Annotated in this window: 75 protein-coding genes, 7 pseudogenes and 1 riboswitch; of the genes and pseudogenes, 43 read left to right on the forward strand and 39 right to left on the reverse strand. The window is 69.0% G+C overall.

Annotated elements, in window-relative coordinates; genetic code table 11:
* Nucleotides 1-102: helix-turn-helix domain-containing protein (locus EFK10_RS10030; RefSeq protein ID WP_164835922.1), on the reverse strand; the 102-nt coding region annotated here is incomplete at its 3' end.
* Nucleotides 103-1091: 989 nt separating this feature from the next.
* Here EFK10_RS10030 and EFK10_RS10035 point away from each other — a divergent pair.
* The 4 genes from EFK10_RS10035 to EFK10_RS10050 all read left to right on the forward strand — a co-directional run bounded on the left by EFK10_RS10035 (nt 1092) and on the right by EFK10_RS10050 (nt 7804).
* The gene (locus tag EFK10_RS10035; RefSeq protein ID WP_240677117.1) at nt 1092-3299 is read left to right on the forward strand and encodes a carbohydrate-binding protein; all 2208 of its coding nucleotides are present in this window, start codon (nt 1092-1094) and stop codon (nt 3297-3299) included.
* Between the two features lie 308 nt (nt 3300-3607).
* Nucleotides 3608-3985: an effector-associated constant component EACC1 gene (locus EFK10_RS10040; RefSeq protein ID WP_127355384.1), complete on the forward strand. Its 378-nt coding sequence runs from the start codon at nt 3608-3610 to the stop codon at nt 3983-3985.
* 16 nt (nt 3986-4001) lie between these two features.
* Complete coding sequence (locus tag EFK10_RS10045; RefSeq protein WP_127355385.1) at nt 4002-6449, forward strand: caspase, EACC1-associated type; 2448 nt, start codon at nt 4002-4004, stop codon at nt 6447-6449.
* On the forward strand, nt 6446-7804 hold the full coding sequence (locus EFK10_RS10050) for an extracellular solute-binding protein (RefSeq protein ID WP_127355386.1): 1359 nt from the start codon (nt 6446-6448) through the stop codon (nt 7802-7804). The genes EFK10_RS10045 and EFK10_RS10050 overlap by 4 nt, the downstream gene beginning before the upstream one ends.
* Nucleotides 7805-8001: 197 nt before the next feature.
* On the opposite strand, the gene EFK10_RS51975 is transcribed toward EFK10_RS10050, so the two are convergent.
* A complete protein-coding gene (locus EFK10_RS51975; protein ID WP_265737490.1) occupies nt 8002-8130 on the reverse strand; it encodes a hypothetical protein in 129 nt (42 codons plus the stop codon).
* 219 nt (nt 8131-8349) lie between these two features.
* Nucleotides 8350-9321: an aldo/keto reductase gene (locus EFK10_RS10055; protein ID WP_127355387.1), complete on the reverse strand. Its 972-nt coding sequence runs from the start codon at nt 9319-9321 to the stop codon at nt 8350-8352.
* Nucleotides 9322-9796: 475 nt separating this feature from the next.
* Between EFK10_RS10055 and EFK10_RS47230 the strand changes: the two genes are divergently transcribed.
* The 5 genes and pseudogenes from EFK10_RS47230 (at nt 9797) to EFK10_RS10075 (ending at nt 14355) form a co-directional block, all read left to right on the forward strand.
* Nucleotides 9797-9994 (forward strand): hypothetical protein, encoded by a 198-nt coding sequence (locus tag EFK10_RS47230; RefSeq protein WP_164835915.1) that lies wholly within the window; start codon nt 9797-9799, stop codon nt 9992-9994.
* Complete coding sequence (locus EFK10_RS47235; RefSeq protein WP_164835916.1) at nt 9991-10224, forward strand: Rossmann-fold NAD(P)-binding domain-containing protein; 234 nt, start codon at nt 9991-9993, stop codon at nt 10222-10224. The genes EFK10_RS47230 and EFK10_RS47235 overlap by 4 nt, the downstream gene beginning before the upstream one ends.
* Nucleotides 10225-10290: 66 nt before the next feature.
* Nucleotides 10291-10620, forward strand: a pseudogene (locus tag EFK10_RS10065) (aldo/keto reductase); the annotation flags it as partial.
* Between the two features lie 307 nt (nt 10621-10927).
* Nucleotides 10928-13351, forward strand: coding sequence for an MFS transporter (locus EFK10_RS10070; protein ID WP_127355388.1), 2424 nt, complete (start codon nt 10928-10930; stop codon nt 13349-13351).
* Nucleotides 13352-13524: 173 nt separating this feature from the next.
* Nucleotides 13525-14355, forward strand: a complete 831-nt coding sequence (locus EFK10_RS10075) for a YceI family protein (protein WP_127355389.1) — start codon at nt 13525-13527, stop codon at nt 14353-14355.
* A 348-nt stretch (nt 14356-14703) separates the two neighbouring features.
* Here the strand turns inward: EFK10_RS10075 and EFK10_RS10080 are convergent, their stop codons facing one another.
* Nucleotides 14704-16614, reverse strand: a complete 1911-nt coding sequence (locus EFK10_RS10080; protein ID WP_164835917.1) for an FUSC family protein — start codon at nt 16612-16614, stop codon at nt 14704-14706.
* Nucleotides 16615-17354: 740 nt separating this feature from the next.
* Between EFK10_RS10080 and EFK10_RS10085 the strand changes: the two genes are divergently transcribed.
* On the forward strand, nt 17355-17627 hold the full coding sequence (locus tag EFK10_RS10085) for a hypothetical protein (RefSeq protein ID WP_127355391.1): 273 nt from the start codon (nt 17355-17357) through the stop codon (nt 17625-17627).
* Nucleotides 17628-17796: 169 nt separating this feature from the next.
* Nucleotides 17797-20103 (forward strand): FUSC family protein, encoded by a 2307-nt coding sequence (locus tag EFK10_RS10090; RefSeq protein WP_127355441.1) that lies wholly within the window; start codon nt 17797-17799, stop codon nt 20101-20103.
* A gap of 343 nt (nt 20104-20446) precedes the next feature.
* On the opposite strand, the gene EFK10_RS10095 is transcribed toward EFK10_RS10090, so the two are convergent.
* The gene (locus EFK10_RS10095) at nt 20447-20893 is read right to left on the reverse strand and encodes a hypothetical protein (RefSeq protein WP_127355392.1); all 447 of its coding nucleotides are present in this window, start codon (nt 20891-20893) and stop codon (nt 20447-20449) included.
* A 179-nt stretch (nt 20894-21072) separates the two neighbouring features.
* On the opposite strand from EFK10_RS10095, the gene EFK10_RS10100 reads away from it, so the two are divergent.
* The gene (locus EFK10_RS10100; RefSeq protein WP_127355393.1) at nt 21073-22020 is read left to right on the forward strand and encodes a hypothetical protein; all 948 of its coding nucleotides are present in this window, start codon (nt 21073-21075) and stop codon (nt 22018-22020) included.
* A 3-nt stretch (nt 22021-22023) separates the two neighbouring features.
* On the forward strand, nt 22024-23751 hold the full coding sequence (locus tag EFK10_RS10105; RefSeq protein WP_127355394.1) for a peptidase M16 family protein: 1728 nt from the start codon (nt 22024-22026) through the stop codon (nt 23749-23751).
* A gap of 425 nt (nt 23752-24176) precedes the next feature.
* On the opposite strand, the gene EFK10_RS10110 is transcribed toward EFK10_RS10105, so the two are convergent.
* The 7 genes from EFK10_RS10110 to EFK10_RS10140 form a co-directional block, all read right to left on the reverse strand.
* The gene (locus EFK10_RS10110) at nt 24177-25697 is read right to left on the reverse strand and encodes a sugar ABC transporter ATP-binding protein (RefSeq protein ID WP_127355395.1); all 1521 of its coding nucleotides are present in this window, start codon (nt 25695-25697) and stop codon (nt 24177-24179) included.
* Nucleotides 25694-26698, reverse strand: coding sequence for an ABC transporter permease (locus EFK10_RS10115; RefSeq protein WP_127355396.1), 1005 nt, complete (start codon nt 26696-26698; stop codon nt 25694-25696). Before EFK10_RS10115 ends, EFK10_RS10110 begins: the two co-directional genes overlap by 4 nt.
* A complete protein-coding gene (locus EFK10_RS10120) occupies nt 26695-27702 on the reverse strand; it encodes an ABC transporter permease (RefSeq protein ID WP_240677118.1) in 1008 nt (335 codons plus the stop codon). Before EFK10_RS10120 ends, EFK10_RS10115 begins: the two co-directional genes overlap by 4 nt.
* 84 nt (nt 27703-27786) lie before the next feature.
* Nucleotides 27787-28875 (reverse strand): mandelate racemase/muconate lactonizing enzyme family protein, encoded by a 1089-nt coding sequence (locus EFK10_RS10125; protein ID WP_127355398.1) that lies wholly within the window; start codon nt 28873-28875, stop codon nt 27787-27789.
* Nucleotides 28876-28916: 41 nt separating this feature from the next.
* Complete coding sequence (locus EFK10_RS10130) at nt 28917-29951, reverse strand: sugar ABC transporter substrate-binding protein (RefSeq protein WP_127355399.1); 1035 nt, start codon at nt 29949-29951, stop codon at nt 28917-28919.
* Between the two features lie 74 nt (nt 29952-30025).
* Complete coding sequence (locus EFK10_RS10135) at nt 30026-31123, reverse strand: enolase C-terminal domain-like protein (protein ID WP_127355442.1); 1098 nt, start codon at nt 31121-31123, stop codon at nt 30026-30028.
* Nucleotides 31124-31291: 168 nt separating this feature from the next.
* Nucleotides 31292-34366: a galactose-binding domain-containing protein gene (locus EFK10_RS10140; RefSeq protein WP_127355400.1), complete on the reverse strand. Its 3075-nt coding sequence runs from the start codon at nt 34364-34366 to the stop codon at nt 31292-31294.
* Nucleotides 34367-34970: 604 nt separating this feature from the next.
* On the opposite strand from EFK10_RS10140, the gene EFK10_RS10145 reads away from it, so the two are divergent.
* Together EFK10_RS10145 and EFK10_RS10150 are read left to right on the forward strand one after the other, a co-directional pair.
* Nucleotides 34971-35717 carry a GntR family transcriptional regulator gene (locus tag EFK10_RS10145; protein WP_127355401.1) on the forward strand — a complete coding sequence of 249 codons (747 nt, stop codon included), beginning with the start codon at nt 34971-34973 and terminating at the stop codon, nt 35715-35717.
* 362 nt (nt 35718-36079) lie between these two features.
* Entirely contained in the window at nt 36080-38152 is a 2073-nt protein-coding gene (locus EFK10_RS10150; protein ID WP_127355402.1) for a hypothetical protein, read from the forward strand.
* 36 nt (nt 38153-38188) lie between these two features.
* On the opposite strand, the gene EFK10_RS10155 is transcribed toward EFK10_RS10150, so the two are convergent.
* The 3 genes and pseudogenes from EFK10_RS10155 to EFK10_RS10165 form a co-directional block, all read right to left on the reverse strand.
* Nucleotides 38189-40411 (reverse strand): bifunctional glycosyltransferase/CDP-glycerol:glycerophosphate glycerophosphotransferase, encoded by a 2223-nt coding sequence (locus tag EFK10_RS10155; protein WP_206305388.1) that lies wholly within the window; start codon nt 40409-40411, stop codon nt 38189-38191.
* A gap of 938 nt (nt 40412-41349) precedes the next feature.
* Entirely contained in the window at nt 41350-43581 is a 2232-nt protein-coding gene (gene katG, locus EFK10_RS10160) for a catalase/peroxidase HPI (protein WP_127355403.1), read from the reverse strand.
* A 33-nt stretch (nt 43582-43614) separates the two neighbouring features.
* A pseudogene (locus tag EFK10_RS10165) lies at nt 43615-43957 on the reverse strand (Fur family transcriptional regulator).
* 214 nt (nt 43958-44171) lie between these two features.
* On the opposite strand from EFK10_RS10165, the gene EFK10_RS10170 reads away from it, so the two are divergent.
* Nucleotides 44172-44582: a Fur family transcriptional regulator gene (locus tag EFK10_RS10170; RefSeq protein ID WP_127355404.1), complete on the forward strand. Its 411-nt coding sequence runs from the start codon at nt 44172-44174 to the stop codon at nt 44580-44582.
* Between the two features lie 492 nt (nt 44583-45074).
* Here EFK10_RS10170 and EFK10_RS51980 read toward each other — a convergent pair whose 3' ends face one another.
* The gene (locus tag EFK10_RS51980; protein WP_265737491.1) at nt 45075-47519 is read right to left on the reverse strand and encodes a peptidoglycan recognition protein family protein; all 2445 of its coding nucleotides are present in this window, start codon (nt 47517-47519) and stop codon (nt 45075-45077) included.
* A 652-nt stretch (nt 47520-48171) separates the two neighbouring features.
* Here EFK10_RS51980 and EFK10_RS10180 point away from each other — a divergent pair.
* The 3 genes from EFK10_RS10180 to EFK10_RS10190 all read left to right on the forward strand — a co-directional run bounded on the left by EFK10_RS10180 (nt 48172) and on the right by EFK10_RS10190 (nt 52740).
* Nucleotides 48172-48807, forward strand: a complete 636-nt coding sequence (locus EFK10_RS10180) for an RNA polymerase sigma factor (RefSeq protein ID WP_127355406.1) — start codon at nt 48172-48174, stop codon at nt 48805-48807.
* Complete coding sequence (locus EFK10_RS10185) at nt 48804-49577, forward strand: hypothetical protein (protein ID WP_127355407.1); 774 nt, start codon at nt 48804-48806, stop codon at nt 49575-49577. The genes EFK10_RS10180 and EFK10_RS10185 overlap by 4 nt, the downstream gene beginning before the upstream one ends.
* Nucleotides 49578-50508: 931 nt before the next feature.
* Nucleotides 50509-52740: a bifunctional polysaccharide deacetylase/glycosyltransferase family 2 protein gene (locus EFK10_RS10190; protein ID WP_240677119.1), complete on the forward strand. Its 2232-nt coding sequence runs from the start codon at nt 50509-50511 to the stop codon at nt 52738-52740.
* A 542-nt stretch (nt 52741-53282) separates the two neighbouring features.
* On the opposite strand, the gene EFK10_RS10195 is transcribed toward EFK10_RS10190, so the two are convergent.
* The 6 genes from EFK10_RS10195 to EFK10_RS10220 all read right to left on the reverse strand — a co-directional run bounded on the left by EFK10_RS10195 (nt 53283) and on the right by EFK10_RS10220 (nt 61500).
* Nucleotides 53283-54074 (reverse strand): SDR family NAD(P)-dependent oxidoreductase, encoded by a 792-nt coding sequence (locus EFK10_RS10195; protein ID WP_127355408.1) that lies wholly within the window; start codon nt 54072-54074, stop codon nt 53283-53285.
* A complete protein-coding gene (locus EFK10_RS49850) occupies nt 54071-54373 on the reverse strand; it encodes an aminotransferase class III-fold pyridoxal phosphate-dependent enzyme (protein ID WP_240677120.1) in 303 nt (100 codons plus the stop codon). The genes EFK10_RS10195 and EFK10_RS49850 overlap by 4 nt, the downstream gene beginning before the upstream one ends.
* 428 nt (nt 54374-54801) lie before the next feature.
* The gene (locus EFK10_RS10205) at nt 54802-55575 is read right to left on the reverse strand and encodes a fumarylacetoacetate hydrolase family protein (protein ID WP_127355409.1); all 774 of its coding nucleotides are present in this window, start codon (nt 55573-55575) and stop codon (nt 54802-54804) included.
* 104 nt (nt 55576-55679) lie between these two features.
* A complete protein-coding gene (locus EFK10_RS10210) occupies nt 55680-57017 on the reverse strand; it encodes an MFS transporter (protein ID WP_127355410.1) in 1338 nt (445 codons plus the stop codon).
* Between the two features lie 345 nt (nt 57018-57362).
* Nucleotides 57363-60275, reverse strand: coding sequence for an FAD-binding and (Fe-S)-binding domain-containing protein (locus tag EFK10_RS10215; protein ID WP_240677121.1), 2913 nt, complete (start codon nt 60273-60275; stop codon nt 57363-57365).
* Between the two features lie 58 nt (nt 60276-60333).
* Nucleotides 60334-61500: a pyridoxal-phosphate-dependent aminotransferase family protein gene (locus tag EFK10_RS10220; RefSeq protein WP_127355411.1), complete on the reverse strand. Its 1167-nt coding sequence runs from the start codon at nt 61498-61500 to the stop codon at nt 60334-60336.
* 93 nt (nt 61501-61593) lie between these two features.
* On the opposite strand from EFK10_RS10220, the gene EFK10_RS10225 reads away from it, so the two are divergent.
* From EFK10_RS10225 to EFK10_RS10235, 3 genes are all read left to right on the forward strand, one after another.
* A complete protein-coding gene (locus tag EFK10_RS10225) occupies nt 61594-62364 on the forward strand; it encodes an IclR family transcriptional regulator (protein WP_127355412.1) in 771 nt (256 codons plus the stop codon).
* An 83-nt stretch (nt 62365-62447) separates the two neighbouring features.
* On the forward strand, nt 62448-63728 hold the full coding sequence (locus EFK10_RS10230; protein ID WP_127355413.1) for a CaiB/BaiF CoA transferase family protein: 1281 nt from the start codon (nt 62448-62450) through the stop codon (nt 63726-63728).
* A gap of 44 nt (nt 63729-63772) precedes the next feature.
* Nucleotides 63773-64546 (forward strand): enoyl-CoA hydratase/isomerase family protein, encoded by a 774-nt coding sequence (locus EFK10_RS10235; protein WP_127355414.1) that lies wholly within the window; start codon nt 63773-63775, stop codon nt 64544-64546.
* Between the two features lie 573 nt (nt 64547-65119).
* On the opposite strand, the pseudogene EFK10_RS53165 reads toward EFK10_RS10235, so the two are convergent.
* A pseudogene (locus EFK10_RS53165) lies at nt 65120-65299 on the reverse strand (hypothetical protein); the annotation flags it as partial.
* 515 nt (nt 65300-65814) lie between these two features.
* Here EFK10_RS53165 and EFK10_RS10245 point away from each other — a divergent pair.
* Entirely contained in the window at nt 65815-66624 is an 810-nt protein-coding gene (locus tag EFK10_RS10245; protein ID WP_127355415.1) for a trypsin-like serine peptidase, read from the forward strand.
* A 907-nt stretch (nt 66625-67531) separates the two neighbouring features.
* Here the strand turns inward: EFK10_RS10245 and EFK10_RS10250 are convergent.
* Complete coding sequence (locus EFK10_RS10250) at nt 67532-67723, reverse strand: hypothetical protein (RefSeq protein ID WP_127355416.1); 192 nt, start codon at nt 67721-67723, stop codon at nt 67532-67534.
* A gap of 268 nt (nt 67724-67991) precedes the next feature.
* On the opposite strand from EFK10_RS10250, the gene EFK10_RS10255 reads away from it, so the two are divergent.
* Complete coding sequence (locus EFK10_RS10255) at nt 67992-68315, forward strand: hypothetical protein (protein WP_240677123.1); 324 nt, start codon at nt 67992-67994, stop codon at nt 68313-68315.
* A 98-nt stretch (nt 68316-68413) separates the two neighbouring features.
* On the opposite strand, the gene EFK10_RS10260 is transcribed toward EFK10_RS10255, so the two are convergent.
* Nucleotides 68414-68983 carry an HPP family protein gene (locus tag EFK10_RS10260; protein WP_127355417.1) on the reverse strand — a complete coding sequence of 190 codons (570 nt, stop codon included), beginning with the start codon at nt 68981-68983 and terminating at the stop codon, nt 68414-68416.
* A 430-nt stretch (nt 68984-69413) separates the two neighbouring features.
* Nucleotides 69414-69659: pseudogene (locus EFK10_RS10265) on the reverse strand (IS5/IS1182 family transposase); the annotation flags it as partial.
* Nucleotides 69660-70541: 882 nt separating this feature from the next.
* Here EFK10_RS10265 and EFK10_RS10270 point away from each other — a divergent pair.
* Nucleotides 70542-71936, forward strand: coding sequence for an acetamidase/formamidase family protein (locus tag EFK10_RS10270; protein ID WP_240677124.1), 1395 nt, complete (start codon nt 70542-70544; stop codon nt 71934-71936).
* A gap of 54 nt (nt 71937-71990) precedes the next feature.
* Entirely contained in the window at nt 71991-73631 is a 1641-nt protein-coding gene (locus EFK10_RS10275) for an amidase family protein (protein ID WP_206305389.1), read from the forward strand.
* An 87-nt stretch (nt 73632-73718) separates the two neighbouring features.
* Here EFK10_RS10275 and EFK10_RS10280 read toward each other — a convergent pair whose 3' ends face one another.
* The 3 genes from EFK10_RS10280 to EFK10_RS10290 form a co-directional block, all read right to left on the reverse strand.
* Nucleotides 73719-73934: a hypothetical protein gene (locus EFK10_RS10280; protein WP_206305390.1), complete on the reverse strand. Its 216-nt coding sequence runs from the start codon at nt 73932-73934 to the stop codon at nt 73719-73721.
* Between the two features lie 15 nt (nt 73935-73949).
* Nucleotides 73950-75020 carry an aldo/keto reductase gene (locus EFK10_RS10285; protein WP_322973309.1) on the reverse strand — a complete coding sequence of 357 codons (1071 nt, stop codon included), beginning with the start codon at nt 75018-75020 and terminating at the stop codon, nt 73950-73952.
* 669 nt (nt 75021-75689) lie between these two features.
* Nucleotides 75690-77183: an aromatic amino acid ammonia-lyase gene (locus EFK10_RS10290; protein ID WP_127355419.1), complete on the reverse strand. Its 1494-nt coding sequence runs from the start codon at nt 77181-77183 to the stop codon at nt 75690-75692.
* A gap of 368 nt (nt 77184-77551) precedes the next feature.
* Nucleotides 77552-77675, reverse strand: a riboswitch (guanidine-I (ykkC/yxkD leader).
* Between the two features lie 437 nt (nt 77676-78112).
* Here EFK10_RS10290 and EFK10_RS10295 point away from each other — a divergent pair.
* The 4 genes from EFK10_RS10295 (at nt 78113) to EFK10_RS10310 (ending at nt 81045) form a co-directional block, all read left to right on the forward strand.
* Entirely contained in the window at nt 78113-78919 is an 807-nt protein-coding gene (locus EFK10_RS10295) for an amidohydrolase family protein (RefSeq protein WP_240677126.1), read from the forward strand.
* Between the two features lie 32 nt (nt 78920-78951).
* Nucleotides 78952-79077, forward strand: a complete 126-nt coding sequence (locus EFK10_RS51985; RefSeq protein ID WP_265737492.1) for a hypothetical protein — start codon at nt 78952-78954, stop codon at nt 79075-79077.
* A gap of 484 nt (nt 79078-79561) precedes the next feature.
* The gene (locus EFK10_RS10305) at nt 79562-80356 is read left to right on the forward strand and encodes an SGNH/GDSL hydrolase family protein (RefSeq protein ID WP_127355421.1); all 795 of its coding nucleotides are present in this window, start codon (nt 79562-79564) and stop codon (nt 80354-80356) included.
* A 500-nt stretch (nt 80357-80856) separates the two neighbouring features.
* Entirely contained in the window at nt 80857-81045 is a 189-nt protein-coding gene (locus EFK10_RS10310; RefSeq protein ID WP_127355422.1) for a hypothetical protein, read from the forward strand.
* Between the two features lie 248 nt (nt 81046-81293).
* On the opposite strand, the gene EFK10_RS10315 is transcribed toward EFK10_RS10310, so the two are convergent.
* Both EFK10_RS10315 and EFK10_RS10320 read right to left on the reverse strand, forming a co-directional pair.
* Complete coding sequence (locus tag EFK10_RS10315) at nt 81294-82880, reverse strand: amidase (RefSeq protein ID WP_127355423.1); 1587 nt, start codon at nt 82878-82880, stop codon at nt 81294-81296.
* Nucleotides 82877-83179, reverse strand: coding sequence for a hypothetical protein (locus EFK10_RS10320; RefSeq protein WP_127355424.1), 303 nt, complete (start codon nt 83177-83179; stop codon nt 82877-82879). Before EFK10_RS10320 ends, EFK10_RS10315 begins: the two co-directional genes overlap by 4 nt.
* Before the next feature lie 634 nt (nt 83180-83813).
* Here EFK10_RS10320 and EFK10_RS10325 point away from each other — a divergent pair.
* Together EFK10_RS10325 and EFK10_RS10330 are read left to right on the forward strand one after the other, a co-directional pair.
* Nucleotides 83814-84221 carry a YciI family protein gene (locus EFK10_RS10325; RefSeq protein WP_127355425.1) on the forward strand — a complete coding sequence of 136 codons (408 nt, stop codon included), beginning with the start codon at nt 83814-83816 and terminating at the stop codon, nt 84219-84221.
* A 17-nt stretch (nt 84222-84238) separates the two neighbouring features.
* Nucleotides 84239-85384 carry an RNA polymerase sigma factor gene (locus tag EFK10_RS10330; RefSeq protein WP_127355448.1) on the forward strand — a complete coding sequence of 382 codons (1146 nt, stop codon included), beginning with the start codon at nt 84239-84241 and terminating at the stop codon, nt 85382-85384.
* A gap of 252 nt (nt 85385-85636) precedes the next feature.
* Here the strand turns inward: EFK10_RS10330 and EFK10_RS10335 are convergent, their stop codons facing one another.
* The 3 genes from EFK10_RS10335 to EFK10_RS10345 form a co-directional block, all read right to left on the reverse strand.
* Nucleotides 85637-86506, reverse strand: a complete 870-nt coding sequence (locus EFK10_RS10335) for an NAD-dependent epimerase/dehydratase family protein (RefSeq protein WP_127355426.1) — start codon at nt 86504-86506, stop codon at nt 85637-85639.
* Nucleotides 86507-87124: 618 nt separating this feature from the next.
* Entirely contained in the window at nt 87125-88039 is a 915-nt protein-coding gene (locus tag EFK10_RS10340; RefSeq protein ID WP_127355427.1) for an SDR family NAD(P)-dependent oxidoreductase, read from the reverse strand.
* A 2-nt stretch (nt 88040-88041) separates the two neighbouring features.
* Nucleotides 88042-88992: an NAD(P)-dependent oxidoreductase gene (locus EFK10_RS10345; RefSeq protein WP_240677127.1), complete on the reverse strand. Its 951-nt coding sequence runs from the start codon at nt 88990-88992 to the stop codon at nt 88042-88044.
* Between the two features lie 202 nt (nt 88993-89194).
* On the opposite strand from EFK10_RS10345, the gene EFK10_RS10350 reads away from it, so the two are divergent.
* Nucleotides 89195-90016, forward strand: coding sequence for a helix-turn-helix transcriptional regulator (locus EFK10_RS10350; protein ID WP_240677128.1), 822 nt, complete (start codon nt 89195-89197; stop codon nt 90014-90016).
* Between the two features lie 195 nt (nt 90017-90211).
* A pseudogene (locus tag EFK10_RS10355) lies at nt 90212-90484 on the forward strand (IS630 family transposase); the annotation flags it as partial.
* Nucleotides 90485-90787: 303 nt separating this feature from the next.
* Here the strand turns inward: EFK10_RS10355 and EFK10_RS10360 are convergent.
* Nucleotides 90788-92500, reverse strand: a complete 1713-nt coding sequence (locus tag EFK10_RS10360; protein WP_127355430.1) for an NAD-dependent malic enzyme — start codon at nt 92498-92500, stop codon at nt 90788-90790.
* A 756-nt stretch (nt 92501-93256) separates the two neighbouring features.
* Between EFK10_RS10360 and EFK10_RS10365 the strand changes: the two genes are divergently transcribed.
* The 6 genes from EFK10_RS10365 (at nt 93257) to EFK10_RS10395 (ending at nt 99997) form a co-directional block, all read left to right on the forward strand.
* Nucleotides 93257-94084, forward strand: a complete 828-nt coding sequence (locus tag EFK10_RS10365) for an alpha/beta fold hydrolase (RefSeq protein ID WP_127355431.1) — start codon at nt 93257-93259, stop codon at nt 94082-94084.
* Nucleotides 94085-95077: 993 nt separating this feature from the next.
* The gene (locus EFK10_RS10375; protein ID WP_127355432.1) at nt 95078-96325 is read left to right on the forward strand and encodes a substrate-binding domain-containing protein; all 1248 of its coding nucleotides are present in this window, start codon (nt 95078-95080) and stop codon (nt 96323-96325) included.
* Nucleotides 96326-96328: 3 nt separating this feature from the next.
* Nucleotides 96329-97135 (forward strand): ABC transporter ATP-binding protein, encoded by an 807-nt coding sequence (locus EFK10_RS10380; protein ID WP_127355433.1) that lies wholly within the window; start codon nt 96329-96331, stop codon nt 97133-97135.
* Between the two features lie 8 nt (nt 97136-97143).
* Nucleotides 97144-97992 carry an ABC transporter ATP-binding protein gene (locus EFK10_RS10385; protein ID WP_127355449.1) on the forward strand — a complete coding sequence of 283 codons (849 nt, stop codon included), beginning with the start codon at nt 97144-97146 and terminating at the stop codon, nt 97990-97992.
* The gene (locus EFK10_RS10390) at nt 97992-98879 is read left to right on the forward strand and encodes a branched-chain amino acid ABC transporter permease (RefSeq protein WP_127355434.1); all 888 of its coding nucleotides are present in this window, start codon (nt 97992-97994) and stop codon (nt 98877-98879) included. The genes EFK10_RS10385 and EFK10_RS10390 overlap by 1 nt, the downstream gene beginning before the upstream one ends.
* On the forward strand, nt 98876-99997 hold the full coding sequence (locus EFK10_RS10395) for a branched-chain amino acid ABC transporter permease (protein WP_127355435.1): 1122 nt from the start codon (nt 98876-98878) through the stop codon (nt 99995-99997). The genes EFK10_RS10390 and EFK10_RS10395 overlap by 4 nt, the downstream gene beginning before the upstream one ends.
* 163 nt (nt 99998-100160) lie before the next feature.
* Here EFK10_RS10395 and EFK10_RS10400 read toward each other — a convergent pair whose 3' ends face one another.
* From EFK10_RS10400 to EFK10_RS10415, 4 genes and pseudogenes are all read right to left on the reverse strand, one after another.
* Complete coding sequence (locus EFK10_RS10400) at nt 100161-102074, reverse strand: helix-turn-helix domain-containing protein (protein WP_127355436.1); 1914 nt, start codon at nt 102072-102074, stop codon at nt 100161-100163.
* Between the two features lie 336 nt (nt 102075-102410).
* Nucleotides 102411-103214 (reverse strand): 3-hydroxybutyrate dehydrogenase, encoded by an 804-nt coding sequence (locus tag EFK10_RS10405; protein ID WP_127355437.1) that lies wholly within the window; start codon nt 103212-103214, stop codon nt 102411-102413.
* Between the two features lie 259 nt (nt 103215-103473).
* Nucleotides 103474-103620 (reverse strand): annotated as a pseudogene (locus tag EFK10_RS10410) (transposase); the annotation flags it as partial.
* Between the two features lie 81 nt (nt 103621-103701).
* Nucleotides 103702-104589, reverse strand: a complete 888-nt coding sequence (locus tag EFK10_RS10415; protein WP_127355438.1) for an alpha/beta hydrolase — start codon at nt 104587-104589, stop codon at nt 103702-103704.
* A 261-nt stretch (nt 104590-104850) separates the two neighbouring features.
* On the opposite strand from EFK10_RS10415, the pseudogene EFK10_RS10420 reads away from it, so the two are divergent.
* The 3 genes and pseudogenes from EFK10_RS10420 to EFK10_RS10430 all read left to right on the forward strand — a co-directional run.
* Nucleotides 104851-105000, forward strand: a pseudogene (locus tag EFK10_RS10420) (transposase); the annotation flags it as partial.
* Between the two features lie 217 nt (nt 105001-105217).
* A complete protein-coding gene (locus EFK10_RS10425) occupies nt 105218-106768 on the forward strand; it encodes an efflux RND transporter periplasmic adaptor subunit (RefSeq protein ID WP_164835920.1) in 1551 nt (516 codons plus the stop codon).
* Nucleotides 106765-107340 carry a DUF732 domain-containing protein gene (locus EFK10_RS10430; protein ID WP_164835921.1) on the forward strand — a complete coding sequence of 192 codons (576 nt, stop codon included), beginning with the start codon at nt 106765-106767 and terminating at the stop codon, nt 107338-107340. Before EFK10_RS10425 ends, EFK10_RS10430 begins: the two co-directional genes overlap by 4 nt.
* Nucleotides 107341-107434: the final 94 nt, after the last annotated feature.

Here is a 107434-nt window from a genome sequence, read left to right on the forward strand (position 1 = left end):
GTAGACCTTCCGCACGCAGCCGAACGTGCGCGACAGCTCGGCCGCCTGCGCATCGGTCGGATAGAAGCGGTACTTGAACGCCCGCTTCACGTGAGTGGCCAGCTCACAAACTACCACACCGGCTTGTGACCAACTGCGGGCATCACCCGGAAACACGCCGATCCGCCCTGACGGCGAATCGGCTCCCCCTGCCCCGCTCCGCAGGAGTCCGAATCCTCCCCCGCCCAAAGGCGGGGGTATCCACGGAGGACCCCGATGAGCGAGGCACTTTCTTCAAGCCTTGACAGAAGGTCCACAGACTGTTTCGATCTGCTCGTCTCGATGAGGCAGAAGGGGGCAGAGGCGGTTTGATGGCTCGTCATATTCGTGGAAAGCCAACCAAGTTGCGTTGTCCCACGGGTCGGCGTGCTGACCTTTCCATCTGGAAGGAATCCCTTGATGTCCTACGGAGATGCACCGCAGGTCGGCATCGTGGATCTCCGCTGCCTGTCGCCCAGCGCTGCGTTCGCCGTTCATCTGGTGGTGGCATGAATCTGCAAGGCGCGCGACTGCGTGGTCTTCATGCCAGTCGATCACAGCGCCCACTGAGCCGCACCACCGGAAACACGGCCGCGCGCACTCCCCGCGAGGGCCGGCAGAGGGGGCATGCCTTGGCGAACACAGCCGAGTCGGAGCGACCGTACTGATGCCGCCCGCCGATCTGCGTCCATCTGTGAGGTCGGCGTCAGCGGCAGGGCCGATCCGGCGCAGAAGGCCGCACCTGTCCCCAGGAGACTGCGCCGTGGTCGGTCTTGCCGGCGTCGGCTCCTGCCCATATCTGGCTCCTCGGGTTCCCCCGGGCATCGTGGTGACAGCGGTTCCCGCAGACGACCTCGCAGGCGTTGTCCTGCGCGCAGCGATCCAAGAAGAGCGATTTTCCATCAGCAGCCGAGTTGTCGCGGGGTGTCGGGCGGCCAGGTCTCCCACAGCCGCTGACGGCAACCCCGTGAAAGCCCCACCGGACACTCCTGGGTGAGCCAACCCTGCGACTGGCTCGCGCAGCCCGATGCAAGAAGGTAGGACACTTGAGACGTTCCATCATTGGGACAGCCGTGGCCGCGCTCACGACCTTGGTCGTGCTCGTCGGCACAGAACCGGCTGCGCAAGCCAGCAGACCCGAACGCGACTCCATAGTGGCCGGCACGTACTCGACCGGCGCCGACCACGCATGGCAGCCCTTGCCGAGCGTCCGCACAAGCGATGCGGCGGGCGCTTCCGCCGATGCGACTGTCGTCATTGATCCCAGTGCGACGCGTCAGAAGTACTCGGGAATCGGATTCTCCCTCGATGAGACGAGCGTTTCCAATCTGTGGAAGCTCAGCCCGGCCAAGCGCCAGGAAGCCATCCGGCTGCTCGTCGATCCGAAAACCGGAGCGGGCCTAAACAGGTTCCGCGTCACGATCGGCAGCCCCGACCTCATCGAGCACCTGCCGTTCTGGTCGGAGGACGACCTCCCCGCCGGAGTCACCGATGACTTCAAGCTGAAGTACTTCTCCATCCAGCGCGACATCGATCTGCACATCATCGACACCATCAAGCTGATCCAGCACTACAACCCGAAGGCCACCTTCTTCGCCTCCGCGTGGAGCGCTCCCGCGTGGATGAAGACGAACAACCAGTTCACCGGACAGGTTGCACTCAAGCCCGGCAGTACGACGGACTACTACCAGGTCGGCAAGCTGCGCGATGACTGCATCGACGTCTTCGCCCGCTACTACGTCAAGTTCGTGCAGGCGTACGCCAGGCAGGGCATCCACATCGACGCCATGACATTGCTGAACGAGCCCGGCATGGACGTGGTCTACCCCGCCATGGACATCAGCGTCCCGCAGCAGCAGAAGCTGGCCATCGCGGTCAAGAGCGCATTCCGCACCGCCCGGCTGGACACTCAGCTCTACGTACACGATTTCAACTTCTGGGACTGGCACGACCCGAACAGCACCGCGACGAAGAACTACTACCGCATCTTCAACGATGCCGCAGACGGATCCGTGACCGGTCGGCAGGTCCTGAACGCGACCGACGCCGTCGCCTTCCATCCCTACTGGGGCGACCCGCAGGTCATGCGCGACACCTTCGAGCAGACCGGCAAGCCGGTGCACCTGACCGAGACCAGTGACCTTTCGCCGACCACCATCCTGAATGACTTCCGGCTCGACGCGAGTTCCTACATCCTGTGGGCGCAGACCACCGACCAGGACGGTGGGACGCTGCACTGGACACCCTCCCGGGACAACAACATCGACTGGGAGAAGGTCGCCGAGACCACGAAGTGGCCGGACCGCCTGGTTAAGGTCAACACCACGACCAAGGACTTCACCGTGCGGAACGCGCTCTACCCGATGGGACAGCTCGCGAAGTACCTGACACCCGGCGACGTGCGGGTCGAGTCGAGCGCCGCGAACAACGGTGTCAGCAACGTGGTGTACCGGAGCGGGGCCGACAACTTCGTCGCCGTCCTCGGCAACAGCAACAGCACCGACAGCACGGTCCGAGTCGTGCTCGCCGGCAAGTCGTTCGTGGTGAAGGTGCCGGCGAACTCCTTCGCCACGTACCGGTGGAAGCAGCCCGTATCTGGGGACCGCCACAACACGTCACCCGTGCTGGACCACGTGCCCGACGTGGTGGCAGACCAGTACAGCACGGTGCAGGTGCCATTGAAGGCAACCGATCGCGACGGTGACCGACTTGCTTTCTACGCGTCCGACCTGCCGGAAGGCTTCAGTGTCGACCCCACCACAGGCTTGGTGACGATCAACTCTACTGTGGCCGGCAATCACGATCTGACATTCGTCGTCACCGACGGCAAGGCGAACGCGCAGGTGACCATGCACGTGACCGTGCGGCCGCACAGTGCACCGGTCGGTGTGAAGGTCGAAGCCGAGTCGTACGCCGACCAGCACGGCTGGGCTACGGACGGGACCAACTTCGTCGAGAGCAATGCGGCTGCCAGCGGCGGCAAGGACGTGGGCTGGACGGCCGCCGGCAACTGGCTGAACTACGGCATCGACGTCGCGAAGAGCGGGACGTACGACCTAGAGCTGCGCGTCGCCAACGGCACGGGGGCGGTCGTCCCGAACGCGCTGTCCTTCCGTGACAGCAGCGGTACCACGCTGGCTACGGTGTCCGTACCGGACACAGGCGGCTGGGGTTCCTACCAATCTGTGCATGTGCCGGTGAGCCTCTCCGAAGGAGACCAGGTGGTCACGCTCTACTGTGAGACCGGCGGCTTCAACATCGACTACCTCCGCTTGTCGTAGTAAATCGCCTGAAGCGCCCCGTCGCCTCCGTGATGGATCCGCAAGCAGCGTGACGGCTTGGGCCTCAGTCACGGCGACGTGTACGAGCAGCGCACGGCTTCCGTGGACGGCCCTTCATACTCCGGGGCGTACCTAAGGGTCATCCCACCGCCTCCTCGCCCCGGCCTGCGCTGTTGCGGGGCGGTGCCGGCGTCATCCGGGGGGAAGCTTCGCGGACAACTGCACGGCACTGGGTGAGTGATGGTGCGTCAGCGTAGACTGGGGATGACGGGGCGCCTGTCGACGACGACGGGGGAGGCGGCGCGCACATGACCACGAACGAGCACGCGGTGACGGTGACACTCGATGGGAGCAAGGACCCGGCCGAGGATCTGCGCAGGCTGGAGCTGTGGCTCCGTACGGACGAGTCGCTGGCGCCGTTACTGGCGCACCGCGAGCGTCCGGGCGGCGACGCGATGGGCATCGGCTACGACCTCTTGGTCCAGGTGCTCCAGGAGACCCTTCAGGCGACGGCGCTCAGCCTGCTGCGCTGTGTTTATGACCATCTCCGCAACCGCCCGGCCGACGACCTGAAGGTCATCGTCCGAGCCCGGGACGTGCAGGTGGTCCTGACCGGCCGGGACACCCTCACCCGTGGCGAACTGGAGGCGATTGCGGCCCGCATCCGCCAGGCCATCGGCGAGTAGGCCGGGAGGCGCAGGTATGGCCTACGAGCCTTTCGCGTCCCGTTCGCGGGCGGTGCTGATCGGGGTGGCGAAGTACGAACACACCCAGGACTTCGCCAACATCCCGTCCGCCATCTCCAACACGGCCCAGCTGCGGGCCGTCCTCACCTCCGGCGCCCTCGGCCGGCTCATCCCGCGCACCGTGGAGACGCTGGCCGAGCCGGCGACCCGGGACCGGGCGCTGGAGGCGATCCGTACGGCGGTGGCGCAGGCGCAGGACCTGCTGTTCTGCTATTTCAGCGGTCATGGGTACCTCGACCTCGAAGGCGACCGGCCCGAGCTCTACCTCATGACGCGTGAGTCGACGAAGGCCGGGGCGCGCCTCGACGGCATCCCGTACACCGCGCTGCTCCAACTGCTGGCCTCCTCACGCGCCGAACGGGTCGTCCTCGTCCTGGACTGCTGCTTCGCGGGGAACGCCGGTCTGCTGCCGCTCCCCGACCGGCCGTTCTCGCTCATCACCTCCTCGCGGGTGGGCTCGCGCATCCACAAGGGCGACGGCATCGACCCGACCCCCTTCACGGCCGCCATGGTCCGCGTCCTGCGCGAGGGCACCCACACCCCTGACCCCGTCACCGTCGGCACGCTGGGCATTCGGCTCGGCGAACTGGCCGCCGAGCAGGGCGAGATGCCGGATGCCGACTACGACCCGTGGCAGCCAACGGAGCGTTCCAGCGGCGGCGCCGGTGACACCGTGCTGTCCCAGGCCCGCCGGCCCCGCCCCACTCCGGCGTGGCTGCGCGCGCTGGGCCGCGTACGGCTGCGGCTGCGCCGCATCGTCGGTTACGCGGCCTTCGGCTGGACCTGGACCGCAGGGCCCGGTCAGCCGCTGTGGCACCGGGCCGTCGGTGGCTGCACCGCGCTCGCCCTGCTGGCCGGCGGGGTCACGGGCTACACGGCCGCCAACCGCCCGGCGCCGCTGTGCCCGGCGCCGCTGGAGCTGCGGGTGCTGACCTCGCCGGAGACGAGGGGCGCGGTGGCCTCCGTACTGGACGCCTTCCAGGAGAGCGCCGAGGGCACGACCCCGCTGACCGGCGACGGCAGCCGCCCGGACGGGTGCGGCCAGATCAACACCACGGTCTACTCCGCCCCCACCGACAAGGTGGCCGCCGCCTTCCGCGACTCCGCCGCGTGGGCGGAGCCCGAGCGGGCCTGCGCTTCGTCCGAGCCGACAGCGTGCAACAGCCCGCTCGTGGAGGTCGGCGCCCACCCGGATGTCTGGATCCCCGAGTCCTCGTCCGCGTACACCCGGGTCCGGGAGGCGGCCGAACGCCCGGAGAGCGTCGTGGACTTCGGCACGCCCCGCACCCTGGCCCGCTCGCCCGCCGTCGTCGCGGCGACGGAGGACCTGCCCGGCGTCGAGCGCAACGGCAGCACCCTCGCCCAGCTGGTGAAGGCCGCCGACGACAAGGACATCACCGTACGCAGCGCCGACCCCCGGTCCTCCGACGCGGCCCTGGACCTGCTGCTGCACCTGCCCGCCACGGCCAGGAGCTTCAGCGCCACCGACGACCGTGAGCTGGTCTGCGAGGCCCGTACCGGCCTCAGCGACTCCCCGCCGCAGCGGCTGGCCCTCCTCACCGCCGAGTCCACCGTCGCCGCCCTCACGACGGACCTGGACTCCCGCCCGCCGTGCCTGGGCGACTCGACCGACTCGTACGCCGTCTACTACCCGCGTGACGTGCCCCCTCTGGACCTCACGTACATCCCCGTCACCTGGGAGACCAGTCACGCCGACCGCGCCGACCGCACCGCCGCCGTCCAGCGCCTCGCCGCCTGGCTCACCTCCCCCGCCGGGCAGCGCGAACTCGCCACCCAGGGCTTCCGTACGACCGCTGCTGCCGCCGGTTCCTGGCGGAACTACCGCTTCGCCGTCCGCCCCGTCACCGGCAGCGGTTCCGCCTCCGCCGCCCGCATCTCCGCTCTCCTCGCCTCGTACGCCGCCGCGGGCGAGGGGCGCCGAGACGTCCTCTTCGCCGTCGACGTCTCCAGCTCCGCGTACTCGGGCGGCAACATCCCGGTAATCAACTCCCTCCTGGCCCGTGCCGCGAAGTCCCTGAACCCCAAGGACCGCTACGGCATCCTCGCCGTCCCCGGCGGCACGGTGCTGGCCCTCGGAACGCACAGCGGCGGCCAACTCGACGCCGCGCTGCGGGCGCTCAGAGCCGTCAAGCGCGATGCGCCGATCAGCGCCGCCCTCGCGGACGCGCCCAGCTCTCTGTCCGTCCTCGTTCTCGTCACCGACGACGAGGACAGCGCCCGCGCCACCGCGCCGGATCCGCCGCTGAAGATGCCGGTCGTGGTCGTCTCGCTGGAGGACTTCGGCTGCGCGCTCGCCTTCAACAAGAAGCTCACCGCGCACGACGGCACCTGCATCGACACCTCCGAGGACATCGCCGACCGCCTGGTGGAGGCCCTCGCATGAGGCCCCTCCGGGTCGTCCTCGGAGCCGTCCTCGCAGCCCTGGCGCTGCTCACCGCCTGCGGTAGCGGCGCCGCTCCCGCCCCCGGCCCGGCCCCCGACACCTCCCGCCCGCTCCTGGTCGCCAGCGGCGCCGACCTCACCAGCTCCACGTCCGCCGGAGTCCGCCGCGAACTCATCGACGAGTGGAACCGACGCAACCCGAAGCGCCCCGCCAAGCTCGTCGAACTGCCCCGTGCCACGGACGATCAGCGCAGCGAACTCGTCGGCGCCCTCCAGTCCGGCACGGCCGCGTACGACGTTGTCAACCTCGACATCACCTGGATCCCCGAGTTCGCCGACAGCGGCCTCATCCGGCCGCTCGACCCATCCCTGCTCGGCGGCGACTTCCTCCCGCAGGCCGCCGAAGCGGGCCGCTGGAAGGGCAGGACGTACGCCGTCCCGTTCAACACCGACGTCGGCCTGCTCTACTACCGCACCGACGACCTCATCAAGGCGGGCCGCCGCCCCGCCGACCTCGCGTCGTACCCGAGGCTCGGCGATCTACTCGCCGCCGTACGCCCCACCGGGCACACCACGTACACCACCCAACTGCGCGCCTACGAGGGCCTGACCGTCAACACGCTGGAGGCGTTCTGGACCGCCGGCGTCGACCTCGTCGACGGCGAAGGCCGCTACATCGGCACCGAGGCGGACCTCCGCAGGGGCCTGGACGAGCTGAACCGCCTCACCACCGCCGACTACCTCAACCCCGAGTCCCTGGAGGCCGACGAATCCGTCACCCTCGCCGCGTTCGCCCAGGGCGCGAGCGTACTGATGCGCAACTGGCCGTACGCGTACAACCGGCTCGACGCCGCGCTCGACCCCTCCTCCTCCGCGACCCGCTTCGGCGTCGCCCGGCTGCCCGGCGTCGCCGCCCTGGGCGGACAGAGCCTCGGCGTCACGGCCACCAGCTCCCGCCCGGACGACGCCGCCGACCTGATCCGCTTCCTCACCGGCAAGGACAGCCAACGCGCCCTGCTCCAGGCCGGGTTCGCCCCGGCCCGGCAATCCGCGTACGGAACGCGGGACAACGCCTGCACCCCCGGCAACCCGGACGCCTGGTACTACGACCGCCCCGACGGCAAGGGCTCCGAGCCCTCCGCGTCCCCCTCCGGCAGCGGGCGGCGCCCCGGCTACACCACCCTTCTGTGGTGCGCCCTGCGCGAGGCTCGCGCCCGTCCCGCCACCACCCACTACGTCACCTTTACGCGCCTGATCCAGCGTGAGGTCCACCGCATGCTCGCCGCCCACGCCGGAGTCGACGTCACCGCCCGCCGTCTGCAGGCGCGGCTGGCCAAAGCCCTGGGCGGCCGCTGAATCGTTACGCCTTGTGACCGGGCTTCATCGCGGGCATGACAGCTTCACGAAGTCGCGCAAGCTGTTCATTACCGCAGCAATTGATCAGAGTTCTCAGCCAAAGCTGCACTTCGACGGGGTCGTCGAACCACTCCCGATGTGCTCCTGGGCCATAATGGCGCCGGCTTCGTTGAGGTACGGCGACGGCGACGGCGCCGTCAGGCGGGTGTGGGGACCGGGATCGCGTTGGTGCGCACCAGATGCAGCGTCTCGCGGGCGATGTCCCCCACGTCGACGGTGCCGCCGCTGTCGACCCACTTCTGCACGATCACCTCGATGACGTTCATGGTGGCCGCGGCCGCCAGCGTGGCGACCAGGTCGAGCCTGGTATCGCCGAGCCTGCGCGGCGCATGATCTCCCGGGCCAGCTCCTGCCTGCCAGAGACCTGAAGGAACTACCCGCGAAGTACGGAACCAGCCTTCGCACGCCGAGCCCGGGGATGAGCATGCAGATCTCCCCGGGCCGGGTTGGTTTGTGGTGTGAGGCAGTGCCTCGCAGTCAGCCCCTCACACGACGCCTTCGGGGCTGGCGCCCTCGATCGAGACGCCGTCGGCGACGATCGTCTCGATCTCCGCGAGGTCATCGGTGCTCAGCTCGATGTCGGCGGCGGCAGCACTCGCCTCGATGTTGGCGCTGCTGCGGGCGCCGACGATGGCCACGTGCATGCCGGGCTGAGCGAGGACCCAGGCGATTGCGAGCTGGCTGACGCTGATGTTTCGGGCCTTCGCGAACTTCTCCAGCTTGTGCACCACCGCCAGATTGCGCTTCAGGAGATCGCCGGTGAAGGCGCTGGCCTTGCCGCGCCAGTCGCTGTCCTCGAAGGTGGTGTTCTCGTCGAAACGGCCGGTGAGCAGCCCGCTGGCCAGCGGGCTGTATGCCAGCATTCCGATGTTGTGCTCGATGGCGTACGGAAGGATCTCCGCCTCGATGCCGCGGCGGAAGAGGTGGTACGGCGGCTGCAGAGTGTCCACCGGACGGATGGCGGCGAACTCGGCCATCTGCTTGACGTTGTAGTTAGAAACGCCGACGTACCGGATCTTGCCGGCGTCGACGAGTCCCTGCAGCGCACCCGCCGTCTCCGCGGCAGGGACGTTCGCATCCGGCCAGTGCACCTGATACAGGTCGATGGTTTCGACATCGAGGGCGCGCAGGCTCTCCTCAACGCCCTGGCACAGATACGCGGCGGAGGCGTCCCGCCCCTGGCCGCCGGGCAGAATGCCACCCTTGGTGGCAATGACCACGCTGTCCCGGTCTGCGGTGATTTCCTTGCGGAGTGCCTTGCCCAGCATGCGTTCGGAGGCACCGAAGCCGTAGCCCTGGGCCGTGTCGAAGAAGTTGATGCCCAGGTCACGGGCGTGTCGAATGGCGGCGATGGCCGCATCCTCGTCGAAGGTCCCCCAGTCCCCGCCCAGCTGCCAGGTGCCGAAGGCGATGCGGGAGACCTGCAAGCCCGTAGCGCCGAGGGTGATGGTCTTCATGCGTACTGATCCTTCCTGCCGACGGCGCGTAGACCGCCTCGTGTCCATTCGTCGATAGGGCCAGCACCGTCGCAGTACCCCGCAGCATTCAGCCTGCTGTGCGGCCGGCCAGGCGTCCAATAAAAGAAAACGAACGCACTGAGCGGCTGGACTGCTGAATCGCAGGACTCAACAGCAGGCACCGTTTACGCCGCGGCGCTGGAGCCTGCTCCGGCCTGGCCTTCGGTCTCGGGTCAGTGCCTCTCCCCTGCTGCCTTGAGTTCTCGCCCCGCGGACGGCGTACACGCCGCTGGGGCAGCAGCGGGGATTCTGGATCGCACGCCGGCATGGCGGACCAGGCGCGCACCAACAAGGCGATGAGGCTGGGCAACCTGCCGCCTGCCTCGTAAGAGGTCAACCGCAGCTGGATGCTGGCCTCGAACCTCGCCTGCGACCTCGACGCCTGGGTCAGGCTGCTGGGCCCTCCACAACATCGGTGACCTGGCCGACGCTGAGCCGGACACCACGCGCTTCCGCCTCTCTGGATCTGGACGACGTCGACGGCACCCGCCGCCGCTACCGCAGCCAGCGCGCCTGCGGGGCGGCCAAACTCGCCATTGTCGTGTTCACCCGGGAACTCGCCCAGCGCATGCAGGGCACCGGCGTGACCGCGTCCGTCCTCCACCCCGCTTGATCGCCACCGACATCAGCCGGGACAGCGCCGCAACCCGCCTGTTCATGGGCTCACGGCCGGCCAAGGCCATGCTCTCCACCCCCGACAAGGGCGCCGAGCCGCTGCTCCACCTGGCCACCCATTCCCACGCCCAAGCGATCCGCGGCCACTACTTCCACCGGCTCAAGCCCGAAGAACCGTGGGAACACTCGGTACGCCTGACCGGCCTGCCGGCCACTGACTCCCACTGAACGCCCCGCCCGGCTCCCCCATGGGACAATCTGGGACGATAGGGCGACCCACTAGGAGCGTGCGCCATGACCAATCTTCGTAAACTGGGCAACTCCGACCCTCCAGGTCTCCCCGCTCTGCCTCTGCGGCAACGTCTTCGGCTGGACCGCGGACGAGGCGGAGTCCGTCGCCATGCTCGCCGCCTACGCCAGCGCAGGCGGCAATTTCAGCGACACCGCCGACGCCTACTCGGGCGGTGAGTCGGAGACGATCATCGGCAAGTGGATGGCCGATCACGGCAACCGCTCAGACATCGTGCCGTCGCCACCAAGGTGGGCACTCACCCGCAGTACAAGGGCCTCACCCCGGCTACCATCAAGGCCTATGCCGAGGAAACGCTGCGCCGGCTGGGCTCACAGGAACGCGGTCACCGAGTCGGTGCGTTGCGGTGCCGGCCCCCGTGCCCGGAGGAACCCCGGATGAACTGAGCTGGACGCGCTGGAGGCGATGCTCGACCGGGCGATGGCCCGAGGTGAGGCCGAGCCGGATGCGCCAGCTCACGAATTCTTCCCGCACATACTGACCGGCGTCCTGTCACCCGCTGATCGAGCGGTGCGAGACGGACGCCGCCTACCTCAAGCGCTATCTGGACGCCGTAGTCCTTCCGGTGCTGGTGCGGAACTAACAGCAGAACTGACCAAGAGCCACCCGGAGGACCCCTTTATGTCATCCCCCGCTGTCGACGTGCCCGTCGCCGCCCCCGGCCCGGCACACGCAAGGCCCCCCATAGAGGCGGAGCACCACGTTCCGCACCGCTGGTGGGTACTGGCCGTGATCGGCCTGGCCCAGCTGATGGTGGTGCTGGACGCGACCGTCGTGAACATCGCCCTGCCGGCCGCGCAGAAGGACCTGGGCTTCTCAAACAACGGCAGGCAGTGGATCGTCACCGCGTACGCGCTTGCCTTCGGCAGCCTGCTGCTGCTCGGCGGGCGCCTTTCCGACCTGCTCGGCCGCCGGACGACCTTCCTGATCGGCCTGGTCGGCTTCGGCGCAGCCTCAGCACTGGGTGGCGCGTCCAACGGCTTCACCATGCTGGTGATCGCTCGCGCGGTGCAAGGCCTGTTCGGCGCGCTGCTGGCGCCGTCCGCGATGTCCCTGCTGACCACCACATTCACCGATGTCAAGGAGCGCGCCAGGGCGTTCGGCATCTTCGGTGCGATCGCCGGTTCCGGCGGTGCCATAGGGCTGCTGCTCGGTGGTTTGCTCACCGAACACCTCAACTGGCGCTGGACGCTGTACGTCAACGTCGTGATCGCCGTCTTCGCGGTGGCCGGCGCGTTCGTCTTCGTCCGCCGCCAGGCGCCCGCCGTGCGGCCCAAGCTCGACCTCTTGGGAGTCGTGCTGGTAGCGGCCGGGCTCTTCGGCCTGGTCTACGGTTTCTCCAACGCCGAGACGCACGGCTGGAGCAACTGGATGTGCTGGGCGTTCCTGGCCGCCGGCGGGGTCCTGATAGCGTCCTTCGTGCTCTGGGAGACCCGGGCCCAGCACCCACTGCTGCCACTGCGCGTGCTGGGCGATCGGAACCGGGCGGCGGCCTACCTCAGCGTATTCGTCGCCGGCTCAGGCATGTTCGGCGTGTTCCTCTTCCTCACCTACTACCTGGAGGTGACCCTCGCATATTCGCCGGTGAAGACGGGTCTGGCCTTTCTGCCGATGATCGGCGCGCTGATGGTCACCGCGCAGCTCGCCATCAACCTGCTGATCCCGCGGATCGGCCCCAAGGCAGTCGTGCCGGTCGGTATGGGACTCGCGGCGGGCGGCTTGGCCTGGCTCACCGCGCTCAGCCTGAACAGCGGATATGTCGCGCATATCCTGCCGCCGCTGCTGATGCTCGGCGCCGGCATCGGCCTGGTGATGCCTCCGGCCATGAGCCTGGCCACGCTCGGCGTAGCACCCGCCGACCAAGGCGTGGCCTCGGCCATGGTCAACACCATGCAGCAAGTCGGTGGTTCGATCGGCACCGCGCTGTTCAACACCATTGCGGCCACCGCGGCGACCAGCTACGCCAAGAGCCACCTAGGCATCCCGAACCTTGCCGCGCATGCCAGCCTGCACAGCTACGCGGTCGCCTACTGGACGGCGGGCGGGTTCTTCGCAGCCGGTCTGGTCATCTCGCTGCTGCTGTACCGGCGGGGCCGTCCGATGGCCCAGGTGGCCGCCCACTCGGATGCAGCGTCGGTAGCCGCGGCGACCGAGCTCCCGGAGCCCGTCTTTGTCCCGGAGCCGGTGCTGGTCGGTGCGAGTGCCGTCAACGGGACGCAGGCGCAGCCGCTGGCCGGCTTCACCTCGGTGGGTGGCAGCGGCGACGTCCTGGCGGGTGGCCGGTCCGTCGTGCGCGGTCAGGTGCGGGGTTCGGAGGGGGCCGGGGTGGCGCATGCCACCCTCACCCTGATCTCGCTGACCGGACAGCAGCTGGGCCGGGCCACCGCTCAGGCGGCAGGTGCCTATGAGCTGGCCGCCCCGGGTGCGGGTTCGTATGTACTGATCGCAGCCGCCGACGGTCACCAGCCGCAGGCCTCCACGGTGGTGATCGGCGACGAGCCGGTCTCCCACGACGTGGTGCTGGCCGGGGCCAGCGGGCTGGCCGGCGTGGTCACCGGGGCGGCGGACGCTCTCCCGGTGGAGGGCGCGATGGTCGTGGTCACCGATGTCCGCGGCGAGGTACTGGCCACCGGCAAGTCCGGCGACGGCGGAGGCTTCGCCTTCGCCGAACTTCCGGCGGGTGACTTCACCATCGCGGTGAACGCCTCCGGCTACCGGCCGGCCGCGCAGCTGGTGCAGGTCGGCAGCACCGGGACCACCAGGCTGGAGATCGCCCTGCGGGCCGGCTCTCAGCTGCAGGGCGTCGTACGGGCCGGCACGGACCGGTGGCCGCTGGTGGATGCCAGGGTGACGCTGGTGGACGGTGCCGGGAACGTGGTGGGCACTGCCACCACCAGCCCGGACGGCGCGTACGCCTTCACCGACCTGGACGCCGGGGAGTACTCCCTGATCGCCAGCGGCTACCCACCGGTGGCCACCGCGCTGAGCGTGCAGGGCCGCGGGCTCGACGGCTTCGACCTGCACCTCGCCCACCCCGAGGGATAAAGGCTCTGGGACAGCCCGGCCGGTGCGCCAGTGGAGACACACCGGTCGGCTCCCGAGGAACACGGGCCCGGCCGCCGGCCGGAGCAGGGGACGGCCCAGGCCGCCCGGCCGGGACCCGAACATCACCAGCCCGCCGTGCAGGCGCGGCGCAGCCAACGGAAAGCGTGAGGACCATGACCACCGCAACCACCGGCCTTCGGGCCCGCATCCGGACCAGGGACGGTTGGGCCCTCCCGCACGCCGTACTGACCGTCACCGACATGACCGGGCAGCAGATGCTGCGGGAAGCCGCGGACGGCGAGGGAATGGTAAGGACCGGTGCCCTGGCGCCCGCGGCCTACACCGTGATCATCACCGCGATCGGATACCGCCCGACCGCCTCCACCGCCATCGTGACCCCCTCCGGCACCGCCGACCTCGGAACCCTGGTACTCGCCAGGGCCGGCGGCGTGGAACTGCCCCCGCCCGGCCCCTGGAGCATCGACCCCGCCCACTCACGCGTCAGCGCGGTCGCCCAGCACCTCGGCCTGTCCAGCGTCCACGGCCACTTCCGGGAGTTCAGCGGCCGCATCGACATCGCCGACAACCCCCTCGAATCCTCCGTCTACGCCGTCATCGAAGCCGCCTCCATCGACACCGACAACACCATGCGCGACACCCACCTGCGCTCCCCGGACTTCCTCGACGCCGACACCCACCCCAAACTCACCTACCGCAGCACGGCCCTGGAACCGGCCGGTGAGGACCGCTGGACCGTCCACGGCGAACTGGCGATACACGGCATCACCCGCCCGGTCGACCTGGACCTCTCCTACCTCGGCACCGGCGCCTGGGTCGGGGTCGGCACCCGAGCCGCGTTCCGCGCGAGCGCGGAACTGCACCGCCAGGACTTCGCCATGAACTACAACCAGGTTGTCCAGGCAGGCATCGCCATCGTCGGCACCACCCTCAAAATCGAAATCGCCATCGAAGCCGTCCAGGGCGAACAGCTCCCCATGCCGTGAGCCGCCCGAACCGCGCTCCGGCTCATCACCGGGGCCGGCAGCCACCCGGCGCCGGCCGACGCCCACCCGGCCGAACACTCCCCTCCCGGTGCTGCACCACCCCGACCCCGAGGGACATGACCCGTCACTGCGTCACGAAAATCTTGCAAGTGCCAATTTCTACTGGCCGCTGACACAGGGGGATCGCCCGCGCCTGTTGACCTTGTTCGTCCAGATGAGCGCTGGTGCCGCTGCTCCCTCCCCTCATCTGGCACGTACGTGGCACGTGGACGGAAGATCGCTGTCTCCTGTACTCGGTCCCGCCGAGGACCCAACGGCGTTTCGTTCGCATCCTTGGCGAGCCGGCCGTCATCCGGTGGTTGTGCGGATGCGCTGAAGTTCAGTCACGACATCCGTCAGCGGGACGCATCCGAGCGGGCCCTGCTGTTCGGGACGTTGTCCGTTACGGGGGCGCAACCTACTTCGACCGTGGTGCGGGCGGTCGATGCCATCGACGACCGACCGCATCAAAGTGGTCACATAATAGGCATCCCGGGTGTCGAGCGTCTCGGCGCCCTGTACCGTCCGGACGGCGCACGCCGTAGTGGCATCCACGATCCGCTCTGCCGCGGCCAGCACCGCCATCCAATCGATCACCGTGTCGGACCGGTGGGAAAGCTCCGCTGCCGCGATCTCGGCCGCGCTCTTGGCCTCACCGAGCGCGCTATAGGCGGCCCTGCGCAGCGCCCTGCGCTCGGCGACCCGCTCTCCAGGCGGAACCGTCAGTACGTGGTGGACATACGCTTCGGTGCTGCGTAGGGCGACCACGACCCGGTGGCGGATGCGGGCCGCCTGACCGGCGAGGCGGGGAAGGTGACCGACCAGCAGGACGATGCCGCAAGCCATCGTGGTATCGGTGAGGCGGGTCCAGTCCGCCTGTCTGTCACCCGCGGCCGTCAAGAGGGCAAGCACCATCACGGCTAGTACGGCGGTCGACAGCGCGAAGTGTCGTGTCGACATGGGGATCAGGGCGCCGGCCAATCCGGCCATCACCACAAACCACCACGTTCCCCCACCTGCCGCGGCGGACACCCCGGCGAACACCAGCACCCCTGCCACCGTCCCGACGAAGCGGCTCACGATCCGCGAGAACAAGGGTCCCATGTCGGGCTTGACCAGGAACGCGGCCGTCAGGGGCAGCCAGTACCAATGCGCGGCGTGCAGCGTCAACGCTATGGCCGAGCCGGCAGCGACGCACACCGCGACCTGCCCTCCGTAGCCCCAGCCCGCCGCGCCCAGCGCGTGTCGCCACAGCCCCGGCCTCAGCCGGGCACCGGGAGCCTGGTGAGCGGCCACCCCCGAAGCTTCCTCGCCGCGGCCGAAGGCAACTGCGGCGTCCCGCAACGCACCGTCGAAAGCCGCAAGGGCCGCAGTGCCGCCGCCGGAAAGCGGCAGCGGCCCCGTCTGGGATCCGCTGCGGACCGCCGCGGCCATGCAGCGTACCCCTTCGATGCTGCCGGGCGGCAGCGGGCGAGCCTCCCACAACAGCGCCACCGTTGCCTCACACAGCGCCGCCACCGCCTCGAAACGGTCGCGGGTCCGCTGCGTTTCCCCGGCGCCGGCCACCCGGCGCGAGCCAAACGCCTCGTCCGCCGTGTCCAGCACGGACGTCAACCTTCGCCTGGCCGACAACGCCTCCGGGCCGCCCACCGCGCCGAGAGCATCGGCTAGGGCGTCGCACGCCCCTGCGACGACAGCTCGCTCGCTGCCGGCTGCCCGTGCGCCGAAGGCCCAGGGCGCCAGCAGCCGCAACAGCAACAGCCAGCCACCCCCGAGCAGAAAGCACCCCGCCTCTATCCAGGGCGAACCGGCCAGCGGAACACCGGCGCCCAGGACAGCGGCGACCAAAAGCTGCATCCCCGCTGCCGACCAGACCGGACCCAGAACGCTCACCGCGCCGGATACCAAGCCGACGGCGAAGAGCACGGAAACGATCAGCCATCGAGAGGCGGCCTCCGCCGTCGCGGCACCCATCAGCAGCCCGCAGGCCCCCGTCAGTGCCGGGATTCCGATACGCCGAACGCCAGTGCGACGCGTTCCGGAACCATCGTTCAGTCCGGCGAGCATCGCCCCCAGGCCGGCCATGACTCCCGCCCACGGCACACCAACGACAAGGCTCACGCCCAGCAGCGGGCCGCCGGCAAGGGCTCCGCGCACCACCGCGGCCCACGGCACTGACGATCGCTGCCAGCGCAATGGATGGACCAGCCACAGGGGCACAGACCCCTTCGGCGCGGACCCCGGGCGACCCGCACGGCTGAAGTAGGGCCACCGCAACGCAGCCGGAGCCGTACGTTCAGGACGGTGGGCGCGACTCACACGGTCTCCTTCGGCACGGTGGCGGCTTGACTGCCAACTGAGCGCCGTCGACCTGGAGGCTTCACAGCCAGTGTACGTGTCGCTCGCCGCGGCCATTCGGAGGAGACTGCGGCGGGAGCGAGGTGACCGGACAACGAGCAGCCGCACCTAGCCAGCCGGCGGCCGCCCGGGCGCATGGTCTCAGCACTGACGGGAAGGCTCACGCGAACTGCCTCGGCTGGGCCGCGGCCCGGCTCCCGGCCCGCCCACACATCGACGGTGCCACAAACACCCAGCGCGCAGGGCCCCGGCACGCCACAGCGCCTTCGGCACGCCCCCGCAGCCCGCTCGCCTCAGCTGGTGGGAAGCGGCCGGACAAGAGGCTGCTCGCGCTGAGGCAGCATGCGAGGCGTTTCGAGGCAAGGGGCACGGCCCGGGACAGCGTCGTAATCGGCTCTGCCTCCGGTTCGCAGGCGCTTCCCACGTGCGCCAAGCGAACCGAACGAGTCGGGGCTCGAACCGTCGCCCAGCACCACGCCACGACGTCGGACGCGTCCTCGCCACCGGCGAGGCCTACACCCGCCCCACCCATCACAAGAAAGACACCACACCACGGCGCACACGGGCTGATGGACACACCGATCACCGAGCACACTGATGCCATGCGCGTGGACGAGACCGCCAAGCTGACCGCTGCCAGGGCCGGAGTCGCCTTGGCAGCCGTCATCGCCTCCCCCGTCCTCATCGTGGCCGGGGCCCACCTTCGCAGCCGCTGCCTTGGCTACACCTTCCGCGACGGCGCACCGGCCCCAGTGGAGAAGGAGCACGGGTGGGTCAACATCCAGTACATCGCTGTGACTAGCACGATCGTGGATTGGCTCTGCACACCCTCCCAAGCCCTGACATCTCGCCTTAGACGCTGGCACTGTCGATGAGACACAGAACGGCGGGACCGGAAACTTAGACCACAAGGTGAGTACCTGATCCTGACATGCCAAGTCTGTTTCTGTTCAGTGGCGCCCGGTGCGGTCACCGCGGCGACTCCTTGGTGGGACCATCAGAATTTTGGTGGACGCCCTCGGCTCGATGGCATTGGTGGTGCAGATGATCTGGCGGATCCCCGTTTCGAAGATCAAGGAGACGTGCACTGATCTTTGGGACCGCTTCGTCGCCTCTGACCCAGGACTGCTGCGCCTGAGCGCGGGCCTGCGCACGGTCTCCGCGATCGCGCTGACGCTCGCCGTCCTCGCCGCGTTCGGCGCCGGCGGCAGCCTGCTGGTCGCCGGGGCGGTGTCGGCCCTGTCGGCGACCTTCGCGATCACCGAGCCGCGCCCGCGCGACCAGGCCGTCACCCTCGCCCTCGGCTTGCCGGCCGCGCTGCTCGCGGTCACGCACGCCGCGCTGCTCGCCCCGTACGTCGTCGCGGGCGACTTGACCTTCCTCCTCCTGATCTTCATCGCGGTCTATGCGCGCCGCTTCGGCGACCGGGTCGCCTCCGTCGGGCTGATCGGCTTCCAGATCTACTACGTCTCGGTCTTCGTCCATGCGCGGACCGCCCAGCTGCCGCAGCTGTACGCGACAACGGCCGCTGCCTTCTGCGTCGCCGCCGTGGCCCGCTTCGTCCTCGTCCCATCCACGCCCGAGCGCACCCTGCGGCAGTTGCGCCGCGCCTTCCGGGCCCGACTGGCGCAGGTGATCGCGACCGAGGAGGAGCTGGTCGGCGAGCCGACGGACAACGGCAGCGAGAAGACGGTCGACACGCTCCGCCGCAACACCGCGCGGCTGCACGAGTGCGCGCTGATGATCCAGGGCCGCCTGGAGGACGGCACCCGCGACCCCGTCACCGCCGCTGTCCTCCAACGGCGCATCGCCGACGCCGAGATCGCCGCCGAACGGCTCGGCCTGCTGTTGCTCAAGGCCCGCCACCGCGACATTGCCGACACCACCCTCACCCTCCACCTGCCGGATGTGCCTCCACTCGCCGCGCCCGCCCATCCCGATGCGGAGGACGAGACGACGCGCCTGACCCGCCGCGAGCTGCGGGCGCTCCACCTCCTCGTCACCCGCGCCACGACCGCCGACCGCAGGACCGGCATCGCCCTGCTGCGCAACCGGCTGCTCGGCTACCAGGACGACGAGAACCTGCCGGCCGGCCCGCTCGCCGTCCAGGACGTCTTCCGGGCGATCGGCGAGGCCGCCCGCGCCGTGCTCGGTCTGAGCATCGCGCTCGACCCCCGGCACGAGGCGTCCGAGGACGACAGCCCCGAGACCATCCGCTCGCGTGAAGAGCTGGACGCCGAGGACATCTCCATGGCCAGCCGAAAGGAGGAGGACGCCCAAGCGGATCGAGAGCCGTCCGGCCTCAACCGGCCGACGACGCGGACTGCCTTCCAAGTGACCACCGGCTCAGCACTGGCCATCACGGGCGGCGAGCTCTTGTCCCCCCAACGCTGGTACTGGGCAGTGCTCACCTGCTGGGTGGTCTTCCTCAACAGCCGTACCACCGGCGAAATCCTCGTCAAGGGCTACCAGCGGCTGCTCGGCACCGTCGGCGGCGCGCTCGCCGGCGGCGCGCTCGCGGTCCTCGTCGGCCACCACACCCGGACCGCGTTCACGCTCGTCCTGATATGCGTCTTCGGTGCCTACTTCACCGCGCCACTCTCCTACGTGCTGACGTCGTTCTTCCTCGCAGCGACACTCGCCCTGCTCTACACCCTGCTGGGCACCCTCAACCCGGCCGTGCTGGAGGTGCGCATCGAGGAGACGGCACTAGGCGCGGCGTCCGGCATTATCGCGGCGCTGTGCGTGCTTCCGGTACGCACGCACCACCAAATTGACCAGCAACTGCGTACCGTGCTGCTGCGGCTGGGCGAGGTCAGCAAGGCCTCGGTCGAACAGCTCAGCGGCGGCCCGGAGTCCGATCTCCTCGACATCGCACGGAAGCTGGACACCGCCCTGGACGATCTGGAGCACTCCACGCAGCCGCTGACCCACCCGATCACGCCACTGCGCGTACAGCGGCGCACCATCCGCTATGCCGTGGCGCTGCTGGAGACCTGCGCCTACCACGCCCGCAGCCTGGCCGCGACAGCCGAGCTGGTGCCCAGCAGTACGCGGATCGCGGCCGATCCGCAGCTCGCCCAGGTGGGGGAACGGATCGACCGCAATCTGCGGGCCCTCATCGCGCACCTCGACGGCGAGCGCGGCGGTGAGGCACCCGCCGTCGAAGCGGGCGCGAGCGTGGCCTCAATGCTGGAGAACACCACGCAAAACACCGTCACCGACCGCGTGCTGCGGCACCTGCAACGGCTCGACTTGAGCGTGGCCGGCCTGGCCCGCCCGATCGGCGTGGCCCTCGCCGATGAAGGCGACCAAGCGCACACGCGGCAACGCAGCAGAGGCGCCGCCTGAGCCCGGACGTCTCCAGGACGCCGTTCGTTCCAGCTTGAGGCAACGCTGGCTCTGCGAACGGACCAAGGACCTCCGAGCCGTTGCCGTCCTCCCGAGCCGTTGCCGTACAGCGGTGAAGTACAGCAACTACTTCGACCGCAGGTGACCGTCGCCGGCCCCAGGCGACCGGCTGACTGGCTGACTGGCTGACTGGCTCAAGCAGACTCATCGACCGCGCCGCCCGTAGTTCGCATCGAGGGGATCGAGGAGGCAGGAGGCTACCCCGTGGGACGTTCGGCGCGCGCTGGCTCCCGTGCTCGTCCGTTGCAACGGGCTCTGCCTGCGCACCCCGTGGCCCGTTTGTTCAGCGCGTGACCGGCAGGGCCTCGGTGAGCGTGCGTCCCTCGGCGCGGGTGGCGGGCGGGAACGAGAGCTTGAGGCCGGTCTCCTGTTCGACAACGGAGAGGTGGGTGACCAGGGCGAGGCCAAGGAGGCCTTTCTTGGGTTCTGCGGCGGAGACGTAGGGGCGCGGCAGGTTCATCAGCAGTTTGCCGGGCTTGCCGCTGGCGGTGGCGGCGTCGAAGAAGAGCAGGCGCTGGTCGGTCAGGAGGATGTACATCTGGCGGGGCCGTACCGTTCCTATCACCGTTCCGGCGCTGAGCACTCCGACCACGGCGGTGGTGAGGATCTGCTTGCGCACCGAGACCGAGCCGACGTTGGCGAGGGTGGGGAGTTCGACCACCTCGCCCTCGATGAGCAGTGGGCCGGCGGTCTCCAGCAACTGTCGGCGGCGGCGTCCGTTGAGGGCCACGGTGGTGCTCCTGGGGCTGAGGGGGTGGATGGCCCTGCGGAGTCTAGGGACGAGCCTCGGCGCCATTCGTGCATATTCTGTGAATGTGCAATGAACACATGCCATGTACGGCAATGGCATGGCAAAGGACTATTAAACAGTCGGTGACGTGATCCAAAGGAACCGCTTAGGATCCGCACATGTCAGCCGCCACGCCCCTGCCACCACCCGACTTCGAGGTCGCCTCGGCCTACCCCGAGGCCCGCTGGCTGAGGCAAGCCGCCGCGGCGCACGACTGGAGGGCGATCCGGGAGTACGCCCACAGGCTCCCGCAGGATACGGACCGGACGTTCGTGGCGACATCGGTGGGTGACGTCCCGGGAGTAGAACACCCGCTGCGGGAGCTGGTCGCCGCCGCCCCCGACGACGTCCTGGCCGCGACCCTGCTCGCGGCACGCGAGGTGAACCTCGGCTGGGAGGCCAGGACCGCATCGCGGGCCGAACGTGTCAGCCGCGAGCGGTTCACGGTCTTCCAGGAGCATCTGCGGCGGGCCGAGCAACTGCTCATCCGGGTCACCGCCCTCGACCCCGCACAGGACGCCGCGTGGTCGGAGCGCCTCAACACCGCCAGGGGACTTCAGCTCGGCCAGAACGAGGCGCGACGCCGGTACGACCGGCTGGCCGCGTACCGCCCTCACCACTTCACCGGGCAGGCGCGGCTGCTGCAGCAGCTGTGCCCCAAGTGGGGCGGGAACTGGGAGGCCGCCCACGGCTTCGCCCTGGAATGCATGCGGGCGGCCCCCGCCGGGGCGCTGAACGGCGGCCTGGTGGCGGAGGCTCACTTGGAGCACTGGGCCGACCTCGCCAAGGACCGGCGGCCCGAGTACCTGCGGCAGTCGTACGTCCACCGGGAACTCGTCGAGGCAGCCGAACGCTCCGTCCTGCACCCGGAGTTCCGGCGCCCCTTCGGCTGGGTCACCGTCCAGGGGACGTTCGCCGCGCTCTTCGGCCTGATCGGGGACCAGGAACGGGCAGCCGCGCACTTCCGCGCGCTGGGCAACCTGGCCTCCAGCTATCCCTGGAGCTACCTCGGCGATCCGGCCGACGCCTTCGTCACGTACCGCGCCGCCGCGCTCGCAAGGGGCTGAACCATGAGCCAGGTCATTCACCACACCCAGGTCGACGGCATACCCGCCCTCTTCGCGCACACCACCGGGCCGATGCTCGCCGGGCTGGTGTTCCGGGTCGGCATGGCCGACGAGACGCTGGGCCAGGCCGGGATCACGCACCTGGTCGAGCACTTGGCGCTGCACCGCCAGGGACTGGCCGACTACCACTTCAACGGCACGACCAAGGCCGCGTTCACGCACTTCCACGTCAAGGGCACCGACCAGGAGATCGTCGCGTACCTCAACGGCGTGTGCGCCTCGCTGACCGATCTGCCGATGGACCGCCTGGAGACGGAGAAGGAGATCCTCCGCACGGAGGAAGCCGGGCGCAGCACCGGTCAGTTGCCGCTCTGGCGTTACGGGGCGCAGGGTTACGGCCTGGTCAGTTACCCCGAGTGGGGCCTGACGCAGTTGCGCCCCCAGGATGTACTGCACTGGGCCGAAAGGTCGTTCACCAGGGAGAACGCGGTGCTGTGGATCGCCGGCGAGGGGATTCCGGCCGGTCTGTCGCTGAAGCTCGCGTCCAGTGCCCGGCATCCGATGCCGCCTGTCACGTCGGCGCTGCCCGCCGCTCCCGCGTACTTCTCCGGCGGGAAGGGCGGCGTGCTGCTGGACTCCGTCGTCCGGGAGGGCGTCGCCGCCCAGCTGTACGCGGCAGTGCTGGAGCGCGAGCTGTTCCGCAGCCTGCGGCAGGAGAGCGGCTTTTCGTACACGGCCGCCACCGACTGCGAGGCACGCGGGGACGGCTTCGCGGTCATCACCGCCTTCGCCGACGCCCTGCCCGACAAGCAGGACGCCGTGCTCGGCGGCTTCGTCGACGTCCTGGCGAAGCTTCAGGTGGGCCGGTTCGAGCAGGCGGACCTCGACGCAGTGCGCGCCCGTGCCGACGAGGCACTGATCGCCCCGCATGCCGCGGCGCAGCTGCTGTCCTCGGCCGCTGAGAAGGTGCTCGCCGGCCGCCCGGTGTACGGACCCCAGGAGTTGCGGGCAGAACTGTGGGCGGTGACACCGACCGATCTGCACGCAGTCGCCCTGGAGGCCTCGGGAACGGCACTGATGCAGGTACCCGCAGGTCACCGGGCCGACTGGGCCGGATACGCGCCGGCCCCGACCCGTTCCTCATACACCGTCACCGGACGGCGGTTCGCCTCGGCGGGCAACGACGGTACGTCGCTGCTGATCGGCGCCGAGGGCGTCAGCCTGACCGGGGACGGCGAGTCGGTCACCGTCCTGTACCGCGCATGCGCCGCCAAGCTCACCTGGCCCGACGGCGGCCGTCGGCTCGTCGGCAACGACGGCCTCACCGTGGACGTGGAGCCGGGCTTCTATGGCATCGACCCGCAGACGATGGCCACCATCGACGCCGCCGTGCACCCCTCCGCCACGGTGTGGCTGCCGCCCCGCCAGCACCAGCCCCGGCCCGCCTCGGAACGGAAGGCCACCGCCGCGCCGACGACCACGGCCACAACCGGCGGGCAGGGGGAGAATCCGCCGACCCGGCGCACCGGCGGACAGACGGCCGTACTGATCGTCTTCGGCCTGGCCGCCGGACTGTGGTCCTGCATGGCCCTCCTGCTCACCCTCTTCGGCGCCACCGATCCGCAGACCACCACCGGCGAGTGGATCGCGATGAGCCTCTTCTTCTGGGTCGTCGCCGCCCTGCTGGCATGGCCCGCGATTCGGATCCTGCGGCGGACCCGACGGACGTGAGCGGCCCCGGCCTCGGTGACCCCACTCAAACACGCTCACAAGAGCCCCCCCCCGCTTGCGCACCACTTGGCCGCATCGTTGTACAGGGCCTGGTCTGGGCACTCAGGTCGGGCCACCGGCCAGGACACCGCGACCGCCACCCTCGGCCAGGCCTTCCAGGACAGCTGCCAGCGGTGAAAGAAGGCTGGAGAGAATCAGGGCATGGTTGCTGCTGAAGAGATCTCCCGCGATGCCCTGTTCCGCCGCGGCTTCGCCCTGGAGTAAACCACGCTCGCCTGGACGGGCCGCCGTCGATGTCCGGCGTGATCCCGGAGAGGTCCCCGCCAGGACCGGCCGTCCCATGCGGTCGGTCGTTTCGCGGCCATCGACCCGCAAAAGCGGGCGAAGCGCACGGGACATTCCTTTCGTGGAGTCCGCAAGCCGCCTCACGCGGCCGTGCCGGCGTGGATCATGCTCATGACGGCCTGGCTGGTTGCCTGGTAGTCGTGGTCGTTGTCCAGCTCACCGACGATCCGGTACTCGCTCATCACCGTGATGCGGTCGGCGAGTGTGATCATCTCCGGCAAGTCGGAAGAGATCAGCAGAATGGCGATCCTGGTATCGGCCAGGCCGAGGATGAGCTCGTGAAAAGCCGCCTTGGTGCGGACGTCGATGCCGACGGTGGGTTCGTCGATCACCAGAATGTCACAGTCGGCAGCCAGCCATTTGGCCAAGCTCACCTTCTGCTGATTGCCGCCGGACAATTGGCCCGCGAGCTGACCAGGGGCGGCGATGCGCATGCCCAGCCGTTCTCGGTAGATCTCGACCAGTGATCGCTCGTCGCGGTCACGGACCACACCGGCACGCGCGATGCGCTGCCACACGGTGACCGCCACATTGCGGCTGATCGGCTGGTCGAGGAAGACACCCTCCTCCTTGCGGTTCTCCGTCACGTAGCCCATGCGGTAACGACGCAGGGCGTCCCCGACGTTACGGATCCGGGCTGGCTTGCCATGGACACGTATAACACCGGAAGTGATCGTCTCCAGCCCGAGCACGGCACGCACCAGTTCACTCCGGCCCGCGCCGACCAGTCCGTACAGCCCGAGGATCGCGCCCGGCTGGACCCGCAGCGACACGTCCCGGTGGCCCATCGCGGTGGAGACCTCCTGCAGCTCCAGCGCCGGGGTTGCGTCAGTGTCTACGCGCCGGGATTGGAGCGCGAGATCCGCATGCGCCCGACCGACCATCAGGTTGACAATCTCTTGGCGGGAGTAGTCGGCCAGCGGATGAGCCTCGGCGACGCTGCGTCCGTCGCGCAGGATGGTCACCGTGTCGGCGACCGCGAAGACTTCCTCGAGCTTGTGGCTGACGAGCACAACGGAGTGACCTTGGTCGCGCAGTCGGCGCACGACGGTGAACAGCCGGTCGGCTTCGTCACCGGTCAGTGACGCGGTGGGTTCGTCGAGCAGGAGGACGGTGCTGTCCACGGCGAGGGCCTTGGCGATCTCCACGAGTTGCATCTGTGCGACCGACAGCGACCCGACCGCCTGGTCGACATCGAGCCGCACGTCGAGCTGGTCGAGGCATCGACGCGCCAGCGCCCGCATCGCGGCACGGTCGACGAATCCGCGACGCGTTGGCACGGCCTGCAGGGCGATGTTCTCGGCGACCGAGAACTCGGGGATCAGGTTGCGCTCCTGGTGCACGACGCCGATCCCCGCACGCTGCGCGTCCTGCGGCCTGGCGAAGCGGGTCTCTGTCAGGCCGCCCGCGCCGTCGTCGACGAGCAGGCGACCGCCGTCGGGCTGGTACACGCCCGTGACGATCTTGATCAGCGTGCTCTTGCCGGCCCCGTTCTCCCCCAGCATCGCGTGGACGCTGCCCGGTTCCAGGACCAGTGACGCTCCGTCGAGGGCGCGGACGCCGGGGAAGGTCTTGACCAGTTTTTCGGCGACAAATTTCATCGTCGGCTTCCCCTTTGCCGCACACGGATCTGAGTCAGGAGGACGGCGCCGAGAACGACGGCGCCCACGATCAGGTTGACCCAGCTGGGGTCGATGGAGTACTGGGCCTGCGCGACGTCGACCAACCGGACGATCAAGGCGGCCAGGCAGGTGCCGACCACGCTGACGACACCACCGGCCAGTGCGACGCCCCCGATGATGGGCGCGGCGAAGCTCGGCAGAAGCAGGTCGTCGCCGATAGAGGCGTTCACGGAACCGGACAGGGCCACCTCGACCACACCGGCGACGCCCGCGAGCAGCCCGGAGAGCATGTGCGCGAGGACTATCGAGCGGTCGTTGGAGATGCCGGACAGCCGTGCCGAGAGCGGGTTGCCTCCGGTGGCGAGCAGTTGGCGCCCGAGCGCGGCCCGGCGGAAGAACACCGCCACCAGCGCGGCGACGACCACAGCGGCCAGGAACGCGTTCGGCACCCCCAGGGTCGACCCCTGCCCGAGACTCACCAGGCCGTGCGAGTAGCCCTGGTACGTGGCGGTCCCGTGCACGCCGTAGCGCAACCCGTCGATGATCGTCATGCTCGCCAGGGTCACGATGAAGCCGTTGATGCGGGTCACCACCGCAACGACCCCGTTGACCAAGCCCACCGCCGCGCCGGTCAGCATACCGGCGATGATCGCCAGCCAAGCCGGCAGTCCGGCCTGGACCATAAGCCACGCCGCGACCATCGAACAGAAGCCGGTGAGCACCCCGACGCTGAGGTTCATCTGCCCGACACCGAGTACCACCATCTGAGCCAGCCCGACCAGGATCGGCACGGCCAGGTACTGGAAGACCGCTGTGAGCGTGGCGCCGTGAAGCAGATTGCCGTGAGTGGTAGCGGCCAGCACGACGAAACCTGCGACGGCAACAAGGACGAGCGTGAACTCGGAGGTCCGCACGACTTCTTGGAAGCGCCGTCGCCGAGCGGTGCCCGCCGTTGCTGTACTGCTGGTTGTCGCGGTCATGAGCGGCTCCCTCGGCGCTCGGCGACGACCTGGCGGACTCGGTCCAGCGACAGGGCGACGACCAGGACAACGCCGATGTAGATGTTGAGTTGCTGGACCGAGAACTGCAGCAGGTTCAGCCCGGTCCGGATGACCTCCGTGAGCGCGGCACCGAGCACCGTCCCCAGCACGCTGACGGCTCCGCCGCTCAACAGCGTTCCGCCGAGCACCGGTCCGAGGAAGGACGGCAGCATGAAGGAGCTGCCGATATCGGCGGAGAACGCGCCACTGTTGATGGCGAGCAGGAACCCGGCAAGCGCGGACAGCAGGCCTGACAGCGCGTGCGCCTGGATGATGCGCCGCGACGTCGGGATGCCCGAAAGCTCCGCCGCCCTCAGGTTCGAGCCGGTCATCAGAATTTCCCGGCCCACGCGGGACACCCGGAAGAGCAGCCCGACGACTATAGCCGCGAGGACGGCGATCGGGACGATCAGTGGTACGGGCGGTCCGCAGAGATTTCCCATGCAGTAGTCGCTGAAGGTGTCTGTCCGCAGCGAGTCCATGCCGGCCGGGTGGACGTTGAATGCGACGCCGTCACCGACGCCGCTGTAGAGCAGGGAGACGAGACCGACGAGCGCGAAGTCCAGGGCCAGGGTGACGACGAACGAGTTGACGCGGGTCGTGGTGATGATCCAGCCCGCGGCCGCACCGACGGTCGCACCCACGGCGAGGCCGATCAGCAATCCGGGCCATAGCGGTACGGAAAGGTGCTGGTAGCACCAGCCCATCACGAAGGCGGAGATCGCCGCCATGCGCGGGACGGCGAGATTCATGTGGCCGAGTGAGAGCACCGCGAGCTGGGCGAGGCCGACGACGAGGAACACGCTGAGGTCGGCCTGCATCGGCACGATTGTGAGGTCGACGTTGAGGAAGGAAGACCGCAGTGAGGAGAACACCACGACGAGCACGGCGATCACTATGAGCAGACCGAAGCGCGGGTTGGCCCAGAATGGCAGGGTGCGCACCGCGCGAGGCTGTGCCACCTGCTGGTCACTCGTCGGGCCGGTCGCGATCGTGGGATCGGGCTGCGGCAGGGGCGCGGACATGGCTCACGCCACCCGATGGTCGTCGATGGCGTCGAGGTCCCAGTCGATGCCCAGCCCCGGTGTGTCCGGGGCGAGCGCCGCGCCGTCCTCGATGGCGAGCCGCGAAGACGTGATCGCCGTGAGTTGCGGGATGTATTCGACGTAGCGGCTGTTCGGCACCGCAGCGCACAGGCTGACGTGCAGTTCCATCAGGAAGTGCGGGCAGACCGAGATGTTGTGCGCCTCGGCGAGATGCGCCACCTTCAGCCACGGAGTGATGCCGCCGATCCGCGCGACATCAGCCTGCACGATCCCCACGGCGCCCTGCTGGATGTACTCGGCGAACTGGCCGATCGAGTACAAGGATTCCCCGACGGCCACCGGAATAGTGGTCGACCTGGCAAGACGTGCGTGGCCGGCGATGTCGTCGGCGGGCAGCGGCTCCTCCACCCAGTAGATGTCGACAGGTTCGAGCAGGCGGGCACGCCGGACGGCGTCCGCCGCGGTCAGCGACTGATTGGCGTCAACCATCAGGTCGATCCCGGGCCCGAGCGCGCCGCGCACGGCGGCGAGACGTTCGACGTCCTCTGCCGGGTCCGGCTTGCCAATCTTGATCTTGACGCCGCCGCGTCCGGAGTCGAGTGCCGCCTTGGCACCGCTGATGAGCTCGTCGATCGACAGGTGCAGCCAGCCGACCTCGGTGTCGTACAGCGGGACGCGGTCCGACGCTCCGCCGGCGGCGATCCAAAGCGGCTGATCCGTCCGGCGGCAGCGCCAGTCCCACAGCGCGGTGTCCACGGCGGCCAGGGCCAGGGAGGTGATGGCGCCGACCGCCGTGGCTCGTGTCGAGGCGAACAGGTCACGCCAGATCGCCTCGGTATGGCGTGCGTCGCGATGTATGAGCTTGGGAAGCAGGTAGTCACTCAGCATCGCGAGGATCGCGGTGCCTCCCGTGCCGATGGTGTAGCTGTAGCCACGCCCCAATAGGCCGTCACTGGTCGTGATCTCGACGAAGATGGTTTCCTGTTTGAGAAAGGACTGCACTGCATCGGTGCGCACCGCCTCGACGGGCAGATCGACGAGATACGCCCGGGCATCGGTGATAATGGACAAAGTTTCTCCTGGAACTGCCTCGGTCGAAAGCGCTTTCGCCCTCACTTACAGGAAAGGTATTTGCTGTCGAAGTCGGCTTTCAGTTGCGTGGTCTTGGCCTCCCGCTGGGTGTCGTAGGTGGCGACGTTGGTCTTGGTGACGACGAACGAGCCCGAGTCGATGTCCACGCCTGGCGTCGTCATGGTGCAGCCACCGGCGAGCTTCATCAGGCCGTAGGCGCCGACGTAGGCCTGACCGACCGGGTTCTGCACAACGGTCGCGGCCACCGAGCCGTCTTTGATTCCGGCGATGATGGTCGGGTCGTCGTCGATTGCGATGACCTTGATCGGCAGATGAGACTGCTTGACCGCGGACGCTGAAGCGACGGCGGGGTTGTAGGCGGTGTTCACGATCGCCTTGATCTGTGTGCCCTTCGCGGCGAGCAGATCGGTCACGGCCTTCTGGGCGGTCTGCAGGTCCGTGTCGATGTCGGTCACGGTCTGGAGCAGCTTGACCTTGCCGTTGGTCTCCGCCACGGCTTTCTGGACACCGGCGATGCGGCGCTGGGTGTTGGAGTCGGTCTTGTTCCCTGTGAGGTGGACCAGGTTTCCGGATCCGCCCATCTGCTGAATGGCCGTCTTGGCCGCCTGGTACGCCGCGGTCTCAACGTCGGTGGCCAGGCAGAAAGAGGCCGCATCGGTGGTGCCGGCCGGGCAGGAGCCGAGGGAGGCGACGAGCAGGTGCTTGGCCGCCAGGTCGCTGAAGGTGGAGTTGATGTTGTCCGGGGACACCCCGAAGACACCGAAGGCGTTGTAGCCCTGGGCGGCCAGCGACTGCAGAAGGTTGTTCTGCTTGGTCTGGTCCCAGCCGGCGGTCTCGTTGTACGTCACCCCGCCCAGTCCGAAGTCGGTTTTGGCCTGTTGCGCCGCGTTCTTCCAAGGCTGGAAGTACGGGTGAGCGCCGCCGGGCACGAACGCGATCTTGACCTTGGCCGGGGAAAGCGTGTTGCTCTGTGCGGCGCCCGTACCGGCGTCGCTCTTCTTGGCGCAGCCGGCTGCGGCCAGCGTTACCGAAAGCGCTATTGCGACCAGTGCCATACTTCTGGTTGAGGATTTGCAAATACGCATGGCATTACCTATCTGTAGTGACTTGCGCTGGGTGGGAAAGGTCTTCAGATGTTGCTCTCGACGTAGGCGTGCAGCGCCGCCGGATAGTCCAGGGCGGCGGGTAGCGCAATCCCCGGGTCGAGAGGCGCGTGCAGGTAACCGTCGCTGCCGATCTCGGGTTTTTTCACGACGGGATTGGCAGTGATGAGCGACTCGAAGAAGGTTGTGTTCGGGATCGCCATGGACAGGTGCTGACTGGGGATCTCGTCACCGAGAACCTCCGCGCGGGTGCGAAACGCCTCGGCGAGATGGGCGGTGCGGAGCGCTCCCGTGATCCCGCCGCGGGTCGACGCGCTGGCTCGAACGCCAAAGGTGGCGACGCCCGCAACGATGAAGTCGGCTGTGTTCATGTGTGCGCCGTCGGACGTCTCAGCCACAAGGAGCGGGATGTCGACGGTCTGCGCGAGCCGTTGGTAGGCGTTCACGTTGAACTCGCGCATCGGCTCCTCGTACCAGAGGAATCCGGCGTCGGCGAGCGCGTGACCGACACGGATCGCATCGGGGAGGTCGAAACCGGCCGAGCCGTCGTACATCAGCGGAACGTCGTCACCGACATGGGCGCGTAGGCGGTGCGCGAGCTCGGTGTCCGCACGGACATCCCCCCACGCGTGCACCTTGATCGCCTGGTAGCCGAGCTCGAGGCACTGGGTCGCCACGTCGAGGTACTCGGCGACATCCCGAAACGTCACGGTGGAGGCATAGGCGGCGATCTTGTCGCGGAATCCCCCGAGCAGCTGCCAGGTCGGCCGGCCGTGCAGCCGCCCGGCGAGATCCCACAGTGCGATGTCGACCAGGCCCAACGCCGGCAGGGGCAGTTCCTCGGTCCGGTCGATCTCCCAGATCCGGTGCCAGAGGTACTCGCGCTGCAGCGGATCGGTGCCGACCAGTTCCTCGCGCAGCACCCGGTCGACGAGGTCCTCGACGACGACCGCCATCCCGGGCCGCGTCGCGAGCGCGACACCACTCACGCCCTCGTCGGTGCCGATCCGCAACACTGCCGCCTCGCCGTCGGGTGCGGAGCCGAGCAGACCACGCCGCCAGACGAACGGTGGACGAGGACCGGGCAGCGGGACCCGGAAGCTCTCGACATGCGTGATGCGCACTGGTTGATCCTTTCGCGATGTTGTCGTCATGGGCACCACAGCGGCGCGACATAACGTGTCATCAGAAACAGCCGGTCGGATCGGTTCCGGGCGGCCCCGTCCGGCGCGAGGCGTGTGCCTCGCGTCGATTCGGGGCGGCCCCGTCCGGCGCGAGGCGTGTGCCTCGACTTACGGCATCCGGAACACTTGGACCTCCGCCAGCGCCAGATAGTTGGTGCCTGCCAGCTGCACCATCACGTATCGACCGGTGGTCGATGCGGGCAGCCTGGTCGGCCGGCCCATCGTTGTGGTTTGGTGGCTCGACCACATTCCGGGCTGGGCCGCCTGCTGCGCGGGCGTCAGTGAGTGGTCGAACGGCGTGTCGGACACGAACACCCAGTAGTCGGAGGCCCGGTCACTGCAGCAGTCCGAGCGGTTCCACAGGTTGATGCTGCTCAGGGACTGCGACGAGCCGAGGTCGACCTGCCACCAGGCGTACTGGTTGTAATCGGTGTGCGAGAGGGAGCCGGCCCCGTACCCACCATTCGTGTCCCCATCCACCGCGTGCGACGCAGGGCTGTCGAATGCCGTTGAGGACTGCGTCGCCGGCTTGCCCTGCGCGACGTTGTTCGATGCGTCGTAGGTGTAGCTGGTGTCGCCGACCGCGCTCGTGCCCGCCGCGGTGGTGACGCTGACGTTGCCGTCGTAGACGCCGGTGGGGAGCGTGGCCGTGATCTGATTCGGACCGATGTAGTTCACCTGAGTCGCCGCTGTGCCGTTGATCTTCACGCTGGACGTCGGCGTGAAGCCGTGGCCGGAGATCATCACCTGGTGGTTGACGATCGGGCTGACGACCAGGACACCCGGGGCCTGGGCGGTGGTCAGCCGCTGGAACGCCGGCTGTAGGCCCGCTCCGGCGAGGGTGCTGCTCGGGACGGTGCCGGGTGTCGGGTTGGACGGGATGAGTGTGTTGCCGCCGCCGTCGACGAAGTCGGTGCCGACGTTGTCGCAGAAGTAGTTGTTCAGGCGTCCGACGCGGTAGGAATTCTTGACGATGATGTGGCCTGTGGTCGAGCAGCCGCCGTTGAAGTAGCCGCCGTCGGCGTACTGCACGCCGCCGTCGATGGTGATGTAGGCGCTGCCTTCATCGTTGTAGTTGGCGAAGCTGGTCTGCTTGTTCGCGAAGGTGACGTTGCCCTGCAGCGTCAGGCCGTGTGCCAGGCTCTGTCCCTGGGGGCCGTTGGTGTAGATGGGTCCGCCGTCCTGCCGGGTCCCCATCACGTTGTAGATCACATTGTCGGAGATGACGTTGTCGGCTTGGATGTTCGGGTTGGTGTCCGGGGTCGTCGCGTTGGTGTGCCAGCCCGCCCAGCCGAAGCTGATGCCGGTGTAGGGCAGGTCGCCGATCTCGTTGTGGCTGATCGTGGTCTTGCGGGCGTATCCGCCCCAGATACCCACTGCCCCGGTGTACTCGACGCCGACGTTGTGGATGTAGTTGTTGGTGATGGTATTGCCGACCGAGATCTCGGCTCCCGAGCCGACGGCGACCTGAGCCAGGGCCAGTGAGTGCACGCCGGCCTGCTGGATCATGACGTAACGGCTGGCGGTGTCGGTCGGCACGACGATCTGGCCGTTGGGGGCGCTGGCCTGGTGCCTGGACCAGACCCCGGGCTGGGCGGCCTGTTGCTGTGGCGTCAACCGGGTGTCGAACGGGGTTTTGGAGGCGAACACCCAGAAGTCGCTCAGGTCGGAGCCGGTCGAGGCGGTTATGCCCGTCTGCCACAGCCGCTTCACGCTGCCGAGGTCGACCTGCCACCAGGGGTTGTCCTGCTGCTGCGTGCTGCTGCCCGACGTACGTGTCGTGTCGCCGTCGACGGCGAGTCGAGCGTCGGAGCCGCCCTGGGTCGACGACTGCGTCGCCCGCCGGCCCTGGGAGAGGTTCGTGGCGAACGTGGTCGGCTGAGGGTCGTCGGTGGTGCCGAACTGGAGCCCGTTGCCTGAGACGTCAGTTATCTCGTTCGCGGAGATGAGATCCTTGCTGGCACCGTGGTACGTCCCCAGACCGGCGGCACCGAGGTGCTCGAAGACATTGCCGGTGATCGAGACATTCCTCGTGCCCACCAGATCGACTGCGGCCGGCGGGCGGCTCCACGCGGCGAACGGGCAGGTGCCGGCCGGAGACACGTACTGGCACAGGCCCTGCGTCGTGGAGCCGTTGGGACCCTCGATGTACATGGTGCCCTGCATGTCGGGGAAGCCGTCGTTGCTGCTCGGCTGGCGCCAGGTGGTGTAGGCGAACGTGATGCCGCTGAAGGTGACGTCGTGCAGCGGGTTGTCGGCCGTCGAGGAAGTCGTGACCAGTTGCTCGAGCACGGGCGCGACGAAGCTCATGGCCGCGGGGTCCTCCCCGGGCCGCGGGTCGTAGTAGAGGACGTGGCGCGTCTGGTCGAGGTACCAAGTGCCGGGGCTGAGCAGCTCGTAGGCGTTCTCGATGGTCGTCGGCGTAGCCGACTTGTCGAGTGCTGGAAACCCGCCCGACGGGTTGTCGCCGTCCGGAGCAAGCGGTGTGCTTGGCAGATCCATGTTCGACCAGCATGGCTGGCGCATGGTGATGACCTTGCCGGCGATGGACGCGACGTCGCAGCGAGGCTGCGTCCACGCGCCGTGGCCGCCGTCGAAGACGAACTCGATGTTGGACGGGTTCCGCCAGGACGCAAGCGTGTCGTTGGCCGCCACGAATCCGTCCGCAGTCTGGGTCAGCGCCACCGGACTGGTGCCGGAGCTTCGCGGTATACGTCTGCCGTCTGCGTACAGCTGACGGGTGGTCAGGTCGGCGGGGACAGAGGCCGACCACAGCTTCGGGTTACCAGCATCCGGCTGCCATCCGCCGATGGGGACGCCTCCGCTGAGGACCGGCTGCGCGCCGGGAGCGGCTTGCCAGACGATGCGGTTGCCGTTCTGCCCGGAGTCCTTCGGGCCGAAGTTCAGCGGGGCGTTGAGCCGGTAGGTTCCGCCGGCCAGCTCGACGTGGACGTCACCCTGGCTGTGTGCGGCGAGCCGTGCGGCCGAGGTTTTGGCCTGCTCGACGGAGCAGGGCTGCCGAACGGAGCACGATTGGCCATGCCCGTCAGGAGCGACATAGATCCCATCGATTTGGGCTTGCGCGGGGCTTGACACGGCGACCAGTGCGGCGGCCGATATCCCGATGACGCCGGTGACGCCTGCGAGAGCACGCAGCGCCCGCTTTAGAAGACGACGTGGCATGCGGTTTCCACTCCTTTGGGGACTCCCGGCACGGGCGACGGGCAGGAAGGATGCCCCGAAATCCAATAGGATATTTGCAGCGTGATGCTGCGTCATCCTCAGCGCCGCGTCAAGGCATCGTGCACGTAAAGCTCTAGTCACAGCCCAACTTCGTGGCCCGCGGGGCACTCCGGCCCACCTCAGAACCCTCGTCGCACCCCTTGACACTTCATGATCAGCTTGCAAATCATATAGAATCGCATCTCCGTGGGAGGTAGACATGCGTCAGTAGGCGTGGACGCGGCCCGCGGACAACTAAACGTCCCCTCCGGCACTTCGACACCCTCACCCCCCTTCTCTGTGGAGACCGCGCACGGTCGTCGCCAACAGTGACCGCAGCGGCAGCGAACCTTCGATACCAACCGCTCCGAGTTCCACACCACCAGCACCGGTGCCCCGCGCCCGGCCGACGAAATCGTCGACGACCTCCATAGGGTCAACGCCGGCAACGCCCTCTCTGCCGAACCTCGGGGCCGACACCACCGACCACGTCCCCGACCTGCACGAACGTCCGGTTCGCTAGAGTGAAGCCCAACGAATAACCCTTCTCCCCACAGGAGGCCGGATGCTGGCGGAGACCCCGTCCGGTTCCGATCAAAGAGTGAGCGACGCGGCCGATGGGCCACAGAACGTTCACCCTTTGGCGCCGCAGCGGCAAGTGCTGGCAGACAGCGTCTATGAGGCCATCAAGGCAATGATCATGGATCATGCGATCACGCCAGGGGCCCGCGTAGGTATAGACGCCCTCTCGCGCCACCTCGAGGTCTCACCCACCCCCGTACGTGAGGCTCTGGCACGACTGGAGTCCGACGGTCTGGTGGTGAAGCGGTCCCGGGCCGGCTACCGCGCCACCGAACTCCTGACTGCGCAGGGTCTGGAGGAACTGTACGAGATGCGGCTCCTGCTGGAACCGACCGCCGCCGCTCTCGCCGCGAGCAACGCCGACGAGCGACAGCTCGACCGGCTTGAACAGCTCGTGGAAGCCATGCGCAGCCAACCGGGAGCGGACGGCCCCTACGCCGCGTACCGCGAATTCGCGGCCCTCGACCAGCGCTTCCACGATCTCCTAGCCGAAGCCGCCCGGCGCCCCATGCTTGCGGACGCGGTCGAGCGGCTCCACTCCCACCTGCACATCTTCCGGCTCAGCAGCATTCCGGGGATCGGCGAACCGACCCTCGCCGAGCACGAACGGATAGTCCGCGCTGTTCTTCGCCGCAGCCCGGACAAGGCCTCTGAGGCGATGGCGGAACACCTGAAACGCAGTCTGGAACGACAGCGCAGCCAGAATCGTGGCGGGAATATCATGAATTAGGCCCCGGCATGAATGCGGCGGTAACGTAGCGTTGTCTACGAGAGCGGTATTCGCCGCGGAGTAGGAGGAAGCCGGCTCGGCCGTACATCTGCCGCTTCATGACTTGGACCTAGGTGTTCGCGCCCTCAATGGCAGGCCGTCGGCATGCGCGCCGCGCCCTAGCAGAGCCGCCAGCCGCCCGTACCGGTTCTCGATGCGCGCGGCCAGGATCGGCAAGAAGGGACATGAACGCAGACGACAGGAACCGTCTGGCCCGGGCACGCGTGGCAACCAGGCTTCCAGCCCAGAACCAGGGCGGCCGTAGGGGCGTCGGAGTGCGGGGTGGGCGACGTCGGGCGGCGCGGCTCTGATAGAACCGTCAGGTGGTGATAAAGGCGGAGGGCCCGAGGAACCGGCTTGGCGAGCGTCTGGGCAGGGTGTCCCCGCTGACCGCCGTGGGCATCGCAGGGCTGCCGCTCGCGCTGCTCGGGCTGTTTGTGGCCGCGGTGCTGCCGAATGGGTGGGCGTTCGCCGCGTTCGCGGCGGCGAGCTACCTCGCAGAGCCCCCCGCGCTGCGCCGGATCGTCGGCTCGATGGACCCCCTGGGCCGGGTGTGCGTGAGCGTCACGGCTGGTTCGGTGGTCCGGGGCGCGTCAGCGCTCGTGCTGCTGGCCCGCCTGGGGGAGGCCGGGACAGACACGTTTGTCGTCGTCGTCTTCGGCTTCCTCGCGCTGCAGGTGCTCCGGGTGGGTTTCGCGGCGCTTCTGCTGTTCGTCTGGTGGTGTCGACGACTGCCTGTGGTGACCCGCAATGTGGACTTGTCCGTGCTGCGGATCCCGAACGCACCGCCACGCAACCTGATGGATCTGCACCGCGGGCCACTTGCGCTCGTAGACCTGCCGGTGATCGCGGGCGTGGCGGTCGCCGCGGTGGCGGACCTGCGGTGGGCGGTGGTCGGCGCCGGGATCGCGGTGCTTGCCGGCCTCGTCACGGCCGGGTGGCTGGCCTGGCACGCGTGGCGCGCGAGACATCTGGCCAACAAGGGCGCCGTGCTGCGGGCAGTGAACGAACAGCTGCGGGCCTACGCGCCCGAGGTCCTCGTGTACTTCTCCGGGGCAATGGAATCGGCCTACCAGCTCAACGGATGGCTGCCGACGCTGGACCGGCTGGACCGGCGGGTAGTCATCGTGTTGCGCGAACGCGGGATGCTCCCCAGGCTTGATCCGACGTCCCGGCCTGTGGTGTGCCTGCCGCTGGGGAACGATCTGACGGCCTTCCGGCTGCCGAGCGCGCACGTCGCACTGTTCGTGGCCAACGCCGCCAACAACACCCACCTGCTACGCCAGCCCGGCTTCCGGACGGCGTACCTCGGTCACGGGGACAGTGACAAACCCACCAGCTTCAACCCCTTCACCAAGGTGTACGACGAGGTGTGGGTCGCCGGGCCGGCGGGGCGTGAGCGCTATGCGCGATCACGGGTCGGCGTGGCCGACGCGGACGTCGTCGAGGTCGGCCGCCCCCCGTTGTGGCCGGTAGACACCCTGGGCGCCGGTCCCGTCTCCCCGATGCCGACGGTGCTGTACGCGCCGACCTGGGAGGGCTTCCACGGCGATCCGGGCGCGGCGACGTCCCTGATCGGCATGGGACCGGAGATCGTCCGGAGGCTGATGGAGCGAATACCGCGGGTCCGCCTGATCTACCGGCCGCACCCGCTGACCGGCACCTTGAACCGGCGGGCGCGCGCGGCGCATGCCGAGATCCTCACGATGATCGACCAGGCGAACGTCGCCCGGGACGCGCTACCCGAATTCCAGCGCCGGGCCGAGGACGAGCAGAGGGAGAGAGCCGCGAAGGCGGTCCAGATCCCGCTCCTCGCACGCCGCCTGGAGGAGTTGCGACAGCCGAGCAGCGGGCGGGGAGACGAGGCGCAGGCCGCGCGCGACGCAGGATCGCCTGCCCTGCCGCCGGGCGCCGCCTGGGACTCGGCAATGGCTGCCTGGCAGGACGCCTACTGGGAGGGCGAGGGCTGGTGGCGGCACCGCGTCGCCAGTGGGTCCTCCCCCAGCCTGTACGACTGTTTCAACCACGCCGAACTGCTCATCGGTGACGTGTCCGGGGTCGTGACGGACTTCCTTGTCACCGACAAGCCGTACGCCGTCACCAATCCGGCCGGCCTCGGCGCCGAGCAGTTCCGCGAGCGCTATCCGGCGGCAGCGGCCGGCTACCTGCTGGGCGCGGATCCCGCCGAACTCGACGAGATCCTGGACCATCTGGGCACGGACGGGGCCGATCCGCTGGCCGACGAACGCCGACGGGTGCGGAGCCACCTACTGGGCCCGTTCGAATCGGACACTCTCGCCCTCTTCGAACGGGCCCTGGACAGGCTCCTGGCTCGCGCCGCAGCCGAGACGGGTCACGAGGCCCCGGTAGTCCCCTCCGACAAACCAAAGCGCTGAGACCGTCGTCGGTGGCGGTGGCGGTGGCGGTGGCGGTCAGACCGTCTCGCCGAGGAAAACCCGCCGCACCACCCGTTCCGCCGCGTGGCCATCGTCGAACACGCAGAACCGGCGACGGAATTCGGCTCGCACCTTGGCCGCCGCGCCTGCGCCGGCCTCGCCGGAGCGGAACGCCTTGACGAGTTGGTCCTCCGTCGTGGCGACGACTCCTGGCGGCTGCTCCATCAGGTCGAAGGTAACGCCGCGGGTGCGTCGGTAAGTCTCCCAGTCCGGCGCGTAGATGACGATCGGCCTGTCGAGGTTGGCATAGTCGAACATGATCGATGAATAGTCGGTCACCAACACATCAGCTGCCAGGCACAGGTCCTCGACGACGGGGTACGCCGACACATCGATCACCCGTGCCTTGCCGTTGCCGCCCTGCTCGGCGGCCGCGCCCGTGCCGTCGACGTCGTAGTAGTGGGCACGGAGAAGGAGCACATATTCCGGCCCAAGCTCGGCTGCCAGTCGGGACGGATCCAGCAGCGGCTCGGAGCCTGCCGCGTACTCCCGGTGAGTCGGCGCGTACAGGACCGCAGTCTGCCCAGACGCGATGCCGAGGTCGGCGCGGATGCCGGCGATCTCCTCCGGGCCGGCGCGGAAGAAGCGATCGTTACGCGGATATCCGGTTTCCAGCAACTCGTATTGGCCAGGGTAGACGCGCTGCCACACCTCGGAGGAGAGCGGGTTGGCCGAGACGGTGAAGTCCCAGCGCGAGGAGTGCTCGCGCAGCCGCGCGAAGTTCATGTCCTGCGCGCCGACCGGGTATCGCTGCTGGTCCAGCCCCATGGCCTTGAGCGGGGTACCGTGCAGCGTCTGCACGTGCACCGACTGGCGGCGCTTGGAGACCGAGTGCGGGAAGTTGACGTTGTTGACCAGATACTTCGCGCGAGCCAGCGCGCGCAGGGAGCGCAACGACCCGGCCACCACGTGGTCCACCCCGGCGGGCAGCGAGTCGACCGCGTCTTTCCGCACCACCCACACCCCGTGAACCTCCGGGACCAGTTCCCGCGCCGCCTCGAAAATGGCCCGCGGATTGCACGCGTAGCCGCGGTACCAGTAGGCGGCGTAGACGGCCAGCCTGTCATCGAGGGGAAGACGCTTGTGCATGTGGTAGTAGAGCAGCGACGGTACCGTGCGCGCTCGGCGGCCCGTCTTCCGTCCGGCGCCGACCGCCCGAGCCACTGCCTGACGTGACGTCAGGCGTATTCGGTTCACCGGAAGCAGCGCGGAGAACAGCCGGAAGGCATCGCGCTCCACCAGACGGAACTTCGTGCCGCGGGCGCCCGGCGGATAGGAGTACTGCGGGGGACGGAACCGGGCGAAGTGCTCGGCCATCCGGCTGAAGAACTCCCGCCGCCGGGCTGCCGGCACTCGGCCGGCGTCCTCGATGATGGTGGTGTAGTGCCAGATCGCCCGGTCGAACATCTGCGCGCGGAAATCCTCGACCGCCGCGCCCCGGTCGTCCAGAAAGCCGAAGATCTTCTCGTACTGCCCGAACACATCGAAGTGCCGGTCGCTGACGGTGGCGGTTATCGCGCCCTCGCGCCGCTCGCGGTAGAAATAGCAGACCTGGTCAAGCAGCGCGATCCGCTGGGCGGCCATCAGAATCGGATAGGTGACCGGAAGGTCCTCGTAGAGTCCGCGCCCGAAACGCAGGCCCAGGTCGGCGAGGAAGTCGCGGCGGATCACCTTGTTCCAAGCGGTCATCATCAGCTGGAGCACGCTCGGCCGGGAACGCAGATCCAACACATCCGGCGGCGGTGGTTCGCTCAGCAGGTGCCTGCGCGGATTGGACTCGACACGGCCCGACGGAAGCACCCGTGCATGGTCGACGAAGAGCACGTCGGGGCGGCTCGAAGCCAGCCTGCCGGCGATCGCAGCCAGTGCTTCGTCGGCTATCCAATCGTCACTGTCGAGGAACCAGACGTACTCGCCACGTGTGCGCTCGAACCCTGCGTTGCGCGCCTCACCGAGGCCGACGTTGCGCTCCAGGTGCACCACCCGGATCCGCGGATCGCTCTGCGCGTACTCGTCCAGGATCGCCCCGCACCCGTCCGGCGAGCCGTCGTCCACAGCGACGACCTCGAAGTCGGAAAACGACTGCCCGGCGATCGCGTCCAGGCACGGCCGCAAGTAGTCCTCCACCTGGTACACGGGGAGGACGATGCTGATCATCACCTCGGCCGTCTGTGCTGCGGCTCTGGGTTCCGAGGTCATGCAGGTTCTCCGATCGAGTCAAGGCCGTTTGCGGCGCCGACGCTGGGACTTGGATGCCACGCGAGCACGGTCTCTGGCGTCACCGGGGAGACGCGCGCCCAGCGCCGCCGGGGTGAACGATCCCTTTCGAGCGAGAGCGGCCGCCGTCCCGGCCGAGGCCGGGACGGGCAGGCACCCTGGCGAACCGGTGATGCTCTGGCAGCGCCGGGCGAGCAGAGCGGGGCGGCGGCCATTGGGAGGGGGAGCGTTCGATGACCAGGAGGGCGGCGTCGTCGGCAGGGTGCTTGCCGACCTGAGTCCTCTCGACGGAGATCCATATGCTTGCGCCACGTCCTGTGGGATGCATATCCGGTAGTAATGGTTCCATCGAGAGCCCCGCGGCTTGCGAGCTCGGTTCAGGCGAGCCTGACTGGCACAACCATCTTCACCTGCTGTGCCGGAGCTGCGGAGCGGTCAAGGATCTCGACTGCGTCGTGGTGCATCCGACCTGCCTGGATCCGGTGGACGACGCCGGTTGCCTGGTCGCAAGGCCGATGTCACGTTCTGGGGACTGTGCCCGCGGTGCCGTCCGGAGGCCGGCTAGGGCCTGTCCGGCCGATCTCCGTGGGAGAAGGAGCGGGGTCTGGCGCCTGCGATCGCAAGGTGGTGGGGGCACTCTCCCCCAGACTCCGTCCGGGGGGACCCCCACCAGCCTTCGGCCGGTGGGGGTGCCCCCGGCGAAGCCAGGGGGAGGACCCCCACCCAGCCGCCAGGCTGGGGGAGGCACGCGACGCCGCGGAGATCGACCGGACAGGCCCTAAACGCGCGGGCACGCTCACCGGCTCACCCCCTGCATCGACCGCGGCCCTCTCGACGTCGCGCTGGAGGCGGACGATGTCGGGATCCTTGGGACTGAGGACGTCCAGGTCGGCCGGCGCGGGCCGACCTGGACGTCATGATCAGACGAGGTCGAACCGGTCGAGGTTCATGACCTTGTCCCACGCCGCGACGAAGGCGTTCACGAACTTCTCCTTGGCGTCATCGCTCGCGTAGACCTCCGCGAGCGCACGCAGCTCGGAGTTCGACCCGAAGACGAGGTCGGCACGGCTGCCGGTCCACTTGACCTCGCCCGTGGCGGCGTCGCGACCCTCGAACGTGTTCGCGTCCTCCGACGTCGCCTTCCACGTCGTACCCAGGTCGAGCAGGTTGACGAAGAAGTCGTTGGTCAGGGACCCGGGGGTCGTGGTGAGGACGCCGAGCGACGACTGCTGGTAGTTCGCGCCCAGGACGCGGAGTCCACCGACGAGGACCGTCAGCTCGGGGGCGCTCAGGTTCAGCAGGTTCGCCCGGTCGAGCAGCAGGTACTCGGCCGGCAGCCGGTTGCCCTTACCGAGGTAGTTGCGGAACCCGTCGGAGGTCGGCTCGAGCGCGGCGAACGACTCCACGTCGGTCTGCTCCTGCGACGCGTCCACGCGGCCCGGCGTGAAGGGAACCTCGACGTGGAAGCCGGCGTCCTTGGCGGCCTGCTCGACGGCGGCACCACCGGCGAGCACGATCAGGTCGGCGAGCGAGATCTGCTTGCCGCCGGTCTGGGCGGCGTTGAAGGCCTCCTGGATCCCCTCCAGGGAGCGCAGCACCTTCGCCAGCTGGTCGGCCTCGTTGACCTCCCACCCGCTCTGCGGCTGGAGGCGGATGCGCGCACCGTTGGCGCCGCCGCGCTTGTCGCTGCCGCGGAAGGACGAGGCGGACGCCCATGCGGTCGACACGAGCTGGGACACCGACAAGCCGGAGGCGAGGATCTGGCCCTTGAGGGAGGCGATGTCCTCGGCGTCGACGATCTCGTGCGTCACCGCGGGGAGGGGGTCCTGCCACAGCAGCGTCTCGGCCGGGACCTCCGGGCCGAGGTAGCGCACGATCGGGCCCATGTCGCGGTGGGTCAGCTTGAACCACGCCCGGGCGAAGGCGTCCGCGAACTCGGCGGGGTTCTCCAGGAAGCGCCGCGAGATCTGCTCGTAGGCCGGGTCGATGCGGAGCGCGAGGTCGGTCGTCAGCATCGTCGGGGCGTGGCTCTTCGACTGGTCGTGGGCGTCGGGCACGGTGCCCGCCCCGGCGCCCTCCTTCGGCCGCCACTGGTTCGCACCCGCGGGGCTCTGGAACAGCTCCCACTCGTAGCCGAACAGGATCTCGAAGAAGCTGTTGTCCCAGGTGATCGGGGTGTTCGTCCAGATGCCCTCGAGACCGCTGGTGATCGCGTCGCCACCCTTGCCGGTGCCGAAGGAGTTGCTCCAGCCGAGGCCCTGCGCCTCGAGCGGGGCGGCCTCGGGGTCGGCGCCCACGTTGTCCGCCGGGCCCGCGCCGTGGGTCTTTCCGAAGGTGTGGCCGCCCGCGATCAGGGCGACCGTCTCCTCGTCGTTCATCGCCATCCGTCGGAACGTCTCGCGGATGTCGCGGGCCGCGGCGAGCGGATCCGGGTTGCCGTTCGGGCCCTCCGGGTTGACGTAGATGAGGCCCATCTGGACCGCGCCGAGGGGGTTCTCCAGCTCCCGGTCGCCGGTGTAGCGCTCGTCGCCGAGCCAGGTGGTCTCAGGACCCCAGTAGACGTCCTCGTCGGGCTCCCAGACGTCGGCACGACCGCCGCCGAAGCCGAAGGTCTCGAAACCCATCGACTCGAGGGCGACGTTGCCGGTGAGGATCATGAGGTCGGCCCACGAGAGACTCTGGCCGTACTTCTTCTTGACCGGCCACAGCAGGCGGCGGGCCTTGTCGAGGTTCCCGTTGTCCGGCCAGCTGTTGAGGGGCGCGAAACGCTGCTGGCCGGCACCGCCGCCGCCGCGGCCGTCGCTGATCCGGTAGGTGCCCGCGCTGTGCCACGCCATCCGGATCATGAACGGGCCGTAGTGGCCGAAGTCGGCCGGCCACCAGTCCTGCGAGGTCGTCAGCACCTCAGCGATGTCTCGCTTCACGGCCGGGAGGTCGAGGGTCTTGAACGCCTCGGCGTAGTCGAACTCCTCGCCGAGGGGGTTGGCCACGGCGGGGTTCTTGGCAAGGATCTTCAGATTGAGCCGCTCCGGCCACCACTGGCGGTTTCCGCCGCCCTGAGTCGGGTGCAGGGCGCGCCCGTGCGCGACCGGGCAGCCACCTCCGCCCTCCGTCTTCGCGTCTACGACGATTGCATCATGGTTCTCAGACATAGGAATCCTTCCGGACCAGGCGGATCACGGTGCTCAGGAACTGCGGGCGGTGGAACAGTCAGGACACAGGCTCCAGTAGATGACCTCGGCCTCGTCGATCGAGAAGCCATGGTCGTCGGACGTGGTCAGGCAGGGGCCTCGCCGACCGCGCAGTCGACGTCAGTGACGACACGACGCGTCCCTCGAACCGGGCCGGGCGGCCGGCCGGTTCGATACGGCGGTCGAGTCCCGCCGCGATGCGCGCGTGAAGGGCCTCACACACGACTTGAAGGGAGATATGGCCCACGCGATCGCGCACCCGGAGGCGATCGCCTCGACGCCGAGGTGGTCACCGTCCCGGACGGTCTCCGAGCAGCACGACGCGGGCGGCCGTCACCCACAGGCCGTCACCGCGCAACTCCTCGGCGGTGGTGGTCCCGTCACGTCTCTGTCTCTCCTGCCGTACTGGAGTCTTCCTGTCCCTTGGCCATCGCCGGAACTGATCCTACGATGGACTGAGTCCAAGTCAAGAAGTGCGCCAAACCCATATCCAATCCCGGACGTCCACTGGGACTTCGGGTATCCCACCGAACCTGAATAGGTGAACCGATTTGAGTGACCTGCTGGAGCGACTGCGAGGGCGTGGCTGGCGAATGACCTCCCAGCGGCGTGTCGTTGCGGAGGTCCTCGACGGCGACCACGTGCATCTCACGGCCGACGAGGTGCACGCCCGCGCGGCACATCGTCTGCCCGAGATCTCCCGGGCGACCGTCTACAACACCCTGGGCGAGCTGGTCTCCCTCGGTGAGGTCATAGAGGTCTCCACCGACGGCCGCGCCAAGCGCTACGACCCCAACGCACACCACCCGCACCAGCACCTGGTGTGCTCCAACTGCGGCACCATCCGCGATGTCCACCCGACCGGCAATCCGCTGGCCGACCTCCCTGCGGAGGAACGGTTCGGCTTCACGGTGTCCGAGGTCGAGGTCACCTACCGCGGGTTGTGCCCATCCTGCGTCTAGCTCCGTACTTCGCGGGTCACCCGTTCAGTTGGCTCCCCTGGGAGTGCACGACCGAGTGTGACCGGTCGGGTGATCGACGTGTATCGAGTCGGCGCGAGGAAGCATGAATGTCGATCGAATCCGATCGCGCCGCAGCTTCGGGGAGCGGCCCGGTTCACCTGAATCAGCCACCCGCGAAGTACGGATCTAGCGCAGCACCGCATTGAGTGCCGGCGGCGGCGTGCAGGATGGTGCCGACGTGAACCTGGCTGCCCTCGCCGTCGCCGGATCCGCCGCCACCGCGCAAACTGGGTCGAGCCGGGCGGCCTGGAAGCGCCATGGGGTGGTGTCGGTGCACTGCGTACCACGCGGCACGGTTGGACTGGGCGGGCGGGCCGCGCCGGATACCGGACGGTGCCGATGACGGCGCCGTGGCTGGCTGTCGAGATTGGGGCACGGCCGCCTGCGCCGCGCCACGGAGGGGCGGAGTGCAGGCGGCCGTCGGGGGCGGATTCAGCTGATGGTCGCGATGCCGTCGGTGGTGATGGTCGGGCGGCCGGAGGTGCCGACCACAACTATCTTCAGAGTGTGTTTGGCGGAACCGGACCAGGTCTTGGTCCAGATCGCCTGCCGGTAGAGGGTGGTGGAGGACTTGAGGTCCACCGTAGTGATCTTGGTGCCGTCGACGTAGATGTACGCCTGACCGGACGACGAGGAGCGGGAGACGATCCAGGACACCGAGCGGCCGGTGAAGGCCCAGCTGATCGAGGCCTTGGCGGCGGAGGAGCTGTAGGAGTAGCCGCCCAGGTAGTTGGTGCTGCTGCGCCTGGTCCAGGTGCCGGTCCTGGTCGTGGAGGTCTCCTGGACGATGTGCGGGGTGCGGTACACCGAGGTGCCGGCGGTGTTGCCGGCGACGTCGTAGGCCTTGAGCGCGAACAGGTCAGAGGTGGCCGGCTTGGCGCTGGTCGACCAGGAGGTGGTGGTCGGGCCGAAGGTGGCCGTGCTCGGCGAGGTCGCCGTGACCTTGGACAGCGCCGCGTTGTCGGCGGCCTTCCAGCCCACGGTGACCGGGACCACGGTGGAGCTCACCGTGCCGGTGCGCAGCCGGACACTGGGGGTTGCCGGGAAGGTGGGCGCGGTGGTGTCGCCCACCAGGGTGAGCGCGGTGGACGTGGTGGTCGAGCCGGTGATGTGGGTGGCTCGCACCTGGACGGTGTGCTGACCGGCGGTGACGGAGATTGCCGCGGAGAAGGTGCTGCCGGAAGTGTGCTTGACAGCCTTTCCGTCGACCAGGACGTCGAACCCGGAGATCACCGCGGACGGTGTCGCGGCGGACCAGGCCACGTTGGCCGCGCCCTTGGTGTAGTAGCCGGTGCCGGACTTGGTCGCCCCGCCGGACATTCCGGTGATGCTGAGCCCGCTCACCGGGCCGGCCGCGTAGGAGCGGATGGTGCCCAACTGGGCGTAGAGCTGGTTGCCGGGGCAGTCGGTGGCGAAGCCGTTGCGGTGCCCGGAGACGGCGTGGAAGGAGTAGCTCGTGCCCTGGGTAAAGCCGTGACTGTCGGAGGCTCCCTCGGTCAGGGAACCGGTGCCGGTGCTCGGATTCTCCCCGTACATGCCGAACTTCCAGGCGGCGATGCGGGCGATGGAGCCCAGCATGGCCTTGCTGGGAGCGGCTCCGGGGAACGTGCTGGCGGTGGAGTCGCCGCCGCTGAAATCGGTGTAGGTGCCGATAGCGGCCACACCCATGCTGTTGGTGTTGAATCCGTAGGTCTGGGCGCCGACGATCGGCAGCGCCATGCCGCCGAAGCGGCCCTCGAAGATGGTGCCGCACTTGTCGACCAGGAAGTTGTAGCCGATGTCACGCCAGGCCTGGCGCAGGTGCTCGGCGTAGATGCCGCGCACGATCGCGGGCGAGTCGGAGCAGGAGTAGCTGTTGGTGGTGTCCGTGTGGTGGACGAACATCACCTTCACGGCCGTGCCGTACGTCGGGTAACCGGATTCGCGGGCGCATTCGTTGGCGCCCCAGCCGGCCCGGGTGACGACGGTGGGTGCGGCGATCGTCGAGGTGGTGGGGGCCGGTAGTGGGCTCGGCTGGGTCTGCGTGGCCGACGCGGAAGGGCTGCCAGATGCGGCGGGGCAGGACGGGTACGCCTGGGCCAGTGTCGGGAGCTGCCCCGGCCACGGGCTCGCCGACGCTGTGGGCGAGGCGGACGTGGATGCCGGGGCCGGGGCGGAGGTGGTGGGCGTGCTCGCCGGTGCCGAGACCGTGGCGTCCGAGGGGGAGACCGGGGCCGTCGCGGCCGTGGTGTCCGAGGGAGTGACGTTGTTGGACGGCGTGGTGGTGCCGGTCGGGCTGCCGCTGTCCGACGGAGTGATGGAGGTGGTGCCGCTCGCCGTTCCGGACGGCGGGGGACTGTCGGTCGTGGTCGCGGCCATAGCGTATCCGGCCAGCCCCAGGCCGGGCGTAGTGGCTCCGGTGGTGCGAGCCTTGCCCGGGTCGATGAGGTCAACGGTGAGACCGGCCGGCAGCGTGGCCTCGCCGCGTGCGGCGACCACCCGGACCTGCACTCCGTTTGAGGCGCCGGCCCACATGGGCGACATACCGCCGCGTACCCCGGGGCGGTCCAGTTCGGCGGGATCCGGTATCTCGTCGGGCTGCGCCATGGCCAGCCACCGCGTCCAGGTGCCGCTCGCGGCGGACCGGGTGCGCACCTCCACCGTGCCGCGCAGTTGGGCGTGCGCGCCGGGCCAGGTGACGCCGACCATGCTGAACGGGGCCGTGGACCGGGCCGCCAGCGACTTCACCGATGCCGTCGCCCCGGTGAGGGCGAGGGAATGCACGGACGTCTTGATCGGTGCCGTCCCGGCCGATGCGGCAGCCACGCCGCCGTCCGATGTGCTCGACACGAGGGCCGCCACTCCGGCCCCGCCCAGTACGACGGCCCCCAGCGCCATCCAGGTACGGGCTCTCAGCCCCTTCCGCCGTCTGGCTCCGTCAGTCCGCTGTGAATCCATTGCCCAGCCTCCGAACAGGGATTTCCGGCCACATGCCGAAAGCGGGGGGATCATATGACTCGCAACCTCACGCGTACGCCGAGGTTCATCCACGATGTGGTTGGTCGCGGACCGGCGTGCGGCCGGCCGGTGTGCTCCCCGCAGAAGGCCGCTGACCAGCCAACCGCTTGGCCCTGGGTGACACGGCGACGCACAGTACCCCCCGCTCGGCGGCCCGGATAACGCGTACGAAATGCTTACGGAACGTTCACAAGACGCGTACGACCAGCCCCGCTCTCGCCCCTCCTACCTACCGGGCTACGGGCCCGCCCGTGCCTGTAACAAGCCGGAGCGCCACGTGGGACCCACGCCGCCCGCTGGGCGGCATCGATCGCCGACAGTCACTGACCGGCCGTCAGGTCCGCGGCTCGGGCGTTGCACGCGCCGCCGGGGCCGACGCCGGCCCACATGACCCGGAGGAGGCCGTTGGCCGGGATGGCGCATGATGTCGTGAGTGCAAAGACCACAGGGGTATGGCATAGACGACGGTGAAGCGGGTGCGGGGGTGGGCGCCACGCCCCCGGATTCCGATCGCAGGGCGGAACCGGCGGGCATGTCGGCCGTAGTGCGCGCGGCCCAGGGCGGGGACGAGGAAGCGTTCCAGGTGGTGTTCCGAGCTCTCCAGCCTTGGCTGTTGCGCTACCTGTACGTGCTGGTCGGCGACGACGCCGAGGACGTGGCGTCCGAGACGTGGCTCCAGGTCGTCCGCGACCTCGACGCTTTCCGGGGCGACTTCGACGGTTTCCGCGGCTGGGTCGTGACGATGAGCCGCAACCGCGCCCTTGACCACCTGCGTAGCCGTCGCCGCCGTCCCCGCGGCGACGTACCCGTCGAGTATCTGACCGACCTGCCTGCCGGCGAGGACACGGCCGGGGCCGCCCTGTCCTCAGCGGGCATCAGCACTGCGCTCGGCCTGGTCGCACGGCTTCCCCGTGACCAGGCCGAGGCGGTGCTGCTGCGCGTGGTCATGGACCTTGACGCCGACACCGCGGCACAGGTGCTGGGAAAACGTCCCGGAGCCGTACGCATGGCTGCGCACCGGGGCCTGAAAATGCTCGCCAAGCTGCTGGAACAGTCCGCGGCAGGGCCGGCGGAGCCTGCGACACCGCCGCCGCGAAAACCCGGGCAGAAAAGTTCCCGCGAGGGTGTGACACGGACGAAGTCGCCGACGCTGAAGGACATGAGATGAGGATCCACCGGTTCATGCGGATGGACCGGGCCACCGTCGAGAAGCTGCTCGACGGCCGCCCGCTCGGTCCGGACGCCGGTCATGACGCGCTCGTCGACCTGCTTGCCACGCTCGCGGCCCCTCCGGCCGACGGCGAACAGGCGGGCGAGAGCGCGGCTATGGACGCGTTCCGGAAGACACGTCTCAACCCTGTCCAGCACTCCCGGAGTAGGCCCATGACCACCGCAGCACAGGCGCGGCGCCGCAGCGTGAAGGCGCTCGTCGCCGCACTCGCTGTCACCGCCGTGAGCGGTGTGGCCGTCGCGGCGGGTACGGGCCACCTGCCTGGTGTCAAGGGCGGCAACTCCGCCGTCGCCTCGCCGACTCCGGGCCGCACCACCGGCGCGCCGAACGCCGGCGGGGCGACCGCCACGGCGGACGCCGACCCGGCCACCACCGCCCTGTGCGAGGCCTACGCCGCGAGCACCGGGGCCGACCGTGCCAAGAAGCTGGCCGGCCCCGCGTTCTCGGGCCTGGTCCGCGTGGCGGGCGGTAAAGGCAAGGTCGCGGCCTACTGCGCCGCCGTCCTGCACGGTAAACACCACGCCGCCAAGGACACCAAGACCCCGGGCCACGCGGGAAGTTCCGCGAAAACCAGCAAGGCCGCCAAGCCGACCCACGGCCCCGCGACCGCTCACCCGAGCCATTCCCCGAAGGCCACGAAGACCAGCGGCGCCGCGGCCAAGCAGGCCAGCGCCGCCGCGACCGGTCACCCGAGCGGTACCGGGTGACCGCCCTGATCCCGGACGGGCGGTGGGCCTACTCCCCCGGTAGCCACCGCCCGTCCGGTCCCCGCCGCGCCGAACCGGCGACCGGCCGCGGGCCCGTACAAGCTCCGGACCGGCAGAAAGCGTCCCTCCAAGGGCTTCCTCTCGTCCGGACCTGCGCACCGGAGCACGACGGCAGCCCGCCCTCTTCCGCACCCGATCCGGCCCGCCGCAGCGAACCCCACACGTTCGCGCCCCGCCTGCTGGGACCACGCCTGTGAGCGACGACACGATCAGCATCCTCCCGCCCGCCGACAGCACCGACAGCACGCTTGTGTTCCCGGTGCCCACCACAGGCCCGGGATCCGAGGAGACAGGGAGCGCGCCAACCGCGACAGGGAGCGCGCCGACGGCTGGACCGGTCTTCGTGGACGCTACGGGGCGGCGCCGGCGCCGGGTCCGCCGCGTTGGCCTGACCCTGCTGGTCCTCGCCGCCGGGTACCTCACCCTGGTGGTCAGTACCGCGCTGGGCGGCCCCACCGTGGATGCGCCGTTTCTGCCGCTTCCCGCCCCGCCAGACGGCACCGAGCGGCATGCCTCCGGGCATGCCCCGTCCGTGAAACACCGGACGGCCCCGCGCTCCGGCGGCAAGGCCGGGTCCGGAAGCCGACTGCCGGACAGTGCTGTGAACGCCACACAGTCCGGTTCCGCCGCCTCGTCCGCCTCATCCGTTTCGGCGTCGCCCTCATCGGTGTCCTCGGCTTCGACGAGCGCCTCACCGACCGGATCCGCTTCTGCCGGCCCCTCGGCCTCACCGAGCCCAGGGCAGACCACAGCCGCACCGACCGCCAACGGCAAGAGCCACGCCAGCACGGCCCCGGGCGCTTCCCACCGGCCCGTCAAGTCCTGATCGAGCCCGCCACGTTCTGACAGGACGGAAGAGGAAGACCTACCCGTGAGCCGCGATCGCAGCCGCACACCCGCCCGCCGGGCCAACGCCCGCGACGTACCGCTGCGCACCCACTGGCTGGTGCTCTGCACACTCGTGGTGACCCTGGCTGTCGCCTTGGTGCTGCAGGGCTACAGCCGGCACATGTTCAACGACGCCGCCGACGGGACGGCAGCCCCGCCCGGCCCCTCCGCTTCGGTGCCCGCCACCGTGGCCCACGGCGGCCCCGTGGTGGCCGCAGCCGGCGACCGGCCGCACACCGCCCGCCCCAAGGCCCGTACCATTGCGCTCACCTTCGACGACGGCCCCGACCCGAAGTGGACACCGCAGGTCCTCGACGTCCTCCGGCGCAACCACGTGCACGCCACCTTCTTCGTCGTCGGCACCCTGGCCGCCCAGCACCCCGAATTGCTGCGGCGGATCGTCGCCGAGGGCCACCAGGTGGGTATCCACACCTTCACCCACGCCGAGCTGGCCACCCTCCCACCCTGGTACCAGTCGCTGGAACTGCGGCAGGCACAGCTGGCGGTAGCCGGCGCCGCCGGGGTCACCACCTCACTGCTGCGGCCGCCCTATTCCTCGGGCAACGACGCCGTGGACGACGCTGCCTGGCGCAGCATGCAACGCGCCGGACAGCAGGGCTACCTCACCGTACTCACCACCCAGGACAGCGAGGACTGGCAGCGCCCTGGAGTGACCCGCATCATCGCCAACGCCACCCCGCACGGCACGGCCGGCCAGATCCTGCTCATGCACGACGCCGGCGGCGACCGCTCCCAGACCATCGCCGCCCTGCGCATTCTGCTGCCCGAACTCAAAGCGCGCGGCTATCACTTCGCAACCGTCAGCGCCGCGGTCGGCATGGCCGACCCGGTCAAGCCCGCGGCGACCGGCGACCACTGGCAGGGGCTCGGCCTGATCTGGGTGCTGCGCAGCGGCGACCTGGTACTGACCGTCCTGGACTGGCTGATGCTCGCGGCCGGCGCCCTGAGCGTGTTGCGCGCGGTCGCGGTGCTGGTGGCGGCCCGCAGGCACAGCCGAGCCCGCCGTAGCCCGTGGGGCCCGCCGGTCACCGCGCCCGCGTCGGTCATCGTGCCCGCGTACAACGAAAGCGCCGGTATCGAGGCCGCGGTCCGATCGCTGGTCGCCTCCGACCACCCGGTGGAGGTCATCGTGGTGGACGACGGCTCCACCGACAGCACGGCCGACCTGGTGGAGTCACTCGGACTGCCCGGTGTCCGCGTGATCCGGCAGCGCAACGCCGGGAAACCGGCCGCCCTCAACACCGGTATCGCGGCCGCCTCGCACGACCTGCTGGTGATGGTGGACGGCGACACGGTCTTCGAACCCGACGCCGTACGAATGCTGCTGCAGCCGTTCGCCGATGCCCGTGTGGGCGCGGTCTCCGGAAACGCCAAGGTCGTCAACCGGGGCGGGCTGCTGGGCCGCTGGCAGCACATCGAGTACGTCGTCGGCTTCAATCTGGACCGCCGGCTGTTCGACCTCGGCCAGTGCATGCCCACTGTGCCAGGCGCAGTGGGCGGCTTCCGCCGCAAGGCAGTGCTGCGGATCGGCGGGGTCAGCGACGACACCCTGGCCGAGGACACCGACCTGACGATGGCCCTGTGCCGGGCCGGCTGGCGAGTCGTCTACGAGGAGCGCGCCAAGGCGTGGACCGAAGCCCCGGCCTCCCTCGGCGCCCTGTGGAAACAGCGCTACCGCTGGTGCTACGGCACCTTGCAGGCCATGTGGAAACACCGCGGCGCCCTGCTGCAGCGCGGACCAGCCGGCCGGCTCGGCCGCCGCGGCCTGGGCTATCTGCTGCTCTTCCAGGCGCTGCTGCCGCTGCTCGGCCCGGTGGTGGACGTCTTCACGGTATATGGACTGATCTTCCTCGACCCGGTGCGCATCATCGGACTCTGGCTGGCCTTCGTGCTGGTACAGGTGGTGATGGGCCTCTACGCCTTCCGGCTGGACCACGAACGGCCCGGCCCGCTGTGGAGCCTGCCGCTGCAGCAGTTCGTGTACCGGCAGCTGATGTACCTGGTAGTGGTCCAGTCGGTGTTCACCGCCCTGGCGGGCACGCGGCTGCGCTGGCAGCGAATGGAACGCTACGGCAGCCTCCAGGTCCCCACCGGCCCGACTCCGCCGCCCGCGGTTCCGGTACCGGCCGTGCCCACCGCCCTCGCCGACACCCGGCTGCACGAGGCACACACCGCCCCCCAAGCCAGCGAATGACCGCCGGCGTCGGCCACCTGACCGGAGGAGATCCAGATCATGCTCAGCTCCGGCGACCTGGTCCTTGCGGATCTCGAATGCCATCGCCCCCCTTGAGCTGGGGTGTTGCAACGACCACTAGAACCTGAGTGCGCCTACGCTGCCAACCCCCGCAAGCCGCTTGTCAGGCGTGCGGCCGCTAACGCGGCAGCCCGAGCACGACAGCCCCGCCGGGGCCCACCAGCCCAGGGCCCCGGCACTCACTCCGGTGTGGCCGGGCTGCGCCGGTGGCTTCCCGCTGTCGCGGCGGGAGGAGCGTGGTGCGGACCGGCGGCCGGTGACCCGCAGGTGTGCGGTCAGCTCGGGCCGGAGCAGTCGACCTTGTGGAGGGGGGCCGGGGGCCGCTCCCTTGAAGGAGCACCGCCGCCATGCGTCTGGACCCCCGCCGCCCCGCCCTGTGTGTCGTACAGGCCACCATCACCAACGGCTCCGCGCTCAAGCGGGCCGGTCGAAGCCGAGACAACGAGGCCGAAACGGACCGGCTCCGGGCGATCTTCCAGCAGCTACTCACCCAGGAGCGGTCGTTCCTCGGCAAGGGAGTTCGCGCCGTCGATGACGAGCACTTGGCCGGTGATGAAGCCGGCCAAGGGAGAGGCCAGGTGGGCGACGAGAGCGGCGACCTCGTCCGGGCGGCCGGGACGGCCGACCGGCGTCGCCCGGCCCATGGCGATCTCGTGGAGGCTGGAGGACTCGGTGGCGATCCACCCCGGTGCGACGGCGTTGGCCGTGATGCCCTGGCCGGCGACTTCAAGGGCGACGGATCTGGTGAGGCCGGTCATCCCCGCTTTGGCGGAGTGGTAGGCGGTGTCTCCTCGGTAGGCCTGCAGTACTCCCGATACGGAGGCGATGTTGACGATCCGACCGTAGCCCGCCTCCAGCATGGGGTGCAGGCCGGCCCGGGTGACGAAGAAGGCGGTGTCGAGGTTACGGGCCAGCGACGCGTGCCATTGCTCATCGCTGAGTCCGGTGATCCCCTCGGGTTCGGCAGAGTCGGTTACCGAAGTCATCCCCGCGTTGTTGATCAGGATGTCCAGCCTGCCGAAGCGGCTCAGAGCGCAGTCAATCAGCCGGTTCGCCTCAGCCGCGATGGTCAGGTCGGCGACCGTTGCGCACGCCTCGACACCCAGCGTCGCGAGTTCGGCGACCCGCTGGTGAATGCGGTCGCTCGTCGACGTCATGACCACGCGGGCACCCATGGCACCCAAGCGCGCCGCACATGCGAAGCCTATGCCGGAGGCGCTGCCGGCACCCGTGACCACCGCGACCTGTCCACTGAGCTCATTGCCTGGCGTCATCGGATCTCCTGGAGTGCGGTGTCGAACATGTCCACGAAGAAGTTAGCGCTGTCGCGGGTCAGGCACAGCGGCGGCTTGATCTTCAGCACGCAGAGGCGGTCGGAGGTCGGCTGGACGATGACCCCCAGTTCGCGCAGGTGCTCGCACACCGCTGCCGTCCCCTCTGGCGCAGGGGTGAGCTGCTCGCGATCGCGTACGAGCCCGACTCCGACGTAGAGACCGGTGCCGTGCACCGCGCCTATGAGTTCATGCCGGTCCGCCAGTTCGAGCAGCCGGTACCGCAGGTGGGCGCCTACCATGCGCGCATTCCCCTGGAGTTTCTCGTCGCGCGCGATGTACCAGCACAGTGAGGCCGACCACCGCGCTGACCGGGCTGCCTCCAGCGCAGGAGAAGAAGTAGCCCTGGGAAGCGGTAGCGCTCGGCGATGTCGCGGCGGATGATGACGGCTCCCAGTGGGTGTCCGTTGCCCATCGTCTTGACGACAGTCACGATGCCCGGGAGAACGGAGAGGTCACCGACGTGGATCGTTGCCGGAAACGTCCTCGAAGCCTGATCGTCCGACGCTCCTCCCATGCCGTCAAGCTTCTCATGAGGAGCCGTGCGCTGGTCCAAGGTGTGGTCACGCTGCCGGCGCGTTTCAATCGGCTTTCCGCCATGGCAGGAGCTCGACTTGAAGATGCCGTCGGCTACGCCCTGCGCGACTTCTGGGGCGCCTGCCGCGCCTCCTCACACTTCGGGGGACCGCGGTCCCAGCACCGGGTTGGAGAGCGTGCCCACGCCCTCGATCCGGATCTCCACCCGGTCGCCGGGGACCAGCGGTCCGACACCCGCGGGGCTGCCGGTGAGCAGCACGTCACCCGGTTGCAGGGTGATCCAGCGGGTGACGAAAGCCAGCAGTTCCCCCACGCCGAAGACCATTTCCGCGGTGGAGCCGTCCTGGACCGTCCGGCCGTTGACCAGGGTGCTCAGCCGCAGTGATGCCGGGTCGGCGATCTCGGTCTCGATCCACGGCCCGAGCGGGCAGAAGGTGTCCGCGCTCTTGGCCCGGGTCCACTGTCCGTCCGCGCGCCAGTCGTCCGCGGTGATGTCGTTGGCGCAGGTGTAGCCGAGTACGTAGTCGGCGAACGACGCCGCGGGGACCTCGCGGGCGGTGCGGCCGATCACTACCGCCAATTCGCCCTCGTACTCCAGCCGCCGCAGCCCCGCGGGGTGGATCACCGCCGCACCCGGCCCGACGACGGCGTTGGGCGCCTTGAGGAACAACGGCGGCTGGGTCGGCCACGGCCGCTGTTTCTCGGCTATCTGGCCTGCGTAGTTGCTCCCCGCGCACACGATCACTCGTGGGTCGCTCGGCGCGAGCAACTCGACCTCGTCCAGGGCCGCGACCCTGGGGCCGGGTTTCGTTCGGCCCAGCGGGCCGTCCCCCACGTCATGGACGTAGTCGCCCACCAGTACACCGAGCCCGGTGTGCTCTCCCTTGCGATACCTGACCAACCGCACCGGTCATCTCTCCTATCTGAGCCCTCCTGGGCCCTTGAAACCGTGGACGCCGCGGTACCAGGCCGTCAGGAACCGACGGCCTGGTACCGCGGGATCTGGAACCGTCAGGCGGAGGTGACGGCGGGCGCTCCCTCCGTCCCCGCCGTTCCGGTACCGACTGGCGGGGCGCTCGTGGCCTCGCGCAACTTCTTTCGCAGCGTGAGGACGAGCAGCGCCGCCACACCGAAGACCAGGCCGAAGAAGACCTGAGTGAGTGCGTATCCACCGCCGCTGATGTCGCTGAGCCATCCGCCGATGTACGGCCCGAAAAATCCACCGAGGTTGCCGACGCCGTTGATGATGCCAATGCCGGCGCCTGCGGCGGCCACCGGCGTGAGCTTGGTGACTGTCGCCCAGAAGGGTCCGTACCAGGCAATCGACGCCGCCGTGCCCAGAATCATCGCCCCCAGAACGAGCCATTTCTGTTGAGCCGAGATCAGACCCGCACCGGCGAGAACCACGGCTCCGACGCCGAGGACGGCGCACATATGGGTGATGTGCCTGCCATGACGGTCCGCCGACCGACCGATCAGAATGATCGCGACGCCGGCGGCAATCTGCGGCAGGATTGCGACGAGACCGACCTTCATATCGGTGTGGAAGGCCGTCTTCAGCACGCTCGGCAACCACATCGAGAGTCCGAGCAGACCCAGCTGGGTCAACGTGTAGATGAGAGCGAACAGCCACACGATCGGGCTTCCGAACGCAGCCTTGAAACTTCCACGATGCTTGAGCGGCTCGCCTTCATCGGTACGAGATTTCTCGATGTAGTTACGCTCATTGTCCGACAGCCACTCCGCTTTCGCCGGCGTGTCGCGGATGATGTAGAGCCACACGGCGAGCCCGACGATGAGTGGGGCGCCGCCCATGATAATGAACATCCAGCGCCAGTCCGCATAGGTCAGGAGCATACCTGCGGACGGCGCGGCGATGATTGCCGCGATCGGTGTGTACAGCTTGAAGATCGCATAGGCCCGGCTGCGTTCGGCGAACGGGAACCAGGACCGGATGGTGGCCATCAGCGCGGGCTGCACGCCACCCTCGGCCACCCCGAGCAGGAAACGGGCGAGCACGAGTTCGGTGAGGTTGTGCGTAAACCCTGACGCGACCGCGGCCGCACTCCACAGCACCATCAGAATCGCGACCCACCGCTTTGCGCTCCACCGCTCGGCCATGTAGCCGCCGGGGACCTGTAGCAGTAGATAGCCCCAGAAGAAGATGCCGGTCGCGAAGCCCGCTTGAGCCCCGCTGAGGTGCATGTCCTTCTGGAGGTTGGGCAGAGCGAAAGCGATGTTCGAGCGGTCGATGTAGCAGATCACGTAGATGATGACGATGACCGGAAGAATTCTGGTCCATCGCTTCATTTCGGACCGGCGCCGGACAATGGATGTCTGCGTGGCCAACGACCTACCTCCTTGTAGGTTGTTTTCTCACGGTGGCTGCTCGACTCTGCGCCGAGCGCCGATTGAAGAGGTCTCCGATGGAATGAGACTCCTATGTGGCGGGCAATCGTTCTTTCTTGAGATTCCCGCTCGATGGTCTTCCGGTGGGATCGAATACCGCATTCGGAAGATAGGCAGCGTGTAGAGCGAAGTCAATACTCCGGCCACGAGCGGCCGGGATATCTTCAGCGTGCCGCCGCAGCCGGGCGGACAATGAAATGGCAAGCGGGCGTGCCGGCCCGACGAGGGTGCTTATCATCGTGCGCACCTTCGTTGACGTGGCGGAATCAAGCCGGGACAGCCGGGCTAATCAGGCGACTCGAGCGCGGAGCGAATGAGTTCTACCGGGTGGCTGGCACCACGTCCGCCGCCGTGGGCAATTTGCTGTCGGCAGGACACGCCGGTGGCCACCAGGACGGTGTCTTCGGAGGCCGCTTTGACGGCTGGGAAGAGGCGGTCATTCCCTACTGTCATCGACACGTCGTAGTGTTCGGATTCAAATCCGAAAGATCCGGCCATGCCGCAACATCCGGCGTCGAGTTCGTCAACCTGGACCCCCGGGATCCGCTTGAGCAGTGCAACGGTCGCGGCGGTGCCGACCTCCGCCTTCTGGTGGCAGTGGCCGTGATAAAGCAGCCTGCGCCCGGCGAGCCAGGAATCCGCGCGCAGCCGCAGCCGGCCGTCATCAATGGCCTCGCCCAGCAGCTCTTCCACCTGCCGTACCCGGCCCGCGACGTCCTTGACCGCCACGTCGTCGGGCAGCAGTGCCAGGTGCTCGTCCCGCAGGGTCATCAGGCAGGACGGTTCGCAGCCCACGATCGGTGAGCCGGGTTCCCCCGTCGCGCTCAGTGAATGGGCGAGCTTGCGTGCCTTGTCCTTGGCGTCGTCGACAAGCCCCTTGGACAGGCTGGACCTGCCGCAGCAGCCACCGCTCTCCAGTTGGACCTGCCACCCGGCCCGTTCCAGCAATTCGATGGCCGCCCGGCCGATGCCGGGCTCGGTGAACGTGGTGAAGGAGTCGGCGAGGAAGGTGACCGTTCCCTGGGTGACGGGGTGCGCCGGACTCGTGCGCCGACGGAACCAGCGCAGCAGGTTGATCCGCGCGAACTTCGGCAGCGGCCTCGCCGGCGTGATGCCGACCAGCCGGTCCATCAGCCGGCGTAGTAGCCGGCTGCGCCCGGGCAGGTTGGACAGCGGTGCTGTCGCCGAGCCCAGCCGGTTCAGCGACCGGATCGCGCCGAAGATCCGGGACCGCAGCGGAGTCCCGTGCAGGTCGTGATGGTGCGACAGCGTCTCGCTCTTGAGCGCGGCCATGTCCACGCCGAGCGGGCACTCACTCTTGCATGCCTTGCACCCGAGGCACAGATCCAGGATCTCGTGCAGCCGCTCGTCGCCGAGGGCCTCCCGTGGGTCGGGCTGGGACAGCGCTTTGACCAGGGCGTTGGCGCGTCCGCGGGTGGAGTGCTCCTCCTGGCGGGTGGCCATGTACGACGGGCACATGGCGCCGGTGGTGCTTTTGCGGCACAACCCGATGTTCATGCAGCGGTCCGCGGCGCCGCGCATGCCGCCGACCACCTCGAAGTCCAGCCGCGTCCGGAACGGCGTTGCCGGTGGCAGCGCCGGGTCACGCAGGTTCTCCGTCATCGACGGGGCGTCCACGATCTTACCGGGGTTCATCCGGTCGTCCGGGTCGAAGACGTGCTTGACCTGGCGCATGGCCTCGTAGAGCGTGTCGCCGAAGAGCTCCCGGTTGAACTCGCTTCTGGCCAGCCCGTCGCCGTGCTCGCTGGAATTGACGCCGCCGTACTCCCTGACCAGGTCCTTGATCTCCTCCGCGACGGCGCGCATCTTCTGCACCTCCGCCGGATCGGTGAGGTCGACGAAGGGGCGGATATGCAGGCAGCCGACCGAACAGTGCCCGTAGAAGCCGGCCGTCATGTCGTGCCGGTCCAGGACCGCCTTGAAGCGCTGGGTGTAGTCGGCGAGGTGCGCGGGGTCGACCGCGGTGTCCTCCACAAACGCCAGGGGACGGCGTGCGCCCACGCTGGCGGCCATCAACAGGCCCAGGCTTGACTTGCGGACCTTGAGCAGGGCCGACTGCTGGTCGGCCGTGACGGCCTGCAGCGTGTGGTATCCGTGGCCGTGGCGTTGCCACAGCGCGGTCACCCGCTGGAGCTGGCCGAGGAGTTGCTGCTCGTCGTCCCCGGAGAAGGTTACGAAGAGCAATGCCTCGGGGTCGCCTTCGAGGATCGCGCCCAGCGAGGCGTACTCGATTTTCCGCCGGGACAGATCCAGGATCGTACGGTCCATCAGCTCGACGGCGGCCGGATCGCAGGACAGCGCGTCCTCGGTGGCCGCGATGGCGGCGGGCGTCGAGGCGAAGTGCCCGACGGCGATAACCGTCCGACGCGGCTTGGGCACGAGGTCGACCAGGGCCTCGGTGGCGACCACGAGCGTGCCCTCGGAGCCGACGACGAACTTCGCCAGGTCGAACGGGCCCTCCCCGAGGAGCCGGTCAAGCCGGTAGCCGCCGGCCCGGCGCCAGAACTTGGGGAATCCCCCGGCGATGGCGGCGGAGTTCGCTCGCACGATCTCCGGCAGCTGTCGGTAGATGCGGCCCTCAAGCGTGGCCGCCTGTGCCCGGCGCGCCCGTTCGGTCTCGTCCACCGGTGCCAGGTGGGCGTAGCCGGCGTCGGAGAGCACCACGTCGAGTTCACGCACGTGATCGATGGTCATGCCGTAGCGGACCGATCCGCTGCCGGCCGAGTTATTGCCGATCATCCCGCCGATCGTGGCGCGGTTGCTGGTCGAGGTGTCCGGGCCGAACATCAGCCCGTGCGGTGCCGCGGCCTGATTGAGCTGGTCCTGCACCACGCCCATCTCGACCCGGGCGGTGCGGTTCTCGGGGTCGATCTCCAGGATGCGGTTCATGTGCCGGGACAGGTCCAGCACCAGGCCCGGCCCGATGGTCTGGCCGGCGAGGCTGGTGCCGGCGCCCCGGGGCACCAGCGGCACGCCGAACTCGGCAGCCGCCGCCACCGCGGCCGCCACATCCCCGGCGTGGCGCGGAAACGCCACGCCCACCGGAGTTATCGAGTACATGCTCGCGTCCCGCGCGAACAGGTGCCGGGTGTAGTCGTCGAAGGCGACCTCGCCTTCGAGTTCCTGCCGGAGCCTGCGGGCCAGATCCTGACTGGCAACGTCTTCGGTGGTAGGCACGGAATTGCTGACCGTGGTCACTGTTCGCTTCCTCCTTCCGATCGTCGCTCCGGGCGATTCACTCGGCGCGCAACAGCTCCAGTGCGGCACTCAGGCCGCCCGGGTCGATTGCCACCCCGGCCAGTTCGAGCCCCATCTGCACGCCGGCGAGGGTTCCGGCCAGGGTCAGGTCGTTGAAGTGACCGAGGTGGCCGATCCGGAAGACCCGCCCCGCGAGCTTGCTCAGGCCGGTACCGAGCGACATGTCGAAGCGGTCCAGGATAATTTGTCGGATTTTGTCCGCGTCGTGCTCCTCGCCCAGCAGCACCGCGGTCAGAACACTGGAGTACTCCCGCTCGTCGGCGCACAGCACCTCCAGGCCCCAGCCCCGGACGGCGGCGCGGGTGGCCTCGGCATGGCGGTCATGCCGTGCGAACACGTTGGGCAGGCCCTCCTCTTCGAGCATGAGCAGGGCCTCCTTCAGCCCGTAGAGCATGTTGGTGGCCGGGGTATAGGGCCAGTAGCCGCGCTCGTTGGCCTCGAGGATGGGCGTCCAGTCCCAGTAGGACCGCGGTAGCCGCGCCCGCTCGGTCGCGGCCAGTGCCTTCTCGCTGACCGCGTTGAAGCCGAGGCCCGGGGGCAGCATCAGGCCTTTCTGTGAGCAGCTGATGGTGACGTCGACGCCCCACTCCTCGTGCCGGTAGTCGATCGACCCCAGCGAGGAGATCGTGTCGACAAAGAGCAGGGCGGGATGGCCCGCCTGGTCGATGGCCGCCCGGATCTCCGGCACGCGGCTGGTGACACCGGTGGAGGTCTCGTTGTGGACAACCATCACCGCCGCGATGGAGTGGGTCGTGTCCTCGGCCAGCCGTTCGGCGACAACGTTCGGGTCCACACCGCGCCGCCAGTCTCCGGCAACGAAGTCGACTTCCAGCCCGAGGCCCTCGGCCATGGCGCGCCACAGGGTGGCAAAATGGCCGGTCTCGAACGCCAACACACGGTCGCCGGGGCTCAAAGTGTTGACCAGCGCCGCTTCCCACGCCCCGGTCCCGGAGGAGGGAAAAATGATGACGGGACCGCTGGTGCCGAACACCGGCTTGACTCGTTCCAGGACGTCCAGTCCCAGCTCCGCGAAGTCCGGCCCGCGGTGGTCGATGGTGGGTTGCGCGATGGCCCGCAGCACCCGGTCGGGGACGCTGGTCGGTCCAGGGATCTGAAGGAAATGCCGTCCACTGCGAGTGGTCACTGATACTCATCCCATCTATCGTGCCGTTATACGGCACACCGTGCCGTAAAAAGGTACGGTGATGCTAGGATCGACCAACCGAGGAGTCAATGGATGCGCGCTGTTTTGAACACTCTGCGGGTGCTGGAGGAGGTCGCGACGCGGCAGCCGATCGGCGTGGGCGAACTGGCGCGAGTGCTGGAGATGCCCAAGAGTTCCGTGCAGCGCTCTCTGCACACCCTCAACGAGGCGGGGTGGATCCGCCCTGCGCGGGGCGAGATCACTCGGTGGGTAGTGACCACCAAGGCGCTTGACGTGGGCCGGCATGCCAGTGGGGATCTCGGCCTGCGCGACGCCGCCGTACCTGTCATGGAAGACCTGCGCCGGCGCACCGAGGAGACGATTCACCTGACGGTTCCCGAGGGGGACAAGATGGTGTTGATCGAGCGACTGGAGACGGCCAAGCCGGTACGGACCAGCATGGCCCTCGGCCATGCCCTTCCGCTTCATGCCTCCGCCAACGGCAAGGCGGTACTCGCGAACAGCTCTCCCGAGGTGATCGAACGGCTGCTTGCCGAGGGACTGCCGCGCTACACCGACACCACAATCACCGATCCGGACCGGCTGCTCGCCGAACTGGACAAAGCACGGGCACAGGGGTACGCGACCAACGGTGGAGAGTGGCGCTCCGACGTCGGCTCGGTCGCGGCGGCCGTCATGGGCGGCGTCGGTGAACCCGTCGCGAGCCTCAGTGTCAACATTCCGATGAGTCGCCTGACCGACGAATCCCAAGCCTTTTTCGGCGCCGTGGTGAGTGAGGCGGCGAAAACCCTCTCGGCACGACTTGGGTACATTCCCGACCCCGCCCCGCAGGCATCGGCGTAGAGGAGTCGATGCCCGTACCGAGCCCGTTCGGATGCCGTATGCAATCACTCAGTCCGTCGCTGCTGCCAGGGGAGTAACCGCAGATGAACGCTACCGCCGATCGTACACCCGGGCCCGTCGCCCCGCTCTCCGGAATCCGTGTGCTGGAGATCGGGGCGTTTATGGCGGCGCCCTTCGGCACAATGCAGCTTGCCGACCTCGGGGCCGATGTGATCAAGGTGGAGAATCCGGACGGTGGAGATCCGGTCCGCTTGATAGGCCCCTACGTTGCCGGACAGAGTTCACCGTTCGCCCGCCTCAACCGCAATAAGCGCTCGATCGCGCTGGATATCAAAGCAGAGCGGGGAAAGCAGGTGCTGCGTCGCCTACTGGCCACTGCCGACGTCCTCGTCGAGAACCTGCGGCCGGGGGCTCTCTCGCGCCTGGGTTACGACTACGAGACGGTCCACGAGATCAATCCGCGGATCATCTACGTCTCCGCGTCCGGCTGGGGTCAAGACGGTCCGCTCGCCACCCTCCCGGGGCTGGACATCATGGCGCAGGCCCGCTCGGGGCTGATGAGTATCACGGGCCCCCCGCAAGGTGATCCGGTCAAGGTCGGTGTGCCGATCTGCGACCTCGTGAGCGGGTTGTACGTGGCCATGGCGGTGCTCGGCGCGTTGCGAGTCCGCGACTCGGCCGGCACCGGCCAGTACGTCGACGTTTCACTGTTCGAATCGGGTGTTTCGTTCGCGATCTGGGAGGCCGGCCGCTACTTCGCCACCGGCGAGGTCGCGAGGCCGCTCGGGTCGGCGCACCAGTCGACCGCTCCGTACCAGGCGATCCGCACTGCCGACGGCTGGGTGACGCTGGGCGCGGTCACGCCCACGACGTGGGCCGGCCTGTGCCAGGCGCTGGATCTCATCGAGTTGCTGGACGAACCGCGTTATCAGGACGCCCACGAACGGCACAGTCACCGCGAAGCGTTGATCCCCGTCATCGAGGCGGTGACGTCACAGCGGAATACCGACGACGTGATCGCCGCGCTCGAATCCGCCGGTGTTCCGTGCGCGCCCATCGCCGACACCGCGCAGGTCTTCAACGATCAACACCTGAACCAGCGCGGGTTCTTCTGGGATGCCCCACACCCGGTCATGGGCGAGGTGCGCCAGATCGGGTCACCGATGCGGTTCTCAGCGACGCCCGCGGTACGTGGCGCCGCGGGGCCGCTGCTCGGCGCGGACACCGAAGCCGTGCTCGCCGAGTGCGGCTTCGCCCCGGCCACCATAGACGAGCTGATCAGTGCGGGCGTGGTCGCCGTCCCACCCGGTTCCGGCTCAGCCGCGGACGGGACGGACGCGACCGCCGGCGACACGCCCGCCTGACCCCGACGCCGACCCTGACCCCGACACCGATGGAGAAGTGACACATGTCAGATGACCTGCTCGTCTCTCGTGACGGCCCCGTGTTGCGGGTGACCTTCAACCGGCCCGAGCAACGCAACGCCCTGACCTGGCAGATGTACGCGGACCTCGTCGGGGCGTGCGAGCTCGCCGACACCGATGCGGAGGTACGGGTGATGGTGCTCCGCGGCGCCGGTGACGCCGCTTTCGTCGCCGGCACCGACATCAGCCAGTTCTCCGAGTTCCGCACCGGCGAGGACGGGATCGCCTACGAGCAGAAGATCACCGGCGTCGTCGACCGTCTGGCGAGGGTCCGTGTGCCCACCGTGGCGGCGATTTCCGGATTCTGTGTCGGGGGAGGACTGGCACTCGCCGCCGTGTGCGACATACGCGTCGCGACGCGATCCGCGCGCTTTGGTGTCCCCGTCGCCCGCACGCTCGGCAACTGCCTGGCCATGGGCACGTACTCGCTGCTTGTCGGCCATCTGGGCCCGGCCCGGGCCCTGGACATGCTGCTGCGGGCGCGGATGTTCACCGGTGAGGAAATGCACGCCGTCGGTTTCGTGGCCGAGCTGTGCGGCGACGCCGAGCTGGACGCGTGCACCAGCAGCGTCGTCGACCGGTTGGCAAGCCACGCACCGCTGACCATGTGGGCGGCCAAGGAATCGGTGCGGCGGCTCCGGCAAGCCAACGTGCCCAACGGAGATGACATCGTGCGCACTGTGTATGGCAGCGAGGACTTCCATCATGGCGTGGCGAGTTTCGTCGCCAAGCGGAAACCGCGATGGCTGGGCAGGTGACCGACCCGCCACCGTCAATGACGGGGACCGACCGACATTGTCGAGGCCCCGCACGTAGGCCGGATCACAGCGGCCATCCCGATCACCGCCGAACCCGAGCATCGGGAACAGCCGCTTCGAGCCGTACTTGAGGTCCAGGAGGACTTCGATCTCGGTCGGTTCGAAGCGAAGCGCCTTGCCTTGCCTTGCCATTTCGCGCTCGATGGCCTGGGTCGGCCAGCCCTCCGCGCCTTCTTTTTCCAACACCGCACGCAAACCTGTGAGCAGTCGGTCCAAGCCGCTCCCCATACCCCGGACTTCATGAGCGAGCGCTGCAGCCAATTGCGGATCGACGTGCGGTCCACCGTGAAGGCGTCCGCGGTGCGATAGCCGGGCTTCAGCATCCGCATTGCCGCTCTCAGCCTCATCCGCGGTGACAAACCGGAAATCATACTCTACGCCCAGGTCATCGTCCTGGCCGCGATGCAGGAGATCCAGATAGAGGAGCTTCTTCGGATAGGCGAGCGGGTTGTTCGCCCACAGCCGCGGGAGCTTCCCGGTGAACGAGCCACAGAGGCCGATATTGAGAGCAGTCAGTCGCTGCTGGCCATCAACGATGGCAGTGATAGCCCGGTCACCCAGCGGACCTGTGGGGGCACAGTGGGCATTGTCGCGCTCATGGTAATCACGCATGAAGTCGTAGAAAGCGAAACGGCCGGCGTTGCCCTCTTTGACGTTCCACATGAGAAAGGAGCCGATGGGGTACCCACGCATGAGGCTGTCAAAGAGCCGAGTGATCTTGTCGCGCGACCATGACGAACTCGCGCTGGATTGCCGGCAACACGTACTCACGACGATGGATCCGGTCCAACGCGTTGGCTATGGTGATCGGCGTCTGGAACGACACATGTCCCCCGGAGTCTCAGGCTCTGGCCCACACGGTAGCGCCCAGGTCGCCGACCCACAGCCCGAACGAGGTGCCTACGCCGACATCAGGAGTGGAAGGTGCAGCAGGTGACATCCCCGCCGCCGTGGCCCAGGCTGGTGAGCAGCTACTGATCCACAACTCTTGACAATTGCTCTCTTGGTGAGCAGGGGCCGTCGGTATAGGTGTGCTCGCCTCCGCCCTTGCCTCCCTGCCGCTGGGCAGGTAATAACGGCTGATCAACGCCCACCGTTCCACCGTGAGATCCGAGGCACAGCCTTCCCCGGCTGTGTCACCCGCACCGGCCGCTGTGCCGACGGATGCCTCGTGTCCCCGGGCGACCGTCCGAAGAGGGGTTCAGCACATGTCCAGGTTCTCCAATGCGAGGGTGATCGTGTTCTTCGCGGCGGCAGTTGTGTCGGTGGGGGTGTTGTCTGCCGGCCCCGCAGTGGCTGACCCACCCGCTCCGCCCGGGACGCCCACCGCGACGGCATTCGCCGGGATATCCACGGTGGGCCCGTTGTTCGGCGACGGGCTAGCCCAGGACCACAGGTGCACCGCCAGCGTGGTGGCGAGCCCTCGCCACGACCTCATCCTGACGGCGGCACACTGCGTCTCCGGAACGGCGGCCGGCTGGCAGTTCGCCCCCGGCTACAACGACGGTCAGACCCCTTACGGCGTCTGGACCGTGACCCACGCCTACGTCGACCCGAAGTGGAGCAACGGCCAGGACCCGCAGCACGACTACGCGATCCTCGAACTCGGCGACCAGCGGCTCGGCGGCCGCGAGGTCGGCGTCCAGGACGTGGCCGGCGCGAACATCCTCGGTCAAGCGCCGCGTTCCGACCAGACGATCGCCGACATCGCCTATAACACCGGCATCGACGACCAGCCCGTCCGCTGCACCACTGCCGTCTACTACACCGACGGTTTCCCGTCATTCAACTGTCATGGTTACGTGGGAGGGAGCAGCGGCAGCCCCTGGCTATCTGCCGTCCCCGGCAGCCACCAGACCTACGTGGAGGGCATCATCGCCGGGCTGCACCAAGGCGGCTGCTACGAGTACACCTCCTACTCGCCGGCGTTCAAGCCGGACGCATACAAACTCATAGTGAGGGCAACGTTCGGCGTGCACCCCGACACCGTCCCCACCGCTGGCAGCGACGGCTGCTGACGGCAGATGCGGTTGCAGTACGAGGCGTCTACGGTACTGAAATGCCCTCGTAGGAGCCGCATCGAACCGGCCCGCAGGGTCTCCCCACGGTAGTTCGGCCGGGCGGCGGTGCCGGCACCAAGGACGCGAGCCGATGTCGTCGGGCAACGTACGGCCGGCACATGCGGAGGCGGCGCCTCCGTCGTCGATGGTGAGGGCGTGGTAGCGGTCGTCGATGCGGCGCAGGACCTCTTCAGAGTCAGCGCGGTCGCCCCGGGGCTGGCTGACCAAAGTGTTGGCCTTGTCGCGCCACCGCAGGTTGTTGATCGACAGAACTGGCCGCCACCCGTGTTCCGCTCCATGCAGTCGTCCGTCCGCGGCGGCGCCTGCGAGGCAGAGGAGCGTGGGGCGAGTAGGAGAGGACACGCACCCTCCCGCCACCTCAGTGAACTTTGCCTTACCGGGAGCCAGAACCGGGCCCGGCCTGGAGCAAACTCCCACCCCACTGACCAGCAAAGCCTCACCCAGTGATTAAGAGGCCGCGCGAATAGGTGGGGCGGCGCCGCCCATCGGCACGCGACGCCGCCCCACCTATTCGGGCGGCCTCTAAGCGATCCTCACTACCTGTCCACCGCACAACCAGGCCTACGACCCACGCCCCAAAGCCAGCGCAGCCCGTACAGCCGCCTCCCCCAGCGCTGCCGGACATCGAACCGAGAACCAGTCCGGACATGGAAGCGCCAGCAACTCCCGGTTGGCCGTCTTGTCCACCCCTGGCCGACCCCAGACACACCACCGAACGCCACGCGGTCCGTGCGGGCCTGGGGGCGTGCCAGCCGCTTGTCGGTGGCAGGGGTGTGCCCGGACCGCCTCGCCTGTCCTGACCGCTCACTTGGGCTTCTGCCCCATCCAGCCGCTCTGGCACCAATCAGGCGAGCCGGTCGGCGATGGCCAGGACCACAGCAGCGGCAACGGTTGCCGCCGAACTGATGACCATCACGGCCCGGCTCCACCCGCTTTCGCGCGTGACGTCGGCGTCCAGGTCATCCCGCTCCGGCTTCAGCCAGTACGCCCCAAGCAGGGCCGCATACCGCACAGGGGTCTCGCCATGAGGATCCATGCCCTACCAACGCGTGACTAAGAGAAACGACAGCGGCAGCCCCCTCGCCGTCACCCTTTCAGCCCACACGGCCCGGCCCGAGCCGATCCCGTATCCGGCGGGCCGGGCTCAAGCTCGGCCTGGAGTACGCCCGACCAACTCCCTTATCCTCCAGCGGCAGCCCGCGGAGTAGCGACCGGGCCGTCCGCGCGAGGTGCACCGTCGCGCTGGGGGCAACATCGTGGTCGGCTCCCGGATCAGGGCGAGGGCCTCGTGCCACATCACCTCGGTGGGATACCACCCGGCCAGCCGCGCGATCGACGACGCGACCGTCGCCGAGGCGCTGGTATGCGTCGAATCGCGGCACGCCGTCCTGGCCCCGTTCTCCGCCGGCAGCAACGACCTCCTCATCCCGATCCGCGACGGCCTCACGGCCGACCACGCGCACACCGAACGGGGAGAACTCATCGCCGGCAGTAAACCGGGACGCACCTGTCCGGAACAGATCAGCCTCTACAAGTCGGGCGTGGCAGTACAGGACGCCGCGGCCACGGCCCTGGTCGTCACCGCCGCCCGCGAGCAGTCGACCGGCAAGGAGATCACGCTGCGGTGACGCCACACGGCGACTGGACCACCCACCGGCTGAGCACATCGACAGCTACGCCGAGAGGGGGTGCCGCAGGGGCGCTTGCCGGTCATCTCCGCGCCGGTTCATGACCGTGTCAGCTCACCACCAGGAGGTGGGGTGACCTCTCGTTGCAGACGGGCGGAGACCATCTGCACCGCGACGAGCAGCACCGTGCCGGCGGCCAGCAGGGGCACGAAACGGTCGGCAGGCGGGTCGGTGAGCATGATCATGGCGGTGGTCGCCATGGCCGGCGGATGGGCCGCCTTGAGCACGAGCACGAGTCCGCAGGCGATGCCGCAAGCCACGGCAGCGGCCCAAGGGCCGTGCCAGCCAAGGGCGAGCACCGCGAAGCCGACGAGGCAGGACAGCATGTGGCCGCCGATGACATGGCGGGGCTGCGCAAGAGGCGAGTTGGGAGTCGCGGTGACGATCGCCGTCGTGGCCGCGAGCGGCGGCACCAGCACCGTCTGGTGCGTAAGCGCCCCCACAGCCACCAGCATGGCCAACCCGACCGACGTGGTGACGGCCGCCGACGCGACCGTGCGCCCGGGCACCGGCGGCTCGTCGGGTTTCCACCAACGGGCCCAAGACCGCTTCGCCGGACGGACTGGGACATCCACGACTTCCGACATCTCGGGCACGTCATAGGTCACGAATGCGACATTCCTGCCCGGAGGCGAGGCAGACAGCCGCACAGCGGCCCCGCCTCCCCGCGGCGTGCGTCCGCGCCAGATGGAGAGGAGGCGTGGCCTCCGGACTGCCGGGCGTGGCGCACACCTGTAGGGGGTACGGAATCACCACAGGAACTCCTCGCAACCGTCCCCGCTTCCGGCCCACGGCGGCTCGTCGTCCGTGAAGACGGGGATCACGCCCAAAATCCTGACGCCGCGAACCACCGCCCGTCCAAGCCCGCCTCCTTATCGCTCGATCGAAGCCGCCTATCGAACCGCTCCCGCCAAGACCACGGAGCCACCACTGCTCCCCGCCTCCACACCACAATCCACGGAGAACCGGAATACGCACAGCCCTCCGGAGCCAGTCCACAGAGAGCGAGTCCAAAGGCGTGGCCAGAAGGTCAGGGAGGCGAAGCCAGAGCCGGATCCCTGCGACGGTGATCGTGCCATGGAACACGAAGGCCCGCTTGTCATACCGCGTAGCCACGGCCCGGAATGACTTCAGCGCGTTCACGGAGCGCTGTACTTCGTTCCTGCGCCGGCAGGTCCGCTGGTCGAAGCCTGTGGGCCGACCGCCTTTGCTGCCTCGGCGGCGGCGATTGGCCTGCTGATTCTCCGACTCGGGGATCGTGCGCTTGATTTGACGGCGGCGCAGGCAGCATCAGCACACGGCCGGCGCCCGTAGCGACCCGCCGCCGGCTCCCGCCTCAAAGGGGGCCGTGTGGGCAGAGCATCAGGGCGAACGGCCGTGGCAGCACCCGGGTTGCCAGGTTTGGGCTGCTCTGACGTCGAGCAGGACGGCACGACCTTCACCCTCGCCGCGATCGACATCGTCAGCCCTGGCGCACGGGCGTCACCCTGGGCGCCCTGAAGTAGCCCCAGCACGGCCGCCGCAGAGGCCCGTGAGCCGGCACGGGCCTCTGCGGCGGCCGTGCTGTGTTGCGTTCGGGTAAGAACGCCGTGACGTTCTTGTTCAGCTACTGACGCACGTTCGGACTGTTCGTACAGTCAGCTGGTCGGACCATATATCTGATGCCCCTCTTCACCGTGAGCGAGAGGAACGGCTCATCGCAACCGTCCCAGGCACCGCGCAACCGCCAGCCTCCAGCAGCGTCGGCAACGCGCTGGTCGCCCATCTGGAAGAGCTGATCGCGGTGGGTGAACCCGGCCCGGGTGAGGCTGCCGTCGGAGCGTTAGCCGGCTGATTCGCTGTCGGCGTCGTGGACCTCGCCACGGGAAGCCCTGCACCAACTGGAGGCCAAACACCTCATCAAGCGGCGGCAGAGGCACCGCGATCCTGGCGCCGCCCGCCGTGAGCCTTCATCTCGCCGACGTCGACCCGCTGATCCGGCGCACGCGCTACGACAGCGCGCCTTCGCCGACCAGGACTGACCTTCGTTCAACCGTGACGGCCCGCCTCAGGGCGGCGCGACGCCCTGCCATCGCCTCTGTTTGCACCGATCACCGATACGGCGCTGCTCACGCGAGCCGAAGTCATGCCGGGACCCGATCCAACGACACGAGCACAGGAGTACGCATGACCACCGATGCCATGGACCCGGGGGACGCCCGGGAGCTTCTCATCTCCGGCCTGGGGCGCCGCGGTTTCCTCCGCGCCGCCACCGCCGTGACCGCGGCCGGCACTGCGGCGACGCTGCTCACGCAGGGCCAGGCGCAGGCGGCGGAGTCGGCGAAGCCGCCCTTGACCGCGTTCCCGAAGGAGATCCTCCAGCCCGGCAAGGGACCGGTCCACGGCAAGCACTACCTGCCCTCGCTGCCGGAACAGGTCCGCTGGGGGTACGTCCCCGCGCTCGACAGCCAGCCGGTGCTGCGGATTCGCTCCGGGGAAACGGTGACTGTCGACACGCTCTCCCATGAGGGGCTCCTGGAGGATCAGGGCCGCGACCCCGCCACCTACTTCGCTCACCACGGCGTCCCCGCCGATCAGGTGCTGGACGACGCGATCGCCGTCGCCCGCGACTACACCCGGACCACCCGCAACTTCGATGTCGACGGCCCCCACGTGGTCACCGGCCCGATCCACGTGACGGGGGCACAGCCCGGCGACGTGCTGAAGATCGAGGTGCTCTCGACCCTGCCGCGTGTGCCCTACGGAGTCGTGTCGAGCCGCCACGGTAAGGGCGCCCTCGCCCGCCAGTCCGGCGGCTCGGCCCCGGCCGGGATCACCCTCGAGGAGGTCATGCCTCCGGTGTCGACGGACGGGCGGGCCACCGGAGACCCTGTCCACTACGGCAATGTCTCGCTCTTCACACCGATCCGCCGTTCGGGCGTGGTCCTCAACGGCGTGATGCCGCTTGGCGCTTCCGGTGAAGTGGCGTTCCCGCTCAAGCCCCACATGGGCATGATGGGCGTCGCTTTCGCGTCCGGGGACACCCTCACCGCACCCACCCTCAACTCCATACCGCCGACCCTCGGGGGCGGCAATATCGACATCAACCTCCTCACTCAGGACTCGACCTTCTACCTCCCGGTCTTCGCTGAGGGCGCCCTTTTCTATACCGGTGACCCGCACCTGGCCATGGGCAACGGCGAAGTGGCGCTCACGGCCATGGAGGGCTCGCTGCGCACGACCTTCCGCCTGACCGTATGCAAGCAGGGTTCCGGTGACGCCCCGTCCGTCGCCTTCCGCTACCCCTTCGCCGAGACCCCCGACGCGTGGGTGGCCGTGGGCCTGTCCGACCCCGACGGCATCCAGAACAGCCAGATCAACGACCTGAACATCGCCATGCGACGCGCCGTGGTCAATGCCCTGGACTTCCTTGAGCAGGACCTCGGCATGGACCGCGCAGTGGCGTACGCGTACCTGTCGGCGGCTGCCGACTTCGAGGTGTCCCAGGTCGTGGACCGCACCGTCGGCGTACACGGGGTGATCAAGAAGGATCACTTCACCAACAAGCACCTCGCACGATAGGAGCCACCACCCATGGACGACCAGCAGCCATATGAGACGGGATCAGCGACGCACGTGAGCAAGTCAAGAAATCTCAACAGGCGCGGCTTCATAGGTGCCGTGGGCGCGGCCGGCGCTCTGGGCATCGTTGGCGGGGCGGCAGATCCGGCCTTCGCGCAAAGCGCGGCGACCGCGCAGGCACCGACCAGTACGTCTGGACGGCCGTCCCGCAACGGGAACTTCGAGCTGATGGAGGCGACGATCGCCGACATTCACGATGCGTACCACCGTGGCCTGCTCACCTGTCGGGAGTTGGTGCAGCAATACCTCGACCGGATCGCCGCCTACGACAAGCAAGGGCCGGCTCTGACGGCGATCATCACCGTCAACCCGCGCGCGCTCGAGGTCGCCGACGAGCTGGACCGCAAGTACAAGCGTTCCGGGCTGACCGGCCCGCTGCACGGCATCCCGGTCATCCTGAAGGACAACTACGACACCTTCGACATGCCGACCACCGGCGGCAACACGGCGATGCGTACCTCCGTGCCGCCCACGGACGCGTTCACGGTCGACAAGATGCGCAAGGCGGGGGCACTCATCCTCGCCAAGGCCAACCTGCAGGAATTCGCCCGGGGCGGCAACTCGCTCAGCTCGCTGGGCGGACAGGTCCTCAACCCCTACGACCTCACCCGGACACCGGGCGGATCCAGTGGCGGCACCGGTGCGGCGATCGCCTCGAACTTCGCCGTCCTGGGCACGGGCAGTGACACCGGTCAGTCGGTCCGTTCCCCCGCTTCCGCCAACAGCCTCGTCGGCGTTCGTTCCACCAGGGGTCTGATCAGCCGCAGCGGCGTCATACCGGCCAGCATCACGCAGGACGAGCTCGGACCCATCACCCGTACGGTGGAGGACGCGGCTCGGATGCTCGACGTCATGGTGGGCTTCGACCCGACCGACCCCGTCACGGGATACGGCGTCGGCCGCCCTCCGCGCAGCTATACGGACAACCTGCGACGCGACGCGCTCAAGGGTGCCCGCATCGGCGTGATGACCAATCTGTTCGGCACCGAGGCACGCCACCAGGAGGTCAATCGTGTGATGGAGGAGGTCATCTCCAACATGCAAGCGCAGGGCGCGACCATCATCCGCTTCACCCTGCCGGCGTACGACACCCTGCAGTCCATCGTGGTCACCTCCACGTGGGAAGCGCATACGGCCATGGACGCGTACTTCGCCTCACTCGGCCCGGACGCCCCGGTGCACACCTTCGACCAACTGGTCGCCTCCAAGACGGCGACACCGGAGGCGCAGGCGGCGCTCGAGGCGGAACTTGCGATCGTGGACGGCCTGAACAATCCGACCTACAAGGACCACTTCGTCAACCGTGAGAAGCTTCGGCTGGCGGTGTCGGCCAAGATGGCCGAGCTCAACATCGAGGCAATCCTGTATCCCCTGCAGAAGGTGCTCGTCTCCCTGGTCGGCGTACCGCAACCCGAACGCAACGGCACCCTGTCCAACGGAACGGGCTTCCCGGCCGTCTGCTTCCCCGGTGGCTTCTCCACTCCCACCGCGTCAGCTCCGATCGGCGTACCGGTGGGCGCCGAGTTGCTGGGGCGTGAGTACAGCGAGCCGCTGCTGCTCTCCCTCGCCTACGCCTACGAGCAGGCCATCAAGGCCCGGAAGCTCCCGGTCAGCACGCCGCCCCTGACGCGGTGAGCGTGGGCCTCGGCCTCTTGGGCGTCCGCTCGACGCTGGACCGAGTCGGCGGACGGGCCGACCGTGGCGTCGTCGGGAACCGTGCCGTCACCCCACTGCACGCGGGCGTGGTAGCCCAGTCGAGCCGGTGACGCCACCGGTCACCGAACCGACGTCCGCCGAGAAGACCTGCCCGGGGGTGGTCGTCTGGTCCTTGGGGGCGGTGGTTGCCGGCGCAGCGGCCGGCGTACCGTCGTCGGCGATGGCGAACACGTGGATCCTGCCCGCGGAGCCCGGGTCACCGGTCTGCGTCGGCAGGGTCATTACTGGGACACGCTCCTAGCCGGCGGCAATGTGCTGTCCGAGGAGCGCGCGGTCCGCGTCGCTGAGCCGGTCGGCGGCGAAGCGAGCCTGGTGCCAGTGCGGATAGATCAGATACGGCGCGCTGACCTTGTCGAGCGCGGCGAACTCGTCGTCGTCCAGCGTGAGCTGGGCGGCGCCCAGGTTGTCCTGGAGCTGGTCGTCCCGGCGTGCGCCGATCACCAGGGTGCTGACACCGGGCTTGCGCAGCAGATAGGCGAGCGCGACCTGGGCGGGCGAGACGCCGCGGCCGTCGGCGACGCCGACCAGCACCTCGATGATGTCGTAGAGCCGCTCCCTGTCGCGGATCGGCGGCTCGTCCCAGCGGGGGTCCACCTGGCGGGTGCCCTCCGGGGCCTCGCGGTCGCGCCGGTATTTGCCGCTGAGCAGTCCTCCCGCCAACGGGCTCCACACCATGATGCCCAGCCCTTGGTCCAGGGAGAGCGGGACCAGCTCGTACTCGCTGTCGCGGGATTCCAGGGAGTAGTAGATCTGGTTGCTGGCGAACCGCTGGTACCCGTGGGCGTCGGACACGGCGAGTGCCTTCATCAGTTGCCAGCCGCCGTAGTTCGACACGCCGAGGTAACGGATCTTGCCGGCTCGCAGCAGGGTGTCCAGGGCCTCCAGCGTCTCCTCCAGCGGTGTCTGCCCGTCCCACTCGTGGACGTGGTACATGTCGACGTGGTCGGTGCGCAGCCGCCGGAGGCTGCCCTCCAGCTGGCTGATGATGTGGTGGCGGGACAGCCCTCCGTCATTTGGACCCTCGCCGACGACCATCCGTACCTTGGTCGACAGCAGCAGCTCGTCCCGGCGGCCCTCGATCGCCTTGCCGAGGATCTCCTCGGCCGCTCCGTTGGAGTACATGTTCGCGGTGTCGAAGCAGTTCACCCCGGCGTCCACGGCCATGGCGACCTGCCGGCGGGCGCCCTCCACGTCCGTACCGCCGATGATGGCGAACGTGCCCTTCCCGCCGAAGGTCATGGTTCCCAGGGTCAGGACGGAGACTCGCAGGCCCGAGTGTCCAAGTTGGCGGTACTCCACGATTTCCACTCCCCTCGGCTTGCAGCGCTGCCCGGCAAGGTCCGTGCCGGTCGTGTGCCGGGCAGCCACAACACGGCATCGCGTGCATCGTCCGCCGGATCCTTTCCAGGCGGGCAGCCATGCCCCGTCGGATTCTGCTTCCGCGGCGGAGGAAGCCGCTCAGGCACGCCGCGAGGCGACGGCGACCATCGGTCGGCGGGCCGGCCGGCCGCGGGCCGACGCCCGGAATGCACGGTCGAACGCTGTGTCAACAATACCAAGGGCTGGCGTCTACGGCAGCGGGCAGCCGGTCCGCAGCTTCCGCTGGGAGCTCCACAAGCTCGCAGGCCGCGTCCCATACCTGGGGCTGCTCCTCGTGGTGGTGGTGAGCCGTTGGAGGATGGCGAGGGCCCCTGGTCCGGTGACGTCCACACCCTTGACCGGTGTAGGTCGTACAGCGCTGCGTACACCGTGGGCAGGACCACGAACCATGATCCCAGACGAGGCAGAACCGCCGCTCAGGACCATCGCTCGGGGTTTCTCACGGCGAAAGACTTCAAAGCCTGACGACGATTCGGGTTTTTTACGCCACACACCATCGTCTCGGCGAGCAGTTCCGCCGCCGGGCCCTGCTGCCCCGACGGGACGGGGTGCGGACACGCCTCTGCGCAAGGGTGACGGCCGCCGTATCGGCGCGGGTCACACCGGGCGCCTGGTCGAGTCGGGCAACGCGGCCAGTTCGTGGATGCGCGGCGCAAGCTCCGTCAATGGCGCCGACATGGCCCGGTCGGGTCCGGGAGGCGCGACGGTCCGGCGGGTGAGCGCATGGACGGCGCGCAGCGCGGGTCCGGCGGCCGGCCGATCGCTGAGATCTGCGGCGGCTGCTATGGCGATCGCCTCCGCGGCGAGCACGTGCCGGACTCCGTCGAGGGCAGTGCGCAGCTGGAAGGCCGCGACTGTCGCGTTCGCGACGTGGTCCTCCGCCTCGTCGATGGGCAGCCAGCGCGTGCTTGCCGGTACCAGCCCGCTCAGTTGGAGCACGTGCGCGGTCACGGTGGTGACGAGCATGCCCAGGCCGAAGTTGCCGCCGGCTCCCACGAGCGACTCGGGCAGGCCGGGGCTGGACATGAGCCCGACCAGGCGCTGGCGCGACAAGCCCGCCAGCACGGTCATCGCCGTGGTGGCGGAGTCGAGCGGAATGCCGAGCGGGGCCCCGTGGAAATTCCCTCCGGAAACGATGGAATCCCCGTCGAGGATCGGATTGTCGGTGCAACTACGCAGCTCCGTCGACACAGCGGCGCGCACGTGGACCAACGCATCGTGGGCTGCGCCGTGAACCTGTGGGACACAGCGCCAGGCGTACGCGTCGTGAAAGCTCCGCCCCGATTCGCGCCGCGCCGTCTCGGCGGCGCCGAGCACCAGCTCGACCGTGTCGGCGGTTCGGAGGGCACCAGGGTGGGGACGGGCGTCGACGATCGCCTGCCCGAAGGCGTCCCGGTGCCCGCGCCGTACCTCCACCCCAGCCGCGGCCAGCACGTCCGCGGTGGTCACAAGCCGCTCGGCGTCCAGCAAACCGAGCGTGGCGAGCGCGGCGGTGACGGACGTGCCGTTCACCAGCGAGAGCCCGTCACGGGGACCGGGAGTCAACGGGTGTAGGCCACAAGCGGCCAGCAGCGGCCCGGCTGGTACCGCGTCTCCCGATTCGTCCAGGAGCTCTCCTTCGCCGAGCAGTGGCAGGCCGGCGTGTGCACTCGGGACCAGATCCCCTGATGCGGCAAGAGAGCCGGTCACGGGGACCGCCGGCGCCAGGCCGCGGTTGAGCACCTCAGTCAGGGCGGTCAGCAGCGCCAGTGAGCATCCGGCGCGGCCGGCCGCCAGGCTCGCCGCCTTGGTCACCCAGGCGGCCCGTGCCGCATGGCGGTCGAGCAGCGGACCGGTTCCGCACGCGTGGCTGCGCAGCATCGCTATCTGGTAGGCGCCCCGACTCCCGGTCGGGACGTCGAACGAGGACCGGCCCGCCACCTCGGTGGTCACGCCGTAGATCCTGGCACCACCGGCCAGCACCCTGTCGAAGGCGGCCTGGCCCGCGCTTACGGTGCCGGCAAGGTCAGCCGCCCACGTCAACGTCCTCCCTGCGGCGACTGCCGCCACCTCCTCCGGCGTGATCCCCGCCGGGGACAGCACCACGCTCATCCGGGCGTCACCTCCGGCTCGGGCGCGAGCCGGCGACGCGCGCCGTCAGGCCCGGGACCGCCCGGGTACGGCACCGGATTGCCCGGCGGACAACTGACCGGTGCCGCCGCGCCTTTAAGAATTCGCTGCGGGTAGGCGGTGTCCGTCGGGCGACCGTATGGGCCGTAGGCATCCTTGACCACTTGGTCGCGGTTGATCACCCCGGCAACGAGTTTTCTCACTTCCACATTCCTTCGCTGACCGGCCCATGACCTGACGACAAGAAAGCTTCTGGCAGGATCGTCGAACGGCCCGTCAACAGGCGGCGATGGCGTGAAGAAACCGATCGAGCCCCCAGGGCCGGGAACCGGCGTCGCCGGATCTACCTGGTCTCCCGGGCTTTTGTCCCGCCGTGGAACGCGGACGCTGAGTCCGCGCCTGCACCTCTCGGACCAGAAAACCCGTTGCCGGAACGACGTTGCCTGCAACAGCGGAACCCTAGGTGCGCCTCACCCCCGTCGGGTGAATCCACAAGAGCTAACCGAGTAGTGGTTTCGTCACCGCAACGATGAAGTTACTGCCTGGTTAAAGAGCAGCTGGAAAGCGTGGCAGGCCGCCGGACGCCCTCCGCGACATCGTTGAGTTACCGGTGAGTCACCGACTGCATCGGGGAGCCACTGCCCTTGGAGCAGGAGCAGCCCGCCGACGCCTACAGGCAGCTTTGCCAGTGCGACCCGCGGCTGTCCGGCACCGCTGTACATGCCGTGTCCGCATCTGTGGGCTAGGTGACCTTGGGGTCATGGCCAGGCGTGCCCCGCGGGGCGGAGGCTGGACGCAGCGGTCGGGCGGGGGTGAGGATCGTCCCCCCTCCTTGACCACCTGCTCGGGCGATTCGACGGGCGGCCCGGGGAGCTCAGGAAGGTGGACGTTGAGGGCGGGGCACGGTGCCGTTGCCTGGGCCTTCCCTCAAGGCACCGGGAACGCTGGACCTGCTCCGCGAGGGGCTGCGGCGCGGCGCCGACGTCATCGGCGGCTGCTCCTACAACGAGGCAGACCTGGATGACTGCCGGCGCCACGTGGACCTGGTCTTCGAGCTGGCCGCGGAGTTCAGCGTCCCCGCCGACCTGTACGCCGACTTCGGCAACGACGCCTCCGACCCGCGCTTCGCGATGGCCGAGTACATCGCCGGGGCCACCGCGCGCTCCTGGATGGGCGGCCGGGTCGCGCTGGGCCATATGACCTCGCTGGCCGGCCGCCCGCCGGCCGAGCGGCGCGCCGTACTGGCGAAGCTCGCCGCAGCAGGCGTAGCCGTGGTCCCGCTGCCGGCCACCGACATGCACCTGGGCGGGCGGACGGACGAGGTGAACACCCGGCGCGGCATCGCCCCGGTGCGCGAGCTGTGGGACGCCGGGGTGACCACCGCCTTCTCGTCCAACAACGTACGCAACGCCTTCACCCCGTACGGCAACGCCGACCTGCTCGACATCGGGCTCTTCCTCGCCCAGACCGGCCATCTGTCCAGCCCCGACGACCTCGCCCGGGTCCTGGCGATGGCGACGACCGAGGCCGCCCGGGTGGTCGGCATCGCGGATCGCTACGGGCTGCGGCCCGGCGCCCAGGCCGACCTGGTCGTGCTGGACACCAGGCGGGTCGCCGACGCCCTGCTGGACCGCCCGGTGCGTAGCGCCGTCATCAAGGCCGGGCGTGTCGTCGCCCGTACCACGCGCCGCACCGAATTGCTCCTCCCCACTGCCTGAGCAGCCCGTCACATCCCTTCCGTACCGGTGTCTTGAAGGAAACCACTGGGCGAGAACGCATCCCTCACGAGATCGCGGCCTCGATCCTCGCCGCCTCGACCGCCTTCATCGGCGGTACCGCGCTCAACCTGCCGCTCTGGGCGATCTTCATCTCCTGAGCCGGGACCCACCTCGCCGGCGGACCGAGCCTGGCCGTGGCCAAGCGGCTGTGGGAGGCGATGCCCGCCCGCTCGTTTTTTCACCATGGTGATCGTGCTGGTCATGCAGCACATCGGCGGCAGCCTCGGCAGCGGCCGACTCGCCCAGGACACGAGATGGCGGTCGGCACGATCCTCGCCGCCTTCGGGACAGCGCTGCCGGAGTCGGTGGTGACGCTGGTCGCGGTCACGACGGGCCCCACGGATGAGGCCAAGAACATCGGGGGCGGTGCGGCGATGGGCGGCCCGCTCGCGTCGGCCACCGTCGCCTACGGAGTGACCGGCGGCGCGATGCGGCTCCGGCGTCCAGGCACCCGGGCTAACTCCCGCTCCCCGCGTCGTGAACCCGGGGTCTACGCGGGAAGAATTTTTGTCATGGACACTTCCCATCCTGGCAATCGCTTGCTACCAAGTAGTAGCAAGCTTTCCTGCCCAGGGAGGTTCCGTGAGACGCACCAAGTCGTTATCAGCCCTCGCCACGCTCATCCTCGCGATGGTGTTCAGCCTGGCATTGTCCGGTCCGGCGCATGCCGCCGGACCTGCGTATGTTGCGCTGGGAGACTCGTACTCGTCCGGCAACGGCGCAGGGAACTACGACAGTGCAAGCGGCAACTGTCACCGCAGTTTCAGCGCGTACCCGTACCTGTGGAAGAACACCCACGCCCCGTCCTCGTTCGCCGATACTTCCTGCTCGGGCGCGGCAACCACTGACGTGACCAACAGCCAGCTCAGCCCGCTGAACTCCTCCACCGGGCTGGTCTCCATCACCATCGGCGGCAACGACGCCGGCTTCTCCGACGTCATAACCACCTGCGTGACCGGCTCCGACAGCGACTGCGTCAACCGGGTCAACCAGGCCGAGAGCTATGCCCAGAACACGCTCCCCGCCCGCCTGGACGCTACCTACAACGCGATCCGCGCCAAGGCGCCCAATGCCAAGGTGGTCGTCCTCGGTTACCCGCACGTGTACACCCTCAACGTCTTCTGCGTCGGCCTCTCCGACACCAAGCATCGCAAGATCGACGAGGCCTCCGACGTACTCGACAGCGTCATCGCCAACCGGGCCAGCGCCCACGGCTTTGTCTTCGGTGACGTCCGCACCACCTTCAAGGGCCACGAGCTGTGCTCTGGCGACAACTGGCTGCACTCCCTGGTGGTTTCGCCGAGCTGGGAGTCATACCACCCCACCGCCACCGGTCACACGAGCGGCTACTATCCGGTCCTCAACGCCAACAGCTGATCACCCTCACGAACGAAGTGGCGCAAAGCGAGCCCCTGTCCACGGCACTCTGGGAACAGGGGCTCTGCCGCGACTGGTGACCGCCGCGGCTGCTGGGGCGAGCCCTCTTCTACCGCTCCGCGGACACGACCTGATCAAGCGGATGCGGCGACAGGTCTCCTATCAGGTTGCACGAGACACGGTGACGGCCTGACCGAAGTTCGCTTCGGCACCCGATGCGGGGCGGACGGTCGGTTCGAGCACGAACGCTGTGACCGCTCCGTAGCGGCACAACCGAATACGGCATGTCCGCGACATGCCGGCAGGGCGGCGTACCTCCCGGCTGACAGCAGAAACGTCCGCTGTGAGGCGCACGTCAGAGCAGTCCAGAGAAGCGATTCCTCTCAGGCGTGAACGCCCGAGGTCCCTCGCTAGACCACGCTGATGTCGCTCGTCCGCGCCCAGCCCCCGTGGGCCCGTGCCGTACCGCGCCAGAGAATTCGCCGGGTCACGGAGACGTCATGCTCAAGGCCCCGGGCGGGAAGCACAAGTCCACCGCCCTGGCGGCCGAACCCTTCGGGACGCCCTGCTGCCGAGCCTTGCCGCGGAGCACCGGTCGGCGGCTGGGCCATGCCCTGCTGCCCGGCCCGCCGGCGTACGAGGGCGGCAGCCTGATCGCAGCGGGGCAGCAGGCCTCGGCTCACCCGTGAGGCGGCGCGGATCAGGTTGTTGCTGACGCTGATCCCGCCGACTGCTCACGGCCGGCGACGCCACCTGGGTCGAGGCGACTGTGGAGGTCCCCTGGGGACGCGCGGCACAGTGGTCCCGGAGGAGCTGCCGAAGCGGCATCTGCGGCTGGTCAAGTGAGCCGGTTCCGCGACCCGCAGAACCCCGCCGGCCTGGAGTTTTCCTCCAACTCGGCGGGGCTCTGCGCGCCGACGGGACGACAGAACCGCACTTACGACGAGGTCGCCGCTGCCTCCTCTGCCGTGATCCTGGGCCGGTTCGGTTCAGCCGTCAGGGAGCGGAGCTTCGCGGCGGCCGGGTCCGTCGGACGGCGCAGATGCCAGTCCGTCACCGCCTGGTAGGCAGCGGCAACTTCCAGAAGCCGGTCCTCCTCGTACGGGCCGCCGCCGAGGATCGCGCCGACTGGCACCCGGGCGCTGTCGAAGCCGATCGGGAAGGCGATCTCCGGCAGGCCGAGGATGTCGAAAGGCACGGGGCCGGTCTGGAGCAGCACGTCGCAACTGCTCAGGACGCCGTCGAGCACCTCCCGCAGGAGGTGGTTCTTGGCCCGCTGCCCGGTGATCCACTCATCACCGGAGAGCATCAGCCCCTGCAGCCAGGTGAGCAGCGAGACCCCGAAGGCCGTGGGATCCGCGCGCAGCCAGTGCCGGAACGGCTCGGTGCGTTCGCTGAGCCGAATGGCGTTGAAGGTGCCGGTGAGCAGTGCCCAGTCGTCGGGATAGGTGACGTCGACGAGCGTGGCGCCGGAGACGCCGGCGAGTTTGTCGAGGAAGGTCTTGCGTATGGACAGCACATCACCAGACGCGCTGCCGAGGTAGTCGGTGGGGACACCGATCCGCGTCGCCCTGCGCAGTCGGACCTTTCCGCCACTTGAGACGACGGGGGTGGCGGAGCGCACGAGGTCGGGCACGGCGGGCAGCCCGAGGGTGCGCGGGTCTTTCGGGTCGGGCCCGGCGAGAACCGCCAGCATGAGGGCCGCATCCATCGCGTCGCGGGCGAGCGGACCGCTGTGGTCGCGGGTGAAGGACAGCGGGATGACACCGTGGATGGAGGTGCGGCCCATGGTGGGCTTCAGCCCGGTCAGGTTCTGCTGGTTGGACGGACCGGTGATGCTGCCGCCAGTCTGGGTGCCGATCGAGGATGTCGCCATGCGGGCGGCGACAGCGCACGCCGGGCCGGTGGACGACCCTCCGGGGTCTGTGGACGCGTTGTTGGGCGTCCAGGCGTTGACCGTGGTGATGGTGCCGTTCGGAGTGGTCGCGCGGGTGGTGGCGAGCGGGCCCATCTGGCCCTTGCCGAGCACGATGCCGCCCGCTGCCTTGAGCCGGGCGACCGCGGTCGCATCCTCGTCCGGCACGAAGTCCGCGAAGATGAAGGAGTTCGCGCGGGTCGCGATGCCGTTCGTGAAGTAGTTGTCCTTGATGCACAGCGGGATACCTGACAGTGGCCCGCGCTTGCCCTCCCCACGGTCGGCATTGCCCGCCGCGGCCAGGGCCTGCTCACCGACCACCACGGCGAACGCCTGGTAAGTCGCGTCGTACTTGTTGATCCGATCCAGGTGTGCCTGCACGAGGTCGACGGCCTTGAGCCGGCCCCGCCGCATGAGGACGGCGGCCTCGGCGAGGGTTGCCTCGGCCGGATCCCTGCGTGCCGCCTCGCGTACGTCCACGTCCGGGACGGTGACCGTCGGCTTACGGGTCGCGGCGGAGGCGGGAACGGCCTGCGCGGCCAGGGTGACCCCTGCGGCGATGGCGGTGGAACGGGCCAGGAAGGCCCGGCGATTGACCTCGCGGCTCATCGTCCGCCCACCGTTCCGGTCCAGGCCTCGGTGATCGACGGGTACTCCAGCGGCGGCGAGGCCTGCTGCGCGTACGCGGCCGCCCAGGCACCGCTCGCGGACGGCGCCCAGTTGGCGATGGCGGGCGGAGTGCTCTTGACGAATGTGCGCAGCGAATCCAGGGCCTGTGACCGGGTTGGCGCGCCCGTCGTCGGATCGCTGCTCTCGGGGAGTTGGTTGAGGTCGACTCCGGCCAGCGCGAGTCTGGCTCGTATGTAGGTGTCCAGTTGCTCGTCGGTTGGCTGCTGCGGCTCGCTCATAGATCCTCCAAGTGATCACTTGTGCCGCAATCAACCAGTTTTTAATGTCAAGCATGTTGATCAACTGATGCGGCGGCGTTACATGCCTCACCCGTGCGCCGGCCGATTTCCACCGTTTGCCGGACAGAAGCGGACGCATACGAAGGACATCCGGACAGGGCGGCTTCGCCTTTAAGGTCCATCCCGACACGGGCCGACATGCCGCTCGGGGGGCCGTGGCTGCAAGGGCCCCATCCCCACGTGCGCGGGCCGGATGCATTCCGACCTACTTCATCTCCGCGCCGCACGCTATGGACTTGTCGGTCCGTAGACGACACCCCGCCGCCACCTCGGTGATAGCCCCCCTACCTGACGGAACACCAGGTGGCACCCACACGGCATGGCGGCGATACCGAACCTGGCCGGAAGCTGATCCCCCCTTCCCAGACATCGCCACAACAGGGCAGCGCCTGGTGATCGCGAGACGGGGCGAGGTTCGCCATGGTCTCTCCGTCGAACACCGCGAGACGGCTCACCCAGGCTCATCTACGAGAGCCAAAAAAAATCGGACGGCGATGTCGAGAACCCGTGACTGGCTCCGTCCCCGCAATGAACGCGACCAAAATGGGTCGCACCAGCACCGAGGAGAAACACGATGGCCAAGTACTTGCTGCTCAAGCACTACCGCGGCGCCCCGGCTTCGGTCAACGACGTGCCGATGGACCAGTGGACGCCGGAGGAGATCTCGGCCCACATGCAGTACATGAACGACTTCGCGGCCCGGCTGGAGAAGACCGGCGAGTTCGTCGACAGTCAGGCCCTTGCACCCGAGGGGACGTTCGTCCGCTACGACGGCGAGGGACGCCCGCCGGTCACCGACGGCCCGTTCGCCGAGACCAAGGACGTCATCGCGGGCTGGATGGTGATCGACGTCGACAGCTACGAGCGCGCCGTCGAGCTGGCCGGGGAGCTGTCTGCCGCCCCCGGAGCGGGTGGCAAGCCGATCCACGAGTGGCTGGAGCTGCGCCCGTTCCTGGGCGTGCAGCCCACCATTACGGAATGACCTCTCAGGTGACTCAGATGAACGAGGCCCTGCTGAGGAGCCTCACGCCGAGCGTGCTCGGCATCCTCGTCCGCCGCGGAGCCGACTTCGCGGCGGCCGAGGACGCCGTGCAGGACGCGCTCGTCGAGGCGGTCCGCGTCTGGCCGGCCGACCCTCCGCGGGATGCGAAGGGCTGGCTGGTCACCGTGGCCTGGCGCCGGTTCCTCGACGCGACCCGGGCGGACGCCGCCCGCCGCCGGCGTGAGGACCTCGTCGACGAGGAGCCGGCGCCCGGGCCCGCACCCGCGGTGGACGACACGCTCCAGCTCTACTTCCTGTGCGCCCACCCGTCGCTGACGCCGTCGTCCGCGGTCGCGCTCACGCTGCGCGCCGTCGGCGGGCTGACCACCCGCCAGATCGCCCAGGCCTACCTGGTGCCCGAGGCGACCATGGCGCAGCGCATCAGCCGGGCCAAGCGCACCGTCTCCGGCGTGCGGTTCGACCAGCCCGGCGAGGTCGCCACCGTGCTGCGCGTCCTCTACTTGGTCTTCAACGAAGGCTACTCCGGCGACGTCGACCTCGCCGCCGAGGCCATCCGGCTCACCCGACAGCTCGCGGCCGCGATCGACCACCCCGAGGTGGCGGGGCTGCTCGCCCTCATGCTGCTCCACCACGCCCGGCGCGCCGCCCGGACCGCGCCCGACGACAGCCTGGTGCCGCTCGCCGAGCAGGACCGCGGCCGGTGGGACACTGAGTCGATCGCCGAGGGCGTCGAGATCCTGCAGGCGGCCCTCGCCCGCGACCGGCTGGGCGAGTTCCAGGCCCAGGCCGCCATCGCGGCACTCCACGCTGACGCGCCCACCGCCGAGGAGACTGACTGGGTGCAGATCGTCGAGTGGTACGACGAGCTCGCGCGCCTGACCGACAGCCCGGTCGTCCGGCTCAACCGCGCGGTGGCCGTAGGCGAGGCCGACGGACCGCGCGCCGGCCTGGCGGCGCTCGTGGCGCTGGACGACTCACTGCCCCGCCACGCCGCGGTGGCGGCGTACCTCCACGAGCGCGACGGCGACCTGGCGACGGCGGCACGGCTGTACGCCGAGGCGGCCCAAAAGGCACCCAACCTCGCCGAGCGCGACCACCTGACGCGCCAGGCCGCCCGGCTCAACGCCCGCCGGTGTCGCTGACGGGTCGCGCTCGGATTTTCCCGCGGCACTTGGCGCGGCCCCGTGGCCAGAGCGGTCGCCTCAAAGCGAGTAGGCGGGTCGAGACCAGCTGCACGACGCGTTGCCGGCGGGGAAGCTCAGCGGCGACGACATGTGCGCTGGAGGCGTGGTGTCTCAATAGACCCGCCCGCTGAAGTGCCCGGTGCAGGTGACCCATCTGCGACGGTTCGGCTGCCTGAAAAGCGGCTCACCAGGCTCATCTACGAAGAGCCATTAAACAACCTCTCGGATCTTCACGCTGTCGCGCCACGAGTGCCGCGGCTCGTATCCCAGCACCTCACGGGCCCGCCGCACGCTGAGCAGCGTCTCATAGGTGCCGATCTCGCGGGTGAGCTTCACGTCGGGGAAGACCTCGGCGAGGAGTTCCGCGGAGGGACGGTCCATGATCGTGTCGGCCGCGGCGATGACGTAGCTGGACGCCCCCGTGACGGGAGCGGTCAGCCCGAGCCGGCACGCCTGGGCGACGTCGCGGGCGTCGACGTACCCCCACAGGTTCCACTTGCGCGCCTGCGGGTCGGACCAGTAGCCGGGCACGAGGGCGTAGTCCTCCTCGAGGTGGACGTTGGACAGGCGCAGCGCGACGAAGGGAATGCCCGACCACGCGGAGATCTGCTCGGCAGCGGTCTCACCGAGGACCTTGGACAGGGCGTAGGTAGAGGTGGGATAGGGGTAGTGGTCCTCGTCCACGGGGACGTAGCGGGGCGGGACGTCGAAAGGCAGGCCGAGCGTGGTCTCGCTGGAGGCCCAGACCACGCGGCGGAGCTTGTTGTGCGCGGCGGCGAGGAAGACGCTGTGGTTCATCGCCGTGTTGGTGGCCAAGGTGTGGGCGGCCGGGTAGAGGCCAGGAGCCGGGATGTTGGCCAGGTGGACGACGCTTTCGGCGTCGCCCAGCACGTCCACGGCCTGCCCGTGGTCGGTGAGGTCCGCGCACTGCAGCGACACGCCGAGCCCTTGCGCCCACGCCCGCTCGGCTGGTCCCGCCGCGATATCCACGGCCAGCACCTCGTACCCGTGCTGCACCAGATCCGCGACCACGACCCGGCCGGTCTTCCCGGTGGCCCCTGTGACGGCGACTGTGTTCATGCGCTGGGCTCCCCACTCGAACTCTTGCCTGCTTGCCGTCCCATCCTCTCCCCTGCGGCCGCGGAATTGCAGCGTGTCCCGCTGGTCGGACATGGCCGTTCCTCCACGCCGGAAAGAAAAGCCACGCGGCGATTCCGGGCGCGCGTTGGTGAGGGCCATCCGGCGGCCCGTGGGCTTCGCCGTGCACAGCCTTGGCGTGTACTTCGGCTCGGGCGACGAGGGGCGCGGCTCAGCCCCCGGCCGGAGGACAATCTCGGACTGATCAACCGCCGTGTGGACGCGGGATTCGATCCGCTATCCGACGGCCGCACACGTGGTGCCGCGCGGCAGCAAGCACCTCAGCACGGGCAGCGGACTCCCCCGCCGGCGGCCTGGTCTGCCACTCGACCAGGACCTCGCGCACCGCTGCGCACACCTCGAGCAACGGCGTCCGGACTACTACTCACCCCGTGAGGCAGCGCTGAGGCGGTGGGGTAGAAAGCGGGCGGCCCGAGGTCATCGCAACCGACTCCGGGCCGCCCCTTCGGCTCTAGGGGCCCGCGCCGGCGCCCTCACACGAGGGATTCGAGGAGCCGAGTGAGGCAGGGGCGATATCGGTCGAGTGGGTGGCTGAGGAGATCAGGACAGGAGTCGGAGGGACTCGTCCCAGAGGCGTTCTGCGTTGGCGGCGTCGAGTGCGTAGGGCGCGACGCCACCGGCCCAGCCGTTGCCGTCGGAGACCGGGATGGCTTCGTTGCAGTCTTCGAAGTAGCGGCCGCCGATGCCTTCCAGCTGAGGGGAGGTGGCCAGTAGCACGGAGGTTGCGGCGCCCTGCTGGGGGGTCTTGTGGCGCTCGGGCGGGGTCTTGAGGCCGCCGGTGTGGCGCTGGAGGTTGGTGGCGATGGCGCCGGGCATGAGGGCGTTGGCGGTGATCCCGTCGGTCGCCCAGCGGCGGCTGGCCTCGACGGCGAAGAGCACGGTGGCGGTCTTGGACTGGCCGTAGGCCACCAACGGGTCGTAGGGGCGGTAGTGGAAGTTGATGTCGTCGAAGACGACGGGGGAGATCAGGTGGCCTCCGGAGCTGACGACCACGATGCGTGCGTTGCCGTCGGCGGCCAGAGCGTCATGGAGTCCGGTGGCCAGGGCGAAGTGCCCGAGGTGGTTGGTGGCGAACTGCATCTCCCAGCCCTCGGGGGTGCGTTCGAGTTCCGGCGTGGCCATGATCCCGGCGTTGTTGACCAGGATGTGCAGCGGCCCTTCCCACGCTTGTACGAAGGCGTCCACCGAGGTCCGGTCCGAGACGTCGAGGCGGGCGACGTGGATGTCCTTGTTGCCGGTGGTCTCGGTGATGTCGGCAGCGGTTGCTTCACCGGCTGTTGTGTTGCGTACTGCCAGGGTCACCTGGGCGCCGGTGGCTGCCAGGGTCCGGGCGGTCTCGATGCCGATGCCGGAGGTGGCGCCGGTGATGATCACGCGCCGTCCGGAGAGGTCGATGCCACGGGCTACTTCGTCAGCAGTGGAGGAAAAGCCGAAGGGGGTCGTGATACGAGTCATGATCAAGATTTCTTTCGTGAGATTGCGCGGGAGTGGAAGTACGGGGGCCAGCGCGGGGAGGGCGTGAAGGGCATCAGACGGTCATGGGGAGATTCAGGCGGGGTGGCCTGGTGCGGTCGCGAGGGTGACCGCACCAGGCCGTCGGCGCCGGCCAGTGCGCGGCGGCGTAGTTCCTCAGGGTCGAGGCCCTGGGCGCGTACGGCGTCGGCGAAGTGCTCGATGTCCTTGCGCATCAGACCCTGCAGGTGGGGGGCGACCTCAGGGGTGATGGCGGTGCCGAGCGCGCGCAGTGAGGCGCTGCCTCCGCTGCTGTCGGAGATCACGTCGAGGACGGCTGGGATGTGTACGTGGAGCTGCTGGGCGAGGCGGACCAGGTCCACGGCGTTCTTCAGGTTCGACATCGTCATGGCGTTATTGAGGAGCTTGGTCATCTGGCCGCTCCCGACCGGGCCCATGCGGCTGACGCGGGCGGAGAAGGTGGCGAAGACCGGTGAACACCGCTCGAAGGCGGCCTTCTCGCCGCCGACGAACGTGGTCAGGGTGCGTGCCTTCGCCCCCGGGCCGCCGCCGCTGACCGGAGCGTCCAGGTAGAAGGCGCCAAGGCTGCGCAGGGACTCGGCGATCTTCACGTTCTCGCCGGGATCTCCGGTGCGGTGATTGACGACCACCGTCCCCGGCCGGAGGCGCTCGCGTACCCCCGGGGTATTCAGGACGTCCCAGATGTCACTGTCATCGCGCAGGCACAGCGCCAGGATGCCGCTGGCGGCGACGAGATCGACGACCGTGGCGTGAACGGTATGCGGGACGTCTGCCACCGCTTCCAGCGACTTCGGGCGCCGGGCCCACACGTGGAGGTCGAAACCACGGTCCCCTATCGCCTGGGCCATGGGGGCACCCTGGTCTCCCAGGCCGATGAAGCCGACGGCCGGGCGCTGCTGTTCGGGGCTGCTCACTGCGCTCACCTTCCAGATCGGATCATGTACATGGAAATCTGAACATTCCGCATTGCTGGTCCCAGTCATCGTTGCTTCGCGTCTCGACCCCAGCCAGTGCCGTGTCAACACTGGTAGTGCCAGGACCAGGAAACCCGGCCGCAGATCATCAGCCGACGGAGTCGACCAGGCTTGGGGCGGAATGCCTCGTACCGTGGAGCACGTGAGCGCCAACCACCTCGGCAACTACCTCCGAGCGCGTCGTGACCTCGTTGACCCCAAGGACGTCGGCCTGCCCGGTGGCGGCCGCCGCCGCGTGCCCGGCCTGCGCCGCGAGGAAGTCGCTCTGCTCGCCGGCATCAGCAGTGAGTACTACCTGCGCCTGGAACAAGGACGCGACCAACACCCCTCACCGTCCGTCCTCGATGCCCTCGCCCGCGTCCTCCAGCTCGACATGAACGCGACCCGGCACCTGCACGCCCTCGCCACCCCCGCTCCGCGACACGGCAGCCCGAACCCCGACGACGAGCGGGTTCCTCCCGGCATCCAGCAACTGATCAATACATCCTGGGCGGGCACCCCTGCCGTGGTCCTGAACCGCTACATGGACGTACTGACGGCCAACCCCCTGGCCATGGCGCTGTCGCCCAGCAACCAGCCGGGCACAAATTCCATACGGTCCGCGTTCCTCGACCCGCGCCTGCGCTCCCTCTACCTCAACTGGGGCGAGATGACCATCCGCGCCGTCGCTGGCCTGCGGGCCCTCATCGGCCCGGATGACAGTGATCCACGCGTCGTGGAGCTGGTGAACGAACTCTCCGCAGACAGCGAGACCTTCCGCCGTCTTTGGGCCCGCCACGACGTCAGCCCCCAGGGTACTGGCACGTCACAGATAGACCATCCGCAGGTGGGGCGGCTGGAGCTGCGCTACGAACGGCTCCTGCTCGCCAGTACCGACGGCCAACTCCTCGTCGTACATCACGCCGATCCCGGCAGCACATCCGCGCAGAAACTGGCCCAGCTCGCCGACACCCTCAGTACGTAGCGAACCAACGCTGCTCCCGGACCAGCCACCGTCCCTGACCTCCGTGGACAGAACACCTAGCCCTCACGACTGTGCATCAGGGCACAGTGGTTTGGGGCGTGCGAAGCGGACGGCGAACGTCCCCCCGCGCCGACATCACCGTCGACGCAGGCTTCATCCCCACCTGGTGAATGCACGGCCGAGAAACGGCGCGGAAAGTGGCTGCTCGCCCACCCGCGCTTCCACATGCACTTCACGCCCACCAGCTCATCCTGGCTCAACCAAGTCGAGCGGTGGTTCGGCATCCTGACGGACAAACAGATACGGCGAGGTGTCCACAAGAACGTCCAAGCACTGGAGAAGGACATCCGTGAATGGATCTCCCACTGGAACGAAGACCCCAAGCCATTCACCTGGACCAAGACCCCCGACCAGATCTTCGAACGCCTCGCCGGCTACCTGAACCGCCTACCAGAACACAAACCGTAGTTATAAAGTGTTTCCAAGACTCAGGACATCAGGAGCGTGGGTCAGTAATGGTTCAGGGCGAAAACGATCTCCACACGGGGTCGATTCTGGCGCCTTCGGGAGCGGCAGCCCCCCACCGGAGGCCCTTCCGTGGTCGATTTGTGGCTCGCTCGCCCCACCGGGGCCGGTCCAACGTCGTTACTGGGACACGCTCCTAGGGACTGTCTGACAAATGATCAGGTTGTGGTTCACGGAGCCAGCGGATGAGGGAGGCAAGGCGGACCGGGCGAGGTCCAGGGTGGTCAGCCGCTGCGGACGTTGCGGTCAGACTGCCCGGATCGGCGCGTACTGAGGCTGCCACATGGCTGCACGGATACGATCCTCGATCGCGTCGTCGACGACCTGGCGGGCGACTCCGTCGTCGGCGGCGGCGTGGGCGACGGCCACGGCCACGGCGGCAGATGTGTCGCGGAGCTGTTGCGTCGGGGGCAGGATCGGCGCGCCAGGGGTGGTCGGGTCTACCAGGGTGGCCACCGCGTGAGCGGCGGCGGTAAGCATACCGTCCGTGATCCGGGTGGCGCGCGCCACGATGGCGCCGAGGCCGAGGCCGGGGAAGATCAGCGCGTTGTTGCCCTGCCCGATCTGGTACGTGACGCCCTTGTACGTGACCGGATCGAAGGGGCTGCCGGTGGCCACCAGGGCCCGGCCATCGGTCCACGCCAGCAGGTCGGCGGGCACCGCCTCGGACAGCGGAGTGGGGTTGGACATCGGCAGGATGATGGGGCGCTCGGTGTGGGCGGCCATCTCACGGACGATCGCTTCGGTGAAGGCACTGCTCTGGCCGGAAGTTCCGATGAGGATGGTCGGCCGGACCCGGGCCACCGCTTCGGCCAGGGAGATCCCGCCCAGGGCCGGGTCGCGGTTCCAATCGGCGACCTCAGCCGCGGGGCGCGCGTACGGCACCTGAAAAGGACGCAGGTCGGTCATGTCGTCGGTGAGCAGGCCGTACCGGTCCACGGCCCAGAATCGCCGGGAGGCCTCGTCGGGAGTCAGGCCGGCCGCGATCATGGCGTCGCGGAGCTGGTCGGCGATGCCCACGCCCGCGGTACCCGCGCCGAACACCACGATCCGCTGATCGTGCAAGGGCGTGCCGCTGGCCTTTACCCCGGACAGCACAGCGGCCAGGTTCATCGCGCCGGTGCCCTGCATGTCGTCGTTGAAGGTGAGTACCTGGTCGCGGTAACGGTCAAGGATGCGCCGGGCGTTGCTGGGCCCGAAGTCCTCCCAGTGCAGCAGCGCTTGGGGGAAGAGCTTGCTCGCAGCGGTCACATAGGCGTCGATGAAGGCGTCGTAAGCTTCCGGTTCGGCCCTCGGGTGCCGGTTGCCCAGGTACAGCGGGTCGTCCAGCAGTTCGCGCCGGTTGGTGCCCACGTCGAGCATGACCGGCAGGGTTCGTGCCGGATCGATGCCCGCAGCGGCGGTGTACACGGCGAGCTTGCCCACCGCGATGTCGATGCCGCCGACGCCCCAGTCCCCGATGCCCAGGATCGCCTCGGCATCCGTGGCCACGATGAGATCGACGTCGTCGGCCCTCAGACCGGACGTACGCAGGGCGCGCTCGATGTTCTCGGGCGCGTCCACGGACAGGTAGACCCCGCGCGGACGCCGGTACTCATTGCTGTACCGCTGGATGGCGGTGCCCACCGTGGGGGTGTAAACGATCGGCAGCATCTCCTCGAGGTGGTCGCCGACCAGCCGGTAGAACAGCACCTCGTTGCGGTCGTGCAGCGCGGTCAGATTCACGTTCTTGGCCGGGTCACTCGGCTGGGCGCTGTACTGCGCGTAGGCGCGGGCAGCCTGCTGGTCCAGGTCGAGCATCCCTGGCGGCAGCAGCCCGACGAGACCCAGCGCGTCGCGCTCCTCGTCGGTGAACGCGGTACCCCGGTTCAGCCGGGGATCGGTCAGTACCGCACGGCCCCGGGCCGTCGTCTCCCAGCGTCCTTGCTCGGAGTTCCACGTCGTGGTGTCGGTACTCATGAGGTCTCCTTCGGAAGGGCGAAACCGATGCGCGTGTGCTTGGTGCTCCATGCGATGCGGTCGGGGCGCCACGAGGGAACCAATCAGTGCGGCCGCCGGCCCAGCCACGCGGTTGCCCCATGTGTGGTGGAAGCTGCGCCGAGCAGCGCGCCCTCCAGGGAGGCGGAACACGCCAGTTCGGTCGCCCCACCAGGTTGCTCACCCGGGGCAGGTGCAGCACGTTGGCGAAGGCTGTACCAGGTCCGCCCGCTGCCCCGGCGATGCCGCGTGTTCTTGCAACACCGGCTCACCGATGGCGCGCAGCCATGCCGCGCACAAAGGGGGATCCTCCGTACCGACGCAGGTTGTCAGCTTCCCGAGCACGTGGACGACGAGGAACGACAGCATGACCCTGACTTCTGTGTGCGCAGGCAACAGCGCTCGGCCCGCGGAATTCACGGCGACCGCCGAGCCACCTGCTTCTGAGCCACTCCAAGCATTTTCTCACGCTATATGGGGCCCTGCCATCGCATGCCTGCACGATTCTCGGCAGCGCGCCAGCGTCTGGCGTTTCGGCTAGCCTGGTGAAACGACGAGGTACTCATGCGTGCATCCCGCGGCGCCGAGGTCCTGTGGCGACAGGTGCTCGTTTTCAAACGTTCGCAGCGCCTGAAGCCGCTGTGTCTCATTGGCAGTTGGCTGTGATGACCGGCGTTTCTCGGCAGCACACTGTGCAGCCGACTCGTCTGAAGTCGATGGGAGGGAAAGGACTCCACCATGGCTTTCATCACCTTCAAAAACGAGACCACGATTTTCTACAAGGACTGGGGAAGCGGTCAGCCGGTCGTGTTCAGCCATGGCTGGCCGCTGAATGCCGATGCCTGGGATCCGCAGTCCCGACTGCTGGCGGAGAACGGCTTCCGCGCGATCGCCCATGACCGCCGCGGACACGGCCGCTCCGGACAGCCGTGGGAAGGCAACGACCTCGACACGTACGCCGACGACCTCGCGGAGTTGCTCGAAGCCCTGGACCTGCGCGATGTGATCCTGGTCGGCCACTCGACCGGCGGCGGCGAGGTGACGCGCTACATCGGCCGCCACGGCACCGGCCGGGTCGCCAAGGCGGTCCTGCTCAGCGCGATCCCGCCGCTGATGCTCAAGACCGACGCCAACCCGGAGGGCCTGCCGATCGAGGTCTTCGACGAGCTCCGGGCGGGTGTCGCGGGCGACCGCTCGCAGTTCTACCAGGACCTCAGCGCGGCCTTCTACGGTGCCAACCGGCCCGACTCAAAGGTGTCCCAGGGCACGCGTGACGCGTTCTGGCTGTGGTCCATGCAGGTGGGGATCAAGGGTGCGTACGACTGCGTCAAGGCGTTCTCCGAGACCGACCTGACGGAGGACCTGGGGCGATTCGACATTCCCACCCTGATCGCGCACGGCGATGACGACCAGATCGTGCCCATCGTGGCATCGGCCCGAAAGTCCTCGGAACTCGTCAAGGACGCCACCTTGAAGGTCTACCCGGGAGCCCCGCACGGCCTGTCGATGGTCGCTCCGTACAAGGACGTCTTCAATGCCGATCTGCTGGCCTTCGCGCGCAGCTGACCCGGGACAGCATGCCGGTCCGACTGCGACGCCCTCTGGAGAGCCACATCCCGCTCACCGGGTGCCGGCAGGCTTGGCGAATACGCGGCGGTGCGACCCGCGGAGGATTCCCATGAGCAAGCATGAATTCTGCGGAACAGTCACTCTACGAGCCGGGAAGCGGAGTGGCGTGGCAGTACCACCGCCGCCCTCGTTGGGCTGCGCTCCGGCACTGCCACTGCATGCGCTCGCCCCCAGCAATACCGCACCGACCCCCGCCGCGAGCCAGCCCTTCCTCGCGGCGTTCGCCGCACGTACCGTGATCAACTTAAGTCCCCCCACCTCGGATGCCGCTGCTAATAGGAATACGCGTCGACCCGAGCACTCGGTTGCCGCCGTTGCGAAGCTGATACGACCGCCGGCCGAACGAAGCGACCTCGTCCCGTAAGACCGCCTATCGCCCCTGGATCAGTAGCCGAGAATAGGAGACATCCGCACTTCCGGAGATCGTGGCCGAGCGCACGGGCACCGACGCGCCGGTCCACATGCCGGAGGACCAACCAGACCCCGTTGTGCAGTTGACGGCTACCCGGCTGCAGCGGAAGCGCCGACTTCGAGGAGGTGGCGGTTGAAGAAGCGCTCTGAGCTGTCCAGCTCGAACGCGGATATGCCCGCGTGGCGGCCGGGGTTGGCGTGGCGAAGGTCCCCGAAGAGCGCGGTCTCAGGCGGGATCCGGATCGATCGATGCTGATGCCGCGGCCCTGTGGTTGGGCAAGCGCCGGGCCTACTCACCCTCCCGACATGCTCCAGCACTGTCCATGTCGGCCGCCGACACCAGCCGCAAGTATGAAGTGGAACCGACCCACATACCGATACCGCCCAGCGGCTCCTACGGTTCGGGCAAAACACCACAGCGGGACACCACCGCCGCCCGCGGCGGTGTCGGGAGAGCAGCCGAACGGACAGGCCGCCTCCCGCCGCCCGATGGCGACAGACCCTCAGGAGCCGGCCACCATGCGTTTCAGCCAGACGAACACCAGATCAAAATCCGCCGTCGCTATCGCCGCTGTCGCCGCTGTCGCCGCGGGCACCCTACTGGCCGGCTGCGCCGCCGCCGGGACCGCGGGCTCGGACGGCGCAGCCTCCGCCGGCAGTTCGGCGAGCGCTCCGGTGAAGGTGGGGCTGGTCTACTCCCGCAGCGGGCTGCTCGCTGCCTACGGCGCGCAGTACGAGCAGGGCTTCAAGGCCGGCCTGGACTACGCCACGCATGGCACCGGAAAGGCCGGCGGCCACACCATCGAGGTCACCGAACAGGACGACGCAGGTGACCCGGCGAAGGCCGTCGCCGACGCGAAGGGTCTGATGGGTAAGGGCTACAAGATCATCGCGGGGACCACCGACTCCGGAGTCGCCCTGCAGATGGCCCCGTTGGCCGCGCAGAACCAGGTGCTGTACATCGACGGTGCGGCGGCCACTGACGCGATCACCGGCATCAACAAGTACACCTTCCGCTCGGGGCGGCAGTCCTACCAGGACATCCTCACCGCCGCCGCGATGCTCGGCGACGCCAAGGGCAGGAAGGTCACGGTAGTGGCCCAGGACACGGCCTTCGGGCAGGCCAACGTGGCGGCGGTGAAGGCGGTGCTCGGGGCGAAGGGCGCGAGTGTGGGATCCGTGCTCGCGCCGCCCAGCGCGACCGATCTCACCCCCTTCGCCCAGCAGGTCAAGTCGGGCAAGCCCAGCCTGGTCTTCGTCGCCTGGGCCGGAGCCACCGCTCCCGCGCTGTGGACGGCGATGAACCAGCAGGGAGTCCTCAACTCCACGAAGGTGGTCACCGGGATGGCCGGCACCGCCTCCTACCCGGTCTTCGGGGCCGGTGGGAGCAAACTGTCCTTCCTTGCCCACTACTTCCCGGGCGCGGGCGGGGGCAATGCGGTTGAGACAGCGATGATCAAGGGCATCACCAAGGCGGGCGGCACGCCCGACCTGTTCAGCCCGGACGGCTTCACCGCGGCGCAGATGATCGTGCACGCCATTGAGTCCGGCAGCGCCACCGACACCTCAGCGATGGTCAAGGCGCTGGAGGGCTGGAGCTTCGACGGGGTCAAGGGCGCCGAGCAGGTCCGCGCTCAGGACCACGCCCTGCTCCAGCCGATGTTCGAGGCCAACCTGACCGGCTCCGGCGCCACGGCCAAGCCGAAGCTGGTCAAGTCCTTCCCGATGTCTGCGGTCGCGCCGCCGGTGAAGAAGATGGCAGGCTGAACCATGGCTCCCCGGAACGCAACGGCACCCGCCGTCGCCGAGGGCGCGGCGACCGGGGCGACGACCGCCGCCCCTGTCCTGCGTCTGAGCGGTGTCGGCTGGGCGGTGGGCGGCGCCACCATCCTGCAGGGCGTCTCCCTGGACGTCTATGAAGGCGAGTTCCTGGCCTTCATCGGCCCCAACGGCGCCGGCAAGACCTCTCTGTTCAACCTGATCAGCGGGCTCAACAAGGCCACCAGCGGCACCGTCGAGCTGGACGGCACCGACGTCACGGCCGAGTCCGTGTCCACGCGTGCCCGGCGCGGTCTGGGCCGAACCTTCCAGACCTCCAGCCTCTGGCCCGCGATGACCGTGGCCGAGCACATCCGGCTGGCCGCGCAGGCAGCCACGGGCGGCTCGTACGGGTTCTGGCGCCGGGCAGGGCGGTACTCGGAACAGGTGGCCCGGACCCTGGAGCGCACCGGCCTCGCCCACCGCGCCGACACGCTTGCCGGATCGCTGTCCCACGGTGAGAAGCGCAAGCTCGAACTGGCCGTCCTGCTGGTCGGCGAACCTCGGCTGATGCTGCTGGACGAGCCAATGGCCGGCGTGAGCGCCGAGGAGGTGCCCACCCTGACCGAGCTCATCCGCTCCCTGCACCGCGACGAGGGCCGCACCGTGCTCATGGTGGAGCACCACATGGACGTTCTGCTGGGTCTGGCCGACCGGCTCGCCGTGATGCATCACGGCACCCTGCTGGCCCTGGACACACCCCAGGCCGTGATGGCCGACACCACCGTCCAGCAGGCATACCTCGGGGAGGCGCTGTGACATCCGAGCTGACCGAGCCGTTGCTGAGCGTGCGGGCACTGCGGGTCGTCATCGGCGGCCGGCACATCCTGCACGGCGTGGACCTGGACGTCGCCGCGAGCGGCGTCACCGCCCTGCTCGGCCGCAACGGCGCGGGCAAGACCACCACCGTACGGGGCATCCTCGGACTCGTCCCCCGCACCGGCAGCGTGCTGCTCGGAGCCGAGGAAACCGTCCGCCTGGCCACCCACAACCTGGTCCGCCGTGGCATCGGCTACGCCCCCGAGGACCGTGGGGTATTCGCCTCGCTCACCGTCGCGGAGAACCTGCGGCTGGCCGAGCGTGCAGGAGCAGGGGAGCCCGACTACCCCCTCGTCCACGAGCTCTTCCCCGAGTTGAAGACACGCGCCCGGCAAGCCGCAGGAACCCTCTCGGGCGGGCAGCAGCAGATGGTCGCCATCGGCCGCACCCTACTGAACGGCAACCGGCTGATCATCGCGGACGAGCCCACCAAGGGCCTCGCCCCCAAGGTGGTCACCGAAGTCGCCCAGGTCCTGGAGCGGGCCGCCGAGGCCGTACCCGTCCTGCTGGTCGAGCAGAACCTCGCCCTGGTACGCCGCCTCGCCGCACACTGCGCCGTCGTCGCAGACGGCCGGACCGTGCATCGCGGCCCCGCCGCCGCACTGCTCGCGGACGCCGACGCGCTGCGCCGCCTGCTCGGAGTGGGCCGCCACGACGCCGGCACCCCGGCAGAAGCGCAGCCACGAACAGCGCTCGAACCCACGGCGCCACGACCGTCCGCAGCAGATGAGGACCGGCCGGCTGCCGCAGGCGCGGGGAAGGCCGCAGGCACAGCGAACACGGAGGCAACCCCCTGATGGCCACGATCGTGCTGCTCACTTGCACCGGACTGGGACTGGGCGCGCTGTACTTCCTGGTGGCCTCCGGCCTCTCGCTGATCTTCGGTCTGATGGACGTGCTGAACTTCGCCCATGGGGCCCTGCTCTCCATCGGCGCGTACGGTGCCTGGTGGGCCGCCAGCGGGAACCTCCCCGGAGCCGGCCGGAGCGGATTCGGCTTCGTCCTGGCGGTGGCCTTCGGCACGGCGGTCGGCACCCTCGCCGCGGTCCTCCTCGAACTGGCCGTCATCCGCCCCCTCTATACCCGACCTCGCGAACAGATCCTCGCCACCGTAGGCGTGGGCCTGGCCGCTCCGGCACTGCTCTCGGCGATCTGGGGCTCCGACGCCCGCACCTTCCCCGGCCCCGCGGCGCTCTCCGGCACCTTTCCGCTGCTCGGCGCGGCCATACCGGTCAACCGACTGGTGCTCGTCGCCGCCGCGTTGGTAGTGCTGGTGGCCCTCAGGCTCTTCCTCGGCCGGACCCGCCACGGCCTCGTCGTCCGTGCCGGCGTCGAGGACCGGGCCATGGTCACCGCCCTTGGCATCGACGTGCGCAAGGCGTTCACCCTGGTCTTCGCCATCGGCGGCGCCGCTGCCGCCCTCGCCGGCGCGCTCGGCGGCCTGTACTTCGGCTCGGTCGACCCCGGGCAGGGCACCTCGCTGCTCATCTTCGCGTTTGTCGTCGTGGTGATGGGCGGCATGGGCTCGATCACGGGAGCCGCGGTGGCCGCCGTCGGCGTCGGCCTCGTCCAGCAGTTCGCCAACTACTACACCGCCGCCGGCCTCGGCGACCTCGCGGTCGTCGTCATGCTCGCCGCACTGCTGCTGATCCGGCCGCGCGGACTCACCGGGAGGCTCGCATGAGTACGACCACGCCCACTGCCGAGCCGACCCGGCAGGAGGCCCCCGGCCGGGCGAGGCCGCGGTCCTCGCCAAGCTGGCTGCGCCGCGCCGGACGCTGGTGGCCCGGCGTGCTCCTGCTCGTCCTGTTTGTCGCCCCGTACAGCGCGCTGCAGGTACCGGGCGTGTTCGACGGGCCGATCGGCAGCCCGGGCACTTTGCAACTGCTCGCGCTCTGTCTGGTCTTCGGCGCCCTCGCCACCGGATACGACCTCCTGGTGGGCCGCCTGGGGCTGCTGTCCTTCGGCCACGCTCTGTACTTCGCCGCCGGCACCTACGCCACCAACACGATCACGCTGGAAGCGGGCCTGCCGTTCGTCGCGTCCGCCCTGCTCGGACTGCTCGTCGGGGCCGTGCTGGCCGCGCTGCTGGGCTCGGTCAGCCTCCGGGTCACCGGCATCGGCTTCTCCATGGTCACACTGGCCTTCGCCCAGGCGGGGTCCATCCTTGTCGAACGGGATCCCGGTGGCATCACCGGGGGTGAGGAGGGCCGAGCGGCGCCGGCGCAGCAGCTGCCCGCCTCCCTGGTCGGCATCCAGCACACCGCCAACCTCTACTGGATCGCCCTGGCCTACCTGGTGATCACCCTCGTCGCCGTGCACTGGGCGGTCCGCTCGCCCACTGGACGGGTCTGGGAGGGCATCAAGGAGAACGAGCGACGGGTCGAGGTACTGGGCCTACGTCCGTACGGCTTCAAGTTGCTCGCCTTTGTCCTGGCCGGGACCCTGGCGGCGCTCGGCGGAATCGTCTACCTGCTGCTCACCGGGGGCGCCACACCGCAGACCACCACCTCGGACTTCACGCTGTCGCTCCTGGTGATGGTGGTCCTGGGCGGTTCCGGCAGCCGCTGGGGACCGCTGATCGGCGGCGTCCTCTACACCTGGGCCGACCACCGGCTGGGCGACCTGGCCGGCTCCGGAAGCGTGGCCGGGCTTCCGGCGGCGTTGCGGGTACCGCTCTCGCAGCCGATGTTCCTGCTCGGCGCGATCTTCGTCGTCGTGGTCTACGTGCTGCCGGGCGGCGTGGTACGGCTGCCCGGGCACCTGCGCGAGGCGCGGACGAGCAAGCGGTCGCCCGGATAGGCGGGGGCGGCGCGAAAGAAGCCCGACGCGGCCCCGGCTCCTGCGTCCGAACCCCGCCCGCCGCGGGCGGGGTTCGGACGCGCGCCGCCTTGGCTGCCACGATCAGCCGGTGTGCGTGAGCCCCGGCGTGCCCCCGCCCTGCGGACGGGGGCACGGACGCTGATCAGTGGTGGCCCGCGAACAGGCGTAGGCGCAGAGCGAGTTGGAGTTCCAGGGCCCTGTCCGGGTCGTCCCAGCCCTTTCCCAGCAGGGCTTCCACCCGGTCCAGCCGCTGTACGACGGTGTTGACGTGTACGTGCAGCTGGTCTTTGGCCCGGGTAAGGCTGCCGCCGCAGGCGAAGTAGACGGCCAGGGTGTGGACGAGTTCGGTGCCGCGGCGGGCGTCGTAGTCCAGGAGGGGGCCGAGCGCGGTGGTGATGAATCCGTCGACGTCGTGTGCGTTGCCGAGCAGTACACCGAGGAAGCCGAGGTCGGCGGCGTCGGCGCCATCGCCGGTGCGATCCAGCACATGAAGGGCGCGAAGACAGCGGACGGCCTCGGCGTGACCGGCAGCGAGGGCCAGCGGCCCAGCAGCGGGGCCGGCGGCGGCTACCGTGACAGGCGCGGCCATAAGGTGGGTGAGCTGCGCCGCGGCGGCCCGGGCGGCCTCGCCAGGCGCCGTCCCGTCATATGGCAGCAGCATGACGACCGTCTCGGCGTGCTCGGTGCTGATCCCGTCCCGGCCGAAGAGATACTGCCGGGCGGTCGCTGTCAGCTTGGCCCGTGCCGGGACGGCGGTTTCGGCGACGAGCAGCAGGTGCGAACGGTCCAGATCGGTGCCGAGCCGGCGGCCCCGTTCGACCAGCCCGTCCGGGTCGCGGTCAGGGGCGGTGAGCAGATCGGTGAGGAGTTCCCCGCGGATGCGGTTCTCGGCCTCGGCGACCGAACGGCGGAACAGCAGGAGCAGCGCGGTGACCACACCCGCGCGTTCGAAGACCCGGCGGTCGGGGTCCTCCAGCCGGGGGCGGGCGTGCAGCACGAGGCTGCCCAGTAGTTCCGGTCCGGCCAGTACTGCGCAGATCCAGCGGCCGCCACGAGGCACGGCTCGGCCGGCGGCGCGCGAGTCGGCCACCGCGGCAGTCATTTCCGCAGCGGCGATGTCCTGGTCGGTGCCGATCCGGGCGAGCCGTTTGCCTTCGTGGTCGTGGACGGTGATGCCACCGCCGAGGAGTTCCGCGACGGCGGCGGCGACAGTGGGTACCTCACCGCCACGCAGGACGATGTCGGTCAGCCGGTCGTGGGCCTCCTCGGCGCGCTGCATTGCTGCGGAGTGCTCGCGGATGACGGTGTTGGCGTCGGCGAGTTCGGCCAGGGCGGCATGTGTGTCGGCGAGGGCCTTGGCGGTATCGATGGCGATGGCGGCGTGCGCGGCCAGTGAGTTCAGCAGGGCCACTTCGTCCGGGGAGAAGTTGCGGGGGGTGCGGTCGGCGGCGAACAGTACGCCGATGACCTTCCCGCCATCGCGGGAACCCAGCAGCAGCGGCACGCCGAGGATGGCGACCAGCCCCTCCTCCTGTACCCCGGTATCGATGGTGTGGGTGTGGCGGAAGCGCTCGTCGGTGCGGTAGTCCGGGGTGGCGTAGGGGCGGGCCGTCTGCGCCACCAGGCCGCCGAGACCTCGGCCGAGTTCCAGCCGCAGGATCTGGAACAGCGGGGAGACCGAGCCGTCCGTGACGCGCATGTAGGTGTCCCCGGCCTCCTCGTCGGGGAGGGTGAGATACGCGGTGTCGGTGCCCAGCAGCATCCGAGCTCTGCGGACGATGGACCGCAGCACGGCATCGAGGTCGCGCAGCGCGGCGAGGTCCCCGGCGGTATCGAACAGCGCGGCGAGCTCGGCCTCCCTGCGGCGGTGCTGGCCCAGGGTGCGGTGGACGCGCAGGGCAAGCCAGGTCGCGTCCTCGATCCCGATGAGTTGGTCCGGCTCCGCGTCGGCGGCGCGGGCAGCCGCCAGGGGACCTTCGAGGTCATCAATGGGAGCGCCGTCGGCGAGTAGTTCGAGCAGACGGCGCAGGGCGGTGGCGATCAATGGTTCGGACATGCTGCTCGCCATCGTGGCACGAGGGACGGTAGGGGGTATTACGGGCCGCCTGGCCGGCCGGAGGGGCTCGGGCAGCATCCGGAGAGTACGCCGGTCAGGACACGGCGGTGCGGTTGCCGCGCCCGGCCCGGCCCGGCCCGGCGTGGCTTCGTTTGCGGTGGGCCTGGGGCTGGTCGGACGGGTCGTTCGCGGCCATCTCGGCGTCACCTTGGAACATGGCGGGAAGTGCCTCGCGGCCGGCACGCTGCGGGCTCGGCGGTGCGGCCGCCCGGGCAGGTGGTGGCCCTCGGCCTGCCTTGTGGCATCCGCGCGAGGCGGCGGACGTCGTGGAATCCGTCACTGCGCGGTCCAGCCGCCGTCCAGGGGCAGTGAGGTGCCGGTGACGAAGCCGGCGTACGGACCGCACAGCCACAGCGCGGCCTCGGCGACCTCCTCCGGCTCGATCAACCGCTTGATCGCGGTGCGCTCCAGCATCACCCGCTCCACCACCTCCGCGGCCGGAATGCCATGGACGAGCGCCTGGTCGGCGATCTGGTCCTCCACCAGCGGGGTGCGGACATAGCCCGGATTGATGCAGTTACTGGTCACGCCGTACGGGGCGGCTTCCAGGGCGACCACCTTGCTCAGCCCCTCCAGGGCGTGCTTGGCGGTGACGTACGCGGACTTGAAGGGGCTGGCACGCAGGCCGTGCACCGAGGAGATGTTGATGACCCGCCCCCAACCGCTCTCGTACATGTGGGGCAGGGTGCGGCGCAGGATCCGGAACGGGGCTTCGACCATCACGCGCTGGATCAGCGCGAAGCGGTCCGGCGGGAACTCGTGGACCGGGGCGACATGCTGCAGGCCGGCGTTGTTGACCACGATGTCCGCGTCGTCCGGCAGGGCATCCACGGCGTCCGGGACGGACAGATCGACCACATGTGCGATGCCGCCGATCTGCTCGGCCACTGCTTCCGCTGCCTCTGCCGCCCGATCCACCACGTACACCCGGGCACCGGCGGCGGCGAGGGCCGTGGCGCAGGCGCGCCCGATCCCGCTGGCCGCACCGGTGACCAGTGCGGTGCGCCCGAGCAGGAAACTGTCGCGATCGGGCCTTGAACCGGCGGACGGTCCGTTGCCGGGCTTGTGGGTACTCTCCATGGCTGGAAACGCTATGGAGGATCTTGCGTGTGTCCCATGTAATGTACGGCCATAATCTATCGCCCGGACGTAGCGGACCACCCCATCTGATCCCTGCGCCGACCAGGCCTCTGGTCCCGTGACGACGCGATTCAAGGCCCTCACTGGTGGCGATCACGCCAGCGGGCGATCAGGTAGGCCCAGCCATGTCCGCTCCAGGCGGGCGCGGCGTCGTACGGGTGAGCGGATTCATCCGCCCTCACCGCGACGACGCAACCGGAACCGTCTTGACGGCCACCGCCCGCAATACTGCGGCGTGATCCCAGGGCGACTGGTTCACGAACTGCTGCAGGGCCTGCATGTCGCCATCGGGCAACCGCTCAGCCATCGGTTGAATCGACATCCTTCGGCCGTCCAGCATCAGCCCACCTTCACCGGGTTGCGCGGCCTTCGGCCGCGCTTGTCCTCAATCGTTGGACGGACCCGGTGAACCAACGCGGGCGCCGCACTAGAGGAGTTGGCTGCTCGCCGACTCGGTGAGCCGGGAGGCGACCACGGCTGCGGCCTGAGGGTCGAACAACAGTGTGTAGTGATTGGTGCCGGGAACCAGTTCGGTGTGCAGGCGCGGGGCGCGCTGCTGCCAGACTGCGACCAGTTCGGCGGGGAGCAGGCCGGGCGGGGCGCCGAACATGCCTTGGGGGGCGTGCAGAAGCAGGGTGGGCAGGTCGAGGCCGAGCAGCGCCTTGCTGAGCCTGTCGCCGGCAATGAGCAGGTCCCTGCCGTCCACACGGACGGCCTCCTCGATGACGCGGGAGCGCAAGGCGCCGGGCTCGCCGACGAGGTCGTAGCGGACGTAGTCCTCCAGACCTTCGCTCCAGTTGTGGGCGAACGCCGGGTGGGCGCGCCAGAAGTCCAAGTAGTCCTCGGGAGTCTGGAAGGTCTGGCGCAGCCGGGTGAGGGCCGGACCCAGGATCGCCTCCGTCGCGGCGTCCGGGTCGGTGTACTCGGGGACGGGCAGCGGCAGTCCGCCGTCGACCAGGACCAGCCGCTCGAACAGGGCGGGCTGTTCGGCGGCGGCGAGCAGAGCGATGTACCCGCCGAGCGAGTGGCCGGTGAGTACCGGACGGGAGCCGCCGAGGTGGCGGACGCTGGCGAGGACGTCCCCGACGTGCTGGGTCAGGCCGTACGGTCCTGGCAGGCCGTTGCTGGCACCGCGGCCGCGTATGTCGAGGGCGGTCAGGGACCAGTCCTCGGGAAGGTTGTGCGCGACGGTCTGCCAGGAGACAGCCGAGCCGGTGGTGCCGTGCAGGGCGAGGATGGTGTGCTCGCCGGTGCCCCAGCGCAGGGCGTGGAGGTCGCCGTCAGGCAGCGGCACGTGGAGTAGTTCGGGTTTCATTGCGCGTCCTGTCGTCGGGTTGGCGCCGGCCGGCGGATTTGTCGGGGGAAGACCGCGTCTCCTCATGGGCGTGCGCAAGAGGCGCTGCCGGGCCTGCTGGGACGACGTACTGGTGTCCCGGCCGGTCGCGGCCCTGGTTGCGCCTACGCGGTGCGGCTCCCGCCATCAGTAGTACATCAACTAGCCTGCGCGTTTCACTTGGGGCTGTGTCCGGATCTTGAGCGGAAACGCGAAAGTGCCTCTGAGCTGGGACGATGAGGCTTGTCCAGGGCTGCGGAGTGGCCGTTGTTGCCGGTGGGCAAGAAGTCGGGCCGGCCGCCGACGTGGTCGCGGCGGCAACTGATCGACGGCATACGGTGGCGGACCAGGACCGGTGCGCCGTGGCGGGACGTTCCGGAACGGTACGGGCCGTAGGACCGGGCAAACCGCATCGGTGTGGACGTTGCCTGGGAATTGACTGTGAGTTCCCGGGGGGTGGTGCGGCGCGGGGCCGCAGAATGCGACGAGCGCTGGTATGGTTTGGCGTTTTTGGTTGAGTTTAGTGAGGTATTCGCGAAGGCCGGGCTCCCAGGGAACTCCCAGATTTCTATCAGGGATTCCAAGGAGCGGGCAGCCAGAATTCCCCGCCATGAGGGTGCTTCCACGGCGGCGCAGGGCTGTCCTGATGAACTCGGTGATGAGCGTGGTGCTCCTTGCGGCCGTCGGCGGTGCCTATGCGGCGGTGAGCAGTGGCAGTGGCACTCGCGCGCCTACCGGCACGCGAGCGGTGGCGGTCGCCAAGGGCACGGTGCTGGCGATGGTGTCCGGCTCCGGGGCACTGGTTTCGCCGAGCGATGTCGGAGTCAACTTCACCACCGGCGGCCGGGTCACCGAAGTGGACGTCAAGCCCGGCGACAAGGTCACCAAGGGGGAGGTGCTGGCCAAGGTCGACGCGACCGCGGCAAATGAGACGCTCACCCAGGCCCAGGCGTCGCTGACGGCGGCCCAGGCCAACCTCAGCAAGGTCGAGGCTGGTCAGGCGAGTTCCACCCCGACGGGGTCCAGCGGCGGATCGGGAAGCGGGTCAACCGGCGCCTCGGCGGGCATCGGCGGATCCGCAACGCAGCCGTCCGGGTCGGTGCCGACGCGCAGCGGCGCAACGCACAGCCCTACACCCAGCCCCTCCGCCAGCCCCACCGGCACCACACACAGCCCCACGCCCAGCCCCTCCGCCAGCCCCACCGGCACCACACACAGCCCCACGCCCAGCCCCTCCGCCAGCCCAACCGGCACCAGCAGTCCCGGGGCCCAGAACGTGTCCTTCGTGCAGGCGGTCGCCGACACCGCCACGGCGAGCCCGTCCGCGTCCGTGGACCCGGTCCAACTCGCCCAAGCCCAGTTGCAGTTGATCCAGGCACAAAACGCGGTGAGCGCGGCGCAGCGCGCGGTCGCCGGAACCGTGCTGACCTCCCCCGTCGGCGGCACGGCGGCAACGGTGGCCGGCAAGGTCGGCGAGACGGTCTCCGGCACGGGCAGCGGCTCCAGTTCCGGCTCGGGCTCGACCGCTGTTTCCGGCAATGGCTCCACTGGCTCCTCCGCCACGCAGACGGGTTTCGTGGTGATCACCAACCCAACCGGGATGCAGGTGACGGCCGACTTCTCGGAGGCCGACGCGCTCAAACTGCAGCCCGGCCAGCCGGCCACGGTCACCATCAATGCCGAGCCCGGCACGGTGCTCAACGCCACTGTGCTGTCGATCAGTTCCCTGCCCGTGACCAGCGGATCCTCGGGCGGCGGCAGCGGCAACTCGGGCAGTGCCGTGCAGTACGCGGCGACGCTCAACATCACCAGCCCGATCACCAACCTCATGATCGGGCTCAGCGCCAGCATCCAGGTGGTTACGGGCGAGGCTTCCAGCGCCTTGTACGTGCCGACGGCGGCGGTGAGCGGGACCGGCACGAACCGCACGGTGACGGTGGTCAAGGCGGACGGCACCACGCAGCGCACCAGCGTGACGGTGGGCGTGGAGGGTGACACCTACGACCAGATCACCAGCGGCCTGACTCAGGGCGAGCAGGTCCAAATCGCCACGGTCTCCTCGACCGGGACAGGCGGCTTCCCCGGCGGCGCCTTCCCGGGCGGCACCCGCGGCGGCGGTGGCGGGTTCCGTCCCGGCGGCGGTGGCGGGGGTGGCGGATGAGCCCGGCCCTGTGGCTGGGCCCGCCCAGGTCGGCGGCGGGCGCCGCCCCCGTGGAGCGCGGGACGCACACGGGCGGTCCCTGGGGCGCCGCGCCGGTGATCGAGGTGCGGTCGCTGACGAAGACGTACCGGCACCGCGACGCGGCCGTGCACGACAGCGGTCCGCAGGACTCCGACAACAAGACGAGCGGCGGCTACGGCTGCAGCTGCCTCCTCATGCTGGCTATCGCTGCGGCCGTAGGCGTGGCCATATGGGCCCACGGCGGCAACGTCACGCCGGCGCCGACGCCGGCCGCGATTCCGACGCTCACCCTCACCCCCAGCGCGTTTGCCGACGCGGTGCGCAACCAAGCGCCGGACCTGGCACCGATCCCCGACGACACCCTCGATTCGGCTGGCCAATCCGTGTGTATCGACGCCGACCACGGCACGCCGGTGAGCACTACCGCCGAGCGGCTGACTAGCAATTTCTCCGCCCAGGACGCCGGGGTGATCATTGACCTGGCTGCTGAGGCGTTCTGTCCCGGCCAGGAGGCCGCCATCAGTGCGGCGGCGAAGTCGCTCGGTTGGTGACTCCTCCCCCGGCTGAACCCGGGGGCTTCTCGCTATGCCGGGTTGGCGTCGCGATGGACCAGCCCGGCCCGTAGAACGTTGAGTGCCCCGACTG

The sequence above is a fragment of the Streptomyces soli genome (genome assembly GCF_003999195.1).
Taxonomy (GTDB): Bacteria; Actinomycetota; Actinomycetes; order Streptomycetales; family Streptomycetaceae; genus Actinacidiphila; species Actinacidiphila soli.

Excerpts from the sequence above, each read along its gene's own strand:
- EFK10_RS10335 (WP_127355426.1), bottom strand. The coding sequence starts at position 86,506 with ATGAACACAGTCGCCGTCACAGGGGCCACCGGGAAGACCGGCCGGGTC.
- EFK10_RS10180 (WP_127355406.1), top strand. The coding sequence starts at position 48,172 with ATGTCGGCCGTAGTGCGCGCGGCCCAGGGCGGGGACGAGGAAGCGTTC.
- EFK10_RS10050 (WP_127355386.1), top strand. The coding sequence starts at position 6,446 with ATGAGGCCCCTCCGGGTCGTCCTCGGAGCCGTCCTCGCAGCCCTGGCG.
- EFK10_RS10055 (WP_127355387.1), bottom strand. The coding sequence starts at position 9,321 with ATGAAGACCATCACCCTCGGCGCTACGGGCTTGCAGGTCTCCCGCATC.
- EFK10_RS10225 (WP_127355412.1), top strand. The coding sequence starts at position 61,594 with ATGCGCGCTGTTTTGAACACTCTGCGGGTGCTGGAGGAGGTCGCGACG.
- EFK10_RS10105 (WP_127355394.1), top strand. The coding sequence starts at position 22,024 with ATGAGCCAGGTCATTCACCACACCCAGGTCGACGGCATACCCGCCCTC.
- EFK10_RS10400 (WP_127355436.1), bottom strand. The coding sequence starts at position 102,074 with ATGTCCGAACCATTGATCGCCACCGCCCTGCGCCGTCTGCTCGAACTA.
- EFK10_RS10320 (WP_127355424.1), bottom strand. The coding sequence starts at position 83,179 with ATGAGCGAGCCGCAGCAGCCAACCGACGAGCAACTGGACACCTACATA.
- EFK10_RS10130 (WP_127355399.1), bottom strand. The coding sequence starts at position 29,951 with ATGGCACTGGTCGCAATAGCGCTTTCGGTAACGCTGGCCGCAGCCGGC.
- EFK10_RS51975 (WP_265737490.1), bottom strand. The coding sequence starts at position 8,130 with ATGAACGTCATCGAGGTGATCGTGCAGAAGTGGGTCGACAGCGGCGGC.
- EFK10_RS51980 (WP_265737491.1), bottom strand. The coding sequence starts at position 47,519 with ATGGCGCTGGGGGCCGTCGTACTGGGCGGGGCCGGAGTGGCGGCCCTC.
- EFK10_RS10100 (WP_127355393.1), top strand. The coding sequence starts at position 21,073 with ATGTCAGCCGCCACGCCCCTGCCACCACCCGACTTCGAGGTCGCCTCG.
- EFK10_RS10235 (WP_127355414.1), top strand. The coding sequence starts at position 63,773 with ATGTCAGATGACCTGCTCGTCTCTCGTGACGGCCCCGTGTTGCGGGTG.
- EFK10_RS10245 (WP_127355415.1), top strand. The coding sequence starts at position 65,815 with ATGTCCAGGTTCTCCAATGCGAGGGTGATCGTGTTCTTCGCGGCGGCA.
- EFK10_RS10395 (WP_127355435.1), top strand. The coding sequence starts at position 98,876 with ATGAGTACGACCACGCCCACTGCCGAGCCGACCCGGCAGGAGGCCCCC.
- EFK10_RS10085 (WP_127355391.1), top strand. The coding sequence starts at position 17,355 with ATGCGCGTGGACGAGACCGCCAAGCTGACCGCTGCCAGGGCCGGAGTC.
- EFK10_RS10075 (WP_127355389.1), top strand. The coding sequence starts at position 13,525 with ATGACCACCGCAACCACCGGCCTTCGGGCCCGCATCCGGACCAGGGAC.
- EFK10_RS10040 (WP_127355384.1), top strand. The coding sequence starts at position 3,608 with ATGACCACGAACGAGCACGCGGTGACGGTGACACTCGATGGGAGCAAG.
- EFK10_RS10380 (WP_127355433.1), top strand. The coding sequence starts at position 96,329 with ATGGCTCCCCGGAACGCAACGGCACCCGCCGTCGCCGAGGGCGCGGCG.
- EFK10_RS10315 (WP_127355423.1), bottom strand. The coding sequence starts at position 82,880 with ATGAGCCGCGAGGTCAATCGCCGGGCCTTCCTGGCCCGTTCCACCGCC.
- EFK10_RS10280 (WP_206305390.1), bottom strand. The coding sequence starts at position 73,934 with ATGACCCTGCCGACGCAGACCGGTGACCCGGGCTCCGCGGGCAGGATC.
- EFK10_RS10330 (WP_127355448.1), top strand. The coding sequence starts at position 84,239 with ATGAACGAGGCCCTGCTGAGGAGCCTCACGCCGAGCGTGCTCGGCATC.
- EFK10_RS10155 (WP_206305388.1), bottom strand. The coding sequence starts at position 40,411 with ATGACCTCGGAACCCAGAGCCGCAGCACAGACGGCCGAGGTGATGATC.
- EFK10_RS10390 (WP_127355434.1), top strand. The coding sequence starts at position 97,992 with ATGGCCACGATCGTGCTGCTCACTTGCACCGGACTGGGACTGGGCGCG.
- EFK10_RS10405 (WP_127355437.1), bottom strand. The coding sequence starts at position 103,214 with ATGGAGAGTACCCACAAGCCCGGCAACGGACCGTCCGCCGGTTCAAGG.
- EFK10_RS10140 (WP_127355400.1), bottom strand. The coding sequence starts at position 34,366 with ATGCCACGTCGTCTTCTAAAGCGGGCGCTGCGTGCTCTCGCAGGCGTC.
- EFK10_RS10250 (WP_127355416.1), bottom strand. The coding sequence starts at position 67,723 with ATGGATCCTCATGGCGAGACCCCTGTGCGGTATGCGGCCCTGCTTGGG.
- EFK10_RS10230 (WP_127355413.1), top strand. The coding sequence starts at position 62,448 with ATGAACGCTACCGCCGATCGTACACCCGGGCCCGTCGCCCCGCTCTCC.
- EFK10_RS10090 (WP_127355441.1), top strand. The coding sequence starts at position 17,797 with ATGATCTGGCGGATCCCCGTTTCGAAGATCAAGGAGACGTGCACTGAT.
- EFK10_RS10340 (WP_127355427.1), bottom strand. The coding sequence starts at position 88,039 with ATGACTCGTATCACGACCCCCTTCGGCTTTTCCTCCACTGCTGACGAA.
- EFK10_RS10415 (WP_127355438.1), bottom strand. The coding sequence starts at position 104,589 with ATGAAACCCGAACTACTCCACGTGCCGCTGCCTGACGGCGACCTCCAC.
- EFK10_RS10290 (WP_127355419.1), bottom strand. The coding sequence starts at position 77,183 with ATGAGCGTGGTGCTGTCCCCGGCGGGGATCACGCCGGAGGAGGTGGCG.
- EFK10_RS10185 (WP_127355407.1), top strand. The coding sequence starts at position 48,804 with ATGAGGATCCACCGGTTCATGCGGATGGACCGGGCCACCGTCGAGAAG.
- EFK10_RS10425 (WP_164835920.1), top strand. The coding sequence starts at position 105,218 with ATGAGGGTGCTTCCACGGCGGCGCAGGGCTGTCCTGATGAACTCGGTG.
- EFK10_RS10045 (WP_127355385.1), top strand. The coding sequence starts at position 4,002 with ATGGCCTACGAGCCTTTCGCGTCCCGTTCGCGGGCGGTGCTGATCGGG.
- katG (WP_127355403.1), bottom strand. The coding sequence starts at position 43,581 with ATGTCTGAGAACCATGATGCAATCGTCGTAGACGCGAAGACGGAGGGC.
- EFK10_RS10070 (WP_127355388.1), top strand. The coding sequence starts at position 10,928 with ATGTCATCCCCCGCTGTCGACGTGCCCGTCGCCGCCCCCGGCCCGGCA.
- EFK10_RS10145 (WP_127355401.1), top strand. The coding sequence starts at position 34,971 with ATGCTGGCGGAGACCCCGTCCGGTTCCGATCAAAGAGTGAGCGACGCG.
- EFK10_RS10360 (WP_127355430.1), bottom strand. The coding sequence starts at position 92,500 with ATGAGTACCGACACCACGACGTGGAACTCCGAGCAAGGACGCTGGGAG.
- EFK10_RS10110 (WP_127355395.1), bottom strand. The coding sequence starts at position 25,697 with ATGAAATTTGTCGCCGAAAAACTGGTCAAGACCTTCCCCGGCGTCCGC.
- EFK10_RS10310 (WP_127355422.1), top strand. The coding sequence starts at position 80,857 with ATGCTCAAGGCCCCGGGCGGGAAGCACAAGTCCACCGCCCTGGCGGCC.
- EFK10_RS10325 (WP_127355425.1), top strand. The coding sequence starts at position 83,814 with ATGGCCAAGTACTTGCTGCTCAAGCACTACCGCGGCGCCCCGGCTTCG.
- EFK10_RS10195 (WP_127355408.1), bottom strand. The coding sequence starts at position 54,074 with ATGACGCCAGGCAATGAGCTCAGTGGACAGGTCGCGGTGGTCACGGGT.
- EFK10_RS10365 (WP_127355431.1), top strand. The coding sequence starts at position 93,257 with ATGGCTTTCATCACCTTCAAAAACGAGACCACGATTTTCTACAAGGAC.
- EFK10_RS49850 (WP_240677120.1), bottom strand. The coding sequence starts at position 54,373 with ATGGTAGGCGCCCACCTGCGGTACCGGCTGCTCGAACTGGCGGACCGG.
- EFK10_RS10270 (WP_240677124.1), top strand. The coding sequence starts at position 70,542 with ATGACCACCGATGCCATGGACCCGGGGGACGCCCGGGAGCTTCTCATC.
- EFK10_RS10430 (WP_164835921.1), top strand. The coding sequence starts at position 106,765 with ATGAGCCCGGCCCTGTGGCTGGGCCCGCCCAGGTCGGCGGCGGGCGCC.
- EFK10_RS10375 (WP_127355432.1), top strand. The coding sequence starts at position 95,078 with ATGCGTTTCAGCCAGACGAACACCAGATCAAAATCCGCCGTCGCTATC.
- EFK10_RS10115 (WP_127355396.1), bottom strand. The coding sequence starts at position 26,698 with ATGACCGCGACAACCAGCAGTACAGCAACGGCGGGCACCGCTCGGCGA.